The sequence below is a fragment of the Chitinimonas arctica genome (assembly GCF_007431345.1).
GTDB lineage: Bacteria > Pseudomonadota > Gammaproteobacteria > Burkholderiales > Chitinimonadaceae > Chitinimonas > Chitinimonas arctica.
Window position 1 is genome coordinate 2,857,869 of record NZ_CP041730.1, and the last position, 115,343, is coordinate 2,973,211.

Annotated in this window: 92 protein-coding genes, 1 tRNA gene and 1 pseudogene (1 of these 94 only partly in view); 38 read left to right on the top strand and 56 right to left on the bottom strand. The window is 62.4% G+C overall.

The features are described 5' to 3' along the window. Positions 1–715, bottom strand: the 5' end (the start) of a protein-coding gene (locus tag FNU76_RS12905) for a DUF4178 domain-containing protein (protein WP_223879007.1). It extends 1,115 nt beyond the left edge of the window; 715 of the gene's 1,830 nt are visible here — the first part of the coding sequence; it begins with the start codon at positions 713–715; its stop codon lies beyond the left edge, outside the window. Between the two features lie 297 nt (positions 716–1,012). Here FNU76_RS12905 and FNU76_RS12910 point away from each other — a divergent pair, with 297 nt between their 5' ends. Next, entirely contained in the window at positions 1,013–1,525 is a 513-nt protein-coding gene (locus tag FNU76_RS12910; protein ID WP_144278582.1) for a hypothetical protein, read from the top strand. A 37-nt stretch (positions 1,526–1,562) separates the two neighbouring features. Here FNU76_RS12910 and FNU76_RS12915 read toward each other — a convergent pair whose 3' ends face one another. The 9 genes from FNU76_RS12915 to FNU76_RS12950 form a co-directional block, all read right to left on the bottom strand. Beyond that, entirely contained in the window at positions 1,563–3,053 is a 1,491-nt protein-coding gene (locus tag FNU76_RS12915) for a Fic family protein (RefSeq protein ID WP_144278583.1), read from the bottom strand. Between the two features lie 128 nt (positions 3,054–3,181). Next, a complete protein-coding gene (locus FNU76_RS12920) occupies positions 3,182–6,277 on the bottom strand; it encodes an error-prone DNA polymerase (protein ID WP_144278584.1) in 3,096 nt (1,031 codons plus the stop codon). Between the two features lie 8 nt (positions 6,278–6,285). Beyond that, positions 6,286–7,722, bottom strand: coding sequence for a Y-family DNA polymerase (locus tag FNU76_RS12925; protein WP_144278585.1), 1,437 nt, complete (start codon positions 7,720–7,722; stop codon positions 6,286–6,288). Then, positions 7,646–8,248 carry a translesion DNA synthesis-associated protein ImuA gene (gene imuA, locus FNU76_RS12930; RefSeq protein ID WP_263405621.1) on the bottom strand — a complete coding sequence of 201 codons (603 nt, stop codon included), beginning with the start codon at positions 8,246–8,248 and terminating at the stop codon, positions 7,646–7,648. The genes FNU76_RS12925 and imuA overlap by 77 nt, the downstream gene beginning before the upstream one ends. 219 nt (positions 8,249–8,467) lie before the next feature. Next, positions 8,468–9,775: a PQQ-dependent sugar dehydrogenase gene (locus FNU76_RS12935; protein ID WP_223879009.1), complete on the bottom strand. Its 1,308-nt coding sequence runs from the start codon at positions 9,773–9,775 to the stop codon at positions 8,468–8,470. Beyond that, the gene (locus tag FNU76_RS24895) at positions 9,772–9,894 is read right to left on the bottom strand and encodes a hypothetical protein (protein WP_263405622.1); all 123 of its coding nucleotides are present in this window, start codon (positions 9,892–9,894) and stop codon (positions 9,772–9,774) included. The genes FNU76_RS12935 and FNU76_RS24895 overlap by 4 nt, the downstream gene beginning before the upstream one ends. Before the next feature lie 556 nt (positions 9,895–10,450). Further along, on the bottom strand, positions 10,451–11,899 hold the full coding sequence (locus FNU76_RS12940) for an aminotransferase-like domain-containing protein (RefSeq protein WP_144278586.1): 1,449 nt from the start codon (positions 11,897–11,899) through the stop codon (positions 10,451–10,453). Between the two features lie 105 nt (positions 11,900–12,004). Further along, entirely contained in the window at positions 12,005–13,372 is a 1,368-nt protein-coding gene (locus FNU76_RS12945; protein WP_179958105.1) for a response regulator, read from the bottom strand. 147 nt (positions 13,373–13,519) lie between these two features. Continuing rightward, on the bottom strand, positions 13,520–14,359 hold the full coding sequence (locus FNU76_RS12950; protein WP_179958106.1) for a ChbG/HpnK family deacetylase: 840 nt from the start codon (positions 14,357–14,359) through the stop codon (positions 13,520–13,522). On the opposite strand from FNU76_RS12950, the gene FNU76_RS12955 reads away from it, so the two are divergent. Continuing rightward, positions 14,358–16,073, top strand: a complete 1,716-nt coding sequence (locus FNU76_RS12955; protein ID WP_179958107.1) for a phospholipid carrier-dependent glycosyltransferase — start codon at positions 14,358–14,360, stop codon at positions 16,071–16,073. The two genes, FNU76_RS12950 and FNU76_RS12955, sit on opposite strands and share 2 nt — an antisense overlap. Positions 16,074–16,098: 25 nt before the next feature. Here FNU76_RS12955 and FNU76_RS12960 read toward each other — a convergent pair whose 3' ends face one another. Beyond that, a complete protein-coding gene (locus tag FNU76_RS12960; protein ID WP_144278590.1) occupies positions 16,099–17,055 on the bottom strand; it encodes a glycosyltransferase family 2 protein in 957 nt (318 codons plus the stop codon). Positions 17,056–17,888: 833 nt separating this feature from the next. On the opposite strand from FNU76_RS12960, the gene FNU76_RS24595 reads away from it, so the two are divergent. Then, positions 17,889–18,029: a hypothetical protein gene (locus FNU76_RS24595; RefSeq protein ID WP_223879010.1), complete on the top strand. Its 141-nt coding sequence runs from the start codon at positions 17,889–17,891 to the stop codon at positions 18,027–18,029. Beyond that, on the top strand, positions 18,026–18,709 hold the full coding sequence (locus FNU76_RS12970) for a hypothetical protein (RefSeq protein WP_144278592.1): 684 nt from the start codon (positions 18,026–18,028) through the stop codon (positions 18,707–18,709). The genes FNU76_RS24595 and FNU76_RS12970 overlap by 4 nt, the downstream gene beginning before the upstream one ends. 183 nt (positions 18,710–18,892) lie before the next feature. On the opposite strand, the gene FNU76_RS12975 is transcribed toward FNU76_RS12970, so the two are convergent. Then, a complete protein-coding gene (locus FNU76_RS12975) occupies positions 18,893–21,166 on the bottom strand; it encodes a TonB-dependent receptor (RefSeq protein WP_144278593.1) in 2,274 nt (757 codons plus the stop codon). A gap of 178 nt (positions 21,167–21,344) precedes the next feature. Here FNU76_RS12975 and fes point away from each other — a divergent pair, with 178 nt between their 5' ends. The 3 genes and pseudogenes from fes to FNU76_RS12990 all read left to right on the top strand — a co-directional run bounded on the left by fes (position 21,345) and on the right by FNU76_RS12990 (position 31,613). Next, a complete protein-coding gene (gene fes, locus FNU76_RS12980) occupies positions 21,345–22,652 on the top strand; it encodes an enterochelin esterase (RefSeq protein ID WP_144278594.1) in 1,308 nt (435 codons plus the stop codon). Positions 22,653–22,717: 65 nt separating this feature from the next. Next, positions 22,718–22,929, top strand: a pseudogene (locus FNU76_RS25435) (MbtH family protein). Between the two features lie 83 nt (positions 22,930–23,012). Further along, positions 23,013–31,613, top strand: a complete 8,601-nt coding sequence (locus FNU76_RS12990) for a non-ribosomal peptide synthetase (RefSeq protein ID WP_144278595.1) — start codon at positions 23,013–23,015, stop codon at positions 31,611–31,613. A 58-nt stretch (positions 31,614–31,671) separates the two neighbouring features. Here the strand turns inward: FNU76_RS12990 and FNU76_RS12995 are convergent, their stop codons facing one another. From FNU76_RS12995 to fepD, 3 genes are read right to left on the bottom strand one after another with little or no spacing between them, the layout of a single operon-like run. Then, positions 31,672–32,469, bottom strand: a complete 798-nt coding sequence (locus tag FNU76_RS12995) for an ABC transporter ATP-binding protein (RefSeq protein WP_144278596.1) — start codon at positions 32,467–32,469, stop codon at positions 31,672–31,674. Continuing rightward, positions 32,466–33,512 carry an iron-enterobactin ABC transporter permease gene (fepG, locus tag FNU76_RS13000; protein ID WP_144278597.1) on the bottom strand — a complete coding sequence of 349 codons (1,047 nt, stop codon included), beginning with the start codon at positions 33,510–33,512 and terminating at the stop codon, positions 32,466–32,468. The genes FNU76_RS12995 and fepG overlap by 4 nt, the downstream gene beginning before the upstream one ends. After that, the gene (fepD, locus tag FNU76_RS13005; RefSeq protein ID WP_144278598.1) at positions 33,509–34,558 is read right to left on the bottom strand and encodes a Fe(3+)-siderophore ABC transporter permease; all 1,050 of its coding nucleotides are present in this window, start codon (positions 34,556–34,558) and stop codon (positions 33,509–33,511) included. The genes fepG and fepD overlap by 4 nt, the downstream gene beginning before the upstream one ends. Before the next feature lie 143 nt (positions 34,559–34,701). Between fepD and entS the strand changes: the two genes are divergently transcribed. Further along, a complete protein-coding gene (gene entS, locus FNU76_RS13010) occupies positions 34,702–35,973 on the top strand; it encodes an enterobactin transporter EntS (RefSeq protein ID WP_144278599.1) in 1,272 nt (423 codons plus the stop codon). 20 nt (positions 35,974–35,993) lie between these two features. On the opposite strand, the gene fepB is transcribed toward entS, so the two are convergent. Next, positions 35,994–37,049, bottom strand: a complete 1,056-nt coding sequence (fepB, locus tag FNU76_RS13015; protein WP_144278600.1) for a Fe2+-enterobactin ABC transporter substrate-binding protein — start codon at positions 37,047–37,049, stop codon at positions 35,994–35,996. A 196-nt stretch (positions 37,050–37,245) separates the two neighbouring features. Between fepB and FNU76_RS13020 the strand changes: the two genes are divergently transcribed. Further along, the gene (locus FNU76_RS13020) at positions 37,246–38,391 is read left to right on the top strand and encodes an efflux RND transporter periplasmic adaptor subunit (RefSeq protein ID WP_144278601.1); all 1,146 of its coding nucleotides are present in this window, start codon (positions 37,246–37,248) and stop codon (positions 38,389–38,391) included. Positions 38,392–38,393: 2 nt separating this feature from the next. Next, positions 38,394–41,516, top strand: coding sequence for an efflux RND transporter permease subunit (locus FNU76_RS13025; protein WP_144278602.1), 3,123 nt, complete (start codon positions 38,394–38,396; stop codon positions 41,514–41,516). Between the two features lie 71 nt (positions 41,517–41,587). On the opposite strand, the gene FNU76_RS13030 is transcribed toward FNU76_RS13025, so the two are convergent. Beyond that, on the bottom strand, positions 41,588–42,031 hold the full coding sequence (locus tag FNU76_RS13030) for a hypothetical protein (protein WP_144278603.1): 444 nt from the start codon (positions 42,029–42,031) through the stop codon (positions 41,588–41,590). A gap of 810 nt (positions 42,032–42,841) precedes the next feature. Next, entirely contained in the window at positions 42,842–44,395 is a 1,554-nt protein-coding gene (locus FNU76_RS13035; RefSeq protein WP_144278604.1) for an RNA/DNA-binding domain-containing protein, read from the bottom strand. A gap of 139 nt (positions 44,396–44,534) precedes the next feature. On the opposite strand from FNU76_RS13035, the gene FNU76_RS13040 reads away from it, so the two are divergent. The 5 genes from FNU76_RS13040 to FNU76_RS13065 all read left to right on the top strand — a co-directional run bounded on the left by FNU76_RS13040 (position 44,535) and on the right by FNU76_RS13065 (position 50,518). After that, positions 44,535–44,801, top strand: a complete 267-nt coding sequence (locus FNU76_RS13040) for a hypothetical protein (protein ID WP_144278605.1) — start codon at positions 44,535–44,537, stop codon at positions 44,799–44,801. Between the two features lie 783 nt (positions 44,802–45,584). Then, entirely contained in the window at positions 45,585–46,520 is a 936-nt protein-coding gene (locus FNU76_RS13045) for a toll/interleukin-1 receptor domain-containing protein (RefSeq protein ID WP_144278606.1), read from the top strand. Positions 46,521–46,949: 429 nt separating this feature from the next. Next, the gene (locus FNU76_RS13050; protein ID WP_144278607.1) at positions 46,950–47,369 is read left to right on the top strand and encodes a hypothetical protein; all 420 of its coding nucleotides are present in this window, start codon (positions 46,950–46,952) and stop codon (positions 47,367–47,369) included. Positions 47,370–47,388: 19 nt separating this feature from the next. Next, positions 47,389–47,886 (top strand): hypothetical protein, encoded by a 498-nt coding sequence (locus tag FNU76_RS13055; RefSeq protein ID WP_144278608.1) that lies wholly within the window; start codon positions 47,389–47,391, stop codon positions 47,884–47,886. Between the two features lie 181 nt (positions 47,887–48,067). Beyond that, positions 48,068–50,518, top strand: coding sequence for a S8 family serine peptidase (locus FNU76_RS13065; protein ID WP_144278610.1), 2,451 nt, complete (start codon positions 48,068–48,070; stop codon positions 50,516–50,518). 167 nt (positions 50,519–50,685) lie between these two features. Here FNU76_RS13065 and FNU76_RS13070 read toward each other — a convergent pair whose 3' ends face one another. The 3 genes from FNU76_RS13070 to FNU76_RS13080 form a co-directional block, all read right to left on the bottom strand. Then, positions 50,686–51,327: a hypothetical protein gene (locus tag FNU76_RS13070; protein WP_144278611.1), complete on the bottom strand. Its 642-nt coding sequence runs from the start codon at positions 51,325–51,327 to the stop codon at positions 50,686–50,688. A gap of 850 nt (positions 51,328–52,177) precedes the next feature. After that, positions 52,178–52,253 (bottom strand) — tRNA-Ala (locus FNU76_RS13075). A gap of 96 nt (positions 52,254–52,349) precedes the next feature. Beyond that, positions 52,350–53,510 carry an alpha-hydroxy acid oxidase gene (locus tag FNU76_RS13080; RefSeq protein WP_144278612.1) on the bottom strand — a complete coding sequence of 387 codons (1,161 nt, stop codon included), beginning with the start codon at positions 53,508–53,510 and terminating at the stop codon, positions 52,350–52,352. A 133-nt stretch (positions 53,511–53,643) separates the two neighbouring features. Between FNU76_RS13080 and FNU76_RS13085 the strand changes: the two genes are divergently transcribed. The 7 genes from FNU76_RS13085 to FNU76_RS13115 all read left to right on the top strand — a co-directional run bounded on the left by FNU76_RS13085 (position 53,644) and on the right by FNU76_RS13115 (position 59,407). Continuing rightward, positions 53,644–54,900 carry a glutamate-5-semialdehyde dehydrogenase gene (locus FNU76_RS13085; RefSeq protein WP_144278613.1) on the top strand — a complete coding sequence of 419 codons (1,257 nt, stop codon included), beginning with the start codon at positions 53,644–53,646 and terminating at the stop codon, positions 54,898–54,900. Further along, positions 54,881–55,897: a DUF2804 domain-containing protein gene (locus FNU76_RS13090; protein ID WP_144278614.1), complete on the top strand. Its 1,017-nt coding sequence runs from the start codon at positions 54,881–54,883 to the stop codon at positions 55,895–55,897. Before FNU76_RS13085 ends, FNU76_RS13090 begins: the two co-directional genes overlap by 20 nt. Before the next feature lie 127 nt (positions 55,898–56,024). Beyond that, complete coding sequence (locus FNU76_RS24120; protein WP_179958109.1) at positions 56,025–57,191, top strand: methyl-accepting chemotaxis protein; 1,167 nt, start codon at positions 56,025–56,027, stop codon at positions 57,189–57,191. A gap of 16 nt (positions 57,192–57,207) precedes the next feature. Beyond that, on the top strand, positions 57,208–57,858 hold the full coding sequence (nadD, locus tag FNU76_RS13100; protein WP_144278615.1) for a nicotinate-nucleotide adenylyltransferase: 651 nt from the start codon (positions 57,208–57,210) through the stop codon (positions 57,856–57,858). 23 nt (positions 57,859–57,881) lie between these two features. Next, on the top strand, positions 57,882–58,253 hold the full coding sequence (rsfS, locus tag FNU76_RS13105; protein WP_223879011.1) for a ribosome silencing factor: 372 nt from the start codon (positions 57,882–57,884) through the stop codon (positions 58,251–58,253). A gap of 8 nt (positions 58,254–58,261) precedes the next feature. Continuing rightward, entirely contained in the window at positions 58,262–58,729 is a 468-nt protein-coding gene (rlmH, locus tag FNU76_RS13110) for a 23S rRNA (pseudouridine(1915)-N(3))-methyltransferase RlmH (protein WP_144278617.1), read from the top strand. Between the two features lie 87 nt (positions 58,730–58,816). Beyond that, on the top strand, positions 58,817–59,407 hold the full coding sequence (locus tag FNU76_RS13115; RefSeq protein WP_144278618.1) for a Maf family protein: 591 nt from the start codon (positions 58,817–58,819) through the stop codon (positions 59,405–59,407). 84 nt (positions 59,408–59,491) lie between these two features. Here the strand turns inward: FNU76_RS13115 and FNU76_RS13120 are convergent, their stop codons facing one another. Together FNU76_RS13120 and pyrE are read right to left on the bottom strand one after the other, a co-directional pair. Then, on the bottom strand, positions 59,492–60,115 hold the full coding sequence (locus tag FNU76_RS13120; protein ID WP_144278619.1) for a DUF4124 domain-containing protein: 624 nt from the start codon (positions 60,113–60,115) through the stop codon (positions 59,492–59,494). Positions 60,116–60,126: 11 nt separating this feature from the next. Further along, the gene (gene pyrE, locus FNU76_RS13125) at positions 60,127–60,768 is read right to left on the bottom strand and encodes an orotate phosphoribosyltransferase (protein WP_144278620.1); all 642 of its coding nucleotides are present in this window, start codon (positions 60,766–60,768) and stop codon (positions 60,127–60,129) included. Positions 60,769–60,851: 83 nt separating this feature from the next. Here pyrE and FNU76_RS13130 point away from each other — a divergent pair, with 83 nt between their 5' ends. After that, complete coding sequence (locus FNU76_RS13130) at positions 60,852–61,622, top strand: exodeoxyribonuclease III (protein WP_144278621.1); 771 nt, start codon at positions 60,852–60,854, stop codon at positions 61,620–61,622. Here FNU76_RS13130 and FNU76_RS13135 read toward each other — a convergent pair. Then, positions 61,604–62,872, bottom strand: a complete 1,269-nt coding sequence (locus tag FNU76_RS13135; protein WP_144280673.1) for an AmpG family muropeptide MFS transporter — start codon at positions 62,870–62,872, stop codon at positions 61,604–61,606. The two genes, FNU76_RS13130 and FNU76_RS13135, sit on opposite strands and share 19 nt — an antisense overlap. 257 nt (positions 62,873–63,129) lie before the next feature. On the opposite strand from FNU76_RS13135, the gene FNU76_RS13140 reads away from it, so the two are divergent. Both FNU76_RS13140 and FNU76_RS13145 read left to right on the top strand, forming a co-directional pair. Next, positions 63,130–63,429: an STAS domain-containing protein gene (locus tag FNU76_RS13140; protein WP_144278622.1), complete on the top strand. Its 300-nt coding sequence runs from the start codon at positions 63,130–63,132 to the stop codon at positions 63,427–63,429. Between the two features lie 26 nt (positions 63,430–63,455). Beyond that, entirely contained in the window at positions 63,456–64,037 is a 582-nt protein-coding gene (locus FNU76_RS13145; protein ID WP_144278623.1) for a YqiA/YcfP family alpha/beta fold hydrolase, read from the top strand. 13 nt (positions 64,038–64,050) lie between these two features. On the opposite strand, the gene FNU76_RS13150 is transcribed toward FNU76_RS13145, so the two are convergent. Together FNU76_RS13150 and FNU76_RS13155 are read right to left on the bottom strand one after the other, a co-directional pair. Next, entirely contained in the window at positions 64,051–66,828 is a 2,778-nt protein-coding gene (locus FNU76_RS13150; protein ID WP_144278624.1) for a M16 family metallopeptidase, read from the bottom strand. A gap of 100 nt (positions 66,829–66,928) precedes the next feature. Beyond that, on the bottom strand, positions 66,929–67,429 hold the full coding sequence (locus FNU76_RS13155; protein WP_144278625.1) for a GNAT family N-acetyltransferase: 501 nt from the start codon (positions 67,427–67,429) through the stop codon (positions 66,929–66,931). A 262-nt stretch (positions 67,430–67,691) separates the two neighbouring features. Here FNU76_RS13155 and FNU76_RS13160 point away from each other — a divergent pair, with 262 nt between their 5' ends. Together FNU76_RS13160 and FNU76_RS13165 are read left to right on the top strand one after the other, a co-directional pair. Further along, positions 67,692–68,618, top strand: coding sequence for a Dyp-type peroxidase (locus tag FNU76_RS13160; protein ID WP_144278626.1), 927 nt, complete (start codon positions 67,692–67,694; stop codon positions 68,616–68,618). Between the two features lie 110 nt (positions 68,619–68,728). Further along, positions 68,729–69,670: a carbohydrate kinase family protein gene (locus FNU76_RS13165; protein ID WP_144278627.1), complete on the top strand. Its 942-nt coding sequence runs from the start codon at positions 68,729–68,731 to the stop codon at positions 69,668–69,670. 284 nt (positions 69,671–69,954) lie between these two features. On the opposite strand, the gene aroE is transcribed toward FNU76_RS13165, so the two are convergent. Genes aroE through FNU76_RS13180 form a run of 3 tightly spaced genes read right to left on the bottom strand, consistent with a single transcriptional unit; the run spans position 69,955 to position 71,668 of the window. After that, positions 69,955–70,773 carry a shikimate dehydrogenase gene (gene aroE, locus FNU76_RS13170; protein ID WP_144278628.1) on the bottom strand — a complete coding sequence of 273 codons (819 nt, stop codon included), beginning with the start codon at positions 70,771–70,773 and terminating at the stop codon, positions 69,955–69,957. A 45-nt stretch (positions 70,774–70,818) separates the two neighbouring features. Further along, on the bottom strand, positions 70,819–71,214 hold the full coding sequence (locus FNU76_RS13175; protein ID WP_179958110.1) for a DUF4124 domain-containing protein: 396 nt from the start codon (positions 71,212–71,214) through the stop codon (positions 70,819–70,821). Between the two features lies 1 nt (position 71,215). Continuing rightward, positions 71,216–71,668, bottom strand: coding sequence for a rhodanese-like domain-containing protein (locus FNU76_RS13180; protein ID WP_144278630.1), 453 nt, complete (start codon positions 71,666–71,668; stop codon positions 71,216–71,218). Between the two features lie 315 nt (positions 71,669–71,983). Between FNU76_RS13180 and glnA the strand changes: the two genes are divergently transcribed. The 3 genes from glnA (at position 71,984) to FNU76_RS13195 (ending at position 75,189) form a co-directional block, all read left to right on the top strand. After that, entirely contained in the window at positions 71,984–73,393 is a 1,410-nt protein-coding gene (gene glnA / locus FNU76_RS13185; RefSeq protein ID WP_144278631.1) for a type I glutamate--ammonia ligase, read from the top strand. 178 nt (positions 73,394–73,571) lie between these two features. Next, the gene (locus FNU76_RS13190; protein ID WP_144278632.1) at positions 73,572–74,723 is read left to right on the top strand and encodes a helix-turn-helix domain-containing protein; all 1,152 of its coding nucleotides are present in this window, start codon (positions 73,572–73,574) and stop codon (positions 74,721–74,723) included. Then, positions 74,710–75,189 carry a DUF4411 family protein gene (locus tag FNU76_RS13195; protein WP_144278633.1) on the top strand — a complete coding sequence of 160 codons (480 nt, stop codon included), beginning with the start codon at positions 74,710–74,712 and terminating at the stop codon, positions 75,187–75,189. The genes FNU76_RS13190 and FNU76_RS13195 overlap by 14 nt, the downstream gene beginning before the upstream one ends. Positions 75,190–75,258: 69 nt before the next feature. Here FNU76_RS13195 and FNU76_RS13200 read toward each other — a convergent pair whose 3' ends face one another. Both FNU76_RS13200 and FNU76_RS13205 read right to left on the bottom strand, forming a co-directional pair. Continuing rightward, positions 75,259–75,756 carry a GNAT family N-acetyltransferase gene (locus tag FNU76_RS13200; protein WP_144278634.1) on the bottom strand — a complete coding sequence of 166 codons (498 nt, stop codon included), beginning with the start codon at positions 75,754–75,756 and terminating at the stop codon, positions 75,259–75,261. 497 nt (positions 75,757–76,253) lie between these two features. Further along, a complete protein-coding gene (locus FNU76_RS13205) occupies positions 76,254–76,640 on the bottom strand; it encodes a DUF6463 family protein (RefSeq protein WP_144278635.1) in 387 nt (128 codons plus the stop codon). A 292-nt stretch (positions 76,641–76,932) separates the two neighbouring features. Between FNU76_RS13205 and FNU76_RS13210 the strand changes: the two genes are divergently transcribed. Beyond that, positions 76,933–77,460: a TIGR00645 family protein gene (locus FNU76_RS13210; RefSeq protein WP_144278636.1), complete on the top strand. Its 528-nt coding sequence runs from the start codon at positions 76,933–76,935 to the stop codon at positions 77,458–77,460. A 16-nt stretch (positions 77,461–77,476) separates the two neighbouring features. On the opposite strand, the gene FNU76_RS13215 is transcribed toward FNU76_RS13210, so the two are convergent. The 12 genes from FNU76_RS13215 to FNU76_RS13270 form a co-directional block, all read right to left on the bottom strand. Further along, a complete protein-coding gene (locus tag FNU76_RS13215; protein WP_144278637.1) occupies positions 77,477–78,553 on the bottom strand; it encodes a type II secretion system protein GspK in 1,077 nt (358 codons plus the stop codon). Then, entirely contained in the window at positions 78,553–79,188 is a 636-nt protein-coding gene (locus FNU76_RS13220) for a PulJ/GspJ family protein (RefSeq protein WP_144278638.1), read from the bottom strand. The genes FNU76_RS13215 and FNU76_RS13220 overlap by 1 nt, the downstream gene beginning before the upstream one ends. Continuing rightward, complete coding sequence (locus tag FNU76_RS13225; RefSeq protein WP_144278639.1) at positions 79,185–79,625, bottom strand: type IV pilus modification PilV family protein; 441 nt, start codon at positions 79,623–79,625, stop codon at positions 79,185–79,187. The genes FNU76_RS13220 and FNU76_RS13225 overlap by 4 nt, the downstream gene beginning before the upstream one ends. Then, a complete protein-coding gene (locus tag FNU76_RS13230; RefSeq protein WP_144278640.1) occupies positions 79,622–80,029 on the bottom strand; it encodes a type II secretion system protein in 408 nt (135 codons plus the stop codon). Before FNU76_RS13230 ends, FNU76_RS13225 begins: the two co-directional genes overlap by 4 nt. 43 nt (positions 80,030–80,072) lie before the next feature. Further along, positions 80,073–80,549, bottom strand: coding sequence for a type II secretion system major pseudopilin GspG (gene gspG, locus FNU76_RS13235; RefSeq protein WP_223879012.1), 477 nt, complete (start codon positions 80,547–80,549; stop codon positions 80,073–80,075). Next, entirely contained in the window at positions 80,546–81,748 is a 1,203-nt protein-coding gene (locus tag FNU76_RS13240) for a type II secretion system F family protein (protein ID WP_144278641.1), read from the bottom strand. The genes gspG and FNU76_RS13240 overlap by 4 nt, the downstream gene beginning before the upstream one ends. Before the next feature lie 91 nt (positions 81,749–81,839). After that, positions 81,840–83,546 carry a GspE/PulE family protein gene (locus FNU76_RS13245; RefSeq protein ID WP_144278642.1) on the bottom strand — a complete coding sequence of 569 codons (1,707 nt, stop codon included), beginning with the start codon at positions 83,544–83,546 and terminating at the stop codon, positions 81,840–81,842. Between the two features lie 155 nt (positions 83,547–83,701). Then, entirely contained in the window at positions 83,702–85,486 is a 1,785-nt protein-coding gene (locus tag FNU76_RS13250) for a hypothetical protein (RefSeq protein WP_144278643.1), read from the bottom strand. 551 nt (positions 85,487–86,037) lie between these two features. Then, positions 86,038–88,452: a secretin GspD/PilQ domain-containing protein gene (locus FNU76_RS13255; RefSeq protein ID WP_144278644.1), complete on the bottom strand. Its 2,415-nt coding sequence runs from the start codon at positions 88,450–88,452 to the stop codon at positions 86,038–86,040. 74 nt (positions 88,453–88,526) lie between these two features. Further along, positions 88,527–88,967 (bottom strand): hypothetical protein, encoded by a 441-nt coding sequence (locus FNU76_RS13260; protein WP_144278645.1) that lies wholly within the window; start codon positions 88,965–88,967, stop codon positions 88,527–88,529. Beyond that, a complete protein-coding gene (locus tag FNU76_RS13265) occupies positions 88,961–89,755 on the bottom strand; it encodes a hypothetical protein (RefSeq protein ID WP_144278646.1) in 795 nt (264 codons plus the stop codon). Before FNU76_RS13265 ends, FNU76_RS13260 begins: the two co-directional genes overlap by 7 nt. 62 nt (positions 89,756–89,817) lie before the next feature. Next, positions 89,818–90,876, bottom strand: a complete 1,059-nt coding sequence (locus FNU76_RS13270; RefSeq protein WP_144278647.1) for a PilN family protein — start codon at positions 90,874–90,876, stop codon at positions 89,818–89,820. 321 nt (positions 90,877–91,197) lie between these two features. Between FNU76_RS13270 and FNU76_RS13275 the strand changes: the two genes are divergently transcribed. Further along, complete coding sequence (locus FNU76_RS13275; RefSeq protein ID WP_223879013.1) at positions 91,198–92,001, top strand: ABC transporter permease; 804 nt, start codon at positions 91,198–91,200, stop codon at positions 91,999–92,001. A gap of 22 nt (positions 92,002–92,023) precedes the next feature. Continuing rightward, the gene (locus FNU76_RS13280) at positions 92,024–93,307 is read left to right on the top strand and encodes an ABC transporter ATP-binding protein (RefSeq protein ID WP_308418549.1); all 1,284 of its coding nucleotides are present in this window, start codon (positions 92,024–92,026) and stop codon (positions 93,305–93,307) included. 30 nt (positions 93,308–93,337) lie between these two features. On the opposite strand, the gene FNU76_RS13285 is transcribed toward FNU76_RS13280, so the two are convergent. After that, positions 93,338–93,958, bottom strand: a complete 621-nt coding sequence (locus FNU76_RS13285) for a methyltransferase domain-containing protein (protein WP_144278650.1) — start codon at positions 93,956–93,958, stop codon at positions 93,338–93,340. 496 nt (positions 93,959–94,454) lie between these two features. On the opposite strand from FNU76_RS13285, the gene FNU76_RS13290 reads away from it, so the two are divergent. From FNU76_RS13290 to FNU76_RS13310, 5 genes are all read left to right on the top strand, one after another. Beyond that, positions 94,455–95,918: a class I SAM-dependent methyltransferase gene (locus tag FNU76_RS13290; RefSeq protein ID WP_144278651.1), complete on the top strand. Its 1,464-nt coding sequence runs from the start codon at positions 94,455–94,457 to the stop codon at positions 95,916–95,918. A 38-nt stretch (positions 95,919–95,956) separates the two neighbouring features. Beyond that, positions 95,957–97,135 carry a glycosyltransferase family protein gene (locus FNU76_RS13295; protein WP_144278652.1) on the top strand — a complete coding sequence of 393 codons (1,179 nt, stop codon included), beginning with the start codon at positions 95,957–95,959 and terminating at the stop codon, positions 97,133–97,135. Between the two features lies 1 nt (position 97,136). Next, positions 97,137–99,308 carry a glycosyltransferase gene (locus FNU76_RS13300; protein WP_144278653.1) on the top strand — a complete coding sequence of 724 codons (2,172 nt, stop codon included), beginning with the start codon at positions 97,137–97,139 and terminating at the stop codon, positions 99,306–99,308. Continuing rightward, positions 99,305–100,216 carry a glycosyltransferase family 2 protein gene (locus FNU76_RS13305; RefSeq protein WP_144278654.1) on the top strand — a complete coding sequence of 304 codons (912 nt, stop codon included), beginning with the start codon at positions 99,305–99,307 and terminating at the stop codon, positions 100,214–100,216. The genes FNU76_RS13300 and FNU76_RS13305 overlap by 4 nt, the downstream gene beginning before the upstream one ends. 423 nt (positions 100,217–100,639) lie before the next feature. Continuing rightward, complete coding sequence (locus tag FNU76_RS13310; protein ID WP_144278655.1) at positions 100,640–101,428, top strand: hypothetical protein; 789 nt, start codon at positions 100,640–100,642, stop codon at positions 101,426–101,428. A 115-nt stretch (positions 101,429–101,543) separates the two neighbouring features. On the opposite strand, the gene FNU76_RS13315 is transcribed toward FNU76_RS13310, so the two are convergent. From FNU76_RS13315 to FNU76_RS13370, 12 genes are all read right to left on the bottom strand, one after another. Next, positions 101,544–102,602, bottom strand: coding sequence for an acyltransferase family protein (locus FNU76_RS13315; protein ID WP_144278656.1), 1,059 nt, complete (start codon positions 102,600–102,602; stop codon positions 101,544–101,546). Between the two features lie 19 nt (positions 102,603–102,621). Beyond that, positions 102,622–103,248 carry a 2OG-Fe(II) oxygenase gene (locus FNU76_RS13320; RefSeq protein ID WP_144278657.1) on the bottom strand — a complete coding sequence of 209 codons (627 nt, stop codon included), beginning with the start codon at positions 103,246–103,248 and terminating at the stop codon, positions 102,622–102,624. Then, positions 103,245–103,862, bottom strand: coding sequence for a methionine biosynthesis protein MetW (metW, locus tag FNU76_RS13325; RefSeq protein WP_144278658.1), 618 nt, complete (start codon positions 103,860–103,862; stop codon positions 103,245–103,247). The genes FNU76_RS13320 and metW overlap by 4 nt, the downstream gene beginning before the upstream one ends. Further along, complete coding sequence (gene metX, locus FNU76_RS13330; RefSeq protein WP_144278659.1) at positions 103,859–105,001, bottom strand: homoserine O-succinyltransferase MetX; 1,143 nt, start codon at positions 104,999–105,001, stop codon at positions 103,859–103,861. The genes metW and metX overlap by 4 nt, the downstream gene beginning before the upstream one ends. A gap of 96 nt (positions 105,002–105,097) precedes the next feature. After that, the gene (locus tag FNU76_RS13335; RefSeq protein ID WP_144278660.1) at positions 105,098–106,180 is read right to left on the bottom strand and encodes a glycosyltransferase family 4 protein; all 1,083 of its coding nucleotides are present in this window, start codon (positions 106,178–106,180) and stop codon (positions 105,098–105,100) included. After that, on the bottom strand, positions 106,177–107,406 hold the full coding sequence (locus FNU76_RS13340; RefSeq protein ID WP_144278661.1) for an O-antigen ligase family protein: 1,230 nt from the start codon (positions 107,404–107,406) through the stop codon (positions 106,177–106,179). Before FNU76_RS13340 ends, FNU76_RS13335 begins: the two co-directional genes overlap by 4 nt. 16 nt (positions 107,407–107,422) lie before the next feature. Further along, a complete protein-coding gene (locus FNU76_RS13345; RefSeq protein WP_144278662.1) occupies positions 107,423–108,391 on the bottom strand; it encodes a glycosyltransferase in 969 nt (322 codons plus the stop codon). 2 nt (positions 108,392–108,393) lie between these two features. Next, the gene (locus FNU76_RS13350; RefSeq protein ID WP_144278663.1) at positions 108,394–109,359 is read right to left on the bottom strand and encodes a glycosyltransferase; all 966 of its coding nucleotides are present in this window, start codon (positions 109,357–109,359) and stop codon (positions 108,394–108,396) included. Beyond that, positions 109,356–111,206: an asparagine synthase (glutamine-hydrolyzing) gene (asnB, locus tag FNU76_RS13355; RefSeq protein ID WP_144278664.1), complete on the bottom strand. Its 1,851-nt coding sequence runs from the start codon at positions 111,204–111,206 to the stop codon at positions 109,356–109,358. Before asnB ends, FNU76_RS13350 begins: the two co-directional genes overlap by 4 nt. Then, on the bottom strand, positions 111,207–112,310 hold the full coding sequence (gene rfaQ, locus FNU76_RS13360; RefSeq protein ID WP_144278665.1) for a putative lipopolysaccharide heptosyltransferase III: 1,104 nt from the start codon (positions 112,308–112,310) through the stop codon (positions 111,207–111,209). Continuing rightward, positions 112,307–114,124: a lipid A export permease/ATP-binding protein MsbA gene (gene msbA / locus FNU76_RS13365; RefSeq protein WP_144278666.1), complete on the bottom strand. Its 1,818-nt coding sequence runs from the start codon at positions 114,122–114,124 to the stop codon at positions 112,307–112,309. The genes rfaQ and msbA overlap by 4 nt, the downstream gene beginning before the upstream one ends. 128 nt (positions 114,125–114,252) lie before the next feature. Next, the gene (locus FNU76_RS13370) at positions 114,253–115,254 is read right to left on the bottom strand and encodes an Rpn family recombination-promoting nuclease/putative transposase (RefSeq protein ID WP_144278667.1); all 1,002 of its coding nucleotides are present in this window, start codon (positions 115,252–115,254) and stop codon (positions 114,253–114,255) included. Positions 115,255–115,343: the final 89 nt, after the last annotated feature.

The window sequence follows — 115,343 nt, forward strand, 5'->3', positions numbered from 1 at the left end:
CCTTGACGCGGCTGATGATGGCCAGGTTGGCGTCGTTCGGATCGATCACCGAGCCGCAGTGGCCGCAACCTACCGCCAGCGTTTCCGGACCTCGGGCCGACAAGGGCGCGCCGCAACTGGTGCATTTGAACGCGCGCGCCTGGGTTTTGCGCACCTGGACGGTGTCGGTCGGCGCGGCCGGATCGAGCACTTCGTCCAGCGTGGCGGCCGCGCCCAGATAAACGCGGGGCGGCGTTTCACTGTAGTCGAGGCTGGCGAAGCGGGTTTCGGAGCGCAGATCGACCGCTGGTGCTTCGTAGCCGGGCGTGGCCTTGAAAGGCAATTCGCCTTCGACCGCCACGGCGTGGGCATGCTCGATATTGCTGACCGTGAAACTCTCGCCGTCGAGCTTGGCTGTCATGCCAGGGGTAAAGGACGCCAAGGGCGGCAAGGCGGTCTTGAGGGTTTTTTCGAAGGTGACGTAACAAAGCCCGGACCCTTCCGACAGCCAGCCCAGGCGGCCGTCGTCGAAGCGGGCATACCACTCGTTCCAGAAGCCATCCTCGTAAGCCAGTTGCAGGCGGCCGATCAACTCGAAGCCGACCTTGCGATAGGCGCCGCGAAAACGCAGCTTGAACGGACTACGGTCTTCCGCCAGTTCCGCCATCTTGCCCAGGTTTTCCAGGTCGGCATCGTGCCGTACCAGGGTACTCCGGCAAAAGCCGCAGACAGCCATGATGGATGCGGCGGAGTGGAATTCGACTGGGGCGCCGCAAGAAGGGCAGGGGGCGGTACGCATGGACGAGGGTATCGGGTAGGTCGTCCGAGCCTAGCACAGCCTACCTAGGAAGCAAGCTCGGGCGCGGTGCGCGGGCGGATCGTGACATGGCGGAATGAATGCAATATGCTGGTCTGATAACGGGGTGAGAACGGCGGGGCCGGTGGATGCGGCGGTGCCGGAGCGGGTTATTCCCCCATTCTGGCTAGCGCCCAGCCGGGCGTACGGCGCTTACATCTTGTGCAGAGCCCCTCTATGTCTTCCGATGATTCTCTCCATAGCACCCTGCGTGTGCTGATGTCGCCCCCGCTGACCTTGCGTACCAATATCAGCGTGTTTCACGGTAGCCGGGTCAGCAACTTCGCGCTGGAATTGTCCCGCTCGCAGGATGGCGGGCTCTCGGTGGTGGAGTTGTGCCCTGACGGCGAATTGCTGGCCGGCCGCGTCGTTGCCGGCCCCGGCGAAGCCGCCGCCCTCGATGAGCAGGCCCTGACGCGGGCGATGCAGACCTTGTGGCGGGACGATACGACGCCCGATATGCCCGCTCAGGAAGTGCAATCGATACGGGTGACCAGCCTGTTGATGGCCAGTGAAGCAGCCCATCCCTTCAGGGTGGTGCAGTCCTGGTATTACCGGCTCAGGGGAAGCGAAGCCCTGTTGGACGTCTGGAGTGACGAACGCCCACCACGCACCCGCTCAATCCCGCCGCCGGCCAGCCCGTCGATACGGGCATTACTGGCGAACCTGCAGGCATTGGCTAGTGCTTAACGGCACATTCAAGCTGCATATACTTGTAGTGCGCTGATTACATCGAATCATCGCCCGACTTCCTTTGTGCCAACCAAGCCGTGCCCGCAGGTGTAAGTCGATATTTCTGCTGGCTGCTTTTGGGTTTGTCCGGGATGGTCATTTCAATGAATCCGCCTTCCAGTGCGGGACGCAGATAAGCCTCGCGGAAGTGGTCTTCGTGCCGTAGTCCTAGCGCGGCCTGTATGTCCACGCGTTTCATCTCTCCCTGCATTACGGATAGCAGTCCCTCAACTTCCCCGGTGACTTCCCCGGTGACTTCCCCGGTGTCCCAGGGGGTGGGCGTACGTACGGTATTTGCCGAGCCAATACTTGAGGGCACGATTACCTGAATATGCGGCTGCGGTCTACGTACAACAACCTTGAACTGGTTCGCATCCACCTCATCGATCAATTCGATGTCGGGCCAGCCCTGCAAGGCGCGGGGTATGCCCGTACCTAGCCCACGGTAAGGCAGAATATGCACGGCATGTTCGGTGAGTGTCGGGTTGCGGCGATTGGTGGCACCGTGGCGGATTGCCTCGGTGTTCAGGCTGTCGGGCAGGTGGCCGGGGCTGATTATCTCTACCCGGTCGGCAAACACCATCAGGCGGATCGAGGCACTGGTGAAGTAGTCTCGGTGGATCATTGCGTTGACCAGCAGCTCTTCCAGAACCAGCTCGGGAATTTCCAGCTGGCCCAGGGTATTGAATCCTCGCTGGCCCTGTACGTGGCGCAGGTTACGCCGGAAGAAGGCGAAGCTGCGCTGATATTGCTCCAACAATGTACCGTCGATGTCTTCGCTGTCCAGATAACGCGTGTCGTATAGGGCAGTGCCGGGGAAGGATACTGCCTTGACCTCGAAGGCTGGTCGGTAGCGTTGCGGCTGTTGGCCAAATAGCAGCAACCCTGCCAAGTTCAGCTCGCGTCCGTCGCCCAAACCCAGGTTCTGTAGCATTTGTGCCTGGTCTTGGCCGGCAAATTTCGGGTGTTGGTTATAGCGACGGCTGAAATAGGCCCGGAAGGTCTCGTCGTCGATGTCGGCAACCGAAGTGCCGGCCACAGGGACCACATCCGCATAGACCAATCCTGCACGCTGGAACATGCGCTGCATCTCTTCACGTGCCGTGACATGCCGCTTGTCCGCGCCCTGCTTCACCCAAATGCGGCCCCGGTGGTCCACATAGGGCTTGGAGAGGCCGTCGGGCACGGTTACCACGATGACCATCTCCTGTGCCGTCTGTACATTTTCCGTTTGCGGATGCACGGGCGGGCGCACATGCTGGCTGGCGGCGTTGCCGATAAGCTGATTTAGCCGCCGAACTGCTGCGGCGTCGAGGCCGGTGACGGAACAGTCATCCGCCACGCCAAGGAACAATTTGCCCCCGCCACTGTTGGAGAATGCGGCCAGCTCCGCGGCCACGCTGTCGGCGTTGGTTTCGTCACGCTTGAACTGATGGCGGCTGTCTTCGCCACGCGCCAGCACTTGCAGCAGCTCGGCCTCGGTCATGTGCGGGATGCTCCCATACCAATCGCGTGCCCGGTGCCGGGCTGATTCAATGCACCTTGCCAACGGCTGAACCGGCCAGCTATTGCGATTCCGGGCAAGCTGTGGGATTTCGGCCGCCTCCGCTTTCCTCAATGAAAATCCCGACTCTTCACCCCCAGCTCGCCCAGCCATTCGCTGCGGTCCACCAGCCGCTTGGCCAGCAGATGCACCACGTTCCCCTCGCGCTGGATCTGGCCGTAGACCAGTAGCAGCCTGGCGCCCAGCAGTTCCTTGCGCTGGTGCTCGGCCAGCTCGCGCCAGACGATCACGTTCACGTTGCCGGTTTCGTCCTCCAGGGTGACGAAGGTGACACCGGTGGCGGTATCCGGTCGTTGCCGGCCCACCACCAGGCCGGCGGCGCGGGCGGTGGCATTCGGGGGCTGCTGCAGGATTTCGGCGGCGCTGAGCAAGTGCTGGCTTGTTAGCCGGGCACGTAGCAGGCTGAGAGGGTGCGGTCCCAGCGTCAGTCCCATGCTGGCGTAGTCGGCGACGATGTCCTGGCCTACCGTGGGGGCGGGCAGGGTGACCGCCGCTTCCTCGCCGGGCAGCTCGGCCAGCAGCCCTTCCTGGACCTGCAAGCCGCTTACCTGCCAAAGCGCGCTGCGGCGGTGGCCGGCCAGGCTGCCCAGCGCCCCTGCCGCGGCGAGGGCGTTCAACTCGCGTTTGTCCAGCTGTGCCTGGCGTTGCAGATTGGCGAGGTCGCCGATGCCTGTCCCACGTAGCTGGGCGATCCGCTCGCCGGCGGCTTGCGATAGTCCCTTGATCAGTCTTAGCCCCAGCCGTACCGAGGGCTGGGGCCGATCCAGCGGGGAGGCGCCGGGGAGCGGCAGGTCTTCCAGGCTGCATTCCCAATCGCTGCATAGGATATCGACCGGTAATACCGTGACGCCGTGCCGCTGGGCATCCTGGACCAGCTGCGAGGGGGAATAGAAACCCATCGGCCAGGCATTGAGCAGGCTGCATAGAAAGGCGGCCGGTTCGTGGCGCTTGAGCCAGGCCGAGGCATAGACCAGCAGGGCGAAGCTGGCCGCGTGCGACTCGGGAAAGCCATATTCTGAAAAGCCCTGGATCTGGCTGAAGATGCGCTGGGCGAATTCCGCGCTGTAGCCGTTCTGCAGCATGCCGCTGGTGAGCTTGTCGCGGAAGGGCTCCAGCTTGCCGGTACGGCGCCAGGCCGCCATGGAGCGGCGCAACTGATCGGCTTCGCCGGCGGTGAAGCCGGCCGCCACCACCGCCAGCTGCATCACCTGTTCCTGGAAGATGGGGATGCCCAGGGTGCGGTCCAGCACCGCGGCGACTTCCTTGCTATGCACTTCCGGTATTTCCAGTCCCTGGCGCCGACGCAGATAGGGATGCACCATGCCGCCCTGGATGGGGCCGGGCCGGACGATGGCCACCTCGATCACCAGGTCGTAGAAATCGACCGGCTTGAGGCGGGGCAGCATGGACATCTGGGCTCGCGATTCCACCTGGAAGACGCCCACCGTATCGGCTTGGCCGAGCATGGCGTAGACGAGGGGGTCCTCGGCCGGGATGTCGCCCAGGCGGAAGGGCGCCTGCCGGATGGCGGATACCAGTGCCAGGCTGCGGCGGATGGCGCTGAGCATGCCCAATGCCAGCACATCGACCTTGAGCAGGCCGACCGAGTCCAGATCGTCCTTATCCCACTGGATCACGGTACGTTCCGGCATGGCGGCATTCTCGATGGGGACCAGCCGCGCCAGCGGTCCGCGCGAAAACACAAAACCACCCACATGCTGGGAAAGATGGCGGGGGAAGCGCAGCAATAGCATGACCAGCTTGAGGAGCAGTTGTACCTGCCGGCTGTCCGGGTCGAAGCCCGCTTCGGCCAGGCGCGCCGGCAGTTCGGTCCGTTTGTCCCACCAGGCGAGCGTCTTGGCCAGCCGGTCCAGTTGCTCCTCGGCGATCCCCAAGGCCCTGCCCACGTCGCGCATGGCGCTGCGCGGCCGATAGGTGATCACGGTGGCGGTCAGGGCGGCCCGTTCGCGGCCGTATTTGCGGTACAGGTACTGGATCACCTCCTCGCGCCGGTCATGTTCGAAATCCACGTCGATATCGGGCGGCTCGCTGCGTTCGCGCGATAGGAAGCGGCCGAACAGCATATTCATGCGGCTGGGATCGACCGCGGTAATGCCCAGGACGTAGCACACCGCCGAGTTGGCCGCCGAGCCGCGGCCCTGGCAGAGGATGTCGCGGCTGCGGGCAAAGCGGACGATATCGTCGACGGTCAAAAAATAGTGTTCGTAGCCCAGCTCGGCAATCAGGGCCAGTTCATCGGCCACCTGCTGCCGGACCCGGCTCGGCACCCCTTGCGGGTAGCGTTCGCGAAAGCCGGCCTCGGTCAGCTCGGCCAAGTACTGGCTGGCCGTGTAGCCGGCCGGTACCAGCTCATCCGGGTACTCGTAGCGCAGGCTGTCCAATGAAAAGTGACAGCGTTCGGCGATACGGACGGTTTCGGCCAGCATGGCGGCCGGGTAGAGCAGGGCCAGGGCAGGGCGGGCGCGCAGATGGCGTTCGCCGTTGGGAAACAAGGCCTGGCCGCATTGGGCGACCGGCCGTCCCAGCCGGATGGCCGTCAGCAGATCCTGCAGGACCCGGCGGGAACGGAGGTGCATATGGACATCGCCGCTGGCCACGCAGGGCAGCCGGCAGGCGGCGGCCAGCCGGGACAGCGCGGCCAGGCGGGCCTGGTCGGCGGGCCCTTGGAGCAATTCCACCGCCAGCCAGGCGCGGTCGGGGAAGCATGCGCGCAGCCAGTCGCCATCGCCGGCATGCGGTGCCGCCGGCGGTAGCCACAGTGCCAGCAAGCGTCCGCCCAGGCGGGCGACGTCGGCCCGATCCAGCCGGTAGCTGCCTTTGTCGGCTTGGCGCCGGCCCAGGCTGATCAGGCTGGAGAGATCGCCATAGGCTTCCCGGTCGGGCGCCAGCAACACCAGCCGCAAGCCGTCCACCAAAGTGAATTCACTCCCGACGATCAAGGCCAGGCCCGCCTCCTTGGCAGCGACATGGGCGCGCACGATGCCGGCCAGGGAGCACTCGTCGGTAATGGCGAGCGCGCGGTAGCCGAGCGCCTGGGCGCGCTCGACCAGCTCTTCGGCATGCGAGGCGCCGCGCTGGAAGCTGAAGTTGGATAGGCAGTGCAGTTCGGCGTAGTCGGGCAGCATGATGGGCTTCAGGCAAATTGGCCGTGCAGGAACCAGCGGCCTTCGCCGCGTAGCCGGTAGATCCAGTAGCGCTGGCCTGAAGGGTCTTCGGCCTGGTGGTAATCGCGCGCCAGGGTGTCGCCATCCCACCAGCCCGACTCGATCCGTTCGGCCCGGTCCAGCAGCCGCAGCGGCCCGCCATGCCAGGGCTGGCCGGCATGGCTGGTCAACGGCAGCGGCTCGGGCAGCAGCCAGGTCGGCCGTTCACCTTGCACCGGCGGCGGGGTGGGGCCGGCCCGGGTCCGGGCTTGCCACGCGTATTCGGGTCGATGGTCATCCACCGTCGCCAGGCCGCGCACGGCCGATTCGCCCAGGCGGGCCACCAGCCGGGCGTGCAGCAAGTCGAAATCGGCCGCCTGGCCGGCATCGCCGAACAGATCGAGCGGCGCACCGTCGAGACGGTGCAGCCTATCGGCCTGCAAGGTCACGCCCTCTACCGGGGCGGCCAGGCTCAGCCGCGCCAGTCGTTCGCGGCTGATGGCCAGCATGGCTTCGGCCGACCGGGTCGGCTTGCCCAGGCCGACATGGAATTCGCTGCTGTGCTTGTCTTCGTGCTGTAAGCGGAACAGCAACTGCTGCACGCCCAGGCCCCGGCCTTGCAGAAATCCGGCCAGTTCGGTCAATAGCCGCTTGGCGACAAAACCCAGCGCTTCGACCTGGTCGGTTGCCCAGTTCAGTTCGATCCGCCGGCTAAAACAATCGGCCGCGACAAAGTGTTTGCGTGGATCTGGCCGCAGGCCCAGGGCGCGATCCAGCTGTAATGACAAACCCGGGCCAAAGCGCTTGTCCAGGCTGTCGCGGGGGAGCGACAGCAATTCGCCGGCCTGGCGCAGGCCCAGGGCATGCAGGCCATGGCGGATTTCGGCGGACAAGGGCAGGCGGGCTAGCGGCAAGGCTTGCAGGACCGTGGGCGAAAGCTGGCCGGGGAGGATGGGCTCGGCCTGGCCGAGCTGGGCCAGCCAGCTGGCCAGCAAGGGGGTGGGGGCGATGCCCTGGCGCGCGCGCAAGCCTTGCTTGGCCAGCCGCTTGGCGATCAAACGGCGCAAGCGGGGCAGGCCCTTGAAGTAGGTCAGGCAGCCGCCGATCTCCAGCAGCAAGCCGGCCGGTGGATCGAGACAGACCGTGGGGGTGAACTGCAGGCTCCAGGCCGCCAGGTTGTCCAGCAGCGCTTGTTCCTGGGCGGGCTGACGCGGTGCCAGGCGCAGATTGGCCGCCAGTGCCTGCGCCGTGGCGCTGCGCTGGCCGGCTTTTATCCCCAGCGCGTCGGCCGCTTGATTGCAGACCACCACCCGCTCGATGCGTCCCGCCGCTTCCACCACCGCCCACGGTTCAGGCTGCGTGGGCGTAAGGTTGAGGGCGAGCGCGTCGAGCGGCAGGGAGGGGAAGTGCAGCGCTAGCCACAGCATGGACTTGGCCGGAAGAAAGTGAAGCGTGGGGCAGGAAAACCGGTCGCGCCGCAGGGGCGCCGCGGCGCTTGAGCACCTGCACGGCGACCCCGCCGGCCACCGATTCGATGCCCAGGCGCAGGCTGAAGGGCGAGGCGGTCTTGTCGGGCGGGCTCTGGCGCAGCACGAAGCCGCAGCCGGCGCCTTGTTCGGCGGCCAGTTGCATGCGCCGGCAGTTGCGATCGCCCAGGCTTTGTTCGAACCAGCCCAGTACCGCGCCGCAGGCGGGCTCGCGCAAGGCCTGTTCCATGGCCCACAAGGCATCATGTTCGCTGGCGGGGGCCAGCCAGGTAAGCTGGCGCAGGTCCACGCCGGCCGCTTGCCAGGCCGGGGCGTAGGGGATGTTCGGCGGGGCGACCAGCACTACCCGCTTGCCCGCCTGGGTCAGGCTGGCCAGGGCGGGCAGCAGCAGCTTGAGTTCACCGCAGCCACTGCGGCTGGTCAGCAACTCGGTGACGCTGGACTGTGGCCAGCCGCCGCCCGGCAATAGCGCCGCCAGGGGGCATGGCCGCAGTCGAGGGTGGCGGGCGCGGAAGGACGGAAACCATCCCCGCGCCAGACACCGGGGTGCTTGGGAACTTCGGCGAGCGCTGCTTGCATGACGAACTCCAGAGAACGAACGTTCACTTAGTATGGAGAACGTTCGTTCTCTAATCAAGTCCGTTCGTCCGGCGGCAAGCCAGCCGCGCTACCTGGGCGATGTCGGTTATCTACGCTCCAGGCGATAGACGCTACCGCCGTCCGAGGACAGCGCATACAGCTCCCGCTGGCCATCTTCTCCGAATGAGACGATAGGCCCCACCGCGTTGACCGGCCAATCGACCCGCTCGCCGACGGTAGTGCGATAGACCAGGCTCTTCAGCCAGCCACCGCAATAATCCGAGTAGAAATACCGGCCGCGCAGTTCGGGTATCGCCTGGCCACGGTAGACATAGCCCCCGGTGATCGAGCAGCCGTTGTCATGGTCGTACTCATGCACCGGCAAGGTGAGGTTGGACTTGTCGCAGGGGTCGCCACCGTAGCAAAGATTGCCCTCGGTACGATTCCAGCCGTAGTTGAGCCCGCCGGCATTGCTGTTTGCCACGTTCACCTCCTCGCGCCGCGCCTGGCCGACATCGGCGATATACAAGCGCTTGTCGTCGAAGGCATAGCGCCACGGATTGCGCAGGCCATGGGCCCAGATCTCGGCACGTCTGCCGGGCTGGTTGAGATAGGGATTGTCGCGCGGGATGGCATAGGGTGCGGCCACGCTGGCCGCGCCGACATCCAGGCGCAGCAGCTTGCCCAGCAGGCTATTCAGGTTTTGCGCCTGATTGTTCGGGTCGCCGGCGCCCCCGCCGTCACCGCTACCGATATACAGCATGCCATCCGGGCCGAAGGCCAGCAGCCCGCCATTGTGATTGGTATAAACCGGGTGGGGGATGGTCAGGATGGGCAGGTCGCTGGCGGGATTGGCCAGGTCCGGATTGCCGGCCGCCACGGTAAAGCGGTGAATGGCGATATCACCCTGCGGATCGGTGTAATAGACATAGAAATGACCATTGTTCGCATAGCGCGGATCAAAGGCCATGGACAGCAGGCCCCGCTCGCCCCCGCTGCTGATGCGGTTGCCCAGGTCGAGGAAGGGTGTGGCCAGCGGCGTGCCGTTCTTCAATATCAGAATCCGGCCCGTCTGTTCGACGACGAACAGGCGATCGTCGCCGGGCGGAGCGGTCAGGAACAGCGGTTTATCCAGCCCGGCGGCGATGCGCCGCCAGTTCAAGTTCAGGTTGGACTGCGCGGCATAGACGACGCTGGCGCTGGCGCCGGCCTGTTCGCTCACCACCACGGTCTGGATCGGCGTTTGTGCCGCATAGGGCGTACGGTCGCGCAATAGCGTGCTGGCCGTCACCGTATAGCTGCCGAGCGGCAAGGGGCCGAGCGTGCGGCTGGCCGTCAAGGCCTGGCTGTATGCACCTGGGCCGGTGACCAGCACCGCGCCCTCCGTATCGCCGGGCAGGCCGCTGATCGTCAAGGCCAGGCTGGCCCCGCCAGGCTGCGTGCCCCCTCGCTGCCGCCGCCGCTTCCGCCACAGGCGGTCAGCAAGGCCAGCGGCAGGGACAGGATCAACACTCGGATTGCTGCGATCACCATGGAAGTCTCCTCAAAAAAACGATTAGTTATCGTGGCCGATACAGATCTACCTCCGGCAGACCTGAACAGCAGCTGTCCTGACGCTCTGATGCGGTGAAAACGGTCGATATGTGTGTCTATTGGCAGGGCGGGCCGGCTTATATGCTGTGGTCTCACGCCCGGCCTTGCCTTGCCTGGCCGGGCCGGGCTGTTTCGACCGAGCAAGGCAACCGATAGGAAAGGCATAGCGCCACCATGAGACCGAATATAGCCGTCAATCAGCCAATTGCCCTTGGCGCCGGCCAGGTACAGCAATTTTGGTGCCGACGCGGTACCGTGCTGCATCTGGTGGCGGGGAGCATGGTTTTGCACGAACCGCCGGGCTGGCTGGCGGAGACCCCGGTCAGCCACGCGCACCGGCTGGCGCCAGGCCAGGTTCATCTGGTGGGCGAATCCGGCTGGGTATCCCTAAATGCACTGGCCGCTACGCGTTTCTTCCATATCGAGCCGGCATCGCCATCCAGGTACGAGCGGCTTCGCGCCTTATGCCGGCAAGCCCTCGCATATTTCCGCCGGCCTAATCGGTGTGCGGCAGCGCTTCGACCAGGCCGGCCAGCTTGCGAATGCCCTGCTCCAGTTCGCGCGAGTAGAGCGAGCCGCAGCTGATGCGCAGGTAGTGATCGAAACGCTTGGAGTTGGAAAACATCAGGCCGGGCGCGATGCGAATGCCCGCTTGCAGCGCGGCATGGAACAAGGATTCGGATGAACGCTTGCCCGGCATTTCCACCCACAATGCCAGCCCGCCAGGGGGTTGGCTCAGGCGGGTGCCGGCAGGGAAATAGCTGGCAATGGCGGCCGAGACCTGCTCGCGTTGCCGGCGCAGGGAGGTGCGGAGCCGACGCAAATGGCGTTCGTAGGCACCGGAAGCCATGAACTCGGCCACGGCGATTTGCGGCAGGGATTCATTGGAGCGCGATTGCGCATACTTGAGCATCTCCACCCGCGCATGCCACTTGCCGGCGCTGATCCACCCCAGCCGCATGCCGGGCGCCAAGGTCTTGTGCAGCGAAGCGCAATGGATAACGTTGCCGGTACGATCCCAGGCCTTGAGGGCGGACAAGGGGGTATCGGCATCGCCCAGGGCGGAATAGGTGTCGTCCTCGATCAAGGGGATGCGTTGCGCTTCGCACCAATGGACCAGGTCCTCCTTATGGCGATCGGGCATGACGCTGCCCAGCGGGTTTTGCAGATTGGGGACCACCACCACCGCCTTAATGTCGTTATAGCTCTGGGCGGCTAGTTCCAGTGCCTCCAGGGAAATGCCGGTTTGCGGGCTGCTGGGGATTTCCAGCGCGCGCAGGCCCAGGCTCTCCAGGATCTGCAGCAGTCCGAAAAAGGTCGGCGACTCGACCGCCACCACATCGCCGGGCTGGGTCACCGCCCGTAGCGCCAGATTCAACGCTTCGATACAGCCATGGGTCACGATGATCTCATCCGCGCTCAGCGTGACGCGCGCCCACAAGGCGTTCTTGGCAATGGCGGCACGAAAGCCGGGGTCGCCATTCGGGGTGGGCGGCCCTGGCCGGCCCAATAGGCCGGGGTTGCCGCGCAAGGCCCTGATCATCGCCGTCTGCAAGGCCTCGGTCGGATAAAGCTCGGGCGCGCCGCAAGCGCCTGCCAGATTGATGGCAACCGGCGATTGCTGGCTCTTGGCGATGATGGCCGAAACGCGTTGGTGGATGCCGACATACTGGGCCGGATCGGGCAGGGCGGCACCGGGCTCCTTCATCGGCGCCAGCGCGGCCTGCTGGCGCGGGCGCACGAAATAGCCGGAACGAGGCCGGGCTTCCAGCACGCCACGGCTTTCCAGATGGCGGCATGCCTGCAGGGCGGTCGAGAGGCTGACCGTATGGCGCTCCATCAGTGTCCTGACCGAGGGCATGCGGTCGCCGCAGCGCAGCGTACCGGCTTCGATGGCATGGAGATAATGATTGGCGAGCTGGCTATAAAGAGTGGGCGCGGGCATGGCTTGATTATTCGATGCCGTGGCGGACCGGAACAGGTACAGTTTTTATCTCGCTGTTACGCAACAGCTTGTGAAAAGCCTGCCTTGCTACGAGCGGCACCCGGTTCACGTCGGCGCGTCGACATCCGAGTCCAAGGTGGCGGCGGTGCCATGCATGACCGCCGTCAACTGCTCGCATCCCGCTACCCGTGGCAGCATCATGCTCAGGCGGGCCTGGCTGGTGAGATAGCGCTGGATCAAGGGACGCACCCATTCGGTCAGCATCTGCGCCAAATCGTTGGAATAGAGCCGGGCGATGATGGTCAGGTAGTCCTGCGCCAGGGTGAAGTCGAATGTCTCGGCGACCGCTTGGCCGGTGATGGAACGCATCAGGTCGATGGCCGCGACCGGCTCGCGCGAGGCGATCGCCTGTGCGGCCATGGCCAGATTGCAGTACCAGGTGGCGCGCTGTGCTTCCACCGGTGCGGTCAGCTGTTTCAGCCGTGTCTGCATCTGTTTGACCAGGCTGACGCCACTGCCGGTTTCCCCTTCGTCGAACTTGAGTATCACCAGGTGCAGCAGCGTGCGGAAATCCAGCTCGATGGTCGAACCGCGCAGGGCGATGGCTCGATTCAGATAAGTGTCCGCCTGCACCGCCAAGCCCAGTTCGAAAGCCAACTGGCCGGCCAGTTGCAAGCGTCTATTGCTGCGGGGGCTGATCACGATCGAGCGTTCGAGGATGCCCAGGGCATCGGCCTGGCGACCTTCCTCCAGGTAGAAGTCGATCAGCTGGTCGTAGACCGGCAAATAGCGCAAATGCTGGTTGATCACATCCAGCAGCATGGTTTCGGCGACCTCTTTATCGCCGGTTTTCAGGCTCATCCGGGCCAGCCCGAATTTTGCCCAGGCGGCATGCTTGCGCTCGACGATGCGCCGGTAGAAGACCGTGGCATCCTCATAGCGCTCCAGCCGGCAAAGGGTCTGCACCGCCAGCTTGGCCACCTCGTTGAAATAGCGCGTCTTGCCGGACAGCATCTGCTGGGCGACATTCAGGGCGCGGCCATATTCCTTGGCATAGAGGGCGTCGTAGATATCCATCAGCGCTTCGCGGCGCGTAAACGCCCGTTCTATCCGGTCTTCCAGCTGGCCGGTCTGCACCGGTTTGAGCAGATAGTCGTCCGGCGTCACTTCGGCCACGCTGGCCACGCGTGAGTATTTCGCTTCGCCGGTGACCATGATGAAGATGGTGGGTGGGGGCAATTGATGGCGTTCCGATAGCTGCTCCAGCAGGTCCTGCCCGGTCTCGTCGCCGTCGAAATGGTATTCGCACAGGATGATGTCGTATTTGCCGTCCAGTACCTTACGGCGCGCGTCGGCGACGGTGCTGCAATTTTCGATCTTGCTGATGCCGAAACCCTGCAATATCGTGGAAATCGACAGTCTTGCCGGCGACGAACCATCCACGATCAGTGCGTTGAGGGGGCTTTTTGACATGGGAATGCCCACTTGGGGGAGGCGGAGTTGGCACCCTGCCAGCATAGACCAGCGACATGGCAAGGGCACGATGCTCTTGGGGGGATGGCAAGCACCATTCCCACCCACGGAACTTGCCCGCAATGGCTCCTTCCAAGCCCGCCGCCGCTAGTTCAGCGGGGCGGCGACCAGAACCCGGCCGTGTTCGGTCAGCATGGCCGGCCAGGCTGCACTGGCAAGACACGCGAATTCAACCCGCCGGGCCTGGCCAATGGCGTCATCCGTTTCCGCTTGCTTGGCCGGATGGCACATCAACAGGCCGTCGTCCGGCAGGCTGCTCAGCCAGTGGGGCAGGCGCTCGGCAAAGCCATCCTGGGGGCGCAAGGCATAGAGGCCGGCGAATCCGCGATTGCCGGACCAGCCCAGCGCGGCCGCCTGGCGGCCGTGCCCGGTCGCGCCCATCATGGAGAGGGCGAGGCGTTTAGCCAGCGGCGCGGGGGTATGGATCTCGGCCAAATTTCTCAGCCAGGGACGCTGTGTGTAGCGCCGTGCCAGGACATCGAACAATTGCTCGCGAATGACCGGAAACAGATGGATATGCTGATGGCCGTCCACAAAGGCAGGCGCTGCCGCCATGACCCGCTCGTAGCGGTCCAGCTGCCGCTCCAGCGCGGTACGGACCAGGCTTGCAGCCAAAGCACCGCAGCGTGCCGCCAACATCAAGCGGCCCAGCGGCATGCCGGCCCGGCCGGGAAAATCGGCGGTCAGGTCGAAATGCAGGCCGGCGTGCTTTTGCCAGCCTCGCTCGCGCAGCGCCGCGCCATCGACCGGCCAGCGCGGCGAGTCGCTCATGCAGGAGGTAGCACTGATACGCTGCAGGGCCAGCAGTTCGAGGATGGCGGTCGAGACGGCCGCGTTCGTAGCAAAATCGTCGGCACAGACGATCAAGCGCCGGGCCGCCGCCGTTGCGCCCCTTCGGTCGGTTTGTTTCACTGCGGGATCCGTCATGCCTGATTTTCGTAAACGTTTGCCGCGCGACATTTGCCTGTTGCTCTTGCTCTTATTGCCCTATTTCCTGGCCCTGCTCGCTGCACGGCCCTTGAATGTGCCGGACGAAGGCCGCTACCCCGAAGTGGCGCGGGCGATGCTGCTCAGCGGCGACTTTATTACTCCGAAAGTCAACGGCGCGGTGTTCCTCGACAAGCCGGCGCTGTACTACTGGCTGCAAGCGCTCAGCTACCAGGTACTGGGTGTGGGCACGGCTTCCACGCGCGTCATGCCGGCGCTGTTCGGCGTGGCGGGTTGCCTGCTGGTCTTCCTCGTCGGCCGGCGCCTGTTCAGCCGCCGTGCCGGCTGGCTGGCGGCCGGCATCCTGGCCAGCTCGCCGCTTTATTACATCGCCAGCCAGTATGCCAACCTGGACCTGGAGGTGGCGATCTGGATCAGCGCCGCGCTGTTCGCCGTGCTGCTGGGACGCCAGGCGCCGCCAGCCAAGCGCCGCCGCTACTTTATCGCGGCTTATCTGGCCGGCGGTTGCGGGGTACTGACCAAGGGCCTGATCGGCGTGGTCCTGCCCGGGTTGGTACTGGCAGGCTGGCTGCTATGGCGTCGGCGCTGGCGCGAGCTGCCGTCCTGGCACCTGGGCTGGTCCTTGCCGCTGGTGCTGCTGGTCTGCTTGCCCTGGTATGCGGCGGTGCAGGCGGCCAACCCCCAGTTCCTGCATTACTTCTTCGTCTTCCAGCAGTTCGAGCGTTATACCGCCGGTGGGTTCAATAATGCCTTCCCGTGGTACTTCTACTTGCTGGTGCTGGGCCTGTTCGTGCTGCCGTGGTCGCTCTGGTTGCCGGCGGCGCTACGGCGAGCCTGGCAGCGGCGTACGGAGGCGGACGAAACACGCCCGTTTCTATTGGTTTGGCCTGCCCTGATCCTGCTGTTCTTCTCGCTACCCGCATCCAAGATCGTCAGCTATATCCTGCCGGTGCTGCCGCCGCTGGCCTTGCTGTTGGCGGCTTATTTCGACGAGCAACTGAACACGGCCGGTGTCCCGAAGCGCTTGGCCATGCTGGCGACCGTGGTCCTGGCCGGGGCCGGCGGACTGCTGCTGTATGCCATCCCTTCCCTGCAGGCACGCTATCCGGCCGCACCCCAGTTGGCGCCGTGGCTGGCCTTGCTGGCCGGCGTGCTGTTGGCCGGTGCGTTGCTGCTGGCCTGGGGAACCGTGCGCAAGCGGCTGGACCTGGTTTTGTCAGGACTCCTGCTCGCAGCGGCCGGAACGGGCTGGTGCGTGAATATCATCGTCGGACGGGTGGATGACCAGACCAGCTGGCCGGTGGCGCAGGCGCTGAAACCCCACCTGAGCGAGCAGGCCTTGCTGATCAGTTATCACGACTACTACCAGGACCTGCCCATCTATCTCAATCGGCGCGAACCCATCCATGTGGTGGACAACTGGCGCGACCCGACACTGGCCGGCAAGGATAACTGGCGCCGTGAATTCCATTACGCCTTGGGATGGCAGCCGGAAGCCGCCGCATGGCTGGTGGGCGAGGAAGGATTCGCCAGCCTGCTGCGGCAACAGCGGCCGATTTTCGTGGTGCTGGCGGAGCCGCTGGCCGATGAGGTGGCGCGCCGGCATGGCTTGCGCGTACTGTGGCGCGGCTCGGGACGGGCCATCCTGACTCGTTCGACGGCGGGGCCGGTACACCCGGTGGCGATGCAATAGAAAGCTACCGGCCGCCGTGCGGCGATCATGTCTCGTCGGTTTCTTCAAAACCTATTCGTTCCGATACCAGGTAGATGGGCCGCCGCTTGACCTCATGGAACACGCCGGCCAGATATTCGCCCAGCACACCGATGGAAATCAGCTGTACGCCGCCCAGGAACATCAAGGCAGCCGCCAGTGTCGCCCAGCCCGGAATCTCCACCCCGAAACGCAGGGTGTCGATGATGATCCAGGCGGCGTAGGCCAGTGAAAGCGCCGAAATAAAGAAGCCCACCACGCTCCAGACGCGCAGGGGAATATCGGAAAAGGACAGAATGCCGGTCTGCGCCAGTTGCAGCAGTGCGCGGATATTGAAAGCGCTCTGGCCGCTATTGCGCGTCTGCACGTCGAACGGCACGGCAATCGAGCGATAGCCCACCCAGGCATACATGCCCTTCATAAAGCGGGCCCGCTCCGGCATCGACTGCAGGCTGTCGATCACCTTGCGGTCCAGCAAGCGGAAATCGCCGGCATCGGCCGGGATATTCACGCTGGAGAGCCAATTCATCAGGCCATAGAAAGCGAAGGCGCCGGTCCGCTTGAGACGCGATTCATCGGCACGCGACTGGCGCACGCCGTAGACCATGTCGTAGCCCTCGCGCCAGCGCGCCAGAAAGGCGGGAATCAGGGCCAAGGGATGCTGGAAGTCGGCATCGATCAGGATGACCAGGTCGCCCGACACATGGTCCAGCCCGGCGGTCAGCGCCGCCTCCTTGCCGAAATTGCGCGACAGGTTGATCAAGCGCAAGGGCATGCCGGATTGGCAAAGGTCGGCGACCACGCTGGCGGTGTTATCGCGGCTGCCGTCGTTGACCACGATGATTTCGCACCGGGACGCCAGCGGTTGCAGCGTGGCCCAAAGCGCCAGCAGGAAGTCGCGAATCCCTTCGCCTTCGTTATATGCCGGTACGACGCAGGAAATGTGAGGGTTGGCGGAATGCAAGGTACACCTGTGGAAATAATGATTGCCGACAGCTGAATTATTTATAGACGGCTATCGGTTTCGATATTGGGCGTATGCGTTATCCGGCATGCGGCGTGCAAATCGCTTTATTACCGATCGGTTACATTGCGCGCGGACGGGCGATGGAATGGCCGATACCCGGCCACCGGCTCGGTATGGGCGGGACGGACCTTGCCCGCGGCTGCCTATGCGCTTTCCGCGGCGGTCGGAACTTGCCTTGTCACTGTCTAAGCCAGGATTCGGCTTATGCGTCCTGGGTATCCAGACCGGATCGTGCCGGCAAGGTTCCCGTTGCGGGCCGACATATCGCAATGTACAGACCTGCAACGATAGGACTTGCCGAAGCGAAGCGGGGTGAAGTGTGGGGCTGGAGGGGGCGGCCGTGCTGGCATTCGGCTTTTCCGTGAACGACAATTCCCGGTATTTTGCGAAAGAAAATTGAGTTGGAATTTGGGAATATAAATTCTCGGAAAATATACTAAGTGGAATTGATTATGCTGGCTGAAATTTCGAAAATATTCTTTCCACGAACAAATCCGAGTGCCGCTTCAAGGAGTGGGAAATTACACGAATCTACACCTTCGGTCGAGATTGAGAATCGGGGGAGTTTTCCGGATGGTTCTCGCAACCTATTCCGACCCCCTTCCGTGACAGTGGCGGATAAAGGCTGCGATAAGGTGGGGATGGGGGGGAGCCCATCGAGAAAATCCGCATCCAGACACATATCTGCCCCCGAATCTACGGCAGTACCGTATGGCTCGGGAAAGTCAATTGCGGGCATTCAATCGGGGAGAGCTGTCCCTGGCGCTCATGTGAGCAAGGGGCAGAAGGCGCTGGAAATCGATGTGGAGGCTGGCAATTCTGAAGGCAATGAACTGCTTCATGAGTATTTTAGTGAATTGCAAAATAATGGTGTAAAAAAATCAGCATCGAAGGAGTGGATTTTCAGGTGAAGTACATAAATGACGGCAAAGATAAATGGTTGGTCCGCGTGGGCGACCTTAAAAGGGAGTTGCACAAAAAACACGCGGAGGCAGACTCGTGGACGACGCTCAGCGCCAAAGTTGCCCGAGAGCAAGAAATATTGAGCAACTGGAAACCGGGCCGAGAAATATCCCCAAAGGATGTTAATCTCGTCGATGCGATGCGGGCGGGATTACAATTGGCAATGATGGATTTCGAAAAAAATGAGTTGCTGAAGAATCGGAGAGAAAGTATCCATATTAAGCTGGGTGAATTGCGAGATGCGCTGAAAGGTGCCTTGCCAAAGCAACAGCCATATGCTTCGCCTGTTAAAAGGGTGTTTGTACGGATTTGGGGATGGCTGATGTCGCCATTCAGGCCTGCCCTCATAACGTTTAAACATGAAAGGGATGAAATTTGCAAGATCGCTTCGGATATTATCGCTTCGAATATTGCACAGGAAATTAGTTTGGCAAAAGCAGCGATTGATAGTGGCAACAAGAAATGGATTGCGGAAAAATCGGCACATCATGATCGGCAGGTATGGCCATTATCGAAGGAAGATAGATTTATTTGTACTGCGAATGCCTCCGACGAAAAGTCGATTAAAAAAGCGAAAGCGCTTGAAGGTGAGCTGAATCAAGCGTGGAAGGCAATGTTCCCGAGCTAGCCTAAAAGGATTTGGTGGTTGCGATACTGCGCTGAATAATTTAAATGGCATTCGTTCTGGGTATATAAAAGAAAGCAGTTGAATTGCTTCCAATTGCTGCGCTATTGAAAGTGTGACTGCAAGCTGAAAACCTAACCGCGCTCACCGGCAATCACCGCCCGATGAGCGCAGTCCGGTCATCGATCAGAACAGATAATCGACCGTCACGCCCATCGTCCTGGGCTGTCCTACCTGGGCCAGGGTCGCGGTCTTCAGGAACATCACATTCCGGTTGGTCGCGTTCTTGACGTAGGCACGCACATTCCAGGCGGCACGCTGGTAGCCTGCATTGGCATCGACCAAGGTGTAACCGCCGGCCTTGAACTGCTCGTTATTGTCGATCTCCGAGTAGTACTTGCCGGTATGGGTCAGGTCGCCGCCGAAGTACCAGCCGCCGTCCAGGCGTTGCTTGAAGCCCAGATTGGCGGTGAACCTGGGTGCATAGTTGAAGTGATTGCCGGCGATAGCGGGATTGGCGGCCGGCGCGGTGTTCACCTTGGTATGCAGCCAGCCCAGCGAGCCATGCAATTCCAGCTGGCGGGTCACCATGCCGTTGGCGCTGACTTCCAGGCCATGGCTGCTGCCCTTGGGGATATTGACGAAGCGGCGGTTCAACAAGGCCTGGTAATCGTCGTAGCGATTGATGAACAGATTGGCGTTCAGGTTCAGGCGCTTGTCCAGCAACTGCGAGCGGGTGCTGAATTCATAGGTGCTGACCTCTTCCTTGCCGTACTGGTAAAACTCGCTGGTGATCCAGTCCACGCTGCCGCCGCCGGCGTTATAACCCTTGCGGGCGGTGAAGCCCACGGTGGTTTCGGGCGTGGCTTTGTAGCTGATGCCGAACTTGGGCAGGAACAGGGTTTCGGCGATATCGGTCTTGACGTAGCCGGTCCAGGGCTTGCCGGGCCAGGCGGTGACATCGCGGTTCTGCTTCTCGCGCTCCACGCGGCCGCCCAGGATCAGGTCGAGGCCGTTGGCTATAGTCAGGGTGGATTCGCCGAACAGGGCCAGGGTCTTGACCTTGTCGTCGCCGACGAAGCCGTCCGGTGCTGCATTCAGGTCTTGCTTGCGATCGTAATAGTACAAGCCGACCACGCCGCTGAATGCGCCGCCGTTCGGGTCATAGACCAGGCGCGATTCCAGCGTATTGCTCTTCTCATCCATCTTCAGCGAAAAACGATCGGCGCCGGTTTCCTTGAACTTGGCGTCGTAGTCGCCGCGACTGTACTGCAGGTGGCCGGTGAGCGCATCCGAGAAGCGGTAGCGTACATCGGTGCTGACCGTGGTGTTGCTGGAATCCTGATAGCGGGTATTGGAGGCCAAGCCGCGGAATTGATAAGCGGTGAAATCACCGTCCACGGTGTTGAGGTATTCGCCCTTCTGGTCGCGGCGCGACAGGGTGAGCTTGGCCGACAGACCTGGTGCGGCCTTCGGTTGCCAGAGCAGTTTGGCACGCACGCTGCTGCGGCGGATTTCGGACGGGTCCCACGGCCATTCGCCCGGGTAATTGATAAAGCCCTTACCGCGCAAGCCTTCTGCGGTGATACGGAAAGCCAGTTCGTCTTCCACTAGCGGGCCGGACACCATGCCCGCCAGGAGCGCCTTGCCGCCCTTGTTTTCGTAACCGGCCCGTACCGCGCCTTCGCGATGGAAGGTCGGATCATTGGTATTGACGACGATGGCGCCGCCTATGGTATTGCGGCCTTGGGTGGTGGATTGCGGGCCGCTCATCACTTCCATCTGGGCAACATCCCACAGGCCGGAATCGACATAGCGCTGGCCGGACCAGCTTTCCGATACGCCATCCACCGACGTGCTGACCCGGGGGCGGGCGCCGGAGATAAACGAGAACACGCCCGTCGAAGGGCCGGTGCCCGCTACGCCACGGATATTGGGGATGCCGGCGCCATTGGCGGTAACGTTAGGCGCGCGACTGACTACTTCATAGACCGAGCGCGATCCGCCCACATCCACGTCGCGGCCGCGCAGCACGGTCACGGCGGTGGTGGTTTCCTGCATGGAGCGGTCGATCTTTTCGCCGGTGACGGTGACGGCCGCCAGGGCGCCTTCCGCTGCGCCGACCTTGAAGCTGCCGTCCTTGTTGGCGGTGGCATGCATGCCGGCATCCGCCAGCAGCAAAGCCAACGCGCCCTGCGGACTATGGCTGCCCTGGACGGCCGGACCATTCAGGTTCTTCACCAAGGCTTCGTCCACCAGCAGGGCCTTGCCCGATTGCTGGCTGAAAAGTTTGAGCTGGTCAGCCAGTCGGCCGGCTGGAATCCGATAGTTCTGTGCTGCCGAAGTGGTGGTTTCTGCCGCATGGCTGGCGGGGACCAGCGCCATGGCGCTCAGACAGGCCAGGCTCAGTTTGCTGGCCAGCAGAAGGGCGTTGCGCTTGCGCGTACTGCGAATGTCCATCTGTTTCTATCCCTGTGATTTGGCACGTTGGCGGGCAACGTATTTTCAATGTTGAATACAAATGATAATATTTCTCATTATTGTGCGCAATGTGATCCGCATATTTCCTATGCGTCACGCATGAAGTGATGCGTTTTTGTGCAAGGCGCTGCATGCCTTTCCAAGGGATAGAGGGGGAGTGATTTTGAACTCAGCGGCATCCGAAACGGCAGCCTGGCTGCAAGCGCTGGAAGTGGGCAGCGAGCGATGGTGGCAAGCCGTCGCCGATCGCGGCGCACCTTTTTGCGAACAGATTACCGAGGATACGGTCTGCGCCACCTTCCTTTGGCGCGATCCACAGGGCGGACCCAAGCAGTCGAGCACCCTGCGGGTGTTTATCGACGTGAACTCGGTCACCAATCACCACAGCCTTGAACCGGCCTCGCTGACCCGCATCGGCGAGACCGATGTCTGGTACTGGCAAGCCGTCCTGCCAGCCGACTGGCGTGGCAGCTACCTGTTCATTCCGGTCGGCGAAGCGAACCTGCCGCCGTCTCCGGTGGGCGAGCTGGATGTGCAGCGCAATCGTCATCGGCAATGGTGGCGGGCCGTACTCGACCACGCTCAGCCCGATGCACTCAACCCGCGCCGCCCCCATGCCAGTGCCTGGGGTGGCGCCTTATCGGCGCTGCACCTGCCGCAGGCGCCGGACCAATCGGCATGGCAGCAGGTGGACAGCGGTCAATATGCCCAGCCAGCCACGCTGCGGACGCTCGACTGGCACAGCGAGCTGCTCGGCAATCGGCGTCGGATCTGGATCCATGCCACCGGAGCGGGCCTGGACGAGGCGCAGCGCCGGCAGCGGCCGCTGGTTCTCTTGCTGGATGGCCAGCATTGGGCCATGAGCATGCCCATCTACTCGGCGCTGGACAGCGAAACCGCCGCCGGCCGGCTGCCTCCCGCCGTCTATGTATTGATCGATGTGATCGATGGCGCGCGCAGGCAGGAGGAATTGTCCTGCGAGCCCTTGTTCTGGCAGGCGGTACAGGCGGAATTGCTACCGAAGGCGGCCGCCATTGAACCGTTCAGCGACGAAGCCGGCCACACGGTGGTGGCCGGACAAAGCCTGGGCGGCTTGTCCGCCGCCTATGCCGGCTTGCACTGGCCGGAACGCTTTGGCCGCGTGCTGAGCCAATCGGGCTCATTCTGGTGGCCCCACGTCAATTTGCTCGATGCCCCGCCCGGTCAGCCCTGTCCACGCAAACCCGGCAGCCGGGGCCGGCTGGCCGAGCATCTGGCGGCCGGCAAGCTGGCACAAGGTGGACTGCGCGTGTTCATGGAAGTCGGCAGCCGCGAGGACGTCATGATCGATGTGAACGACAGCCTGCACGAAGGCCTGCGCCAGGCCGGCCACGAAGTCCATTACCGCCGTTTCGAAGGCGGGCACGACTGGTTGTGCTGGCGCGGCGGCCTGCTGGATGGCCTGTCCTGCCTGCTGGCCCCGTAGATCTGCCCGAATACATTGCAAAGCCACCCCTGGCGGGTAGGCAATCCATATTAAGGAGAGAAACCATGAGTACCGAAGCGCAAAACCCGTTCGATGACGAAAGCCTGAGTTTCCTGGTGTTGGTGAACGAGCAGGAGCAGTACAGCCTCTGGCCCACCGTGGCCGCCGCACCGGCCGGTTGGCGCACCGTTCTGGGCCGGATAGCCGCGCCGCCTGCATGGACTACCTGGACCGCAATTGGACCGATATCCGGCCAGGTCAGCTGCGCAGCGCGTAAAGCGCCCTACGCAGCGATCAAAGTTCATTTACTTCTTTGCCGGCCCAGCGGGGCCAGGTATCAGCGGTCAAGGGAAATACATTGTGTTAAGTACTGCCAAGTTGCACACGCCATCCGCCACCGAGTTGGCGCTTCCACTGCTCGGTTCCCAGTTGGGTATCTGGCTGGCGGACCAGATCGGTGCGCCGGGGAATGCCTATACCGTGGCGCACTATATCGAGCTGGCCGGTCCCATGGATATTCCCTTGCTGTGCCAGGCGATTCGCCAGGGCCTGGCCGAGGCCGATACCCCCTTGGCCCGCTTCGCCGATACCCCGGCGGGGCCGCTGCAGTTCCTGCCGCAGGGTATTCAGGCGGCGGACCTGCCCGAACCGGCTTGCCTGGACCTGCGCGGTGAGGCTGATCCGGGTTTGGCTGCCCAAGCCTTGATGCGAGCCGACCTGGACCGCCCCTTGGCCGCCGATGCCGAGGAGCCGCTTTATCGGCATATCCTGCTGCGTCTGGATGAACAGCGCTGGCTTTGGTACCAGCGCTATCACCATGTCTGCGTCGATGGCTATAGCTTTGCCGCGCTGAGCCGGCGCATGGCCGACATCTATACCGCGCTGCGGCAAGGCCGCCCCGCCGGCGATAGCCCCTTCGTCTCCTTTGCCCGCGTGGTTGCGGAACGGCAAACCTACCTGGCCTCGGATGCCTGTGCGCGCGACAAGGCCTTCTGGCAGGAATACGCGCACACGCTGGCCATGCCGGTCAGCTTGTCCAGCCGCGAGGCGCGCGCGGCGCAAAGCGTGGCCAACACCGAGGTATTGCGCCATAGCCTGCAATTGGATGCCGATCGCTTGAGCCGGGCAGCGACGGCGTTGCCGGGACCCGCGCTCAGCGCCGCCGAGATGGCGATGGCCGGCCTGTTCGCCTACCTGGCGCGCATGAGTGGTGAACGCCATATCGTGGCCGGCATTCCGTTTATGCAGCGTATGGGTTCGGTGGCGATACGGGCGCTGGGCCCGGTGGTCAATGTGCTGCCGCTGCAATTGGAAGTGGATACGGCACTGAGCCTGGCCGAGCTGGCGCAGCGCCTGGCCGCCGAGTTCAAGCGGATCCGGCGGCACGAACGCTATAGCGCCGAGCAAATGCAGCGCGATATGGGCCTGATCGGCTCCGGCCGCGCGCTCTATGGTCCCACCATCAATCTGAAGATCTACGAACAGGGCCTGGACCTGGCCGGGACGCCGGGCAATACCCGCCTGTTGGCGGCCGGCCCGGTGGAAGACCTGGAATTCGGCCTGTGGCAGGTCGATGGCGTGCTGACGGTCGAATTGGCGGCCAATCCGGCCCGTTACAGCGAAGCGGAACTGCAACTGCATTGCCTGCGCCTGGAAGGACTTTTCCAGGCCCTCCTGGCGGACGGGCAGCGCGCCATCGCGGCACCCGAGCTGTTGGGCACGCTGGAACGCGGCCAACTGGCCGCGTGGTCGCAAGGCACAAACCTGGCTGCGCCAGCTGCTGTACGCACGGTGCTGGATATCTTCGCGCAGCGCGCCGAAGGCGTGGGACAACGCGCCTTGGTTTGCGATGGGGCGGAACTGGATTTTGCCGCGCTGACCACGCGCGTCGCGCAATTGGGTCGGGAATTGCTGGCCCAGGGCGTCTCGGTCGGCAGCGTGGTGGCCATCGCGGTACCCCGCGGCATCGATAGCGTGGTCAGCCTGCTGGCAGTGCTGTCGGCTGGGGCCGCCTATCTGCCCCTGGACCTGGATTATCCGGCCGAGCGCCTGGCGCTGATGCTGGCCGATGCCAAGCCGGCCCTGTTGCTGACCACGGTTGCCACGCAGGCCCGCCTGCCGCTTGGCGTACCACGGCTATGCCTCGATGAGGCGGCCGTATGCAGCCGCCTGGGCGCCCATGCCGGCACGACGATCAGCGATGCCGAGCGCAGCGAACCGCTACAGGCCGCGCACCTGGCCTATCTGATCTACACCTCCGGTTCCACCGGCACGCCCAAGGGCGTGATGGTGACCCATGGCGGTTTGCTCAATCTGCTGCTTTCGCACCAGGCCGGCATTTATGGCGACACGTTGGCACGCCTGGACGGCCGGCGTCTAAGGGCGGTGCACAGCACTTCCTTCTCCTTCGATGCCTCCTGGGAACAACTGATCTGGCTGTTGCTGGGCCAGGAACTCCATCTGTGCGACGAAGAACTGCGCCGCGATGCCCAGGCCCTGGTGGCGCTGGTGCGGGCGCAGCGCATCGACGCGGTCGATGTGCCACCCTCCATGCTGCAGCAATTATTGGCCTGTGGCCTGATGGCGGCCGGACAGCATCACCCCGTGCTGGTCATGACCGGTAGCGAGGCGGTGTCGCCGGCCCTGTGGCGCGAGCTGCGCCAGTATCCGGATCTGCAGGTACATAACTTCTACGGCCCCACCGAATACACGGTCGATACCTTGAGCGCGGCCGTCGCCGTGGCGACCGAGCCGGTGATTGGCCGGCCGCTCGCCAATACCCGTATCCATGTACTCGACAAATCGCTGCGGCCGGTGCCGGTCGGCGTGGTGGGCGAACTCTATATCGCCGGCCCCGGCCTGGCGCGCGGCTACCTGGACCGCCCGGCCATGACGGCAAGCCGATTCGTGGCCGATCCCTTTGCCGACGGCGAGCGGATGTACCGCAGCGGCGACCTGGTGCGTTGGCGTACGGACGGCCAGCTGGAATTCATCGGCCGTGACGATCAGCAGATCAAGGTACGGGGCTTCCGTATCGAGCTGGGCGAGATCGAACATGCCCTGGCCACCTTGGATGGCGTAAGCGACGCGGTGGTCCTGCCCGAGGCGGTGGGCGGCAATACCCGCTTGAACGGCTATTGCACCCTGGCTGGAGTAGCGTCGGACGAGTGGGATGCCGAAGCGGCGGGCGCTGCCTTGTTGGCCCAACTGGCGGAAGTGCTGCCCGACTATATGGTGCCGGCCAGCCTGCGCGTGCTGCCGGCCTGGCCCATGACGGTCAACGGCAAGATCGACAAGCGTGCCCTGGCCGCCATGGCGCCGGCGCCCGTCCGGCGCGGCCGGGCCGCCGAGGGCGAGGCGGAGCGCCTGGTCTGTGCCGGTGTCGCCAGCGTATTGGGCTTGGCCGAGGTCGGCGCCGACGACGATTTCTTCAACCTGGGCGGCGACAGTATTTCCGCCATGAGCCTGGGAACCGAATTGCGTCGCGCCGGCTTTCTGCTGCGGCCGCGCGATATCTTCGCGCAGCGCTCGCCCGCCCGCATGGCAACGGTATTGCAAGCCCTGGCGACCAAGCAGGACGACCATGCCGCCCTGGACAAGGGCGGTGAAATCGGGCGTTTGCCCATCATCAGCTGGTTCGCCCAGCACCATGGCCTGGAGCGTCGTTTCGCCCAGGCCGTGCTGTTGTCCATCCCCACCGAGGTCGAGGCGCGCCATCTGGCGCTAGCCCTGCTGGCCTTGCAGCGCGCGCATCCGGTCTTGCGGGCGCGGGTGGCAGGCGGGCAACTGGTGGTGGCAGCCATGCCGGCCGAGTTGGATGCGCGCATCCTGCACGAAGCACCAGGCCAGCCGGCCGATCCGGATGCGCTGTTCCAGGCGGCCGCCAAGCGCCTGGATCCCGCCAGCGGCTTGATGATGCAAGTGGTGCGTTTCCAGGCCGACGGGCGCACCCGGCTGCTGCTGGCCATGCACCACCTGGTGGTGGACGGCGTGTCCTGGCGTATCCTGCTGCCGGAACTGGAAGCCGCCTGCCTGGCCGCGGTAGCCGGCGCGACGCCCATGCTGGCGCGGGAAGACCTATCGCTGCGGGATTGGGCACAGCTGCTGGCCGAGGAAGTGCCGGCCCGCCGCGGCGAACTGGCGCTTTGGCGTGGCATCCTGGCCGAGCCGCAGGCGCCGCTGGCAAAGGGCGCGCTGGACGCGCAGCGTGACAATTACGGGTCGGCCGGACAAGCGCGCACCTTGCTTGACCAGGCCTTGACCGAGGCGATGTTGCTGACGTTGCCGCAGGCCTATCGCGCCAACGTCGAAGAAATCGTGCTGGCCGCCGTTGCCATGGCTTGCGGTGAAGTCTTCCAGGCGCCCGGCCTGCGCTTCTCGATGGAGTCGCATGGCCGTCAAGCCATTACCGAACAGGTGGACCTGGGCCGCACGGTCGGTTGGCTGACCGCCGAGTACCCGGTCGCCTTCGACCTGCATACCGCCCTGGCCAATCCGGATAGCGGTGCCGAAGCGATACGCGCCATCAAGCGCGCAATGCGCTGCATTCCCGATCGCGGCCTGGGCTACGGCGTATTGCGCTATCTCGACGATGAGCATGGTCCGGCCCTGGCCGCGCTGGAGGCGCTCAACCGTCCGCCCGTACTATTCAATTATCTCGGCCGTTTCAATGGCGGTAGCGGCGACTGGATGCCGCAACGGGCAGGCGGCTGTTTCGCCGACAGCTTCGCCGTGGACGTGGACCCGGCCATGCCCTTGCTGCACGGCATGGAAATCAATGTCTTCGTCGAGGAAACCCGGCAGGGACCTGCCCTGGCCATCAACTGGACCTGGGCGCAAAGCTTGTTCGATGCCGATATCGTCGACACGCTGCATCAACGTATCGCCCACCATGCCGCCTCGCTGCTGCGCTTCGCCACGGCCAACCCAGCGGCGGCGGCCGACACCCTGGTGGCGGCGGAAACGCAACTGGGCGGTGGCCAGACGCTGGACGATGCCGCGCTGGGCCAGCTGTGCCATCGCTATGGACCGCTAGCCGCGGTACTGCCGGTATTGCCTTTGCAGGAAGGGCTGCTATTCCATGCCCAACTGGGCGAGTCGGCCAGCAAGTACAACTCCATTACCCGTCTGGATTTCACCGGGCCGGTGGTGGAAGAAGGCCTGCGCGACGCGCTGGAAGCCGTTTTGGCCCGCCATCCGCAGTTGGGCGCCTTGTTCGACAGCGAACTGCGGCGCGAGCCGCTGCAATTGCTGCCGCTGGCCACGCGGGCCGAGCGCCGCTGGCCCTGGTCCCGTTGCAGCCTGGCCGGCGTGCCGGAAGCGGAATGGGCTGAGCGCCTGCATGCCCTGGAGCGCGCCGAGCTGGATCGCGATTTCGCCATCGGCGCCGCTGATGCCGGACCGCTCTTGCACGCCCTCCTGGTCGAGCTGGACGGCGACCGGCACGCCCTGTTCCTGACCGCCCATCACCTGGTGGTGGACGGCTGGTCCACGCCCATCCTGTTGCGCGACTTCCTCAAAGCCTATGGCGACGGACCGCAGAGCCTGCGCCCGACCCGCGTGGACTATCCCACCGTGGTGCGCGCCCTGGCAGGCCGCGACCTGGCCGCCGCGCGGCAGGTCTGGCGCGAGGTCCTGGCGGATGTCAAGCCCACCCTGCTGTTCGAAGGCGCCACGGCGGCGCCGGCTGTGCATGAGTTTGAATTGGTGGTGCCGAAGGACTTGGAACAAGCCCTGGCGGCTTGCTACCGGCAATATGGCTTGACCCTCAATACGGTCATGCAGGGAGCCTGGGGGGCCTTGCTGTCCATTCTTACCGGCCGTGACGACGTGGTATTCGGTTCGCCGGTATCCGGCCGTTTCAGCCCGGTGGACGGTATCGACGAACATATCGGCTTGTTCAGCAATACCATTCCGGTGCGGGTGCGCCTGCAAGCTGACTTGTCCTTGTGGGCACAATTCGCCGCCGTCCAGGCGCAGCAGATCCAGTTGCTGGAAAACGATGGCCTGGGACTGGGCGAGATCCAGCGGCTGGCCGGTGCGCCGACGCTGTTCGATACCCTGTTGGTGGTCGAGAACTACCCCGACCAGGACGACCTGCATGCCCGCGAATACCAGGGGGCCCGTTTGGGTGCGCTGCGCAACCGCGGCCATACCCACTATCCGCTGACCATCCTGGTGCTGCCGGGCGAGCGCTTACGCCTGTTGATCGAGTACCGCGACCTGGTCCGCGAACCGGCGCAATTGGCCGAACGCCTGCTGATGCTGCTGGAACATCTGGCCTATCGTCCCGAGCAGCCGTGGTCGGATTTCGTGGGGCAGACCCAGGCCGAACAGGCGCTGATCGTCGCGACCAATGCCACCGGCCGTGAGCTGGCCCCGCTGACCCTGCGCGATATGCTGGTGACACAGGCACAGCGCACCCCGTCGGCGCCGGCCCTGCTGGATGTGGCGCATAGCCTGAGCTATCGCGAAACCCGCGCACAGGTGGCTGATCTGGCGGCACGCATGCGGGCTGACGGCGTCGGCTTGGGCGATATCGTCGCGGTAGCCCTGCCGCGTTCGGTTCAACTGAGCCTGGCATTGATGGCGACGCTGGAGCTGGGGGCGGCCTATCTGCCGCTGGATACCGGCTATCCCGACGAGCGCCTGGCCTATATGGTGGGCGATGCCAAACCGCGCCTGATCGTCACGACCTCGGCGCTGGCCGAGCGCTTCGGCCCCCTGGGACGCTTGCTGCTCCTGGATGAACTGCCGGTCCTGGCCGACGGCGCGGCGACCGGCGACGGTCCGGCCGTTGCGGGCCTGACGCCCGATCACGCCGCCTATCTGCTCTACACCTCGGGTTCCACCGGCCGCCCCAAGGGCGTGTTGGTGTCCCACCGCGCCATCGTCAATCGCTTGGCCTGGATGCAGCATGAATACGGACTGGACGGTAGCGACGTGGTGCTGCAAAAGACCCCGTGCAGCTTCGATGTATCGGTGTGGGAGTTCTTCTGGCCCTTGATGTACGGTGCCCGTCTATTTATGGCGCCACCGGAATCGCACCGCGATCCGGAGGCGCTCCTGGGCTTGATCGAGGCGCATGGCATCACCATCGCCCACTTCGTCCCCTCCATGCTGGCGGCCTTTGTCGGTTTCCTGCGCGCCGACCCGCAACAGCGTGACGCCGCCTGCGCCAGCTTGCGCCATGTGTTCTGCAGTGGCGAAGCACTGTCGCGCGAATTGGCGGAACTGTACGGCCGGCATATCGCCGCGCCGCTGCATAATCTGTATGGCCCGACCGAAGCGGCCGTCGATGTCAGCTACAAGCCGGCGGCGGAACACGACGCCGGCACGCGCCTGGCCGCCAGCGTGCCGATCGGGCGACCGGTCTGGAACACGCAATTGCGCATCCTCGACAACTATCTGCGGCCGGTGCCGGTGGGCGTGGCTGGCGAGCTGTACCTGGCCGGCGTGCAATTGGCCCATGGCTACCTGGGCCGCCCCGATCTGACGGCCAGCCGTTTTGTCGCGGACCCCTGGGGCGACGGCGAGCGCATGTACCGGACCGGCGACGTGGTGCGCTGGCTGCCGACCGGCGATGTCGAATACCTGGGGCGCAGCGACGACCAATTGAAGATACGCGGCCAGCGTATCGAGCTGGGCGAGATCGAAACCGCCTTGTTGGCGCAAGCCGAGGTGCAGGCCGCCGTCGTGGTTGCCCGTACCCTGGGTGCCCGGCCGGATGACATGGCCGGTGCCGATGCGCGCCAACTGGTGGCTTACGTGGTGGCGGCCGATCCTACGGCGGAGCTGGATACCGCCGCGCTGCGGCAGGCCCTGGCGGCCGGCTTGCCCGCCCATATGGTGCCGGTGGCCATCGTCTGCCTGGCCGCCTTCCCGCTCAGCGCCAACGGCAAGCTGGACCGCAAGGCCCTGCCGGAGCCGATGGCGGTGAGCGGCGCCAGCGGACGTCCGCCTCGGCCCGGCATGGAAAGCCAGATCGCTGGGGTCTTCGCCCGCACCCTGGATCTGCCGCAAGTGCAGGCCGAGGACGACTTCTTTGCCCTGGGCGGCCATTCCTTGCTGGCCATGCGGCTGGCGGCGGAGTTGCGGCGCGAGTTGGGCCAGCCGGTATCGGTGGGGCAGATCATGGTTTCGCCCACGGTCGCCAAGCTGGCGGCGGTGTTGTCCGACGCCGGCATGGCGGCGGATCCGGCCAATGCCGGATTCGGCGAGGTACTGCACCTGCGCGCCGGCGCCGGCAAACCGCTGTTCTGCATCCACCCCGCCTCCGGTTTTGCCTGGCAATACAGCGGTTTTTCCCGCTACCTGCCGGCACACCTGCCCTTGGTGGGATTGCAGTCGCCCCGTCCACACGGCGCCATCGCAGCCAGTGCCGACATGGTCGCCGTGTGCGAACAGCACCTGGCGACACTGCGCACCATCCAGCCGCATGGACCGTATCACCTGGTCGGCTACTCCCTGGGCGGTACGGTGGCGCAAGCCTTGGCGGCGCGGCTGCAGGCGCTGGGCGAGGAAGTGGCCTTCCTGGGCTTGTTCGATACCTATCCGCCGGAAGGACAGGATTGGAGCGGGCCGACCGAAGAGGAAGCCCGCGCCGAAGTGGCGCGCGAGCAGGAGCAGTTCATGACGGCAACCGAGGCCGCCGCCGATGCGTTCATGTTGCGCGAGAAGACCGAGATGTTCGGCCACATTGTCGCCAACTACCAGGACGCGGTGCGGCTGCTGTCGCAAGCCGGCACGCCCCGCTTTGCCGGCGAAGCGGTACTGTTCGTGGCCAAGCGCACCCTGCCGGCCGGCATGGATGTACAGCAGACCTGGGCGCCCTTTGTCGATCGCCTGGTGACGCACGAACTCGATTGCGCCCATGAGGACATCGTGTCGCCCGAGTCGCTTGAAGTGCTGGGACCGTTGCTGCGGAAGGTGTTGGAGGAAGTGCCGACGCTGGGTAGCTGATTGCTTGGTTCGCGGTAACCCTGCACGGGGTTGCCGCGAATCGGCAGTCAGGTAGGGTTTATTTCGGAATCACCAGCGGGGTATGGCTGACCGGATCGTCGATGATCAAGCACGGCAATCCAAACACCTCTTCCACCAAGGCCGCCGTGATCACCTCACGGGGAGCGCCCTGCGCCACGATCCGGCCTTCGCGCATGGCGACCAGGTGGGTGGCGTAGCGGCAGGCGTGATTCAGATCGTGCAGCACGGCGATCAGGGTCCGGCCGGCCGTTTCGCGCAGCTGCCGGAACAGGTCCAGGAGCTCGATCTGGTGGGCGATGTCGAGGTAGGTGGTCGGTTCGTCCAGCAGCAGCAACGGCGTTTGCTGGGCGAGCGCCATGGCGACGAAAACCCGTTGGCGTTGCCCGCCGGACAACTCGCCGACACTGCGTTCGGCCAGCGCAGCCACGCCGGTGGCGGCCATGGCCTGGGTCACCGCCTCTTCGTCGGCGCGGCTCCACTGCTTGAACAGGCTCTGGTGCGGGTAACGGCCGCGCGAGACCAGGTCGAGCACGCTGATGCCATCCGGCGCCACCGCGCTCTGCGGCAACAGTCCCAGCTCCCTGGCTATCTGCTTGGCCGGATAGCGGTGGATATCCTTGCCGTCCAGGCAGATCTGGCCCGCCTTTGGCGGCAGCAAGCGGCACAGGCTGCGCAGCAGGGTGGATTTGCCGCAGCCGTTGGGGCCGACGATCACGGTGAACGAGCCGTCGGGAATGCTGAGATCCAGCCCATCGCAGATCGTTTGCTGGCCATAAGCCAGCCGCAGCTTGCTGGCCGTCAGGCGGGCCGGCGGGGTGTCGTGTAGGAGCGTCATGTCGATTCGGGCCGTGATTGGCGCAGCAGCAGCCACACCAGGTAGATACCGCCAATGCTCACCGTGACGACGCCGACCGGCAGCTGGTGCGGCGGGAACAGATGTTGGGCGGCATAGTCGGCCGACAGCAGCAGCAATGCGCCGGTCCAGGCAGCGCCCAGCAGGGAGGTGCTATGGCTGCGGCTCAGGCGTTGGGCGATCTGCGGCGCGGCCAGCGCGATAAAGGAGATAGGGCCGGCGGCGGCGGTCGCGGCCGCCGTCAGGACAACGCCCAGGCCCATCATGGCCAGGCGGGTACGTTCGGCGGGAATCCCCAGCGCGCTGGCGCTGTCGTCACCCATCTCCAGCAAGTGCATGCGGCGACCCAAGGCCAGGACGGCAAGCACCGCCAGCAGGCAGAACAGCGCCGGGGCGGCGCCCTTGTCCCAGGTGATGCCATTCAGCGTGCCGGCGCCCCAGAGCGCGGCGCTCATGGCCGATTCCAGGCTGGCGCTGATGGTCAGCCAGGTGTTGAAGGCCGCCAGCATGGCGCTGACGGCAATGCCGACGATGATCAGCCGGAAGTTATCCACACCCTGTCGGTAAGCCAGCAGGTAGACCAGCAAGGCCGAGGCCAGGCCACCCAGCAAGGCGCCGCCGGCAATCTGGAAATAACTGCCTTGCAGCAGCACGATGGTGACCAGGGCGCCGGTGTGGGCGCCGGTGTTGAAACCGATCACGTCCGGGCTGCCCAGGGGGTTGCGTATCAGCGATTGGAAGATGGCGCCGCTCATGCCCAGCGCCCCCCCCACCACCAGTGCGAACACCACGCGCGGCAAGCGCCATTGCAGTACGACCGCCTGCAAGCGCGCCGGTCCCTCGCCCTGCAAGGCGAGGATGATCTGGTCCGTGCCCAGTGCCAGCGTGCCGGCTTGCAGCGCGCAGCAGGCCAGCAGCAGGCAGGCCAGGCATAGCAGGCTCCCGGTCAGCAGGCCGGCCGTATGCAGGCGCATATTCCAGCGGCCGTCCAGGCGGCCGATCAGCAGGGTGCGATGGCGGCTCATCGGCCGCCTCCCGCGAGGGTGCCGCGGCGCGCCAGCCAGATCAGGACCGGCGCGCCGATAAAGGCCGTGACGATGGAGACGCGCAGCTCGCCCGCCACCAGCAGGCGGCCGAGGATATCGGATGAAAGCAGCAGGATGGGTGCGAGCAGCAGGCTGAAGGGCAGTATCCAGCGCTGGTCGGTGCCCACCATCCAGCGGGCGATATGGGGAATCATCAAGCCGACGAAGCCGATCGGACCGGCGACCGCCGTACTGGCGCCGCATAGCAGGGTGATGGCCAATACCGCCACGACATGCACCCGGCGCGGCCGGCTGCCCAATGCGGCCGCCATCTCCTCGCCCATGCCCAGGATATTGAGCGGGCGCCCCAGCAGCACGGCCAGGATGCAGCCGACCACGATGGCGGGCGCCACCTGCAAGGCCAGGCCGAGGTCGCGTATGTCGAGCGAGCCGGCGCTCCAGAAACGGGCCTTGTCGAATACCCATGGATTGATCAAGGTCAGGCCGGACGACAGGCCCATCATGACCGCGCTGATGGCGACGCCGGCCAGCACGAAGCGCATGGGCTCCAGCCTGGCCGAGCCGTAGCTGCCAACCAGGTACACCAGGATGGTGGTCAGCAGGGCGCCGGTGAAGGCGAAGCCGAGGTAGCCGGCCGGCGAGCCGACGGCAAAGAAGGAGATGCCCACGATCACCGCGAAGCTGGCGCCGGCGTTGACGCCCAGGATGCCCGGATCGGCCAGCGGGTTACGGGTCAAGGCCTGTATCAGCGCGCCCGAAATGCCCAGTGCGGCGCCGGCCAGCAGCCCCAGCACGGTACGCGGTAAACGGCCTTGCCGGACGATGATGGCGTCGGGGTGGGCGCCGCTGCCGAACAGGCTGTCCAGTACCACCGTCAGTGCGATCGGCTTGGCGCCCAGCAGCAGGCTGGCCAGGACGATGGCCGCCAGCAGGACCAGGCACAGCAGTAGCCACGATAAGCGTTTGCGCAACAGGACCGATGAACTGCTAGGCGAGCCATATGACTGGGCCGAAGGGGAAGGCATGTGGGAGATCGATGGCAAATGAAAATCGTTATTATTTAGATTTCGGCGCTGTAATGTTACCATGCGACGCCTCCAGGTGGCACACGGGCAGGGTCCAGGACCTTGCCGGCGCGGTGCCGCCCCTCTCACCCGTTCGAGTCGCCATGCCCAAGCCTTCCTTACTGCTGGATTTCAGTCTGCTCAAGCAAAATCCCCATTTCCGTGCCGTTTTCGTGGCGCGGATGATGTCGGTTTTCGCACTGGGCATCATGTTGGTCGCCGTACCCGTGCAAATCCATGCCCTCACCGGCTCCTCCCTGCAGGTCGGTGCTGCCATGGCCCTGGACGGGGTCGGCATGTTTATCGGCTTGATGTGCGGCGGGGTCCTGGCGGACCGTTTCGACCGGCGCAAATTGATCCTGTTGGCCCGCGGCCTGTGCGGCGTGGGTTTCCTGGTGCTGGCGCTGAACAGCTTTGTCGCCGCGCCTTCGGTCGCCGCGCTTTACCTGGTTTCGCTGTGGGACGGCTTCTTTGGCGCCATGGGCATCACCGCCCTGATGGCGGCCACGCCGGGCCTGGTGGGCAGGGAGAACCTGCCCGCAGCCGGCGCGCTCAGCATGCTGACCGTGCGCTTCGGCGCCGTGTTGGCGCCGGCGGCCGGTGGCTTGATCATCGTCGGTGCGGGCGTCAGCTGGAATTACCTGCTGGCCGGCGTCGGTACCCTGGCCACGCTGATCCCGCTGACCCGCTTGCCCAGCCTCAAGCCCGAAGGGTATGAGCCGGAGCATCCGCTGCGGGCCCTGCAGGATGGCTTCCGCTTTCTGTGGCAGAACAAGGTGGTAGGTGCCGTGGTGATGGTCGGTACCTTGCAGGCGCTGCTGAGTGCCGTGCGTGTGCTGTTCCCCGCGCTGGCGGAGCAAGGCTATGACGGCGGTGCGGCGGAAGTGGGGCTGATGTATTCGGCCGTGCCGCTGGGCGCCATGGTAGGCGCCTTCACCAGCGGCTGGGTGGGAGGCTTGCGCCGGCCCGGCCTGGTGATGCTGGGCTGCGTACTGGCTTCGTCGCTCGGTGTGGTGGCGCTGGGCGCTATCCACTACCTGGCGGCCGGTCTGTTGCTGCTGGTCCTGCTGGGCTATCTCGGTTCGATCGCCTCGCTGTTGCAATTCACCCTGGTGCAGGACCATACCCCGGACCGTCTGCTGGGCCGGGTCAATAGCCTATGGAATGCCCAGGACGTGGTCGGCGATGCAGCCGGCGCGCTGGGCATGGGCGCGCTGGCCCGCTTCTTCGCCCCCTTGTTGGCGCTATGCCTGTTTGGCGGCGCCGCCACCGCGGTAGCCGTCATGATGTGCGGGGGGTTTGCCTCGCTGCGGCGCTTGAATGGCCGATCGGGCGGCGAAGACGGCCAGGCGGGCGAGCTGGCCGAGCAAGGTTGACGGGTAAATCCCGGCGGTTCCTATGCCGGGCCCGGGAATAGCTGCTGCAATCGCGTCAGCAGCTTGCTGGCGCTGTAGTAGTCGAGGCGGAAATTATCCCTTCCCATGGCGAAGACCTGCTTGCCGGTGACCGCCGGGTTGCGGGCGAGAAAGCGGTTGCGCTTGAGCTGCTCGGCAACGGCTTCGTTGGCGGCGAACAGCAGCAGGCTACGGCCTTGCAGGCCATCGGCGAATTTTTCGCCCGATAGCTGGATGATGTCGCGCCGCACCCCCATGCTGCGGTCGCCCTTGACGCTCTCGGGCACCTCGGCCAACTGGAAGCCCAGATCCTTCAGCAGCTTGCCTTGGGCCGATTCGGCGGTCCAGACATTGGCGCCCGAATCATCCTCGTAATACACCATGGCGGTGGTCGGCTGGGGCGGCAGGCGCAGCTTGGCGCGGGTCTGCTCCGCCTGTTGGGCGAAGCGTGCGATCGCCGCGGCGGCATCCGCCTCGTGGCCGGTCGCCTTGCCCAGGATCGTGGCCAGCTCCTGCCAGCTCTTGTCGTCGTAGTTGATGACCAGGGTCGGGGCGATCAGATTGAGCTGCTCATACAGCTTGAGCGCGGAATCGCCGCCGGTGCCGGCCATGATGATCAGATCGGGGTTGGCGGCAATGATGGCCTCGGCATTCGGCTCGCCCTGGTACAGCGGTTTCACGCCGCGTGCCGTGGCGACATCGGCCCACTGGCTGAAGTAGCCCTGCGCATCGGTGATCGGCGTACCGGCCTTGGTGGCGCCGCTGGCAACCAAGGGTGCATTGATGGTCAGCAGCGTGCCGGTCAGGGTGACGCTGGTGGAGACGATGCGCAGCGGCCTTTGCTCCAGCACGATATCGCCCCTGACGCTGGCGATGGTGCGCGGCCATTGGCCCGCTTGCGCCGACGCGGCTGTCTTGGGTGTGGCCGCCGCCGTGGCAGCCGGTGGCTTGGCGGTAGTCGGACCGGTGTCGCAGCCCGTCAGCAACGATAGCGACACAAGTAGGCACGCCAGGCCGGCCGGCAGGCGGCGGGGCGGGCCGGAGAGAGAGTGGGTCATGCTCGATGGTCCTTCGGGTGTTTGCGTACTTGATTAGTAATGATAAGTGTTATCATTAATATGATTATTATCATTTGTTCAATGGTAACCGACGCGGCCCGTCCGTGTCCGCTGCCATATGGACTGTTCATGGCTTTAACCCGGGAGTGACCTGCTTGCGGCTGCCTCAAGGCGGTCGCGGGCATGGTGTCGAAACATGCTGAAGAAAATTGCTTATCTGTGCTTGCCCATGGGCTTGCTGGGCTGTGGTGCGGCTGCCGAGGGTGAGCCCCCACCCATGCCGGCGCCCAAGGTGGGAACCGTGGTATTGGCAGAGCAGGATGCCGTGATACGCACTGAACTGGCAGGCCGCACCGCCGCTTACCGGGTCGCGGAAATCCGCCCGCAGGTCGCCGGCATCGTGCAACGCCGCCTGTTTACCGAAGGGGCGGAAGTCAAGGCCGGCCAGGTCCTGTACCAGATCGAAGCGGCCAGCTACCAGGCCGCGCGCGAGCAGGCCGAAGCCAGCTTGCACGACGCCAGTGCCAATCTGGATAGCCAGCAAGCCAAGCTGACCCGCCAGGACGAGCTGATCAAGCTGAAAGTCGTCAGCCAGCAGGCGCACGATGATGCCAAGGCGGCTTTCCGCCAGGCACAAGCCAACTACAAATCGCGCCAGGCCGCCCTGAAAGCCGCTTCCCTTGAACTGGAACGTACCCGCGTGGTGGCACCCATCAGTGGCCGTATCGGCCGCTCGACCGTCAGCGAAGGGGCGCTGGTGAGCCTGGGCCAGGTCCAGCCCATGGCGACCTTGCAGCAACTCGACCCCATCTATGTCGATATCGTCCAATCCAGCCAAGCCTTGCTGCAGCTCAAGCGGCAATTGGCCGGCGGCATGCAGTCCGGGCGTGCCCGGGTCGCCTTGAAGCTGGAAGACGGCAGCGCCTACGAACATCCCGGCGTACTGCAGTTCGCCGAGGTCAATGTCGACCCCGCCAGCGGCGCGGTCACCCTGCGGGCACAGTTCCCCAATCCGGATGGGCTGTTGCTGCCGGGCATGTTCGTGCGCGCCGAGGTGGAGCAGGGCGTGCGCCGCCGTGCCCTGCTGGTACCGCAGCAAGGCGTGACCCGCAACGAAAAGGGCCAGCCCACCGCACTGGTGGTCAACGCCCGTAATCAAGCCGAAGCCCGGCTATTGCAGGTCCAGGGCACCCAGGGCAAGCATTGGATCGTTACGGCCGGCTTGCAAGCCGGCGACCGGCTGATCGTGGACGGCCTGCAGCGCGCCGTGGTCGGCCAGCCGGTGGAGCCGGTCGCGCTGGCGCCCGCCACCGCATCCGTCGCCAGCAAGCAAGGCGGTTGATCATGCTGGCCCGCTTCTTTATCGAGCGTCCGGTGTTCGCCTGGGTGCTGGCGACCGTCATCATGCTGGCCGGCGGCCTGGCGATGGCGATCCTGCCGGTATCCAAATACCCCGATATCGCACCGCCCTCCGTGATGATCACCGCCAACTATCCCGGCGCGTCGGCCGAGGTGGTGGAAAACAGCGTGACCCAGGTGCTGGAGCAGGAGCTCAAGGGCCTGGACAACCTGATGTACTTCAACTCGACCAGTAGCGCCGCCGGCCGGGCCGAGATCATGCTGACCTTCAAGCAAGGCACCGATCCCGATGTGGCGCAGGTGCAGGTGCAGAACAAGGCCAGCCAGGCCAGCAGCCGCCTGCCGCGCCAGGTGCAGCAGAACGGCCTGGTCGTGACCAAGCAGCAAGGCAGCTTTCTGATGATCGCCGCCTTCTACGACAAGACCGACCGGCGCAGCGATACCGATATCTCCGATTGGCTGTCCAGTACCCTGCAGGACCCGCTCAGCCGCGTCGAGGGGGTGGGCATGGTGCAGAATTTCGGTTCGCCCTATGCCATGCGCGTCTGGCTGGACCCGCACAAGCTCAACGGTTACGGCTTGATGCCCACCGATGTCACCAAGGCCATCGCCGAGCAGAATACCGAGGTATCGGTGGGCGAGCTGGGCGCGCGGCCGTCTTCGGATGAGCAGCAGCTCAACGCCACGGTAACGGCCTTGTCGCGCTTGCAGTCGGTTGAACAGTTCCGCCAGCTGGTGTTGAAGACGCGCTCGGACGGTGCGGTGGTGCGCCTTGCCGATGTCGCACGGGTCGAACTGGGTAGCGAGGATTACAGCAGCACCTCGCGCCTGAATGGCCATCCGGCCTCCGGCCTGGCCTTTATGCTGGCGCCCGGCGCCAACGCCCTGGACACCGCCGAAGCAATCAAGGCCAAGGTAGCGCAATTGGCGGGCGCGTTCCCGGCCGGCATCGAGGTGGCCTATCCGGAAGACACCACCCGCAGCGTCAAGCTATCCCTCCGCGAAGTGCTCAAGACCCTGGTCGAAGCGGTGGTGCTGGTGGTGCTGGTGATGTACCTGTTCCTGCAGAACTGGCGCGCAACCTTGATTCCCGCCATCACCGTACCGGTGGTGCTGCTGGGCACCCTGGCGGTGCTGGCACTGGCCGGCTATTCCATCAATACGCTGACCTTGTTCGCCATGGTGCTGGCCATTGGCCTGCTGGTGGACGATGCCATCGTGGTGGTGGAAAACGTCGAGCGCATCATGCGCGAGCAAGGCCTGGACGCCAGGTCGGCCACCCTGGCATCGATGCGGGAGATCACCGGCGCCCTGGTCGGCATCGCCATCGTGCTGGGCGCGGTCTTTCTGCCCATGGCCTTCTTCAGCGGTTCGGTGGGGGTGATCTACCGTCAATTCTCCGTCACCATCGTGGCAGCCATGGCCTTGTCGGTGGTGGTGGCCGTCTGTCTTACCCCGGTGCTGTGCGCCACCTTCCTCAAGCCGGAACATGGACAGCCACGCGGCCTGTTCGGCTGGTTCAACCGGCGGTTCGAGCAAGCGCAAACGGGATACGGCAAGCAACTGCGCAGCCTGCTGACGCGGCCGGTGCGCTTCAGCCTGGTCTACCTGGCCATCGTGGGCTTGATGGTCTTCCTGCATCACCGCCTGCCTACAGCCTTTGTCCCGGATGAGGACCAGGGCACCGTGATGGTGCAATTCAATCTGCCCAGCGGCGCGACCTATCCGCGTACCGCCAAGATCGTGCAGGCGGTCGAACGCCACTTCCTGGAAGGGGAGAAGGCCGATATCGATGCCATCTATACCTTGTCCGGTTTCAGCTTCGGCGGTTCCGGCCAGAATGCCGGCATGGCATTTATATCGCTGAAGGACTGGTCGGAGCGGCAGGGCGCCGAGCACAGCGCCGCGGCGATCGCCGAGCGGGCCAATGGCGCGCTGAGCGAATTGCGCGATGCCGACGTATTCAGCATGGTATTGCCGCCCATCGATGGGCTGGGACAAACCAATGGTTTCGAATTCTGGCTGCAGGACATCAGCGGCCAGGGACAAGCCAAGCTGGTGGAAGCGCGCGAGCAGTTGGTAAATCTGGCCCAGCAGGACAAGCGGCTGATGGCGGTACGAGCCAACGGTAGCGACAACACGCCGCAATTGCGGGTGGATATCGACCAGGCCAAGGCCTCCGTATTGGGTTTGGACCTGACCGATGTGAACGGTACCCTGGCCACGGCTTGGGGTGGCGCCTACGTCAACGATTTTGTCCACCACGGCCGGGTCAAGAAAGTCTTCGTCCAGGCCGATGCGCCCTATCGTTCGCGTCCCGAGGATATCTCGCTATGGGCCGTGCGCAGCGGCAATGGCGCCATGGCGCCGTTCTCCGCCTTTGCCGACACCCGCTGGGACAACGGCCCCGCGCAGCTGCGCCGCTACAACGGCCTGCCGGCCATGCAGGTGTTCGGCTCGGCGGCCGGCGGGGTCAGCTCGGGCGAAGCCATGGAAGCGATCGAGAAGATGGCTGCCCGGCTACCGGGCACCAACTACGAATGGAGCGGACTGTCCTACCAGGACAAGCTGTCCAGCGGCCAGGCGCCACTGCTGTATGCCGCTTCCATCCTGTTTGTCTTTCTCTGCCTGGCGGCCTTGTATGAAAGCTGGACGGTGCCGTGCGCGGTACTGCTGGTATTCCCCTTGGGCGTGGTCGGCGCCATGCTGGCCGTGACCGTGCGGGGGATGCCCAGCGATATCTACTTCCAGGTCGGTTTGCTCACGACGATCGGCCTATCGGCCAAGAACGCCATCCTGATCATCGAGTTCGCCGAAGCCGCCGTAAAACAGGGCGCGACCGCGTTGGAAGGCGTGATCGAAGGCGCCCGCCTGCGGCTACGCCCCATCGTCATGACCTCGCTGGCCTTCGGCGCCGGCGTCATCCCCCTGGTCATCGCCGATGGTCCGGGCTCGGCCAGCCAGAACGCCATCGGTACCGGCGTACTGGGCGGCGTGCTCTCCGCTACCGTACTGGCGATCTTCTTCGTACCACTGTTCTATGTACTGGTGCGGGCCTTGCCGCTACGTCGAGGCAAGGAAGCGGCTCGGCGCTTGGCCATGGAATAGGATCTCGACATGCGTTGATACACCAAGGGGACGGGATGACCGTCCCCTTGGTGCTTTTGACGGCACACGATCTACTTGCGCGTTCCTGACTTGAGTGCAGGCGGACCGAATAATTTGACGACCGCGGTGTACTCCGACGGATTGACTTGGCCGGCTTGGCGCGGCCGGGGCTCGAGCGAGGATAGATAGACGCGATACTTGCCGACGACCTTGGCGTGGCGGTCAAGCTGCTCGGAACCCCCATCCCAGGGGAGGGCGATCACCTGCGGCTTGATATGCGGCCCATACACCCAGAAGAGCGCAACGGCTTCCCCCGCGACCGCGCAGTTCACGTCGGAGGGACAGCGGGTGTCGTGGTAGCCGGCGAAATGCAATTGGATATCGCCGGGAGCAGGAGGCGCCGCCTGTTGGAAGCGCATGGTCAGCTGCAATGGTTCCTGCGGACTGGGCGCTGCTTGCGCCAAGGCGGAAGCGGCGAGCAGCGAGGCAGCGAGTAGGTAGCGTAGCTTGGTCATTGTATTTTCCATGAGGCCGGCTTTCATTGGTTAAGACGTCATGAGCGGGACAAGGATATAGCATAGGCGGCGCGTGGAAATACGCCGTGGGCGTGTTGGAGGGGTTGGGGCTTGAAGAAGTTGCAGGGGTGTGGAGAACTTCCCTGGGGCCAGCAGTCTCCATTCCAATGGAGGAAGTCAGTAGTGGTCGCCCTTGGGTATGAGAAACAGTTGGAGAACCGCCAATACTCAGGGCGCCATATGAAGCGATCGACAAGAGTATTGAAATGACACGAAAAAGCTCGGCACATGAGGTGGCCATGGAGCGCGTCAAGCGGGTCATCCATACACGCAATGCCTCAGGGCTCTCAGCTAAGGCTCAAGAGCTTGAACAGCGGTTGATCCCCGAAAGAGTGATAGTTTATGTAGCGTCTGGTTCAACCGGCAAAGGACGGGCCACAGCAGGACAAAGCCCATTAGAGAGCAAGCTGGGCAACTCGCTTCCCGTCATGATGCGAAGGGCAACATACAACGCTTAGTCACTAAAGCTGCTAAGGCCTGCCGAGAGGTGACTCCGCAATTGGCGCTTGGCTCTTACGCTCATGGCGCTCACGAGATACCTCGATCACACGGGTTTGGAAACAGCGGTTTTCGGGCTCCTGCTCTTTGAAGAATTTCCTTGCTTGGCGAAGCGCATCTTCTCGATCTAAGTGGGTCTTCATCGAACTCCCTTTGCTTTTATTTTTTTGTGGTGGTGGGGGCTAGCGGACGACTTGCAATTGAGGCCAATGAGCACTAGTGCGGGTGACTGCAGACTTTGGGGGGTAGATTTCAACCCAGTCTGTCACCAGGATGCATCTCCAGCCAACGTTGTCCGAGAACAGTCAAGCGGTAGCGCTGGCTACGGCTGTTGGGCTTTTCGGGCAAGGTCATTTCAATCAGGCCCATCTCCAGCGCAGGCAGCAGATAGGCCTGGCGGAAATGCGGCGTGTGCTTCAAGCCCAAGGTTTCTTGCAGTGCACTGCGAGTGTGCTCGCCCCGTGCTGCCGCTGCCAGCAACCGCATTACTTCCCCGGTGACTTGGTCGGTGACTTGGTCGGTGACTTGGTCGGTGGGCGAAACACTCCCCCTTGCCAGGGGATGACTGGGCAAGCTAATTGCAAACGAGAGTCGATCCTCATCCGTTTCGAAAAGCGGCGCGGGCGAGCCGTTGGCGGACATCACCTTGAGTATTTTCGGGATACCCGTCGCGCGGCCTTCGGTCAGGTCAAGCTCTTTCAGAAATTCGCCGATCCGCCGATTGCGGTAGCGACGGCTGACTGCCCGCCCTGCTTGAAGGTCCTCCAGCCGTATGGATCGATCCGGGCCGGGGAAGCTGACGACGACCAACTCGTCGTGGCTGATGCGCACTTCGATGGGTTCGCGCTCCTCATAGGAACGGTGATATACCGCGTTGACCAAGGCTTCCTCAATGGCAGCGTAGGGAAAGTTCCAAACCCGCGTGGCCTCGGCGCGGTCCGGGTGCTTGAGCACGGTTTCGATCAAAAAGTTGCGCTGAATGTAACTCAGGGCCTCACGCGTCATGCGCGCCAGCGGCCCCTTGAAAATCTTTTCTTCAAAGCGATCACCGCCCGCGCCTTCGGGAAACCAAACCACATCAATTTGCACGCCCGGGAAGAATCGCTCAGGCGTCTCATTGAAAAACAGTAGGCCCACGTTCTTTGGCCATGGTGATTCGGTGGGGCCACCCGCCACGTTCATTTGCCGCGCCAACGCCTCGACCGACGGCCTCGGCGCATCTGCCGCCAGCGCACTGCCCACTTCCTGCAAAAAGGCCTGCATCAGCGGTTTGGACAAATCATCGATCCGTGCAGACTGGTTGTAGCGGTCGTCAAACGGCACCTTGGCCGCCAGGCTCAGCAACTCCTGCTCGGTCTCGCCCTTGGCCTCCACCGTGCTGCTATAGCGCCGGATGTAGTAGCGCCACATCTTCTTGTTGGCGGTGACGGCTTCCGGTGCCTTGTAGGGCCGATTCTGGCCGCCCGGTGCCCACAGCACGATCAGTTTACGCCCCTCAACTTCCTCAATGCTCAACACAGGGAAGTACGGCGGCTGGATCAACTGGCAGGTAGCCAGCAAGTCCTGCTGAATCTTGTCGAGCTGGTTGTCGGCCAGCCCCACGGGTGGGAACACAGGTTGGCCGTTGGCATCGCAATCCTGTCCGATCACCACATAACCGCCGCCGAGGTTCTCGAAGTCGTTGGCAAAGGCGCACACTGTGCGGATGATTGCGTCCGGATTCCATCCAGACTTGTACTCGATGCGCTCGCCTTCGACCGTGCGCTGGCGCAGCAGGTCGGTGAGGTTGATGGGGAGTTTGCTCATATTTACTCCTCACCCGCCAGTCTGGCTACCGACCAGAAGTGGTCGAAGTCGGCCAATTTGGTTTTGACTTCGCTCCAACCGGGGGTGTTCTTTTTAGAAGTCATCTCAGGTGTTTCCTGTGGCGATCAGGATTTCTTCTATGTCAGCGGTTATCCGAAATTCCCGGGTAACTGAATATTTATCTGTGCCGCTGTCGGTACTAATTGGTGCGACGATTGGGAATGAACATGGCATCCATTCCGCAGACCTGCCCACCCACACCTTTGAACTTCGCAACACAAGCAGCGATTTTCTGGAACACGCTTTGTTTTTTGGTCAGGAATTGCGGATTAAGCGCATCGGATTTACACACAAGTTCTCAAAATTGGATTGGCGAAAAAAAACCCCCCAATTATGCCCCGGATGAGCCCGGCTTCTAGTGGATGGAGTCGGACGGCTGTGCACGTAAAAAACGGCTGATGCCCTTGTATTTGCTGGGCTTACAGGCCTCTTTAGAACTGCCTGGATATGTGCTATGTGCCGAAGGGCTATCGAACTGTTGCTATAACGCTACGATTCTTAAGGGGTTTTGTTGTGTGGTTGATTGATGTTGCCCCCAAAGTTGCCCCCATCTATCGTCGGGTGCCTCTTGTCGTCTGTGCTTTCTTTCGCTGCGTATAGACATGAGCATAGCACGAGCTTTTGCCGTACTTCATACCAGCCTAGGTATCGCTGACGAGGGGCAGGCGTTGGGTCGGTTATATTTCTGAGACGTGGCCGGCGAAATGCCCCGCGTGGAAATTTCGTTTCAAGCCTTCTAAACGTGCTGGCCGGTGAGGTGCAGTGCTGTTTGTAGAGAGCCGGCGCATTACGTCGGGGTGGCCCCAAACGAAACCGCTTGAAAATTCTGTGACTAGCGGCACCGCGCGGGTACGCCGACCCGCAGGCGCCGGAGATCGGCAGGGACCCCGGCCTTTCTAGCGTTGCATCGCTTGCTTGAGCGTTTGAGACAAGCGAGTGAGCAGGTGCTAAACAAAAAAACACTGCCAAGTTGCCTGTACATGCCACCTTCATCTATACAGCCTTGATACCGTGGCGAATTCAGCGACAAAAGCCTTCAGCGACTGGCTCCACGTAAGTGCGCTCTTGGAGTAGCCTTCGCTCGCAGAGCCTGTCAAGCGTTGTTAGAAGTAGCCGACCAGGAGGGAGTATGGAAGGTATTTCATTTGTACGAGAATCGCATTTAGTGATCGCAGAAGGTTGTTATCTCCCACGAGCCGATTTGTTGGGACATATTGACCATTTCCTTCACCATATCGTATTCATTCATCCAGAACTCAAGCAATACATCCCTAAATTGTTGGAAGTAGACGTGTTCGTTTCTTGGGATGAAGATAAATTTCTGCTGTTCATTTCATCAGATAAACGCGCGCATCTCCCAGCTCGTGGAATGGAAACCACGAATCCTATACTACGAGAACCGAACTGTGAGTTTTTCCGAAACCACAACGCTCCGCTTGACATTAGTGAGCGAGATATGGTCAAGCAGAGTTTTTTACAGATGCAATTTACAGCAGGATTCGCAGCTGCTGGAATCTTCCCGGCGGGAGCTTATACGGAAGAAGCAACGGCCACAAAGCAGATAGTTGGTGAAAAAATCGCGGAGCTAATTAAAAATTGGGCGCAGGCAAGGAGACAGGCCGTGGAAAACTCCAGCATTTTTTTAAGCCATAAAGGCATTAACAAACCGCTGATCGAAAAGGTTGATCGGACATTGCGACTCCTGAGCCTGAAAACATGGTTTGATCGTGATGACCTTGTGGCGGGAGATACCCTGGTTAGAGGTGTTGATAATGCATTCGCAAGTTGTGCAGCAGCAGTATTTTTTATTTCAAGCGAATTCGTAGATGCAGGTGTCATTCGCAAAGAAATTGACCGTGCTCAGCATGAAGCCGCCATGCGTAGTGATGGATTTCGTATCATCATGCTGGTGTTAAGCCAACACGGCGGCAGCGATGAGAAGGTACCAGCATCGCTCAAAACGCTTGTCTGGAAGACAGTAGATGATATTGAGATCGTACCCCACATCCTTAGGGCACTTCCCCCTCATATGCAAGGACTAATCCGATATAACCCTGCTGCGTAGCAAGTGGGCTTGTCCACCGCGAATCCCACATACCGCCCGTAGTTGTAACCCGAAGGATCGACAATCAGCGTGCGGCGGCCTGGTGCGTTGACTGCCATCACCTTGCGTCGCTGGCCGACGTTTAGGCAAGTGCGACCGGGTAGCCAGTCGCGGTCCGCCAAGAGGTAATTGGCGAAGTCGTCGTACTCAGCTTCGGTGAGTTCGCGGGTCCCGACGACAACGGCTAGTTCCCCGATCCGCATGCGCTCGAATCTTCCAGGGTCCCCCGCCCACTTGAGGCTCCTTACGACTTTATCCAGCTGAAAACCCCACTTGCGTAGGCCATTTGACCTGCTATGCAAGGATCGAAATTCTCACTATTATGTGCGACTAAAATACCTTTCTTCTCAAGGGAAGATCATAACAACGCATCATCAGGAGGTTGAAAGGATGTTGCAAAATAAGAATTGGTTTGCCAGTTTTCTGGCTATAGCCTTGAGTACGTTTACTACACAGGCTTGTGCGGCCGTCCAACCAAGCAATGCGGAATCGCAAAACAGAGAGGCATCGGACCCCGGAACGGATGAAATAATGATCCGCTTCAAAGAGCCATTCCCGTCTCAAAGCCCAGCCATAACAAAAGGTCCCATGTTGCAAGCAATAGCTGCACGCTACCGGCTGATTATAACTTTTTGCGAAACCCGTAATAATGATGTGCAAATGTGGCAGCTAAACAAGAAAATCTCCCACGCTGATGCAGAGCGCTTCTCTAAAGAAATACAGGCGAGTAGTTTGCTGGTTGACTACGCATCGCCTAACTATCGACTGCTCAAAATCGATCGCATAAAAACCATATCCGCGCCAAACTAGTGAGTTCGCATTAGTATGCGTGGCCAAAGCACCTTCCTTTGCGAAGGAAATCAACATAAATGCATATCAGGAGGCTGGAAATATGTTTAAACATAGCAACGGGCTTGCCATCATCTTGGCGTTCATCCTAAGCGCGTGTGCAGCACAGGCGCTTGAAACCGTCCCACCGAATAGTGCGTCGCCGCAACGCAAGGAGAAAATAGATTTTGGGACGGATGAAATACTTGTCCGCTTCAATGATTCACGCAAATCGAAAGACCAAGATCCAAATTTAGTTAAACGACCCATTCTGCAAGCCGTAGCGGCACGTCGAGGACTAAAAATTACATTCTCCCACGTCAATACCTATGGGCAATACATGTGGAAGCTAGACAAAACAATCCCCCACTCCGACGCTGAAATCCTCGCCAAAGAAATCAAAGCAAGCAATGTACTTGTAAAATCAGCCGAGCCGAATTATCACTCATTTAGTATTGACACTCCTCTTTTGGTGACGCCGGTAATTACGCCTAACTAACGCAGGAACGATTTCTGTCTCGCATTCCGCGTTGAAGATGCGAATCACAAAATTATAATAGCTAGCCAATAGCCAATAGCCAATAGCCAATAGCCAATAGCCAATAGCCAATAGCCAATAGCCAATAGCTAATAGCCAATAGCTAATAGCTAATTGCCACACAACACTCCCTGGAGCAGGAATGAATCGCCGCACTAAACGCATTTCGCTTTATAAAAAATACAGCATAATTTTATCGTTAGCCCTCGCCATGCAAGCTGCAACTGGAGATCCTTCCACTCCGGCTGATTCAAACTATCTAGGCACGACAAATGAAATAGTTATTTGGTACAAGAACGCCAACAGCTTGGATGCCTTGACTGAAACCACGAGCAAGACGAATACGAGCAAAATTCACGCTGCGGCAATTCGACACGGCCGGAAAATGGAGCTATTGAACGCAAACGAATTTGGCCGGACCATCTGGAAGCTCGATCGCTATATTTTCAATGCTGATGCAGAAATTCTTGCTGCTGAAATAAAGAAAAGCGACAGCCGAATATCGTCTGCGCAACCAAACTACCGAATGCTTGCACCACAGAGCATGACTCCCAACGATCCGAATTGGTCTGCTCAATGGAATATGCAAAATTCGCTTGTTGGAATTAACGCGCCTGCCGCCTGGGATTTATCGACGGGCGCAGGAGTTATTGTCGGCGTATCGGATACTGGCTACCGCCCGCATCCGGATTTCAATTCCAATCTTATACAAGGTATGGATTTCATAATGGCTGAGGTCATCGGCCGAGATGGCCAGGTTGGTTGGCCGGATGTAAAAGCTAGCCGTACGCATTATCCTGTTTTCGGGGATCGTGACCGTGACGCGACAGACATGGGAGACTATCACCTATCATGGCCCCGTGATTCTTCTTGGCACGGCACCTGTCTGATAGGCATTATTGCTTCAAAAACAAATAATGGAACCGGCAATGCCGGAATAGCATATGACGCGAAAATATTACCTTTGCGCGTAGCTGGGTGGCAAGGGGCTTCAGATACGGATTTGGCCGATTCAATTTATTGGGCAGTTGGTGGCGGAGTAAAAGGCCGGCAATACCATATGGGCCAGCCAGTTGATTTCACTCTAGAGAAAAATCGCACCTTAGCAAGAGTTATCAATGTTTCTATGCGCCGATCCGGAGCCTGCGCAGAAAATGTACAATGGGCGATCAACGAAGCCAGAAAAGCTGGGGCAGTAGTAATCGCCGCAGCGGGGAATGACAACCAAGATGTTAGCGGTAATACCCCAGCAAATTGCGACGGCGTCATAACAGTTGCAGCACTTGAACCATCTGGCGCACGTGCTTCCTACTCCAATTTCGGTTCGAAAGTGGATATTGCGGCACCGGGCGGCGCTTTTATAAACAATAGTGTTCGTGACGCTATCGTTACACCATCTAATGATGGAAAGACAACACCCGGAAAAGACAACTATAGTTATGAGGTGGGTACGTCTTTAGCCGCGCCGCACGTGAGTGGCGTCGTGGCACTTATGCTATTAGCCAATCCAAACTTAAGCCCCGATCAAGTTGAAACGATACTAAAGGCGACTTCACATCGTTTCGTGGGAAGTTGCGCGGGTTGCGGCGCCGGTATGCTGGATGCGTATTCTGCTGTTCTGGCCGCAAAGGGTATGTTCATTCGGCCTTTTACTGCCAACGCTACGGGAACCAATCTCGATACGTCCCGTCCCTCACTTAACGTCACTCTAAACGTTGAGCAAAGCGACATAGGCAAAACCGGAAATATCTACATACAAGCAGTAACAAAAAACGGCAGTAGCTACTTTTTGTTGCCCACTGGGTGGGTTTCAAGCGAGATCAGTGCTCCTTTACCCTATCGTATTACAACATTGGGCACCCACGAAATTCCCGTATTAACTGGAAGCCAGCTACCATTCCAAGTTGCCGACCTAAAAATCTATGCGGGCTACGGATTAAACGAATATGATTTCGTGACGAATAGAAGACATGGTCTCTTATATGCCTTTGCAGATACTCAACCGACAACTTGCAGCCTAACTGTCGCGCCATCCGTTATTGCAAAAGGTGCGGAATTCAGTTACACGGTCGGCGGTGCTAACTTGCCTAATAATGCACAAGTATTTTGGTACGGCACAAAGGATGGTGTCGCAGATGCAAACGGCGATTTGCAAGGGAATATATCGGTTTTCCCGACGGCTTATAGGTTTGTCAGTCAAGCAGGCCAAAAAGGGAAGTACGTTCGCTATCTGCAAATTCGTAATTCAATTGGCGAGACTGTTTGCACCACAAATGCCGTCTCAACAGAAATGCTGGCTGCTCCTACTTGCACGTTGAGTTCCTCTCCGGCAGTTGTGCCAGCAGGCAAGCCATATTCCTATGCAATTAATGGCGCGAACCTACCGCCAAATTCCGAAGCGTATGTGTTTGGCACAAAGAACGGTATACCCGACGTTTCGGGTGCATTTTTTTCTACCTTGGTGGCACTGCCAGCTGACTACGCTTATACCAATCAACAAGGCTGGGCTGGCACCTACCATCGATATATGGAAATTCGGCAAGGTGGGGTAACAATCTGCAAGACTAATACTGTCAGTAATACATTGCAGTAAATTCGCAGTGGAGTGGCGTGCGGGCACGCAAACTCGATACTACATCAAGCCAAACAAAATGTCCCCGCTTAGGCGGGGATAATTGCTTGTAAAACTGGCACATCCGTCGCCGCGAAGGCATTCCCACAGGCAAATGGTAATTGCAGCTCGCTTATTGGCGGACTGCCTTATTTCACCGGTACAAATGCGCGAAAATTCTTTTCGCGCAGGGCTTCCACAATCTTGTCCGTGTACTGCATAAGCTTCTCTTGGCCGCCCACGATGTTGTTTTCAGCAATCATGGCCTTCCACAATCCTTCGCGAGTCTCCGCGCAGATGCCACCGAATGCGCAATTCTGGAGTAGCGTCGGGTCGTCTGCGGCGGTACAGGCCAGGCCCATGCGACAGGCGGCCAGTGTCGTCGCCATTTCCAGTATTTCGCGGTCGGCTTTGGTCAACCAGGCCCCATCGAAATACCGGCTGGGCTCGCCATTCTTGTCATTGCCCAGCGGCGCGGCAGATAGCAACAGCGATTCGATCAAATATGGATCATTCGCCGATTCCAGCAACTTAATCGCGGCGGCGGCATCGGTCCTTGCGGAAAAATAAGGGTCGGCGCTGGTCTTTTTGATATTGGAATAGAAGTCGGCTAGCAAAGGGTCCTTGTTGATATCCGCCATGAATCCATCACAGCGCTGATGGATTTTGCCTTCGGCGGCGTGCCGTTTGGCGCGGGTCGTCGGGTCGTCCTGGCTTTCCGCTGGGGGTCGGTTTGCCAAGGAACCGAGGTTATTACTACAAGTCCGCGCCAGACTGTAGGCATAGAGCAAGCCGCCTTGTTCCGGGAATAGTTTGGCTTGGTTGGCGAAGGCATAAAGGTTCTTGGCATTCGCATACGCGCTCGCCAAGGACTGCCGAGGCGGCGGCTCGGCCGCTTGCGCCGGGGTCTGAGCCAGGGCCGCGCTATACACGATTTGCGGCTCGGTATCCGAGTGGCGGGCAGCCGCATGGCTGGCGGGCACGCTGTCTACTTTCTCGGGCGTTGCTTGCCCATACCCTTGCGTAAAGGCAAAGGCCGCCACCATGATGGCGCCGACGCCTGCTGCGTAATAGTAAACGGTGGGTTTCTTTAACATCGCGTCATCACTTTTAAATTCATTAAAACGTTAGATTTGCCCCGCGTGTTGCCCAGGAAAGCCGAACGTCCATACCGGCTAGCTTACCCTCTGTTGCAGTTCGCGGCTTCTGCTACGCCCGAGCCTCTGACCAAGCTGCCGAGCAGGGCGGCCAGCGCGATAGAACCCATGATATTCACCACGTTAAACGTTTCGCTGCCGAGAATTTAGCTATTTGTCGGGAGGTACAAACGCCAAGATGGAAGCCGAATGGGCCAAGCTTTGAATACGCGAGATACGCGAATCAATAGGGAAATCTAATGGAACCGATGGCGACGCCATGCGGTGGTGACGGGACGTAAAAGTGCCCATGAAAATCATTTCCTACTCCCAAAACCCCCGCGCCTTTTCGGCCACGTTTTGAATATTTGTTGCCCCCAATATTGCCCCCTCTTGCCCTGGGATTGCAACGGACTTGCTTGGATGATTGCGGACGAAGGAAAGGCGTTAAACCTTGTATCTGATTGGCTTTTAGGACCTTTTTGGAATTTCTTGGAAGGGTATTTGGTGGACCGAAGGAGGATCGAACTCCCGACCTCTGCATTGCGAACGCAGCGCTCTCCCAGCTGAGCTATCGGCCCGATGTGAAACGAAGCAAAAAAATAATAGCCGCTGCATAGCATGCCGACAAGCGCGCCGGCGGGCTGATGCAGCGAGGGGTCTGGCGCTGCGCCGGCCTAGCAAGGCTGGGTCGGATAGGTCCCCGGCACCAGGATGTCGCGCGTGACTTTGCGGATATCGACATGCCCGCAAAAGGCCATGCTGAGGTCCAGTTCGCGGGCGATGACTTCCAGGCAACGCGTCACGCCGGCTTCTCCCTGCGCGCCCAGGCCATACAGGAAGGCGCGGCCGATCAGGGTGCCCTTGGCGCCCAGGGCGATGGCTTTCAGCACATCCTGGCCGGAGCGGATGCCGCCGTCGAGCCAGACCTCCATATCGCGGCCCACCGCCTCGGCGATGGCCGGCAGGGCCGAGATGCTGGAGGGGGCGCCGTCCAGCTGGCGGCCGCCGTGGTTGGAGACGATCAGCGCATCGGCGCCGCTGTCGCGGGCCAGGCGGGCGTCTTCCGCGTCCATGATGCCTTTCAGTATCAATTTTCCGCCCCAGCGGCGCTTGATCCACTCCACGTCGGCCCAGTTCAAGGCGGGGTCGAACTGGGCAGCCGTCCAGGCGCTGAGCGAGGAGAGGTCCGCCACGCCTTGCACATGGCCGACGATATTGCCGAAGCTGCGGCGGCGCGTGTGCAACATATCCCAACACCAGGGCAGCTTGCCGGCCAGGTTGATCAGGTTGGCCAAGGTGGGTTTGGGCGGCACGGATAGGCCGTTGCGCAGATCCTTGTGCCGCTGGCCGAGGATCTGCAAGTCCAGGGTCAGGACCAGGGCGCTACAACGCGCGGCGCGGGCGCGCTCGATCAGGCTTTCGATAAAGGCACGGTCCTTCATGACATAGAGCTGGAACCAGAACGGCGCCTGGGTATGGGCCGCGACGTCCTCGATGGAGCAGATGCTCATGGTCGAGAGGGTGAAGGGCACGCCGAAGCGTTCGGCCGCACGAGCCGCCAGGATCTCGCCGTCCGCGTGCTGCATGCCGGTCAATCCGGTCGGCGCCAAAGCCACCGGCATGGCGACGCTGGTGCCGGCCATATCGCTACGCAAGCTGCGCTGCGCGATATTTACCGCCACCCGCTGGCGAAACTTGATTGCCTGGAAAGCCTGCTCGTTCGAACGATAGCTGCCCTCGGTCCAGGAGCCGGAGTCTGCATAGTCGTAAAACATGCGCGGTACCCTTCGCTTGGCCTGTAAGCGGAGATCTTCGACACAGGTGATCAATGGCATGACTTTTCTCGTCTAAATGGTCTTTGGGCAACAGCGAATCCAGAAAATCCTTGTCCCGCCGGTCTGTGGCCGGCAGGCAGGAGGTGATTCTGGCAGAATCGATGCCAGCCATGTTTCGACGGAGCAAGCCGCAATGGATGTGCAGACTTATATGACCGAGCTGGGCCGTGCCGCGCGCGCGGCCTCGCGCCAGATCGCCCGGACGGATACCAATGCCAAGAACGCCGCCTTGCATGCGATGGCCGCCGCCATCGAGCGCGATGCCGAGCAATTATTGGCGGCCAATGCCGCCGATATGGCGGCCGCGCGTGCCGCCGGCCTGGACGAGGCGCTGTTGGACCGCCTGGCGTTGACGCCCAAGGGCGTCGCGGCCATGGCCGAAGGCCTGCGCCAGATCGCCGCGCTGCCCGATCCGGTGGGGGAGATGGGCGATTTCGCCTACCGTCCGTCCGGTATCCAGGTGGGCAAGATGCGGGTGCCCCTGGGCGTGATCGGCATCATCTACGAGGCGCGCCCCAATGTGACGGCCGACGCCGCCGGCCTGTGCCTGAAGTCGGGCAATGCCGCCATCCTGCGCGGCGGTTCGGAGGCGCTGCGCTGCAACCAGGCGATTGCCGCGCTGGTACGCGAAGGCCTGCGTAGCGCGGGCCTGCCGGAAACCGTGGTGCAGGTGGTGGAGACGACCGACCGCGCCGCGGTGGGGGCCTTGATCACCATGAGCGACTATGTCGATGTAATCGTGCCGCGCGGCGGCAAGGGCTTGATCGAGCGCATCACGCGCGAGGCACGTGTACCGGTCATCAAGCACCTGGACGGGATCTGCCACGTCTATATCGATGACGAGGCCGACCCGGACAAGGCGCTGCGTATTGCCGACAACGCCAAGACCCATCGCTACGGCACCTGCAACACCATGGAAACGTTGCTGGTGAACGAAACCGTGGCCGAGCTGATCCTGCCGCCGCTGGGCGAAATCTATCGCGCCAAGGGTGTCGCCCTGCGCGCCTGCCCCCGCACCCGCGAATGGCTGCCCGACGCCGAGGCCGCTACCGAGGCGGACTGGCGGACCGAATACCTGGCGCCCATCCTTGCCATCCGCGTCGTGGCCGATCTGGACGAGGCGATCAGCCATATCAATGAATACGGCAGCCACCATACCGATGCCATCGTGACCGAAAACTATGGCAAGGCGCGGCGCTTTCTGCGCGAAGTCGATTCGGCCAGCGTGATGGTGAATGCCTCGACCCGCTTCGCCGATGGTTTTGAATATGGCTTGGGTGCGGAAATCGGTATTTCCACCGACAAGATCCACGCGCGCGGCCCGGTGGGGCTACATGGCCTGACTAGCCAGAAATGGGTGGTGCTCGGTGATGGACAGATTCGCGTCTGATCTGCCGGCTGCGCCGGCGTCGCTCTACGATGCGGCGGGCCAGCCGCTGCAAGGTCGCTTTGCCGGCCGCTGCGACCGGCTCGACTGGCGCGGTCTGCCCGCGGCCTTGCAGCGTCCCGGCTGGTGGCGGCTACTGCATCACAAGCGTTGGCAATATATCGGTATCGCCTGCGGCGACTGCTTTATTGGCTGCGCCATTGTCGATGTCGGTTGGACCAATACCGCTTTTGCCTACCTGTTCGACCGGGCCAGCGGCAAGGTGATCGGCTCGCTGTCGCGCGATGGCCTGCCGGGACTGACGGCGAAGGTGGCCGATGTGCCCGCCACGGGCGAGGCCAGCCGCTTTGCCTGGCTGGGGGCGCGGATAAGCTTTATCGAGCAGGAGGCGAACCTGTTCAGCCTGGCGGTCAGCGGGCCTGGCGGTTTTCGGGTGACGGCCGAGCTGGATGGCCGCAACACGGCGCCCTGGCTGTTTGCCTGCGGGCCGGTGGAGGGAGGCGTTTGGCATGCTACCCACAAATCGCCGGCGCTGGCGGTACGAGGCGAGGCGCATGCGGCAGGCAAGGTTTTCCCGCTGGATGGCGCCCATGCCAGCCTGGATCATTCCAATGGGCTATTGCCGCGCGATACCCGCTGGCTATGGGCCTCCGCCCATGCCGCCGAAGTCGGCTTCAATCTACAGGCGGGCTATTTCGGTAATCACGAAAATGTCCTGTGGCTCGATGGCAAGCTGATCGCCCTGGGGGCCGCCCGCTTCGAGTTCGATCCGGCCGATACGCAGGCGGTGTGGCGTGTCAGTACGGATGACGGCCTATTGGACTTGCGTTTCCAGCCGGAAGGCGAGCGGCGCGAGGATCGCAATCTATTGATCGCCGCCAGCCACTATGTCCAGCCGGTCGGTGTTTACTCAGGCTGGGTAAGGGCTACGATGGATGAGGCGCCCAGGCTGATCGAAGGCTTGCTGGGCGTGGCGGAGCAGCATCACTCCCGCTGGTAGGGCGATGGAGGGGCGGCAATATAAAGTTGCCCTTGCCTGCATCCGGCCGTGGCGAGCGGCTGTGCGCCGCCTATTATGAAGTTCAGCGGCAGGCACAACTGCTTCGCCCAACCGCCCCGGAGCCCATATGCAAACACTGACTTTCACCCAACGCGCCTGGTTGGCGTTCGTACTGCTTGCCCTGCTGAATCTTGCCACCGCCTTGGCCGCCAGCCTGGGTTGGGGTAGCGGAGCGGTCTGGGGAATGGCCGGCGTGGCGGCAGTGGCGGCACTGGTCGGTGGCGGCTGGTGGGTCAACGCCACCAACCAGAGTGTCGGCAAGGTCGAGACGGCGCTCAAGCATATCGAACAAGGCAATTTCCAGTTCCGGCTGGAGACGGAGTCGGGTGATGAGTTCGCCAGCACGATTGCCGCGGTGAAGTCGCTATCCGGGCGCTTGCATACCTTGATGGAAGCGGTGACGTCCTCGTCCAGCAAGATGGCGGCCGAATCGGCGCATCTGGACCAGGCGGCGGAATCGCTGGCCAATCAAACCGGCCAGCAGAGCAAGCAGGCGATGCAGGTCAGCGCGGCGACCGAGCAGATGAGCATGTCGGTCACCGATATCAGCCGGGCGACGCAGGAGACGGCCGAGAGTGCCATGCAGGCCAAAGTAGTGGTCCGCGAGGGCGAAGCCAATATGCAGGCCAGCCTGGCTTCCACCAGCCGTATCGTGGAAGTGGTGGGCGAGGCCCGTTCCACCCTGGATGACCTGAACCAGGCCGTGGCCCGGATCGGCAGCATGACGGGCACCATCAAGGAAATCGCCGACCAGACCAATCTGTTGGCCCTTAATGCGGCCATCGAGGCTGCCCGCGCGGGCGAGTCGGGACGCGGCTTCGCCGTGGTGGCCGACGAAGTGCGCAAGCTGGCTGAACGCACGACCCAGTCCACCCAGGACATCAGCAATAATGTGACCAATATCCAGATGGTGACCCAGGCGACGCTGATGACCATGGACGATGCGGTGGCGGAAGTCGCCAACGGTACCGCTTCGATCGAGGCCAGCAGCCGCAATCTGGAGGCGGTGGCGATGGCGGCCGAACGTACGGTGGAGATGACCGGGCAGATTTCGACGACCTTGCGTCAGCAATCCTCGGCAGCCGACGCGGTGGCGAGTACCATAGGGCGGATGACGGATACCATCGACGCGAGTAATCGCGAGGCGCAGGATGTGGCCGTATCGGCCGACCGTCTGGCACAAACCGCCAAGGCCTTGCAGGACCTGGTGGCTCAATTTGAACGATCGCGGTAGGCACGGAGGCGTTTGAGTGGCAGGAACAGGACTGTTTGGCGGTACTTTCGATCCCATCCATTATGGTCATCTTCGTATCGCCGAGGAGTTCGCCGACGCGCTTGCGCTGGACCAGGTGCGGCTGATGCCCACCGCCAATCCGCCGCATCGCAGCGGCGCACTGGCCAGCAATGCGCAGCGGCTGGAGATGGTGCGGCTGGCCATCGCCGACAACCCCCGCCTGGCGGCCGATGACCGGGAACTGCGCCGCGACGGCACCTGCTACACGATTGATACCTTGAGCGAAATGCGCGCAGCACTGGGTCCGTCCGCACCGCTGGCCTGGCTGATCGGGGCCGACAGTTTTCTGAGCCTGGATCGCTGGCATCGCTGGCGCGAATTGTTCGATTTGGGCTGCCTGGCGGTCGCTTGCCGGCCCGGCTTTGAGCTGGCGCACTGGAAAGAAGTCGCCGCGCCGGCCCTGGTGAAGGAAGTCCTGCCGAGAATTCAAACACTTAGTGTGACCGGCCAGGTGGAATTGGGTACAATCCGCCTTTTACCAACTACGCCGCTCGCCATTTCCAGCACCGCAATCCGTGCGCAACTGGCTAACGGGCACTCCGCCCGCTACCTGGTGCCCGATGCCGTGCTCGACTACGCCGGGCGGCATTTGTTTTACAGAATATGACACAACACCTCTCTATCGATCAGATGCGTGATATCGCGGTCGCCGCCCTGGAAGACGTCAAGGGCGAAGACATCCTGGTGCTGGACACCACCAAACTGACCTCCATGTTCGAATGCATGATCGTGGCGACCGGTAATTCCAATCGCCAAGCCAAGGCCTTGGCCAATAACGTACGTGAAAAGCTCAAGGAAGCCGGTGCCGAGATTCTGGGCATGGAAGGCGACGTGAGTGGCGAGTGGGTACTGTTGGACGTTGGCGCGCTGATCGTGCACGTCATGCTGCCGGCGGTACGCGATTACTACAATATCGAACAGCTGTGGGGCGGCCAGAAGCCGACCTTCAATCCGACCCGTCCGTGGGAAGCGGCTATCCAGTCGCACGACGATCCCGTCTGAGCGGTGCCGTGAAGCTGTATATCGTTGCGGTCGGCCACAAGATGCCCGACTGGGTCGAGCAGGGCTTCAAGGAATATGTGAAGCGGATGCCGCGCGAGGCCACCATCGAGTTGGTCGAGCTGAAGCCAGGCCAGCGTTCAGGCTCCAGCGTCGAAAAGGCCATGGAAACCGAGCGCGACCGTATCTTGGCGGCCCTGCCGCAGGGATGCCGCAAGATCATCCTGGATGAACGCGGGGCGGCCTGGAGCAGTGTCAGGCTGGCCGACAAGCTGAAGGGCTGGCAGCGCGAGGGCGGTGATGTGGCCTTTGTCATCGGTGGTGCGGATGGATTGCATGCCGAGGTCAAGAACCAGGCCGACGATCTGATCCAGCTCTCCGCCTTGACCCTGCCGCACGGCATGGTGCGGGTCATGCTCGCCGAGCAGCTCTACCGTGCCGTGGCGATCAATCAAGGGCATCCCTATCACCGGGAATAGAAGGCATTCTTGAGGGGATGCCTTTTGTACGTAAAGACCCGGCGTTTGCGCGAATACAAGCCGCGCTTTCCATACCGTTGAAAAACCATGACCAAACCCGCTATCTACCTGGCTTCGGCCAGTCCGCGCCGCCGCGAACTATTGACCCAGATCGGCGTACCCTTCGAATTGCTACGCTGCGAGATCGATGAAACGCCTTTGGCCGGCGAGTTGCCCCACCCCTATGTGGCACGCTTGGCCAGAGCCAAGGCCGAGGCGGGCGTGGCGGCCTATCGCGCGGCCGGCCTGCCGCCGCGCCTGCTGCTGGCGGCCGACACCACGGTCGCCTTGGGGGAAGCCATTCTGGGCAAGCCGGTGGATGTGGCCGATGCGGAGGCGATGCTGGCCAGCTTGTCCGGCAAGTCTCACCAGGTCATGACCGGGGTGGCGGTGACGGATGGGGAGCGGGTGGAAGTCGTGGTATCGGTCAGCCAGGTACGCTTCCGTATCCTGAGCGCGGCCGAGATCCGCAGCTATGTCGCTACCGGCGAGCCCATGGACAAGGCCGGCAGCTACGGCGCGCAAGGCAAGGGCGCGCTACTGATAGCAGCCATGGAGGGTAGCTTCAGCGGTGTGATCGGCCTGCCCTTGGCCGAAACCGGCGCGCTGCTGCAGGGTTTCGATTACCCGATCTGGTAAAGCACCGGTCATCCCGCCCCACTCCTTGCGGGTGCTTGCAGCGGGATGACGGTTTTTACCTAAGGTGGCGATGGCCGCGTAGTGCTAACGCTGTACGCTGTCGCCACGCAATTCGATCAGCCGCTTCTTGTCCGCTTCGGCGCGCGCGCGGACCTGCTCGATGTTTTGCTGTTGCTGCTGCATATGCTCATTGATCTTGGCGAGTTCGCCGGTACGTTCGGCGATGTTCGCCTTCAGGTCGTCCGAAATCGGCCGCTTCGCCAGGGTCAGCTTATCGACCTGGCGCTGATAGACGGCCAGGCGCTTGTTGATGGCTTCGATCCGCTGCTGGTCGGACTGGATGCCGGCGGCCAGTTGTTCGATATTGCGGTCGCGGATTGCGTCGATTTCACTGGTCTTGGTGAAGCTGTTGATCAGCGCCTTGTCGCGCCGGCGCGCGTCCAGCGCGGTCTTGGCTTCCTCGCGTTGCTTGGCCAGCTCGGCTTCGCGGGCAATGCGCTGTTCCGGCGTCAGCAGACCTTCCGTCTGGCGGATGGTCAGGCCCTGCTTGTTCAGTTCCGACACGCCCTTTTGCGTTTGCTGCATGGGCGGCTTGTCGCTGTACTGGAGCTTGCCGTTTTCATCCACCCATTTATAAAGCCGTTCCCCCGCTTGGGCGGCAAGGGGGGTGGTGAGCAGCAGGACGATCAGGGACAGCGGGCGGAACATTGCAAAACTCCTCAGGCCACGCCGTATTCGGCGCGATAACGCTCGACCGCTTGCAAGTTGCGTTCCAGCTCTGCCTTGCCATGCAGAAAAGCGATCAGATCGGTCAATTTGGCAATGGGTATGACCGGTATGCCGTATTGCTTTTCCACCTCCTGTACCGCCGACATCGTACCCTGGCCGCGCTCTTGTCTATCCAGCGCTATCAATACGCCGGCGGGCTCTGCACCCTGGGCGCGGATCAGTTCCACCGACTCGCGCACCGAGGTGCCGGCGGAGATCACGTCGTCGATGATCATCACCTTGCCCCGTAAGGGGGCTCCGATCAGACTGCCGCCCTCGCCATGGGCCTTGGCTTCCTTGCGATTGAAGCAGAACGGCACATTGCGACCATTTTCGGCAAGTGCGACGGCGGTGGTGGCCGCCAAGGAGATTCCTTTGTAGGCCGGACCGAACAACATGTCGAACGTCACGCCCGAGGCGATCACGGCTTCAGCATAGAACTTAGCCAGGGCGCCGATAGACCGGCCGTCATGAAAAAGGCCGGCATTGAAGAAATAAGGCGACAGACGGCCGGCCTTGGTCTGGAATTCGCCGAAACGCAGTACGTCCTGTTGGACGGCGAAGGCAATAAAGTCGGTGCGCGATGAGCTCATAAAAGCGGCTGAAAATACGAATGAGGAAGATTTGTAGCATATCATTCCGCTACCTTTTTCGCCCGGCCCCAGGCCTTTCAACCATGCGTATCATTTCCGCCAATCTCAATGGCATCCGTTCCGCCGCCAACAAAGGCTTTTTCGACTGGCTGGCGACGACCGATGCCGATGTCGTCTGTGTCCAGGAATTAAAGGCCCAGCTACCCGATATGAGCGAGACCATGCTGGCACCGCCCGGTTACCATGGTTTTTTCCACCCGGCCGAAAAAAAGGGCTATAGCGGGGTGGGTATCTACTGCCGGCGCCAGCCGGACCGGGTGATCACCGGGTTGGGCATTGCCGATATCGATATGGAGGGCCGTTATCTGCGGGCCGACTTCGGCATGCTGACGGTGATCTCGCTCTATCTGCCGTCGGGTTCCAGCAGCGAAGAGCGGCAACAGGTCAAGTTTGCCTTTTTGGAGCGTTTCATGCCCCATATGGCGACGCTGTTGGCGGAAGGGCGCGAGATCGTGGTGTGTGGCGATTGGAATATTGCCCATCAGCCCCTCGATCTGAAGAACTGGAAGGGCAATCTGAAGAATTCCGGCTTTCTGCCGGAGGAGCGCGCCTGGCTGACCGCGCTGCTGGGGATAGGCTGGGTCGATGTCTGGCGCAGCTTCCATCCCGAAGCGCCCGGATATACCTGGTGGAGCAATCGTGGCCAGGCCTATGCCAAGGATGTGGGCTGGCGTATCGACTACCAGATCGCCACGTCCGGCATCGCCGCCACCGCCCAGGCCGCCGCCATCTACAAGGACGTGAAGTTTTCCGACCACGCGCCCTTGACGGTCGATTACGCCTTTACCGCCTGATGTGCCGGCGCGTTCCAGGGCGCGACCCGCATCAGCAGTAGCATGCCGGGCAGCCCCATCAGGAAGCACAGGCCGAAAAAGGAAGTCCAGCCCATTTGTTCCACCAGCCAGCCGGTACTGGCGCTTACCAGGGTGCGCGGTACCGCCGCCAGGCTGGTGAACAGGGCGAATTGGGTGGCGGTGAAGCGCGGGTCGGTGCTGCGGGCGATAAAGGCCACAAAGGCGGCGGTACCGAGGCCGACCCCGGCGTATTCCAGGCCGATCACCGCGGCCAGCACCCAAAGATCGTGGCCAACCTGGGCCAGGACGGCAAAGCCCAGGATCGCCACCAACTGCACCAGGCCGAATAGCCAAAGCGCGCGGTTGATGCCCAGCTTGATCATCCAGATCCCTCCCAGGATGCCGCCTATCACGGCCGGCCAGAGGCCAGCGTGCTTGGCGACCAGGCCGATTTCGCTCTTGGTGAAGCCCAGGTCCAGATAGAACGGCGTCGATAGCGCCGTTGCCATGCTGTCGCCCAGCTTGTAGAGAAAGATAAACGCCAGGATTTCAAACGCGGCCCAGCCGCCATGCCGGCCGATGAATTCCCGAAACGGCGCCAGTACCGCTTCTTCCAGATTCTTCGGGGCGGCGACCAGGATGGCGGGGTTGGGCGCCAGCAGCAGCGTGGCGACCGCGCCCGGCAACATAAACAGGGCGGTGATGGTGAAAACACTGCTCCAGGCCATATGGTCGGCCAGGATCAGGGCCAGGGAGCCGGGCACCAGGCCGGCGATGCGATAGGCATTCACATGGATGGCATTGCCCAAGCCCAGCTCGGCTTCGGGCAGCAGCTCGCGACGGTAGGCATCCAGCACGATGTCCTGGGTGGCGGAAAACAGCGCGATCACCACGGCCAGCACCGCAATGGCGGCAAGATCGACACTGGGGTTATATAGGCCGAATAGCGGTATCGTTGCCGCCAGGGCCAGTTGGCTGAGTGCCATCCAGCCGCGCCTTCGCCCCAGCAGGCGGGTCGCCGGCGCATAGCGGTCGATCAGGGGCGACCAGAGGAATTTCCAGGTGTAGGGGAACTGGATCAGCACGAACAGGCCGATGTCCTTCAGCTCGACATTGACCGACCGGAGCCAGGCGGGTACCAGGTTGATCAAGAGGTAGAGCGGAAGCCCCGAGCTGAACCCGGTGAAAACGCAAACCAGCATGCGGCGGTTGAACAGGGCGGTGTGCCAGGCGGTCTTATCGGGTGTCATCGCGCTTTGAAGGCTTTGCAAAGGGATACTCCAGTTGCGCTGGTGCGGATGGAGAGGGTGGAGGAAATCGGCGTCCGGCCCATGCGCCCGGTCGCCCCAAAAGCGTAACCATAACGGAAGCGGCGCCTACGTAGCTATGGGAACCGTTGACGATGGGCCGCGAAGCGCTCGGCGGCGATACCTTCGGCAGGTAAAAGCGGACAAGCCTGCTAGACTCGAAACAGCCCATTCAACCATTCTCACTAGGGATTTCAACCATGGAAGCCATCGTCAACTTTGACGGCAGCCACGCTTCGATCAAGCTGGTTGGCGACTTTACCTTCGAGTCGCACCGGCCCTTCAAGGAAGCGAACCAGAATGTCATGTCGCGGCCGGAGGTGGAATCCCTGCTCATCGACTTCGACGGTGTAGAGTATATGGACAGTGCCGCGCTGGGCATGCTGTTGCTCTTGCGCGAACGTTTCGGTGAACGTGCCATCAAGCTGACCAATACCCGCGGCACGGTCCGGGCGGTATTGGATGTGGCCAACTTCGGCAGGTTGTTCGAGCTGGATTGACCGCGCCGTCAACGTTAAAGTGGGCCATGCGCCAAATCCTGTATCTCCACGGTTTCAATAGCAGCCCCCTGTCCTTGAAATCCCGCCAGACACAGGCCTGGCTGGAAGCACGGGGCCTGGCCGAGCATTTTCATTGTCCGGCCTTACCCTTTTCGCCTGCCGCCGCAGCGGCCATGATCGAAGACCACTTCACCCGGATCGATCCGCTGCAAACCACCTGTATCGGTAGTTCGCTGGGGGGCTTTTACGCCACCTGGGCGGCCGAGCGCTTTGCCTGCCGGGCGGTATTGATCAATCCGGCGGTGCGGCCCTACCGCTTGCTCGATGGCTTGCTGGGACCGCAACGCAATCTGTATAGCGGCGAGGAATACATTCTGGCAGCGCATCACATGGCCGAGCTGGCCGCCCTGGAGCCTGCCCGGCTCAGCCAGGCGCGCTACTGGCTGCTGGCGGAGGAGGGCGACGAGACCCTCGATTACCGCGATGCCGTGGCGTACTACGCCGGCTGCCGGCAAACGGTGCACGAGGGAGGCGACCATGGCTTCCAGCGCTGGCAGGGCATGCTGCCGGAAGTCATGGCCTGGGCAGGTTTAACCGCCGGATCGTAGCGGCTAAACCGAGCTATTTCGCCGCGATCGGCTTGGATTTGGCGAAATCGCCGGCATACACCTGGATCAAGCGGCTGGGCTCGATGTATTTCCTGATGGCCGCATTCACCTCGTCCAGGCTGGTAGCCTGGATACGCGCTTCCTGATCCGCCACGAAGCGCATATCGCGTTTCAGGAACAGCTGGCCCACCAGGAGATTGGCCAGGTTGCCGTCCTTGGTGCGATTGATGGCGGCGCCTTGCAGCAAGCCGCTCTTGGCCTCGCTCAGTTCGGTTTCGGTGATGCCGTCCTTGGCCAGCCTGGCGACTTCTTCCTGCACGCCGTTCTTGAGCTTGGCGAGGTTTTCCGGGGCGTAGATGGCGTACATGCCCAGCGAGGCATTGTCATCCGGACTGCTGACCTCCAGCCAGCTGCCGGCACCATAGCTGATGCCTTCCTGCTGCCGCAACCTGTCCATCAGGCGGTTCTTCAGCGCACCGCCGCCCAGCACGCGGCTGGCCAAGGCCAGGGCGGGATAGTCGGGCGCAGTGTCGCGCATGGCGAAAGGCAGCGCGGCGAAATACGCCGCATTGGCCTTGTCCGGGGTTTCCAGGACGATGGCTGCGGGCTTGGCCGCATAGTGCGACTCCAGCACATAGGTGAACGGCACCTTGGCTTTCCAGTCGCCGAACAATTGCTTGGCCTGTGCCGTCACAGCGGCTTTGTCGAAGTCTCCCACCAGTGCCAGCTCGCCATGGCCGGCGCCGTAGAAGCGCTGGTGGAAGGCCTTCAGGTCGGCCAGCTTGACTGCCTTGATATCGGTGATCATTTCCTCGTAGGTGGGAACGTAGCGCGGATCCCCCTTGCCGTAGGGGCTATCGTGCCGGCTCAGCGCCTGCTGGGCCAGGGCATCGGGCTGGCGCATCTGATTTTCGATACCGGTGATGTTTTCGGTCTTGAGGCTATCCAATTCGGCTGCGGGCAGGCTAGGCGCGCGCAGCAGATCGTGCAGGAGCACCAGCAGTTCGGGCAGTTGCTCGCGGCGGGATTCGAAATGCACCTGCAAATGGTCGGCCGTGGCATTGATGGAGACCTGTGCCTTCAGCGCTTCCAGCCGGTCGGCGATCTCCTGGCGGTTCAGCTTGGCGGTGCCGCGCAGCAGCATGTCGCCCAGCAAGGCTGCATTGGCGGACTGCTTGAACAGGCTCTTTTCGTCGCCCATCCACAGGCTTAGCACGCCGTTCACGGTGCCGCCCCGGGTCTGCTTGGGCAGTAAGGCCAGTTGCATGCCATTGGGCAGGGCCAATCGCGTGGTGCGGGAATCGATATTGGCCGGGCTGGGGTCGAATGTCTCGCCGGCTGCCAGGGCGGCTTTGCCCTGGTAGTTGGCCACCATCTGGCCGATGTCGGGATCGGCCGGCATGGCGACGCGCGGCGGCTTGTCCGTGGGGATGAATTGTCCCAGGGTACGGTTGGATTCCTTCAGGTAGTTTTCGGCCACGCGCTGGACATCGGCCAAGCTGGCGGCTTCGATCCGGTCCCGCCCGAGGAAGAACAGGCGCCAATCGCCCGCGGCAATGGCTTCGGACAATTCCACGCCGAATTGGACCGGGTCGCTGAGGGTCTTGTCGTAGCGGTTCAGCAAGGCGGTCCTGGCCCGCTTCAGTTCCGCTTCCGTTATCGGCTGCCGTTTAATCTCTTCTATCACGGCCAGCAAGCCTTGACGGGCATCCGCGCGCGATTGTGTCTTGTTCAGCTCGGTGAAGAACAGGACATAGCCGGGTTCGCGCAATTCGAATTGGTAGGCCCAGGCATTGGCGGCTTTTTTCTTCTCCACCAAGGCTTTATGCAGGCGCCCGGTGGGGGTGTCGCCGAGGATCTGCACCAGCAGCGCCATGGCGGACGAGTCCGGGTGGGCGGCCGGCGCGGTGTGGTAGAGCACGCCGACCTGCTGGGTGTCGCCGACCCGGGTCAGCGAGACCTCGCGGGCGCCATCCTGGACCGGATCGCGGGTATAGGTCGGTGTCAGGACCCGTGCCGGCTTGGGGATGGCGGCGAAATGCGCCACGATGCGCTGCAGGACCTGGGCTTCATCGAACTTGCCGGTGACGGTCAGCACCGCATTGTCCGGCTGGTAATGGCGCTGGTAAAAGGCCTGCAGGTTTTCGATCTTGACGTTCTCCACATCCGCCCGCGCGCCGATGGTGTCCTTGCCGTAGTTGTGCCAGTCAAAGGCGGTGGCCGTCATCTTTTGCATCAGGATGCGGGCCGGATCGTTCTCGCCCATTTCCATTTCGTTGCGGACCACGGTCATTTCCGAGTCCAGCGCGGTCTTGGCGATAAAGGAATTGACCATGCGGTCGGCTTCCATCCTGAGCGCCCAATCCAGGTTCTCGTCGCTGGCGGCGAAAGTCTCGTGGTAGTTGGTGCGGTCATACCAGGTGGTGCCATTGAAACGCATGCCGCGTTTGGCGAGTTCCTGCACGATGGTCTTGTCCGGCATGGACGGCGTGCCCTTGAACACCAGGTGTTCCAGCAGGTGGGCCATGCCGGTTTCGCCGTAGCTCTCGTGCCGGCTACCGACCAGGTAGGTGATATTGACCGTGGTGGTGGACTTGGACGCATCGGGCGCCAGCAGCACGCGCAAGCCGTTGGCCAGGCGGTATTCGCTGATCCCCTCCACGCTGGTGTATTTGACCGCTTGCGCGTTGGGCGCGGCGGCAGGCGAGGCGGGCGCGCCTTCCGCGGCCACGCCGGGCAGGGTAAAGCCCAACGACAGGGCAAGTGCGATGCTCAAGGGGGTGAAACGCATGTTCTCTCCATGACGGGCCTTGGGCCCATTTTTTGGGTACAGATTAGCGGCTAGCGCGCATACATCGGTGCTTGGCGGAAACGGATGGGACTTCGCCGGCTTATTCGAGTTCGGCCATATTACGCAAGGTTTGCCCGGTTGCCCGGCAGTTGCGCCATTCCGGCAACACGGTCGCACCCAGGGCCCGGTAGAAGTCCAGCGCCGGCGTATTCCAGTCCAGCACGGCCCATTCGAAGCGGCCGCATTCGCGCGCGACCGCGCGCTTGGCGACTTCGCGGAACATGGCCTCGCCTATGCCGTTGCGCCGGTATTCGGGTAGCACGAACAGGTCTTCGAGATACAGGCCGGGTTTGGCGAGAAAACTGGAGTAATTGTGGTAATACAGGGCGAAGCCGACCGCATGCGCGTGGCCGCCCCGGTCCACTTCGGCCAGCAGCGCTTCGATATAGGGGCGGGGACCCCACAAGTGTTCATGCAACTGGTCCGCCGAGCCGACGCATTGGTGGCTGAGTTTTTCGTAGGCGGCCAACTCGCGTACCAGCTCGTACAGTGCCGGCGCATCGCCGGGCTGGGCGTCGCGTACCGTGAATGCCTGCCTCATGGCGCCAGGCCTCCCGATTGTTCGCGCCAGGCGGCGGGCAGCGGCTTGGTGGCCCCCATATCGCCCCAGCGCATGGGATACACGTCAAGAGCAAGCGTCGGCAGGGTAGTCATGGCGGCCTGTGAAAATTCGATGAGCCGCTAGAGTAGCTCGACCAGCATTTTTATTAAACCATGGCGGACTCGACTGTCTGACTCAGCTTTGCCGCCCACATCGTTGTCCAGGCCCTAAAATGTCCTGATCGCGTCCCAAGGTCTTATCCATGTCGCTTGCCTCCCTTGCCCAAACCGCCATTTGCGCGGTCAGCCATGCCCACGGGCTCTTTCTCGGTTTCGACCTGCTGGACCACGCCGAAGCGGCGGCCGCCCGGTGCGCCATCGGCGAGCTGGCCGCACGGCTGGACGATTGGGTCCTCAGCGTACCGGCCGCGCGTAATTGTTGGGCCATCGCAGTGGGCAGCGAGGCCTGGTTGGAACTGGTAGGCACCGACGCGCCGCGTGAGCTGCAGCCTTTTCCCCATTTCGAGGATGCGCGCTATCCGATGCCGGTGACGCCACATGCCCTGTTTATCCATCTGCGCAGCGAGCGGCATGATCTCTGCCACCAGGCCGGGCAACTGGCCCAAAGCATATTGGCGCGGCAGTTTGTCCTGGCGGATTGCACGGCCGGATTCCGCTACCTGGACAGCCGCGATCTGACCGGTTTCGTGGACGGTACCGAAAACCCGCCGCCGGAGGAGCGCCCCGAGGTGGCCCTGGTCGATGACGACGGCGCGTTCAATGGCGGCAGCTATCTGCATGTGCAGCGCTATGTGCATGACCTGCGCAATTGGGAACGGTTGCCGGTGGCGGAGCAGGAGGGGATGGTGGGCCGCAGCAAGGCTGACGATATCGAGATGGACGATGCGGTCAAACCGGCCGGCGCCCATATCGCCCGGGTGGTGATCGAGGAGGATGGCGAGGAGTTGGAGATCGTCCGCCAGTCATTGCCCTATGGGCAGCCCGGGGCCGAGCAAGGGCTGTTTTTCGTCAGCTACTGCAAGACGCCGCGCCACTTCAATTTGATGCTGGCACGCATGAATGCCCGGAGCGAAGGAGAAGGCGACCATCTGTTGCGTTTTAGCCGTGCGGTAAGCAGCGCTGCCTATTTCGCGCCGCCGATGGCCTTGCTGCGGGCCTGGGCGGGCTGATCCGACCCCGCGCCAGGAAGTAGGCAAATCCGGACAATGCGCTATTGGGGTATCTGCCTAGGGTGTCGGCCGGATACAATGCGGGTTTGCCTTTTCAACTTGGACAGCACATGCCCACCCTGATTTGCGGCTCGGTCGCTTACGACACCATCATGGTCTTTCCGGACCGCTTCAAGCATCACATCCTGCCGGACAAGGTCCATATGCTCTCGGTGTCTTTCCTGGTGCCCGAGATGCGTCGCGAGTTTGGCGGTTGCGCCGGCAATATCGGCTACAACCTGCAGTTGCTGGGCGGCGAGCCGGTCATCATGGCGACCGTGGGGCAGGACTTCACCCCCTATGCCGCCCGGCTGAGCGCGCTTGGCGTGCGCCAGGACTGCATCCGCATGGTACCGGAACTCTTTACGCCGCAGTGCTTCATTACTACCGATCTGGACGACAACCAGATCACCGCTTTCCATCCCGGCGCCATGAGCGAATCGCACGACAATCGCTTCGATCATATCAGCGGCTTGAAGCTGGCCCTGGTCGGTCCGGACGGCCGTGAAGGCATGCTGGCGCGTTGCCGCGAGCTGCAGGAAGCGGATATTCCCTTTGTGTTCGATCCGGGCCAGGCCATGCCGCTGTTTACCGGCGAGGAATTGCGGGGCGCCGTGGCTGCCGCGGCCTATGTCACGCTGAACGACTACGAAGCAGCGCTGATGGAAGAAAAGACCGGCAAGTCGATCACCGACCTGGCCGCCATGGTACGCGCGCTGATCGTGACGCGCGGCAGTGAGGGGTCGACCATCTATGTGGGCGGTCGCGAGATCGTGATTCCGGCGGCGCAAGCCAAGGATGTGCTGGATCCGACCGGTTGCGGCGATGCTTATCGCGCCGGCCTGTTGTTCGGTATCGAGAAAGGCTGGGATTGGGAAACCACCGGCCGCCTGGCCTCGCTGCTGGGCGCCATCAAGATCGCCGCGCGCGGTGGCCAGAACCACCACTTCGATCGCGACAGCCTGAGGGCCGATTACCGCGAAGCCTTTGGCCACGAGTTGCCGGCCTGGTAAGTCCGACAAGGCACGACGGTGCGCCGTCGTGCCGCTGCCCATTACGCTAGGACGCGCTGATTCCATGCATTGACGAGCGTCAGCGAGGCTCCCTCGCGGCGGGTGCGTGGTTGTAGGCGCCGAAGGCACCGTACAACCACGGCCCACTCCTTGCGGGTGCGAGGGCGGGGCCGCCCGGGTGAGGGGGAGTGTGATAAATCAGCGAAGGGATCGTTGATTTATCACAGCCCGTGAACGCCCGGCTCTGCCGGGCGGTGAGCCGCAGTTTGAGAAGGCGCAATATTTCAGTGTGTCCCTAAGGCGGCGCGCAGCTCGGTCAGTACCGGCTGGGTCTCGGGCCGCACCCCGCGCCACAGGTAGAACGCTTCCGCCGCCTGTTCCACCAGCATCCCCAGGCCATCCAGCCGCATGGCCACGCCGCCTGCGGCCGCTTGCGCCAGGAATGGCGTTTCTTCCTTGCCGTACATCATGTCGTAAGCCACCGTTTCCAGCCGCCATAAACTGGGCGGCAAGGGCAGCTGCTGGCCGGCCAGGCTGGCGGACGTGGCATTGATCACCAGGTCGAAAGCCTGTCCGGCCAAGGCATCCAGGCCGGTGGCTTGCAAGTTGGCCGCGGAGAATCGCTCGGCCAGCTGGGTCGCCTTGTCGGCGGAACGATTGGCCAGTAGCAAGCGCGCCGGCTTTTCCGCCAGCAGGGGCGCGATCACGCCGCGCGCCGCGCCGCCTGCACCCAGCAGCAGGATACGTTTACCGCGCAGTTCGGTATGGCGCAGCAGGTCACGGCACAGTCCGGCGCCATCGGTGTTGTCGCCGACCAGGCCGTCGTCGTCCAGCCAAAGCGTATTCACCGCGCCGGCCAGTTCGGCACGCGCGCTCAACCGGTTGGCGAAGCGGTAGGCTTCTTCCTTGAACGGGACGGTGACATTGCAGCCCTTGCCGCCCATGGCCAGGAATTCGGCGGCGCAGTCGCTAAAACCATCCAGCGGCGCTTCCAGTCGCGTGTAGTTCAGTTTCTGGCCGGTCTGGAGCGCGAAAGCGGCATGGATGGCGGGTGATTTGCTGTGGGCAATCGGGTTGCCGATGACGGCATAACGGTCGGTCATGTAGGGGGCGCATCAAGGTGAAGAGTTAAGAGCGGTGCCGCCCGCCTATTTGCCGAGCTGGTCGCCGAGTTGCCTGACCCGTTCCAGCGCCAGGTTGCGCGGCGCCGTCTGCGCCTGGATGCAGCGGGCTTGTGCCGCCACATCGTCCATCTCGCAGCTGGCCGGTGGCGCGGCCGGCGTCGCGGCGCTGGCCGGCGGCTGGCTTGCCTTGGCCAACTCTGCCTTGCTGGCGCCCTTGACGATGTTCAAGGGCTTGAGCTGGACTTGTACCGCGTTGGCCGCGCCCGGGTGATCGCCATATTGGACCTTGCCGCCGGCATCGGTCCAGCGATAGACCGGCTTGCTTTCCTGGGCCGGCTGCAGGGTGGCCATCAGGCTGTCGCGCTGCCACCAGGCGGCGGCCAACAGTCCGGCAACGATCAGCACCAGCGGGAGGCGCATGCTAGGCCTGGTTCCACGGCAAGCCGCGGGCCTTCCAGCCATTGAGCCGGCCGCGCTGGCCCGCGTCGTCGCGATCGCCCTCGAAGCCTTCCAGCACGTTGTAGCACTCCGAGTAGCCGTTGGCGGCCGCCAGGGCAGCGGCTTCGTGCGAGCGGCCGCCGGTGCGGCAAAGGAAGAACAGCACCTCTTCCGCATCCAGCTGATGTTTGAGCTGTTCCAGGAAATTCGGGTTGGGATGCATGCCCGGCCAGGTCTTCCATTCGATCTTGACGGCGTTGGCCGGCGTGCCGACGAACTGCCATTCCGCATGGCTGCGCACATCCACCAGCTTGCTATTGGGCAAGTTGGCCAGCAGGGTATGTGCTTCGTCAGGGGTGAGGGCACCGGAATAGGCAAGGCCCTGTTGTTCGGCACGTACCCGAGCGCGTTGCAGGATATCGTTGGTCTGGCTCATGATGGGTTCTCCACTGGCTGCCTGTCGGCTTGTAATGGATTATGGCAAAGATAGGCCGCGCTGAGTTGGCGAGGAATGGCCCGCACCAAAACAGGGCGTCATTTTATTTGCGCCGCACCAATGCAGGGCGCGCCACGGGGGTAAAATGCCCCCGCATGGTGAACGGGCCAGTCCGGCCGGCCGTGGCATGCTTCCTGCTAAATGGCTGGCCTGATCTCATCGGGCACGAGCAGGACGCGTGGCCAGGCTTTACAATCCAATATCCAGCCGGCCCGGCAACGCGCCGGCGTCCCACTACCCTCAGGAGTTATGCAAATGGCGGTCGCCGACGTACTCAAGCAAATCCAGGACAACGACATCCGTTTCGTCGATCTGCGCTTTACCGATACCAAGGGCAAGGAACAGCACGTGTCCGTGCCGGCTCACGTGGTGGATGAAGAGTGGTTCGAAAACGGCCACGCCTTTGACGGCTCCTCGATCGCCGGCTGGAAGGGCATCCAGGCATCCGACATGCTGTTGATCCCGGATCCGGCCAGTGCCGCGATCGATCCCTTCTACGACGAACCGACCATTTTCATCACCTGCGACGTGATCGACCCGACCGATGGCAAGGGCTACGACCGCGATCCGCGTTCCATCGCCAAGCGAGGCGAGGCCTACCTGAAGGCATCCGGACTGGGCGACACCGCCTTCTTCGGTCCGGAACCAGAATTCTTTATCTTCGACAGCGTGACCTGGGGTACGGATATGTCCGGCACCCACGTCAAGATCAAGTCGGAAGAAGCCGCCTGGTCGTCCAGCGAGAACTACGAGTCCGGCAACAGCGGCCATCGTCCCGGCGTGAAGGGCGGCTATTTCCCGGTTGCCCCGGTGGACAGCCTGCACGACATCCGTTCGGCCATGTGCCTGGCACTGGAAGAACTGGGCATCCCGGTTGAAGTGCACCACCACGAAGTGGCCACCGCCGGCCAGTGCGAAATCGGTACCAAGTTCAGCACCCTGGTACAGCGTGCCGACTGGACCCAGCGCCTGAAGTACATCGTCCACAACGTGGCGCACCAGTACGGCAAGACCGCTACCTTCATGCCCAAGCCCATCGTCGGCGACAACGGCAGCGGCATGCATGTGCACCAGTCCATCTGGAAGGATGGCAAGAACCTGTTCGCGGGCAACGGCTATGCCGGCCTGTCCGAGTTCGCGCTGTACTACATCGGCGGCATCATCAAGCACGCCAAGGCGCTCAATGCCATCACCAATCCCGGCACCAACTCGTACAAGCGCCTGGTACCGCACTACGAAGCACCGGTGATGCTGGCCTACTCGGCCAAGAACCGTTCCGCCTCGATCCGTATCCCTTACGTCGCCAGCGACAAGGGCCGCCGTATCGAAGCCCGCTTCCCCGATCCTTTGGCCAACCCGTACCTGGCCTTCACCGCGCTGATGATGGCGGGCCTGGATGGCGTGCAGAACAAGATCCACCCGGGCGATCCGGCCGACAAGAACCTGTACGACCTGCCGCCGGAAGAAGACAAGCTGATCCCCAAGGTCTGCACCAGCCTGGAACAAGCCCTGGAAGCCCTGGACCAGGACCGCGAGTTCCTGACCCGCGGCGGCGTGTTCTCCAACGACTGGATCGATTCCTATATCGCCCTGAAGATGGAAGACGTGACCAAGTTCCGCATGACCACCCATCCGGTCGAGTTCGAGATGTATTACTCGTTGTAATGCGACGGCCTGCTTAGGCAGGTCCGCAGCAGGACAAAACCCCGCACGACCCTATCGGGTCGAGCGGGGTTTTGCTTTGTGGGAGCATCAACCAAGCGGAAATACGGAAGACACAACACGGATAACACGTTACATATCCTGAAGCTACTTGGAAATCCAATCGATATAATGAGCTCATATGGAACGGATTCAGTCGATCAATATTGCACGTATAGCCTGGTGCTGTACCGATCGTGGTATCACACCGGAAGACCTCGCGCGCGAGGTCGGGATTTCCCCTGCGAGCGTTGAAAAAATCATGTCGGGTGACCTTGGCCTGACCTTCAATCAACTGAAACAGATTGCCGAGTTCTGCGGTCGGGGCGTGTTGTTCTTCTTGGAAGCCGGTCCGGTGAACGAGGAGCAAGTACACACGCCACAGTTTCGAACCTTGGCGAACCAAAAGCCTGAACTGTCCGCAAAGGTAAAGGCGCTCATCGAGCGGGTGGAGCGGCAGCGTGCCGTATTCTTGAATCTGCGCGACGAGCTGGACAATGGGGAACTAGCTCGCTTCGACCCCCCTGTACTTGGCGGGTTTACGCTGAATGAAGCCGCCGAAGTGGTTCGGCGCTGGTTGGGTTTGCCTGACCGGAATGACTTTGACAATTATCGCCGTGCATTAGAGGCGCGGGGCTTGTTGGTTTTTCGCAGCAATGGCTACCAGGGGCCGTGGCAGATTGCCAAGGAAAGCCCCATCCTCGGTTTTTCGCTTTATGACGCGCAGTGCCCGGTGATCGTGATCAAGAAACAGGCTGCCGAGACGCAGCAGAGCTTTACCTTGATGCATGAGCTGGGACACCTCCTATTGCATAAGACCAGCTCCATCGACGACGACAACGATCTCCATTCGCATGATGGGTACGAACAAGACGCAAATAAGTTTGCAGGGTACTTGCTGGTCCCGGACAGCTTTTTGCTTAGCATCCGTGACGAGGGGCGTCCGAACGAGGTGACCGAACTCGATGATTGGATGGCGCCACAGCGCAAGGCTTGGGGAGTCAGCGGCGAGGTGATATTGCGCCGACTGATGGACGCGGGTCGTTTAAATCGAGCCGTTTACGCCGCGTACCGTGCGTGGCGGCAGCAACTACCAACCCTTAACGCGGACGACGGTGGTAGCCGAGCGTTCCGCAACCGAGAGCCCAAGCACATTTTCGGCGAAGTCTATGTCAAGACTGTCTTGGATGCATTGAGCATGCGTCACATTACTCTGGCAAAGGCCAGTAGTTACCTGGACAACCTGACAATCAAGGATCTGCATAAGCTAGAGCAATACTATGCAGTCGTTTGATGCCTCATCGATGATTTATGCGTGGGACAACTACCCGGTGAGCCAGTTTCCTGGCCTATGGACTTGGTTGGCGGACCGAATCAACGCGAGGTTGGTTCGAATGTCCGCAATTGCGTTCGATGAGGTGGAGCATAAAGTTCCCGAGTGTTCTGCCTGGCTACGGGACGTCAATTTGGACAGGCTCCCGGTAAGCGAAGTAATACTGCATGAAGCATTACGAATCAAAGGTTTGCTCGGAGTTGTCGAAGACAAGTTTGGTGGCGGCGTGGGCGAGAATGACCTGCTGATTATTGCAACTTCCAAGATCCACGGGCTTGAGTTGGTCACCGACGAAAAATTTCAAGCGGCATTGCCCAAGCTGATGCCCAACTACAAGATCCCGGCTGTCTGTGGGCTAGCAACCGTCGATGTGCGTTGGATCAATTTCATTGGCTATCTGAAGCGCTCCGAGGCTGTATTTGGATAGTGACCTGAGGGCGGCTCAGGTGAACAAAGGTTGCCCCCATTTTAATAGTCCATACCTGTAGTAGCCGCTCTAGGCGGCCATATTCGGCTCCAGCACGAATACCGTCGTATCGCGGCCATCGGGGTCGGCCAGCTGTTGGTCTACCGACAGGGCAGGGTGCGAAAACATCTTTGTCCAGAAGCTTCGCGCATCTCGCCATTCGTTGAATACGGTGATTGCCCAGGTCTCCGTTCGCCTGGCTAGAAATTGCTTGGCGACGTGCTCCGCAATACCTTGGCGGCGCCAGCGCTTAAGGATGAACAGATCGCCAATCTCCTGGGCGTGTGGCAGCACGTCCGAAGGCTCTATCAGGACGAAGCCTGCGATGGCGCCGTTTGCACGAACGAGATGGGCACTCCAGCGTGGTTTGTCCCAGTACTGGGCGAAATAGTCCGCACTGAGAGAAAAGAAGCCGTCCGCTTCGACGTCATAGCCGTCCTCGATGGAGGTGTCGTAGCAATAGAATTGGAACAGGTTCCAGATGGTGCGTTTGTCGGCAAGGGACGTCGGGCAGATTTCGATTTGCATGGCGGTGATTGCGGTGGAATGTAGGCCGTGGGGGTTAAAAAGCCCGCATGGCTTGGTCAGCCATACGGGGCTTTGTTAATCCCCTCCCGCTTATTCAGCGGTGAAGAGGGTGAATATCTATCTGGAAAAGAATTGCATTATTTGCGGGTATGAAGCCGCCGCCAGGAGGAGCGCCATCATGCAAGCGAACAGGCGGCCCATCCGCTTTTGGCCCTTCATGCAACGCTCGCAAACGACGATTGGCATGGGCTCCTGTTTCGCACCTGACTCGACGGGAGCGGGAGAGGAGCTCAAGGGCCTGCCGCATCCGCTGCACAGGCCGGCGGCTTGCCACTTTGTGCTTTTGTGGATCTTCAGTAGGCTCATGCCTACTAAAAGCACCACGAACACAGCGATAGAGAGGAGAAAAACGACCATTTTTTCGGAATGCATAGGATATATATTAGGCGCGAAACGAATTGAGTGCAGGGAAATGGGCAGCCCCCGCGCAATCAGGGTTACGCGCTTCCGCCCACCGCCGCGCTCAACTTTGCTTCCGATCGCCGTGCCAATATCGCAATGACCGGCGGGAAGACCAGCCAGAAACCCGATGCCGGCATCAGGACCACCCCGAGGATAGCGAGGGCCAGCAAGCTCCAGCCCAGCGACTTCGGTAGCGGGCCGGACGACGACTTTTCCAGTGCGGATACGGCGAGGCCGCAGATAAAGAGTGCCAGACCAAACAGGACGAACCACACCACCGCGCCGATCATCGGGTCGGTGCCAACGGTGTCGAACAGACCGCGTTGAAGCACCCCCATCAGGACTTCATGGAACACGACAACGGCGAACACGGTATGGATGAACGATACGCCAACCAACCAACGGCCTTTCCAATGCTTCATCTTTGTTCTCCTGAGGTGATTCCAGCTATATGGGGAGTATGGCTTGGGGCGGGTTCGGTGGAACAAGGCATGGTCTGGTCCCGTACATCCCTGGCCGCCGCCCGGCGATTCTACGCTCGGCGCGGCGTCCGCCGCATTTGGCTTGGGGTTTTTCTCCCCGGCAGGGACATAAGGCGACGACCGTTGCGTATTCGTCCTCGTTCTACCGCCATTTCCTTGCCGCCGGGCTTGCACTCGCCGCCGGCATATGGATACTGGCGCGTTCTTTCCGTTGATTTATCGAGGTAGCCCCATGAAACCTTTTGTCTCCAGTATGGAGTCGGCCATCTTCGCCAGCCGCTGGCTACAGGCGCCGCTCTATCTTGGCTTGATCGTGGCCCAAGGCGTTTACGTCTACCATTTCCTGCATGAGCTGGTCCATCTGGTCAGCATCGCCACGACGGTGACCGAAGCACAGATCATGCTGATCGTGCTGGGCCTGATCGATGTGGTGATGATCGCCAATCTGCTGATCATGGTGGTGATAGGCGGCTACGAGACCTTTGTTTCCAAGATCGACGCCCTGGAGAAACACCAGGATCGGCCGGAATGGCTATCGCACGTCAACGCCGGGGTACTCAAGACCAAGTTGTCCCTGGCGTTGATCAGCATCTCGTCCATCCATCTGCTGAAGACCTTTATCGAGCTCAGCAATCCCACGCTCGCTTCCTCGACCGGTTTGATGCAGGGCGTATTGTGGCAGGTGGTGATCCATTGCACGTTCCTGCTATCGGCCGTGGTGATGGCGTATACCGACAAGCTTATGCAACAAACCCACTAGACCGCTGACAAGCAGCTCAGAACGGCAGCTCCACGATGTGTTCCTGTTCGATATTCACGGTGTAAGGGCTGACATCCGGCAGTTTGGGCAACTTGCCCGGCAGCGGTTTGGCCAGCGATATCTCGTGCACATCATTCAGGGTCCAGGGGCTGCCCTGCTGGTCCGGGGTGATGGTCAGGGTGGCGCGCAGGGCGCGGCGGCTACCGATGGGGGCCACCGTGATGACGGTGGTGGCGGAGGGGAACAGGCTGGTTGTATGCAGCTTGAAGATATCGAGGCCGCCGCTGGGCGTGGTAAAGGGGGCCGCCAGCTGGGTCAGGGTGGGGAGGTCGGCATCCTGGCGCCGCACGACGAAATCCTTGGCGGCGCTTTCGCTCAGGCCCAGGCTGGCCGCCAGCACACGCCAACTGGCGGTGGCGGGGTTTACTCCGGTACCTTCCGCCAGGACCAGATGGTCCAGCAGCGGGTCGTCGCCCCATAGCTTTGTTTCCGTCCTCCAGCCGTAGACCCGCAGCAGCTCGCTGGTGTTGAGCAGCAGATGGTTGCGCGGCGGCAATTCCTTGCCTTGGTAATCGGCGGCTTCCGCGCCTTGCAGGCGTCGTAGCGAGTCGGTATCGATATAATCGTCCAGGGCGTCAAGCAGATAGCCTATGCGCTCGGTGGGCACCCCATAGCCCGCCAGCATCTGCTGTTTCCAGCCCAGCGGCGCGGTTTTGATATTCAATAGGCCGAAGGCATCCTGTAGCGAGATGGCCATGCCCTTGCCGTTGTCGTACCAGCGGCCGTCCAGCCGGATGGCAACGGTGTCGCCGCCGAGGCCGAAGCGGCTGCGTTTGACGGTGGCCAACAGGTAGACCGCATTGTCCATCCCGTCGCGCAATAGCTTGTCCTGCTTGGCGAACTCCTGCTCCGCCGCGGCTAGCCGCAGCGCGCTGGAAACACGCTCGCCGATATAGGCGCCGGCCAGGCCCAATAGGGCCAGCGCGGCAATGGTCATGACCAGCACATAGCCCGATTGCCGGCTTCGGCTGCCGCGCCGGCCGCTGCCGCGCCGGCCGGTTTGAAGCTTGCGGGTAAGGAATGGCTTACGCATCAGCTGCCTCCTGCGCCGGGTAGCAGGAAGGGCGGCAGGGTCTTCTTATAGCGCCATGGGTCGGCGTCGATCCGGGCGAACCAGTAGTCGAGCGGGCGCCCACCATCCTTGCTGGTGATTTCGATCTGGATCGCCCTCGGTATGCGCTCGGTGGGCTGAAGCAGGGTATTCCAGCTGGTCTCGATCTTGCCGGCCCGATTCAGGTATGCGAAGCGCGCGGCTGCGCGCGGCCAGTTGGCGAGCACCGTTTCGACCTTGTCTACCTTGTAGACCAGGGTCGCGCCCTGGTCGTCGGCGACGATCCGCAGTTCGATCTGTTCCGGCGCGACCAGCGCTTGGGCGCGCAAAGGACGGCTGACCAGGGCGCGAAAACCGCTGGCGTCGGCCTCGAATGGGTCGGGTGCTTCGTCTTCCAGCGGTTGGATGCTGCCGATGATCTGCCTGAACCAGGCTTCCCGGCGCGCCACCTGTTCGCCCTGCTGGACTTCCTCGCCCAGCTTGGAGCGGATCTGCAGCATATAGAAGGTGGCGCTCATCAGCAGGGTCATGACCAGGGCGGTAATCGCCAAGGCGACCATCACCTCGATCAAGGTAAAACCCTGCACGATGCGCCGGGATGGCAACGGCTGCATCATTGGAATGGTGCCTTGTAGGTGCGGGCCTGGCGCGACAGCAACACGACGGCGTCGTCGCTGAACCAGGGGCGGCGCTCGTCGGCCTGAAAGACCTGGTATTGGTACTGGTAAAGCAAGGCGTCATGGATGCCCAGGCCGCGCGGATAGCCATTCTGCGCCGATTGCGAGATCAGCTTGCGTTCCCAGCTGATTTTCCAGCTACCGAGCTTGGCCTCGCCCTTGAGCTGCTTGCTGTCTTCCGGCAGCGCGCGTATCCAGTCCTGTGCCATGCGCACGGCGCGCATGCGTTCGTATTCGAGCCGCAGGCGGCCGATCGAATGCAGGCCGCTTTCGGCCCACATCACGATGGCCACGCCGACCGAGGTAACCAGGACCAGGGCGACCAGCACTTCTATCATGGCGAAGCCGCCGCCGGTTCGCTTGCCGCTGCGCCTCATTCGGCCTGGTCCTTAGGTTCGCAGGCCGGTCCGCTCAAGGTATAGTCGGCAATGGCCTGGCCCTTTTCGTCCTGTAAGCGGACGCGGCTGCTGGAACAGATCTGCGTGGACGATATCAGCAAGGGCGGCTCGAATTGGGCTCGCCAACCAGCGGGGAGGCTGAGGATTTCTTCATTGTTCAGCAGGAGTGGCGCGTCCAGCTTTTCCAGCGTGAAGGACTGGCCGGATAGACGGGCCCAGCGCGGCAACTGCGTCAGTTGGGCGCGGAACTGCTCCAGCGCGAAACGCTGGCGCGAGCGATCGAGTTGGCCGACGAAGTTCGGACCAACCAGGCCCATCAGCATAGCGATCAGGGCCATCACCACCAGCAATTCCAGCAGCGAAAATCCGGCCGTACCACGCATGGCTAGACCGGATACCTACGCGCGCGCGCCGCGATTGGATTGGTCACGGCGTAGCCTGCTTCGGCACCATGCCGACGTCGGCGTCATTGCCTTCGCCGCCGGGCTTGCCGTCCGCGCCCAGCGAATAGATGCCGAAAGGCCGGCCTTCAGGCCCCGGCACCACGTACTCGTAGGCATTGTTCCATGGGTCGTTGGGTAGTGCGTCTTCCAGGTAGGGGCCGCGCCAGCGTTTGGCCAGCTTTTCGTCGCCGGGGGGCGTGATCAGAAGGGAGAGGCCTTGTTCCTTGGTCGGATAGCTACCCAGGTCGAGCCGCATGGTTTCGATGGCGCCGCGCAGCAACTTGACCTGGGTCTGGGCGGTCTGCACCTTGGACGAATCGACCTGGGCGAACAGCCGAGGACCGACCAGGCTGACCAGCATGCCGATGATCACCAGGACCACCAGCATCTCCAGCAGGGTAAAGCCCAGTTGGGCGGGGCGCAGCGTCTGCGCGATTCGACGACTCTGTTTCCGTATCACAATTTCACCTCAGTCAAACTGGCCATGGCCATGACCACGCCTACCATCACAAAGCCGATTACCAGACCCAGCAGCAAGATGCTGGCCGGTTCGATCAGCGAAACCACGCGGCGTTGCAATGACTGGTTCTTATCGCCCCAGTACTGCGCAACGTGTTGCAACATGCTTGCCAGCTCGCCGGACTGCTCGCCCACCTTTACCATGGAGAGCGAGATCGGTTCCAGCAAGCGTTGGTGTTCGATCGCCTGCGACAGGCGCCGGCCCCGGTTTACCTCGTTACGCACGCTTTCCAGCCTGGCGGCTGTTTCCGCCAGCCGGACCGAACCTCCCGCCAGTTCCAGGGCGGCCAGGATGGCCACGCGGCTATGCAGGAGCATGGCCAGGGCGGTGGTCCAGCGGGCGGTTTCGCCGCTACGTATCCACTCGCCCAGAATGGGCGCGCGGGCGGTAAGTTCCAGCATGCGTACCCGGATGCGCGGATTGCGCGCGGCCATGACGCCGGCGAACACCGCCGCGGCCAAGGTGACCAAGGTTGCAATGAAATGCGCATTGAAAAACAGGCCGGTGCGCAGCACGACTTCGGATATCCACGGCAGGCTGTCGATTCTACCTTTGAGCATGCCGGCGAAGCGGGGCACCACAAAGGAAAAGATAAACAGTACGGCGATGGTGCCGGTGCTGACCAGGATCATCGGATAGACCATGGCCTCGCGGGTTTGCGAACGCATCTTGGCATCGAAATCCATCTGTTCGGCCGCGCGGCCGAGGGCCAGTCCCAGATTGCTGGTCGCCTCGCCCGCCCGCACCATGGCAAAGACGTAGGCTGGCAGGGCCAGTTCGGCCTTTTGCAGCGCGACCGAGAAGCCGTCGCCGGCATGGATGGCGGTCAGCATGCGCTCCAGCGGCGCGCTCAGCGGGGTGTCGCGGCTGGCATCCTTCAAGGTCGTCAACGCATCGGCCAGGCTGATGCCGGAGTTGGCCAGGGTGGCCAGCTCGCGAACCAGGATCACCAGGTCGGCATGCCCCACCTTGCCTCGGCGCTGGCTGCCGGCGCCGGCTGTGGTGAGCGGCTGCAGTTCGAATACCACCAGCAGCCGCTCTTCCAGCAGGCGCATGGCATCCGCGCTGGATTGCGCCTGGATGCTGCCGGTTTCCTGACGGCCGTCGGCGCTTGCCGCCTTGAAAGTAAATTCCGCCATGCTGTCTAACGCTTCCTTTGGTCGGGCTGGCCTGGGCCTATAGGGATGGCTTTACAGACACTGGGGCGGTAAGGGAGTTTCGGCGCTGTCATCAGGCCGACCGGTGGGAAACCGTGGAGCCGGCGACGGCGAATACTTCTTCCAGGCTGGTCAGGCCGCGTACCGCCTTGAGCAGGCCATCTTCATGCAGGGCGCGGAATTTGTCGTCCAAGGACCGCAACAGGTCGAAATGCGAGGGCGAGGGTTGGCTGAGTACCGCGCGGACGCGATCAGTAGCGGGTAATAACTCATAAATTGCGGTACGTCCTCGATAGCCGCTACCCCCACAGCTGGGGCATCCTACAGGCCTACGGAAGCACCATTGGGCTGGGAGGGTGCCTAGCTTGGCGAGTGTGGCCTTGGCGTGTTCGGATAGGAGCGCGCTGGGATCGTAGGGTTCGCTGCAACTGGTGCATAGCCGCCGTACCAGGCGTTGGGCGATCACACCGCGGACGGTGGCGCCGACCAGGAACTGTTCAACACCCAGATCGACCAGCCGCAGGAATGCGGTTGCGCTGTCGTTGGTATGCAGGGTGGACAGGACGCGGTGGCCGGTCAGCGAGGCCTGCACGGCGATACGGGCGGTATCGACGTCGCGGATTTCGCCGATCATGATGGTATCGGGGTCGTGGCGCAAGATGGAGCGCAAGGCCGCGGTAAAGGTAAAGCCGATTTCGGCATTGACCTGGAACTGGGTGACGCCCTCGATCTTGTACTCGACCGGGTCCTCGACGGTGAGGATGCGCTCGCGCTCGCGGTCACAGGCCGACAGGGCGGCATAGAGTGTGGTGCTCTTGCCGGAGCCGGTCGGGCCGGTGACCAGGATGATGCCGTCAGGCAGCGACATCCAGTCCTGGAACATCCGTAGATGGTCCGGTTCGAAGCCGAGCCCGTCCAGCGAGAAACGCTTGTTGTGCGAGACCGGCAGCAGCCGCATGACCAGCGATTCGCCGAACACCGAGGGGATGACCGAAACGCGGATATCGGTTTCCACACCGGCGGCGCGGTTGGAAAAGCGTCCATCCTGGGTCAGGCGGCGTTCGGAGATGTCCAGGCCGGACACCAGCTTGATGCGGCTGACCACGGCGTCGAAGCGCTCGCGCGGATAGTGCTCGGTGCCTTGCAGGTGTCCATCGACGCGGTAACGGACGGTAAAGCCATATTCGAGCGGCTCGATATGGACATCCGAAGCGGCCTTGTCGTTGGCGCGTGCCAGCATGGCATTGACCAGCTCGACCACGGGCGCGTCCTCGGCCATGCGGCGCAGGTCCTGGTCGCCTTGCTGGACATCGGCGGCAATGCGGTAGACCTCGGATAGCAGGCGCTCGAAATCGCGCTGTGCGATCAGCGCCCAGCCGTAGTGCTGACCCGCCAGGGCGTGCCCGTCCAGGTACTCCAGCAGGCCGGAGTCGAGCGGGTCGCGGCAGACGACCAGCGGGAGGGCGTCCGTACGCGGCAGTATCAGGAAGGAGAAGCGTTGTGCCAGGGCACGGTTGATACCTTGCGCATTGTGGAAGGTGCGCATACCGCTGACCGCGTCAGGGTGCTGCAGTACATCGAAGATGGGGTACCCCAGCTGGCTGCTCAGCGCCTCCAGCAGGGTGAATTCGGAGATCAGGCCCAGCCTGATCAGGATGGCGCCCAAACGGTCGCCGCCGCTATCGCGCTGCAGGGCTACCGCCCGCTGGACCGCATTGGCATCGAGCGCGCCGCGCGCTATCAGTATCTCGCCAAGGCGTAGGGTGGGTAGCTCGGACAAGGTTGGCTTCCTAGGAAAACGAGCCGCGATTTTAGCATTGACCGGCGTAAGCGCCGAGCAGATCGCGGACGTAAAAAAACCGGGGAGCGAACTCCCCGGTTTTACAGCTTGAATCTTGCCTTGCGGCGAAGACTCGACGCTAAAGTACCTGTGGCTTAGTTGCCGCCGTTCAGGCCCTTCTGTGCGTCTTGCTCTTGGTACTGACCTTCGTTTGCCGGAGCGCGGTCGGTCGAACCGGTGAAGTCAACGCCTTGGCTGCTCGAAGCTTCGATGAAGTTCTTCGAATCCGGGTTGTACAGGTAGTTTTGTACGCGCAGGGTATCGCCGTCTTCCGTGGTCAGACGCAGACGCGGAGCGGAACCAGCGGTACCGACAGCGGTGGTTGCGTTCAGAGCAGCGGTAGCGTGGGCAGGTGCGTTGGTCAGCAGCGTGTCCACTTCAGCCGGGGTCATGTTCAGCACGGCGCGAGGAGCCAGAGTGGCAACCTTGCCCCACTTGCCGTACATGCCGTCAGCGTGGATGTACTGGCCGAATACGGTGGCAGTACGGGTTTCGCTGGTGTTGATCAGACGAACAATGCTCATCCAGCCATCGGTACGGGTGCTGTTTGCGTAGTTACGGACATCGATCTTGATCGAGCCGGACAGAGCGTACAACGGACCCTTACAGAAGTTGTTCTGTTCGTTCAGATCGGTACCTGCAGCGGCCTTGACAACGGTAGCTGCATCAACAGCGAAGTTGCTGCCTGGGATCAGAGCGGTGCCGGACACGCCGTAGCAAACGTGGACTGGGCCAGCGCCGGTGACGCCGAATGCAGCGTTCACGCCAGCGGTAGGAACGGTCAGGGTGATCGGACCAGCTGCGTTGCCTGCAGTGATGGCCACGGCCGAACCAGCAACCGGAGCGGCACACAGAGCATCGGTAGCCAGGAACAGCGAACCACCAACCGACAGACCTTGCGAAGCGGAAACCTTGACGGTCACGCGCTCAACTTCCACATCACCGGCAACGGTCACAGCGGAGCCCGTACCGTGGATAGCGGTAGCGATACCCTTCAGACCGGCAGGAGCGGAGGCGTCGGCCAGGATGTACGGATCCAACAGGTTGGAGTCGTAACCACTGGCGTTTTGTACCAGCGAAACGTTACCCAGGTTAGCCAGGGTGGTGCTGATGAACGAAGTACCAGTGGTGCCGGCGAACAGGGTGTTGCCGCTGGCAACGTTCAGCTTGGCGTTACCGGACGACTTGGTCACCTTGACCAGGATGTTGGTCGGGAAGGTGATCAGGGTCGTGGCGTTGGTCGAGCCGGAACGGTTGTGTTCGTCAGGCGTAGCGGTCGTGTCGCTGGCCAGCGAGGCTGGAGCGGACAGGGCCACATAGTGCTTGAACGAGATCGGCAGGGTCTTCACCTGCACGTCACACTCTTCGATAGCCTTAACGACGGTGAACAGACCCTTGATGGTCGGGTTGTTAGCCGGAACGGTGGAGCTCGAGATCGAGATGATCGGTTGCTTGATCAGGCCAGCAGCCAGACCGGAACCATCGCTGTGCACGGTGATGGTTGCGTACAGCACATTCGGGCTGCCAGCGTCGATAGCCAGGGTATCTACAGTGTAGAGACCGTGAGTAAGGCCTTGAGCAACGGAAGTACCGGTTTGGCCGTCAGCAACGACGATGCTGGCTGCAACACCGGCGGTGTTCCAGGTAGCGCCTGCAGGCAGGGCGAACTGGATCTGGAACGTTTGGTTTTGCAGGCGTGCATCGACGTCGCCCGAGAAACGGTAGGCTACGGTAGGCGAGGTCACGGCTTGTGTATCGGTCGTGATAACTTCACGAGCGATCGACACGGACGACGACTGGATTTGGCCGGCGTAGCTACCCGTGGCGGCGAGGCCTACCAGGGCGCCCATGACGAGGCGGGAGATCAGCTTTTGGTTCATGTTTGGATAGTCCTCAAACGTAAGATAGCTTTGGAATGCATGCCAACCCGAGTAATCATGTTGCGCATGTCGCCTAAATTTTTCGGCGGTGCAATCATAACTGTCCGTGTTTGCGCATGCAACTTGTTTGCCGGGCGATGCCGCACAAGGTAGGGCTTGTAAAGCTTAGCACGCCGTCAGCCAAAATGCGGCGGCACACATTGCGTGAGTACGATTGCTTGTTCGCAACTGAAACCGCCGCAAGGCTTGACCCTGTGCCCGACTATGACAGAGCCGCTGTTCGCGAGCTTAAACCATTCATTCAATCCGTGCCAACCCGGGGAAATGCGCAGTGCCAGTATTGGCGCGGCCTGGCAATGCACGGGATGGCCTTTCGCGAGTAAATGGTTTATGCCGGTTTATACCAACCCCGGCTGCCCTACCTTCTGATAAAACAACGGTTTATGTAAAAAATCCCCGGGATTACCGATGCGGGGGGTAATTATTATTGTGAAGAATCGCTATTGCCGGCGGCCGGTTAATTGTTGTGGTGAAGCAACGCCGGCCATCGCTCAGGGTTTACGGCTTCTTTGCAATGCTTCGAACAATTCCTTGTTTAAGGCTTCATCGCTTACTACCCGGCCTTTTGGATTTTTGTCAGCGGCCGCGGGTGCGGTTTTGGCTGGCGGCGAAACAAGGGGCTTTTCCCCTTTGTAGGGGTTTTCCGACGGCTTGGCAGTTTCGCCTGGCGATGCGGAAATAGGCTCCGATTTCGCTTCCGCCGCCACCTGGGCCTCGCTTTTCGGCTGGTAAGGACGTGATTGGTAGCCGCGCACTGCGTTTGGCGGTGGGGTGTCGGCCGGTAATAATGCCTGGCCGGTCGCTTTTTCGTTTCCAGCCTTCGGCGGCATCGCGACGGCGTCGTTCAGCAGCGGCTTGGTCCAGGGGAAGTTCTTGCGGAAGGCGTCGCTCACGGCCTGGACGTCGAAGTCGTCTTCGATGGCATAGGCGGTGATCAGGATAACCAGCTCGGTACGATCATTATTAATATTAGTGGAGCCGAACAGCAGCGGTCCGACGACGGGGATGTCCTTGACGTAGGGGAGTCCGGCGTTGTTGTCGCTGCGGTCGTCGCGCATCAGGCCGCCCAGCACGATGGTATTGCCGTCGGTGACGGTCAGCTTGGTGGTGAGCTTGCGGCTGCTGATCACCGGGTTCTTGTTGGTGCCGGTGTTGTTGGATGCGGCCGAGCTGACCTCCTGGTCGATATCCAGATCGATGCGCCCACCGGCATGCACCACCGGGCGCACCTTCAGGATCACGCCCACGCTGCGGTACTGGACGGTTTCCAGCAAGCCGCCAGTGGTATTGGTGCTCTGCTGGCTGGTGGTGACGGGCACCTCCTGGCCGACATTGATGGTGGCGTCTTCGCCGCTGCGGGTCAGCAAGGAAGGGTTGGCCAGCACGCGGGTCTTGTTGGTGGAGGCCAGGGCATTCAGCAGCACACGCGGCGTGAGGCCCGAGCTGAGCTTGAGCACCGTGGTCGCGCCTTCCTTCAAGGTGCCGGCGAGGATATTGGTCTTGCCGAGGGTGCCGGTCAGGCCGCCGATCTTCAGGTTTTGCAGCAGCCACTCGAAGCCGAAGTCCTCTTTCTCGGTCAGCCGCACTTCCGCTACCGACACCGATACCAGGGCATTCTTGGCAGGCCGGTCCAGCTCTTTCAGCAGGCTGATCCACTGCTGGTATTCGGCCGACGAGGCTTGCACGATGATGCTGTTGGTGGCCTTGTCCACCACGACCCGCGAAGGGCCGCGACCGGTCGCATTGCCGGTGGCGCCGGCGGCCGCCGGCGCGGCTTGCACGCTACCGCCGCCCAGCACCTGGGACAGGGTCGCGGCGATATCGGTCGCATCGGCATTGCGCACCGGATAGATAAAGTAGTTGCTGTTGCGCGCCTGGGTGGGCTGGTCCAGTTCCTCGGCCCATTTCATGGTGTGGTCGAGCAGGGCCTGGTTGTTGGCGAAGACAATGATGGAATTGATCGGCCCGACCGGGATCATGACCAAGGGCGCCGGCGAGGTAGGCTGCGTGCCGTTGAAGTAGCCTTCCGTGGTCAGGATGTCCGACAGCCGCTTGGACAATTCTTCGGCCGACCAGTAGGTCGGCACGATGCGGGCGCCCAGCCGGCCGCGCATCAGGGGCTGGTCCAGCACGGACAATGCCTGCAGGGCGGCGCTGACATTCTGTGGCGCGCCGCTCAGCATGATGGCGTTGCGGGCGTTGTCTTCCTGGGCGGTGATCTTGCTGCCGAAGGCGGTGCGTAGCCAGTTGACCGCGCCGACCGTATTGGTGTGCTCCAGCTCCACCAGGTAGAACAGCGGGCGCAGGCTTTCCGGTACTTCCGGCAGGGCGCGGCCGCGGCGGATTTCCGGCAGGGAGCCGGAATCGTTGTTTTCCGGTACGAAGCGGGTCAGGCCCGGCAGTTCCTGTACGGTAATGCCATAGGAGCGCAGCACGGTCTTGGCCGCTTCGTAGAGCTGGCTGGGGGTCTGCGACTTGCCGGTACGCATGCTGACCAGGTCCTGGCGCGTCTGTACCTGCGGGTCGATGGCGATGGTTTTTTTCAGGATGACGCCGAACACCGAATCGATGAACTGTGGCAGGGCGATATTATTGAATACGACCGAGGCTTCCTTGCCCGGCTCGTCAACGATCTTGGCCGGCGCAGGCGTGGCTGCTTGAGCGCCGGTCTTGAACGGCGGAATGGCGGGCGTCTCGAAGAAGCGATTGGCGGGCGCATCCGCGGCCTTGGTTTGTTCGATCTCGTTGACGGAGCGGTCCTGCGTGGCCGGCTTGGGGGAGGCGCCCGACAGCCAGGGTTGGCTGGCGCAGCCGGCCAGCAGGCTGGCCGTCAGTAGCAGGGGCAGCGGCTTGAGTGCAGCGAGGGTGGGAGCGGAAGAGCGGGGGCGGATGGGCTTGGCGGACATAGGTATGACAGTTCTCAAGTGGGTGCGGGCAGCGGGCGAGGTCCGCAAGGACTTGCGGCTAGGGCGTCGCGTGCCTATTCCAGCGCATGGGTAGTGCTGGATTTTTCGCCGGCGCGGCGCACAACGATCTCAGCACTGCTGATTTTGAGTAGCTGACTGCCGTCCGGCAGGGCATCCCCGACATGAAACGATTTGATCTCGCCGCGGGGCGAGGCCAGTACCACGAAATTGCCTTTGCGCTCCTTGACGATGGCGATACGGGACCAGACTTCCGCCTGGGACTTGGCGCCGCCGGCAACCGGCTCGACGCGCTTGCTGCCCCAGATATCGCTCTTGGCCAAAGTGTTCAGCGCCGGTTTGGTATCGAGGCTGTCAGGCAGATCCAGTTCGGCCATGCGCCTGGCGGGCGCAACGATAGTGCTGCGGTCGGGCGGGCTATAGTTGAACCAAGTCAATAAGCCCGTGCTTAACCAGGCCAGCGCGGCCAGTAGGCCGATTCTGAAAAATCCTACCATTTCACTTCCACCACTTTTTTCGGCGCTTCGGGGTTGGCTTCGCTTGCGACGGGGGCTGCCGTCTCGATCTTGGCTGCAGCCGGCGTATCCGTGGCGGACGTCGTTGCGGCGCCGGATAGCTTGGCCAGCGTCAAGACGGAAAGTTCAACGCGGCGGTCGGCCGCATTGACCGTGAGTTGTTCGATCAGGGTCTGCTTGTCGGCGCCTTCCAGCGCGGCCAGCGCCTTGCCCAGGGTGGCCGGGTCGAACGGGAAGCGGATGGCCGTGCGCAGTTCGATCAGGTCGCAGCGGTCGCCGCGGCACGATTGACTGGCGGACGTGTCGCCCCCGCCGGCTTGTTCGCCGCCCTGGTCCAGGAAGCGGAATACCGGCTGCGAGACGGTCGCGCCGCTTACGCCGGCTTCGCGCAGGCTGCTGTTCAGCCACTCGCCCAGTTCCGCCTGGGCAATCACCGGGGTGGACGAGTGCCAGAAGGCTTTGTCGATATGCTCGCGGACGGCGTTGAGACGGCCTTGCCGCGCCGACTGCTGCATGGGGCTACCCAATTGCTTGCGCATGCCGGACGTTTCGGCCAGCAGCGTTTCCAGCTTGCGCACCGCGGCGGTCTTGCGGTCGGCAAGATTGAGCAATCCCATGACGATGGCGACCAGGGCGATGGCGGCCAGGCCGGCTTGCAGGCGGGGATTGGCCTGGACTTCCTGGCGCAGCTGCTGGAGGGCGGCAGCCAGGCGAGAGGGTGGCGGGCTGTGAGGGGGCGAAGCCGGCTTCTCACTGGTTGCGGAGATCAAAGTCCTGTTTCCTTACGATATGCCATGACACGATTGACGATGCGCGGGCCGGGCGGGCGTGGCTAAGGTTGCTCGCGCGGGGCGGCCGCCGGAGTGGTGGCCTCCTCGGGCAGGCGCAGTTGCACGCGCAGCGCGCCGGCGGGTGGATCGGGCAGCAAGGCGACGTCGGCGAATAGTGCGCTTTGCTCCAGCGAGGCCAGCACATCGGCGCCCTTGGCCTTGGCGCCCAGTCGCAGGGTGGCGGTGACGCTGTCGCCGCGATAAATCCATTCCGATAGATAGACATCGGCACGGGCGCCGACGATATCGCGGCGGGCCAGCTCGGCCAGCCAATGGATCTGGCGGGGCGCCTTGCTGTATTCATGCATGGCTTCGGTGATGGGCTGCAGCTGGCTGATGGCGGCGTCCAATGCCTTGGCCGAGGCGGTCAGCTTGCGTAAAGCGCGCGCCTCTTGTTCGGTGGCCTGGATATTGCTCTCCAGCTTGGCCAGTTGGGTGAATTGCAGGGTCGCGATACAGCCCACGATCAATACAAATGCGCCCGCGCCCCATGCCCAGGCGGGGATGGGCTGGGCCAGCCGGCTGTGTATGCGCCAGCCCGCTTCCGGCGAGTTGCCGCGCGCCACGGTGACGGGGTTTTCCAGGGCCGGGTTGGGTTCCATGCCCAGGTCGCGGCAGAAGGCCAGCCGTTCCGTGGCATCGGGGCGATGGGCAAACCAGCGCGAGCGGTAGCCGCCCAGCTCGTTCACGCCTTCCAGCTCGTAGCCTTCGGTGCAGCTGAGCAGCCGGATGCCGCTGTTCAGCGGTTTGCGCCAGAGCGGTTCGGGCCAGGCTTGTACCCGGCCGGTGGGAAACAGCTGGCGCGCTTCCTGGTCATTCCAATACCAAACCTGCGCTTGTTCACCGCTGACGCGGTAAGCGAAGCCGATTTCGTCGAACAGGCCGAATTGCTGCAGGCGCAGCAGGATGGCCGATTCGAAATGTTTGCGGGGTACGCCGCGCAGGGGCACGACGGCAAGATGGCAGCGGCGGCGCGGCATGATCTGTTCGGCCGCGGCCAGGCCGAGTAGCCGGGCGAGGCCTTTGCCACTGGTGCTTATCATGTCCGCAATGGCGGTCATGAACGCGGGAAGTCCGGTTCTATCCACTTTCAAATTCAGCCCATTCAATTTGATTGCCGCGTGGCGAAAGGCCGTCTTTGCGAGGGGCCGCGCGGTTCACGGACGTGGGAGTGCAGCCATCCGTCACGTCAAACATGGCATAATACACTAGGCTGTGGCTGTCTAGCCTCTCGGGCCGGATTTGCACCTGGCCGTCCCGAAGTAGCGTCGTGGCCGAGTGCCCGCTGTGCCTTGTTTGCCGGCGATATCGCTACTTCAAAAAGAATTTATCCTGGTCTGCGCACTCTCGCCGCGGCTCCCCCCGTTCTAATGACCCTCCGCATGCGCCCATCCTCCTCCTTTCTGCAAACGTCTCGTCAGTACGCCGCCCTGGTCGGGCAACTTACCGTCCGTGAAGTGCTTGGCCGCTATCGCGGTTCGGTGCTGGGGCTGGCCTGGTCGGTGGTCACGCCGCTGCTGATGCTGACGGTCTATACCTTCGTATTCAGCGTGGTGTTCCAGGCACGCTGGAGCGGCGCACCGAACAATCACTTCCAGTTCGCCTTGATGGCCTTTTCGGGTATGGCGGTGTTCATGCTGTTCTCCGAGGTGATGGCGCGAGCGCCCATGCTGTTGGTGCAAAACGCCAATTACGTCAAGAAAGTGGTGTTTCCGCTGGAAGTCTTGCCGCTGGTCTCCATCGGCGTGGCGGTTTTCCATGCGTTGATCGGTTTCCTGGTATTGACGCTGTTTGTCGCCGTCACTCAGGGATTAGCCGTTACCGCACTGGCCTTGCCGCTGGTCTTGCTGCCGCTGCTGCTGTTATTGCTGGGCCTGGCCTGGATGCTGGCGGCCTTGGGGGTCTATCTGCGCGACATCGGCCAAGCCATCGGCCTGCTGGTGACCGTGCTGCAATTCCTTTCCCCGGTCTTCTATCCCGCCTCCGCGGTGCCGGACGCATTTCGCGCGGTCATGGTGTGGAGTCCGCTCACCATGCCCATCGAGATGATCCGCCGCATCCTGCTGGACGGGCTGTGGCCCGATTGGTTGGCGCTGGGAGGCTATTTCGCAGTGTCCGCCTTGGTCGCGGTGCTGGGTTTCTGTTTGTTCGCGCGCCTGCGCAAGGGGTTTGCCGATGTGCTCTGACGCTGTGATTTCGGTTGAGGGCGTGTCCAAGCACTACCCGGTATACGATCGGCCCCATCATCGTTTGCTGGAAGTGCTGAGCGGCGGGCGCCTGCGTTATGGCCGTGAATTCGCTGCCTTGGAAGGGGTGAGCTTTTCGGTGGCGGCGGGAGAGACGGTCGGCATTATCGGCCGCAATGGCTCGGGCAAGTCCACTTTGTTGCAGATGGTCTGCGGTACCCTGTCGCCCACCTCCGGCAGCATACGGATCAAGGGTAGCGTGGCCGCCCTGCTGGAATTGGGGGCGGGTTTCAACCCCGAATTCAGCGGCATGGAGAATATCCGCCTCAATGCCGCCATTCTCGGGCTCAGCCAGGCCCAGGTGAATGAGCGGCTGGACCGCATACTGGCTTTTGCCGATATCGGCGATTTCGTCCATCAGCCGGTCAAGACCTATTCCAGCGGGATGTTCGTGCGGCTGGCCTTCGCCGTGGTCGCCCATGTCGATGCCGATGTGCTGGTGATCGACGAGGCCCTGTCCGTCGGCGATGCCTTCTTTACCCAGAAATGCATGCGTTTTCTGCGCGGCTTCCGCGATCAGGGCGGCACCTTGCTGTTCGTCAGTCACGATAGTGGGGCGGTGGTCGGTCTGTGCGATCGGGCTATTTGGCTGGACAAGGGCCGATTGCGCGCGGAGGGTAGCGCCAAGGCGGTGACCGAGCAATATCTGCACAGCAAATACGCCGGCGAGGACGACGCGGTCGGTGCCATGCCGGCGGCGGTGAGTGCGGATGAGCCGGTTGCCGCCGAGGAAGCGGCGCTGGTGGTTGGCGGCGGAGCGCTGGCCATTCCCGACGAGGGGGCAGGGCAGGCGTTTGGCGCAGGTGGCGCCACTTTGACCCGGGTGACCCTGCAAGACGAAGGCGGCCGCCCTATTCTGGTGACGGAAGGTGGCGAGCGAGCCGTGTTGCGTATCGAGGCGCGCTTGGGCGAGGCGCTGGAACAGCCCATCTTTGGTTTTTACGTCAAGGATCGCCTGGGGCAGGTGGTGTTTGGCGAAAATACCGCCGGTCATCCGGACCAGATTGTCCGCACCGGTATGCCGGGCGAGACGCTGGCGACCGAATTCCGCTTCCGCATGCCCCATCTGCAGGCAGGGGATTACGTGATTACCGCTGCGGTTGGCGAAGGTGACCAGGACGCGCATCGCATCCATCACTGGATACATGACGCCCTGGCCTTCCGCTCGCAGAGCGTGGTGCTGCATGGTCTGTTGGCACTGCCCACGGCTGTGCGCATGTGTCGAGTGGAGCCGGTCGACGCTTGATGCGGGGCGTGCCGGCTCTTTTCGGGTGCCTTAGCCAGCCACGGTGCTGCCCAGCAACATGGCCCTGTGTTGCAGGCGCTGCTTGAAATAGCGCTTGAAACTACGCCAAGGCGACAGGCGCGGCTTGCGGCAGATCAGGACCGTATCGTGCCATTCGTCGCTGGAGTCGGCCGGATCGCCGCTGCCTTGCCATTGCGTGCTTGCTTGCAGGATTTCCATCTGCACAAAACGCGCCATTGCCGCCGCGCCGTCCCTATAGAAGCGCCAGCAGTCGACTGGGTAGCGATGTTCCGGTCCGCTGGACGGTACGACGATGCAGGCCATGCCATCCGGCTTCAGGACGCGCGACATTTCAAGCAGGGTGACCCAAAAGTATTCGACGTGCTCCAGCACTTGCCCGGAGATAAACACATCGATGGAGCCGTTTTCGATTTCCCGCCAGTTGTAGGGCTGCTGCAGAATCAGGTCGACATTGGGGCCGGCTTGCAGGTCGGCGCCAATATATTCCCATTGGGGGTCATTGAAGATGGGCTTATAACAGGCGCCGATCTCGGTGCTGCCGAGGTCGAGTATGCGTAGCTTTTTACCTTCGTATGCTTTGAGATAAGTATCTCGGAATACCTGCATTTTCTGCAGTGAGCTGATATGCATTGAATAAACCTTCTGGATCAAAGAGCAATTGCCGGCATTATAACGGCCCGGCGCTGGCGGCTGGCGATGAGTTCGGAGATTCTTGCGGTGCCCGATGTGAATAAGACCTTGCTAATCTTAAGATTTATATTTTGCTGCGTGCAAGGCCGCTCCCGGTGCCGGGTGAACGGTATTTGATCGGCAGGGTATATGCGGGTTTAAATCCATTTTGCCGGCGGGTGAATTGTATCGCGGCTGCGGTACCGCCGCATAGTCGGGGCGAGGTGTTACAATCATGCCCGCTTGCATGGCCAAGGGCTTGGTGAATAAGGATTTTTTCAATTTTCGACGGCTTGCCGGGAATGTTTTTCCGCCCATCCCGGTCCCTGGGGTGTTGAAACCGTTCTCCGATGGACGGTCGGACGCTTGGTCCGGGAATTGAGTTTCGATCGAGTTCCCGGTCAAGCCGAGCTGGAAACTTGTTTTGTTGGAGAACCGATCCGGTTGAGGGGGGGCTTTGAATAAACATATATACCATCGCGAAATCGACCAGCAAGCCGGCGATTCGCTTGCCCATATCGCCGGACTTATCCAGCACGCCGGCGATGTACTGGACGTAGGTACCGGCAGCGGCGCATTGGGCCGCTACCTGGCCGGCCTGGAGGGTTACCGCGTAGACGGCATCACCTATAACCCGGCCGAGGCCGAGTTGGCCGCACCGCACTATCGGCAGCTGCATGTATTGAACCTGGAGCAGGCAAACAGCCTGGACGTGCTGGGCGAGCGCCGCTACCGCTATATCGTATGCGCCGATGTGCTCGAGCACCTGGCCGGTCCGGCGCCGGTCCTGGCGCGCCTGGCAGCCTTCCTGGCCGACGATGGCGAGTTGATCATCTCGGTTCCCAATATCGCCTATATCGGGGTGGTGGCGGAGTTGCTGGCGGGCGAATTCCGCTATCGCGACGAAGGGCTGCTCGACCATACCCATCTGCATTTCTTTACCCGTCGTTCGCTGGCCGAAATGCTACGGGGCGCCGATCTGGGCGTGCGTGCCTGGCGTTCGGTATCGCGGCCGCTGCCCGCTTCCGAGTTCGCGGCACGGCGGCTGGACCACCTGCCTGACAGCATGCAGCGGTTTCTCAGCGGCAGGGAAGATAGCCATACCTATCAGTTCGTCCTGTTGGCTGGGCGCGGCATTGAACAGGCCGACGCGGAGGAAAACCCGCCACTGTTCGATACCCCGCACTTCAGCGCCCAGGTATTCTGGGCGGAGCAAGGCGGCGCCGGCTTTGCCGAGTCGCAAAGCGCACTCGCATACGGCTTGCTGGGTCAGGAACGGCAAGTGCTGCGCTTCTCCATCCCCGCCATGGCGGCCCCCTTGGCGTCGCTGCGTATCGATCCGGCCGAGCGGCCCGGGTTTGTCCGCCTGTTCGAAATCCGCCTGGTCGATGCAGCGGAGCAGGTTCGCTGGCGATGGCACCCCGCCCAGCATGATTTCAGCACCGCACACGGCTTGGTGGCCTGCCCCGCCGCCTGGAATAATCCCGAGCGGCAGCTGGCGCTGCTGAATGACGATCCGAATTTCGTCATCAAGCTGGACGAGCCCCTCCCGGCCCAGCAGGGGCTGACGCTGGAACTGGAATTGGGTTGGCCCTATCTGCCGGAAGCCGCGGTGCTGGGGCAGCAAATGGGCGCCATGCAGGAGCAAGCGCATATCGAACGCGAGCGCTTACTGGCGGTACAGCGGCAGCAGTGCTCGGAGCTGGCGGCGAGCCAGCATCGGCTGGGGGACCTGCAAGCGCAGCTAAGCGCGCATATCGAGCAAATCGCGCAATTGGCACAACAGAATGGGACGCTGCGCATCGAGCTGGCCCACGCGCAGGATGCCTTGGCACATGCACGCGGCATGCTGGCGGCGGTGCGCGGAAGTAAATTGTGGCGGCTTGGCCGCCGGCTGCGTTTGACCCGGATTTCGCTGTAATCCGGTCTGCATACTGAATACATCTCTGGAATATCAAAATGGTCGTTTTCTTTACCAGCATCACCACCAACTATCTTCCCAAGGCGCGCGTACTGGCCGAGTCCGTCAAGCGGCACCATCCCGACGGGCATTTCATGCTGCTGCTGTCCGATGCCTTGCCGGACTGGCTCGACCTGGAGAACGAACCGTTCGACAGCGTCGTGACGGCCGACCAGCTGGGCATTCCCGACTTCCCCCGCTGGGCCTATATGCACTCGGTGGTGGAGCTTTGCACCGCCGTGAAAGGTCCGGCCTTCCGCTGGCTGCTGAATGAGCGCGGCGCCGAGAAAGCGTTCTACCTGGATCCGGATATGGCGGTGTTTTCGCCGCTGACTCCCTTGATCGATCGCCTGGATCAATCCAGCGTGCTGCTCACGCCCCATCAGCTCGAGCCGGAAACCACGCCGGATGCCGTGCTGGACAATGAGATCTGCAGCCTCAAGCATGGTGTGTTCAATCTGGGCTTTCTGGGCCTTCGCAATAGCGAAGGCGGCCGCAAGTTCGCCGACTGGTGGGCCAAACGCCTGCTGGATCATTGTTACGACGATATTCCCGGCGGGCTGTTCACCGACCAGCGCTGGGTCGATCTGGCGCCCTGCTTCTTCGACGACCTCGAGATCGTCCGCGATCCGGAATACAACGTCGCCACCTGGAACCTGACCCATCGCCACGTCGAAGGCAGTCTGGCCGGCGGCATTACCGTCAATGGCCGTCCTTTGCGGCTCTATCATTTCTCCGGTTTCGACAGCGGCGCCCAGGAGCAGATGCTGAACAAGTACGGTCGCGGTAATACCACGCTGTGGGAAATGCGCGACTGGTATATCGCCGAATGCGAAAAGCATGGCCAGGAGGCGCTAGGCCGCCTGCCCGCGATCTATGGCGTCTACGACAACGGCGAGAAGGTCAGTCAGCACCAGCGCCTGCTGTATCGGAGCCGTACCGACCTGATGGCGGCTTTCCCGAATCCTTATGTCACCGATGTCCCCAAGCACAGTTATCTGCATTGGTACCGTACCGAGTTCGCCGCCAACCAGGCCGACGGCATCCAGGAGCCGGCCGAGCTGCTGCGCTACGAATTGCAGCAGCATCGCAATTCGCTGGAACGCATCCACCGTTCGCGTGCTTGGCGGCTTTCACAGAAGATAGCCTCACTGGCCCGGCTTCTGCGCTTGGCCTGATATGCCGACGCTACATCTTATCGCCACACGCTCCAGCGAGGAGCTGGCGGTGGTAACGCTGCAGGATCTATGGACGAACAGTCGGGCTTCCCTGGCCGTGACTGTCCACGCCCGGCCCGAGACTTGCGCGCGATTGCGCGTACGTTGGCCGGAAAACGACAGGCTGAGCTACCAGGCCTGGGATGCCGCCTTGCCGCTTGCCGCATTGCTGGCCGGCGAGGGCGGACAGCTCTGGCTGGCCGCGGGTGTCCGGCTACCGCTCGCTTGGGATGCACGGTTATTGGCCATGGCCGCCGCTACGCCAGGATACGGCGCGGTATCGGTACTTTGCCCTGCGTTTACCGAACATTACCCGGCCAAGCTGACAAGCGAGGATATGGACGATTGGCAGGGCCTGGATAGGCGCGTGCTGGATGGCGGCATGGGACACGTGCTTGCGACGCTCCATGTTTCGCCCGTATGCGCCTTGTTGCAGACGGCGGTACCCGCCGGCGTGCAATCGGACGATCTTGATTTCGGCGACCCGGCGCAACGGTCGGTGTTCGGCGTGCGTTTGCTGGATGCCGGCGTGGCGCTTGGCGTAGCCGACAGCGTGCTGGTGCATTGGTCCGGCCCGGCCCTGCCGCTCCCCGCCCTGCCCGAGCGCTTGAAGGGGCTTGGCGCGGCGCATGCGCACGCCAACCCACTCAGCTGGCGTCAATTCAGGGCCGAGCCCTTCCCCGGCTATCTGCTGGATGGCAGGCCGGTACAGCTGCATATCATGCATAGCTGGGGTGGCGGGCTGGAGCGATGGGTCAAGGATTACTGCGAAGCAGACAGCGGCCGTATCAACCTGGTGTTGAAGTCGGTGGGCAATATCGGCCTGTACGGACAGCGGCTGGCGCTATACCTCGATATCGACGATGCCCAGCCGGTCCGGGTGTGGGATTTCGCGGTCGCGATACGCGGTACGGCGGTCAGCCATCCCGATTATCGGCGCGCGCTGCGGGAGATCGTCGAGGTCTTCATGGTCGATGCGGTGTTGGTTTCGTCCCTGATCGGCCACTCGCTCGATGTATTCGATACCGGCTTGCCCACTACGCATATCTGGCACGAGTACTACCCATTTTGCCCGGCCCTCTACATTTACTTCGACGGTATCTGCCGAAGTTGCGATAGCAGCCGCTTGCGCGCGTGTGCCGCCACCAATCCCGCCAGCCGATTGTTCGCCAATGTGTCGGACAGCGAATTGCTCAATGTGCGCAGTGCTTATGTGCAGACGGTACGCCGGCAAGGTACTTGCCTGGTTGCGCCTTCCGCCTCGGTGATTCGTCATTTCGGCGAGCTGGCGCCGGCGCTGCTGCAAGGTGATCCCGTGGTGATCGCGCATGGCACCGATTGGCCCGAAGCGGCACGGGTGCCGGCGCCACTGGCGAGTGCCAGGCCGCGTGTCGTGGTACTGGGGGTATTGATCGGGCATAAGGGTGCGGATTTGTTCGATGCCTTGCTGCCGAAGCTGTTGAAGGTAGCCGACGTCGTCCTGCTCGGCTGTGGCGAGAGTGGCGAGCGCTATATGCGCGTAGCCGGCGTTCGGGTGATATCACGCTATGAGCGCCACGCATTGCCGGACCTGCTGGTCGAGTTGGCACCCAGCGCCGGCCTGCTGCTGAGTGTGTGGCCGGAAACCTTCAGCTATACCCTGTCCGAATTATTGTGCGCGGGCATTCCCCCCATCGCGCCGGCCCATGGCAGCTTTCTCGATCGGATCAAGGACGGTGAGAACGGCTTTCTCTGCGAACCCAGCGTGGCGGCGTTCGAACAGCGCCTGGCCGAGCTACTGACCGAGCGGACCGCGCTGGAGCGGGTACGCGTGAATCTTCAGACCTTCCGGCATCGCTCGCGCGCCGAGATGGTGGCCGACTACCACGCCTTGCTGCCGGTGCAGGCCATGGGCTCGGGATTTTCCCCCAGGCCGCGTGGCGGCGAGCCGGAAGTGGTGGCGCGGAGATATTTTCCCGGCGGCGCTCCCCTGCCGCTACGGGAAGCACTGGAGATCGCGCATGGCTACTTGCGCAGCAAGATCGCCCATAGCGCCCGCTTGCGCCTCTGGCAGCGCCGTTTGGTCAATGGCGGGCTGGAGATCGTGATGCGCGTGCTCTATCGCATCTGGCGCTTGGCGGCGCATCGACGATGAAGCGCATGGACTGCAGGGTACTTGGCGTGTTGGTGACCTATCAGCCCGATCTGGCCCAATTGGAAAAGCTGGTGCATGCCATCGCGCCCCAGCTGGACCGGCTGCTGATCGTCGACAATGGCAGCAAGGATGTCCATGACCAGCTGGAAGCGCTGTGCGCCGCCTCCCCAAGACCGACGACGCTGCTGCGCAATGCGGGCAACCTGGGCTTGGCGGCGGCGCAAAACCAGGGAATCCGCCAGGGTGTGGCAGGGCAGGCCTCGCATATTCTGCTGCTTGATCAGGATAGCCTGCCGGCAGCGGATATGGTGGCGCAGCTATTGCTCGTGGAGCGGCAAATCACGCAACAAGGGTTGCCGGTCGGCGCGCTGGGACCTTTGTGCGTAGATCGCAAGACCGGCGAGGCTATCCCCTTCCTGCGCTTTGGGTGGCTAGGCATCAAACGCTTCGGCCGTTCGCCGGATGCGCGGCAATGGATGCAGGCCGATTTCGTGATCGCCTCGGGCTGCTTGATGCCGATCGAGGTTTTCGCCGCGGCCGGGGAGATAGACGAGGCCATGTTCATCGACCAGGTGGACGTCGAGTGGTGCTACCGTCTCAAGGCGGCGGGCTTGCCCGTTTACGGTGCCTTTGCCGCCCGCATGGAGCACTCGATCGGCGACCAGGCCATTTCCTTGTTCTGGGGCTTGCGCAAGCAGCTGGTGCACGGACCCACCCGGCTCTACTACATCACGCGCAACCGGATCTGGCTGTATTGGCGGCCCTATATTCCCATGACATGGAAGTGCCAGGACGCTTGGCGGATGGTGTGCAAGATGGCGCTTTTCAGCCTCTTTATCCCACCTCGCCGACAACATATGCATGCGTTCTGGAAGGCATGCCGGGACGGCTTGCGTCGGCCCTTATAAGGCCTGTCCACGGGCAGGATTGAAGCGCCAACAGCCAAGCCCGCCGCATGTTGGCGCTTCGGATTTGCGTTTCCCAGCGTTACGATCAAGGACTGGACAGGGGGGATGCCGGCCGCGAGGTTCAATCTCCCCGCTGTCTTTTGCCGGGTGCGATTCAGGCCTTTGCCTGATGGGTAGATGCGTTCGCTAAGCGTTTAATGGCTCGGACGCCTGTTTGGGCATAGTTCCGACGAGCGTGGAAATTCACATTGTCCTGACCAACGACAACCGCCCAGCCACCTTCCCACGCGATACCTATCTTGAGCGCCACGACTCCACCCACAGCACTGCCCAGGCAATTTTTTAGCGACCCCGATACGTCAGGCAATTTCTTGAAGGCGCGTTTTCCGCCTTCGCTGGCCCGCTTTCCGCGCTGGGCCTGATATGCCGACGATACATCTCATCGGCACACGCTCCGGCGGGGAGCAGGTGGCGGCCACGCTGCAAGATTTGATTCTGAACAGTCGCGCCTCCCTGCCCGTGGTCGTGCATGCCCGGACGGAGGTATGCGCAGGATTGAGCCAGGTTTGGCCAGCGAACGATAGGCTACTCTACCAAGCCTTTGATGCCGGTTTGCCGCTGGCCGCCTTGTTGGCCGGAGAGGGCAAGCAGGTCTGGCTGGCCGCCGGCACCCGCCTTCCGCTCGGCTGGGATGTCCGCTTGCTGGCTATGGCGGCCAAGACAGCCGGGTACGGCGTGGTTTCGGCCCTGTGTACCCGGCTTGCGGCGCACAAGCCGGCCCGCTTGAGCTATGCCGGTACCGCCGCCTGGCCTGAGCCGGATCGCCGCGTACCCGATGTCAGCCGCGGCGAAGTCGTTTCAACGCGCTTTATCTCGCCATATTGCTGCGTGGTGCAGGCCGCTGTGCAAGTGCCGGGCAATGATCTCGATTTCGGCGATGCCGCACAGCGGTTGATATACGGTGTGCGCTTGCTTGCGGCCGGCATCAGCCTTGGTTTGGCGGATGCGACGCTGGTGCATTGGGACGGCGAGAACGGCTTTCCATGCGAACCCGGCGTCGCGGCGTTCGAACAGCATCTGGCCGACTACCACGCCTTGCTACCGGTACAGTCCATGGACGCGGGACTTTCCCCCAGGCCGCGCCGGCTGCTTGGCGGCGCGCTGGAAACCATGGTGCGCGTAGTCCACCGCGTTTGGCGTTTGGGGGTGTAGCGCTTGTGAGCAGCTTGGCGAGTCAGAACTCGACGATTAGGCAGTAGCGGCCGAGTGGGGGTTGTAAGGCGCTAAAGCGCCAACAACCACGCACCCTTTCCAGGTTGGCGCTGCCCTAGCGTTTCACCGTATTCATCAGCGGCTTTTCAAAGTAGTGCCAAGAACAGGCCGCTGCCAGCAAGGTCAGGGCCAGCGTTACGATCAAGACCTGGGCGGGGGCGATGCCGGTAATCGAGGTGGCGAAGCCAATGGCGAACAAGTGCCATAGATAGATGCCATAGCTGATCTCCCCCAGGTAGTTGACTGGCTGCAGCCATTTGCCGCTGACCAGCTGCGGCAACTCGATCGCCGCGGCCAGCACGCAGACCAGGAAAACAGCGAGGCTGGTACGCCACAGCACGACCATATGCGGCGCGACCCAATAGTCTTGCGACCAGAGGTGCCCCATGCAGTAGTAACCCACGACGCAGGCGGCGGCTGCCCACAGGAGCCCCTGCCAAGGGTTGCGCGCGCGTTTTTCCAATACCCACTTGGCCAGGAAAATGCCCGCGCCAAACTCATCCAATGTGCCGGGTAGCTGGGTGACATGGGCGAACAAGGGGAAGACCTCGCCGTTGCCATACAGCACCAGCATGCAGGCGCGCCAGGCCCAGGCAATCAGGGTGCAATAGAGCCAGATGCGCCAGCCGGGCGTGCGGTCTATCCAGCGGATCAGCAGCGCCACGGCCAGGTAGAACTGCATTTCCAGTGCCAGGCTCCAGTTGGCGCCGTCGATCGAGCCGTGGGTGTCCGTCCAGAAGCTGTGGATAAAGGCCAGGTGGGTAAACAGGTGCCAGGCCCATATGCTGGCCGGCTGCTTGAAGAAGTCGGGCCAGGCCAGCACGATCCACAAAACCATGGTCAGCAGGTAGAGCGGCAGAATCCGGGTCAGGCGCCGGCGCCAATAGCTGCCGGCGAATTCGGTGGGTTGCTTGCGGTAGAGCAGCAAGGCGCTATACGCAATGACAAAGCCGCTGATGATAAAGAACAGGTCTACGCCGACCCAGCCGATGCGAAACGTCAGCAAGGGGCCTTCGATGGGAAAGGCCGTCCATTGGGTCTTTTCGATGACGTGATAGACGACGACCGCAAGGGCGGCGAACGCCCTCAGCAGATTGAGGTTGTCGAAGCGCATGATGTATTTCTATTTACTTTTAGGAGGATGAAGGAATGCCGCTCGATCGGCGTAGCCAACCGGTCAAGGACCAGCGCTCGCGCTGGGCAGGCAGCACTTCATGCCAGAAGCGGTCGGATAGGAACAAGACCAACCGGCCGCCGCGCGGGTCGATATCCAGGCTGTCGTTTTCGTCCAGCCACAGCCGCAGCTGTCCGCCATGGCTGGTTTGCCAATCGTCATTCAGGTAGCAGACCACCGAAATCACGCGCGCATCGTCGTCGCGAAAGCGATCGAGATGGCGTTTGTAGAAGGTAGCTACCGGGTAATGGGCGAAGTGGAATTCGCCGGACTGTATACCGAGAAATAGCGAACGGTTCAACTCGGCCTGCAGTGCTTCCATTCTTTGCCAGTAGCACTGGCTGGCGGCGCTGCGCTGGGCGGGGTCCAGCCAGCGGACATTGTCGCCCCGCACCGCCGTGCGCACGCTGCGCCCTTCGGCCCGGCCGACCCGGGCCTGGTGGAATTCCCCCGCCGCCTGGCGGCCTTGGCCTTCCGCCAACAGGGCGGCGACTTCCTGCTCGGTCAGGAAATCGTCCAGCACCACCCAGCCCTGTTCGGCCAGCGTGTCGATCGTGTGGGGCAGTTGCGCGGCGAAGTCGTTCATTCGGCGGCTGTCGGCGCGGTTTTGGCCAGGCTCTCAAAACGCACCAGGGCCAGGCTGCCCAGCAGGTTCGGCAGGAAGGTGATGCGGCGGCCCTTGTGCATCACGATCTGACTATTGATACGCGCACCGTGGCGGGTCAGCAGCTCATCGAAGTCGTTCAAGGTGCAGAGATGGATATTCGGTGTGTTGTACCACTGGTAGGGAATGGTCTCGGAGACGGGCATGCCGCCCTTGAGCAACTGCCAGCGATTTTCCCAGTAGCCGAAATTGGGGAAGGTGACGATGCCGGTTCGACCTACCCGCAGCATTTCATCGATGATGGCTTCCACGTTTTTCATCGATTGGATGGTCAGCGACAGGACCACGTAGTCGAAACTGCCGGCCTCGAAACCGGCCAGCCCCGACTCCAGGTCGCGCTGGATCACGTTGACACCGCGCGAGACGCAGCCGATCACGCCGGCCATGTCGATCTCCACGCCATAACCGCTGACCTGCTTGGTCTCGCGCAGATGGGCCAGCAGTTCGCCGTCGGCGCAGCCAAGGTCGAGCACGCGGCTGCCCGCGGCGATCCAGCCCGCGATGCGGGCAAGGTCGGGACGCAAGGGGGCGGTCATGCGCCCACCTCGTCGGCCACGCGCCGGAGATAGGCATCCATCAGCTGCATATAGGAAGGGTCGGTCATCAGGAAGGCATCGTGGCCATGCACCGATTCGATCTCGGCATAGCTGACCGATTTTTTGGCATCGAGCAGGGCCTGTACGGTTTCCTTGGAACGCTCCGGCGAAAAACGCCAGTCGGTGGTAAAGGCGACCACCAGGAACTTGGCGGCGGTGGCGGCCAGTGCCGCCGGCAGGCTGCCGCCGAAATGGCGGGCCGGATCGAAGTAATCGAGCGCTTTGGTCATCAGCAGATAGGTATTGGCATCGAACACATCGGCAAAGCGATCGCCCTGGTAGCGTAGGTAGCTTTCTATCTCGAACTCGCTGCCGTAGCCGAATTGATAGCCATCCGATTTGAGCTGGCGACCGAATTTACCGCCCAGGCCCTCGTCGGACAGATAAGTGATATGCCCCAGCATCCGCGCCAGCTTCAAGCCGCGCTTGGGTGCGACGCCATGCTGGTAGTAATCGCCGCCGTGGAAGTCCGGGTCGGCCAGGATGGCGGTGCGGGCAACATCATTGAAAGCGATATTCTGGGCGGTCAACTTGGGCGCCGAGGCAATGGTCAGGCAGTGCCTTACCCGCTGCGGGAAGGTCACCGTCCAGCGTAGCGCTTGCATGCCGCCCAGGCTGCCGCCTATCACCGCTGCCCATTTCTCTATCCCCAGCCTGTCGGCAAGGCAGGCTTGCGCATGCACCCAGTCATTGACCACCACCACCGGAAAAGCGGCGCCCCACGGTTTGCCGGTGGCGGGGTTGAGGCTCATCGGCCCGGTCGAGCCATGGCAGCCGCCCAGGTTATTGATCCCCACCACGAAGAAGCGACTGGTGTCGATGGGCTTGCCCGGTCCGATCATGGTGTCCCACCAGCCCGGATACTTGTCGTCGGCATGGTGGCGGCCGGCCACATGGTGATTGCCGGACAGGGCGTGGCAGATCAGCACGGCATTGGAACGGTCAGCGTTCAATGTACCGTAGGTCTCGTACATCAACCGATAGGAGGGGAGCGACGCGCCGCTTTGCAAGGGCAGGGGTTCGTCGAACTCGGCGCACTGCGGGCTGACAATTCCGACGGAATGCGGATCGTGGTTCATGCTATCTGGGCGTCGAGGTAGGGCCGGTGAGTTTAACGTGAAAGGCCGAGCGCCAATATAGAACCGTTGGCGATTAACCGCGCTGGTCGCAATGCTTCAGGCCAGTGCAATCTGCGCCATCAAGGCTTCGATATGCGCACTGGCGGAATAATGTTCCTCGACAAACCGGCGGCCCCGGGCGGCATAGGCCTTGCCGCGAGCCGGGTCAGCCAGGGCGTCGGCCAGGCCGTCGCGCCAGGCATCCACCTCGCCGGCGGCAATCAGCCAGCCGGTTTCGTTCGCCGTCACCGTTTCCGGTAGACCTCCGGTATTCGAGACCGCGACCGGTACTCCCAGCGCCAAGGCCTCCAGCTGGGACAGCCCCAGCGGTTCTTCCAGGGAGGGCATGATCACCAGGTCGGCGCGCGCCAGGAGCGGATAGACCGGCACCAACAGCCCGGCGAAATGGACATGGCCGTCCAGGCCCAGGGCCGCCACCTGTTCGCGCAAGACGCGTTCCTCCGGACCGGCGCCGGCCAGGACCAGCTTCAGGCGCGGATATTGGCGGCAGAGCGCCGGCAGTGCAGCCAGGACGACGCGGTGTCCTTTCTCGGGGCGCAGCATGGCGGCCTGGACGATGACCGGCCCGGCGTCGGCCAGTACTTCGGCCAGTTCGGATGGCAAGGCCTGCTCCGCTTGCCGGTGGATGGCGGCCAGGTCAAGCAGGGGGCGCAGCACCGCTACACGCTCGGGTCGGATAGCGGGGTTGGCGAGAATACGCGTGCGAAGGTATTCGCTCGGCACCAGGGTGCGGTCAACCAGGCGGTTGTAGCTGATCGCCTTGGGCAGGCCGGGCTGGTAGGTGCGGGCCCGGATCAGGCGCGGCCGCCTGGATGCCAGGCGCGCCGCCATGGCCAGGTTATTGGCGTCATGGCCGCTGTGGCACAGGGCGATATCGATGGCGTGGCGGTGCATCAGGCTGCGTAGCGCCGCGATGCTGGGGAAGTGCAGGCTATTGCGGAAGCCCACTGCCTGCCAGGGCAAGCGATTCCGCTCGGCTTCGGCGGCGATGCGGCTACTGGCCTTGCAAGCTAGCAAAACGCGATGGCCTGCCTGGGTCAAGGCCTGCATCTGCAGCAGGATCTGGAGTTCCTGGCCGCCCAGGTTGGGGGAGCTCTCGCAAAACAGGAAATTACTCATTGGCTGGGAGACCGCCGGGAAAGTGGAAGGGATGCGCCGAGGCGTGGACCGCTGGCGGCCCAGAATGCCGCCAATAAAAACGGCAGCAATCTGGCGATCGGTTGTTGCAGCAGCATGGCTTCGCTCAGGCCGCAGATCGCCAGGGCGGCCAGCAGGGTCAGCGCCAGGCTGGCGTGCGGAAGATGCCGGCGCCGCCAGAAGTACCAGGCAGGGAGGGCAAAGAACAGCAGTAGGGCGGCCAGGCCGATCACGCCGCCGGTAGCAAGCACATGCAATGCATCGTTATGGGCATGGGTCAGTTCGGCGGCAAAGCTCGGTAGCCGACCGGCCTGGGCTTCGGCCAGTACGCGCGGATGAAAGCCGGCCGGACCATAACCGGTCAATGGCCGTTCCAGGGCCATCTGCCCGGCCAGGCGCCAGAGGGCGAACCGTCCCCCCAGCGAGGTAGCCAGGCTGCCTTCCCGATAGGCATTCAGATCGTCGATCACGCTGCTCAGCCTATTCATGCCCAGCAAGCCGACGGTCCCGACCAGCAAGGTAAAGACGAGCAATGCCTTGGCCCGTTCACGCCGGTTGGACTGCAAGCGCAGCAGCCAAAGCGGTCCGAGCAGCAGCAAGGCCAGCCAGCCCCCGCGCGAGCCGCTCAACTGGGAAGCCGCTACGCCGCCGCCCGCGCCCAGCCACGCCAACGCGCGCCAACCGGGCGCAAGCGCACCCAGTCGCCAGGCAAGCAGGGGTAGGCAACCGGCGATCAGCGCCATATTGCCGAAAATGATGGGATACCAGCGGCCTTCCGCCCGGTCCAGGCCGTCGGCGAATACTTGCCAGAAGGCCCAGGCGCCGGCCCCCACGGCTGCCAGGGCCAGTCCGCCCCATAGCCAGTTCGGATCGGGCCGCCGCCAGCGCAATAAGGCAAGCAGGGCCAAGGCCCACAGGCACTGTCTGGCGAAGCTGAGGCCGGTATCCGGCTCGCCCCGCAGTGCGGCCGACAGCAGTAGATAGGCGGCCCAACTCAATAGTCCCAGCGCCGGCAGTATGTCGTCGCGTTCAAACAATGTTCGGCGGGCGCGCCAATATAAGGGCACGGTCAACACGGTCAGGATGGTCAATAGGCGGATCGCCTGGGCCGAAAGCGTCGGCATGGCAATAAAGCTGGCGGTTGCCAAACCGGCCAGCATCCCGATCAGCGTGACCAGCCAGTGGGAGGGGAGGGTGGGTAAACGCATTTCGTCCGGCCGGCCCTCAGATCGGAAGCCAGCGGCGCAGCCAGGTTTGTACGATGCGGCGGCGCCAGGATGCGCGCCGGCCGGTTCGCCAGAACCAGCGCAGCAGGGCGCCGTCCACCAAGGTGCGCGCTGCTTGGCGCCGCGCCGCAGGGGGGAGTTCCTTGAGCAGGCCCAGGGCCTTGTTCAGTTCGACATGGGCCTGGCAAAGCAGCGACGGTGCGGCGGCGGCCTGGGCCGACTCGGCCATGTCCCGTAGCGCACGCACCGCCGCCAGGTGGCCGGCGATACGTTGCAGCCGCGCGCTTTCGGAGGGATTGCGCATGATGGAAAGCGGGTTCTGCCGATAGTGGTAGCTGGCGGCGGGGCAGTGCGCCACCCGTCTGGCCGCCAGCAGCAAGCGGTTTATCCACACCACATCTTCATGCACCATGCCGGGTGGGAAGGAGATCGCCAGCGGCGCGGCCCAGTCACGCCGCAACACCACCAGGAACACCGCGTAAACCCATTCGCGCTGCGCATGGCAGTGCGCCAGCCAGGCGGCGCCTTCCACCGCTTGAACGGGTTTAGGCAGTCCGACGATGGTCTCATCCAGATCGCCTATTTCACGATTGAACAGCTGGCCATTGCCGATGGCGATATCCAGCGACTGCGATTCGGCCAGGGATACCAGCAAGGCGTAATGTTGCGGGCCCGGCAAGTCGTCCGCATCGCAAAAGCCCAGATAGCGGCCCCGGGCCTGATCGACGCCGGAATTGCGCGCCGCCGAGACGCCCAGCGCGTGCTCGTGGCGCAGCAAGGTGACACGCGGGTCGTCGCGGGTGTGCGTTTGCAGCCAAGCGTAGCCATCGTCGCGCGAGCCATCATCGACGAAGATGAATTCGATATCGTCCAGTGTCTGCCTGCTTAGCGCCGCCCACAGCGCCGGCAGGAACGGGGCGGCCTGGTGGACAGGAATGACGACACTGAGGCATGGCGTACCGGACATGGCTAGCGTCCTGCCATCAGGCAGTTGATTTGTTCCTTCAGCAAGCGCCGCCAAAGCTTGAGTCCGCCATTGCGCCGGCGTAGCTGCTGCACAAAGCCGCCTTCCCGCAGCTGGGCGAAAGTAGCGCGGCGGAGGGGGCTGTCGGCCAACTGCTTAAGCGCGCCCAGGGCGGCGAGACCATTGCGGTCGGCGATGGCATTGAGCGCACTGCGCACGGGTGGGCTTTCAGGCTCGGCCAAGTGCCACAGGGTTTCGGCCACCCGGCGGAAGCCCTGGATACGCCATTGCACCCGTTGCGGCTCGATACTCCGGCTGGCCGAGCCGGGATTGCTGCGATAGCCGTACAAGGCCGCATCGAGAAAGGCGACGCGCCGGGCACGCAGCAGCAATTCGGCGGTCCAGATTTCGTCGTCCACCGCGCAACCCTCGGGCCAGCGCAGATCGTGCTCAAGTACCACCGACCGCCGCACCAGCGATACCGCGGCCGACGCAATCTGCTCGCCACCCTGGTGGCAAGCGACCAGCCAATCGCGGCCGGACAGGATGCCGGCCGGCTTCGGCCGCCGCAGCATGGTGCCAGTGTCGTCGCCCGGTTGGTCCTTGAAACAGGCCGCATTGCAATACGCCACGTCCAGCTGTCCCGCCTGGGCGAATGTCTGCAGCCGTTCATACATCTGCGGTGCGATCCAGTCGTCGGCATCGACAAAACCCAACCATTCGCCGCGGGCGGCGGCGATACCGGTATTCCGGGCGGCGGCGGCGCCGCAAACCTGGCGGTTGCTGAAGGCGCGGGCGCGCGGCTCGCCGGCGGCGAAGGCGGCGATCAAGGCCGCCGATTGGTCGGTGGAGCCATTGTCGACCAGCACGAATTCGATATCCGCCAGGCTCTGCTGTTGCAGTGCCTTGAACAGCAGCGGCAGGAACGGTGCCGCGTTGTAGACCGGGACGATCACGCTGACCTGGATCATGGCGTGGCCCGCAGGGTCGCCAGCTGGGCCAGGCTTTCGTCCAGTACCAGCAATTGCAGCAGTTGTTCGGCCAGGGCGCCGTCGCCCTGGCGATAGGCGTCGGCGAAAGCTTGTACCGGCGCTTCGGCCAGCAAGTGATCGGTCAAGGCGGCCAGGCGTTCGCCCAATCCGTCCAGCCTATCGGCCAGATCGTTCAAGGAGGCTTGCAGGGGCGGATTGAATCCACGCTTCTTGCGTTGGAACAGGGCCAGCGGTGCCAGCTGCGGCATGCTGGCCGCCAGCATGCGCTTGGCCGGCTGGCTGAAACGCTCCGCGTCGGGTACGCCCAGGAGTTTTTCCAGCCAGACGTGGTCCAGCAGGGGCGCGCGCAATTCGAGGCCATGCGCCATCGTGCAAAGATCGCCCTTGCGGAGGATGTACTCCGGCAGGGTATTGGCGAAATCGATGGCCAGCAGTTGCTGCAGGGGCCGGCTTTCGTCCGAGTCCGGTGCGCGCCACCAGACGTTTTGGCGAAGCGCTGCGCCACCGCACAGAAAACGACGCTGGGACGGGCCGAAACCGGAAAAGCGCAGGCTGTAGCTCTGCTGCCAATCCATGCCCAATTCGTCGGCTACCTTGGCCCAGCCCTTGCCTCGCAAGCTGCTGCCGCCTTGCAGCGGTAGGCGTAGCTTGCCGCGCCAGGCACTTTTCAGATGCTTGGGGTGGCGTTTGTAGCCGGCCAGCAGCTCATCGCCACCGTCTCCGCCCAGCACCACGGTGACGTGTCGGACCGTGGCTTGGGCCAGATACCAGGTGGGGAAGCTGGAGGGGTCGGCGAAAGGTTCGTCCAGGTCGGCCACGATGCGGGCGAATTGCTCGCCGATTCGGCTGGGGATGGCAAGCGGCTGGTTACGTAAGCCCAGGCAGGCGGCAATCTCGGCGGCATCGGCACTTTCGTCGAAGGGCGTGCCGGGAAAAGCGGCGGTAAACGTATTCAGTTCGCCATGGCCGCTGGCCGCCAGCAGGCTGGCCACGCAGCTGGAGTCGATGCCGCCGGATAGAAACACCCCCAGCGGCCGGTCGGCCACCGTGCGCAATTCAACCGCCTTGGCTAATTCGCCCAAGGCCTCCGCGGCCGTGCAGTCGCCTTGGGCGGCAGGCTGCCAGTAGCGATGCTTGCGCAGATCGTGATTGAGCAGGTCGATTTCCAGGTAGTGGCCGTTTTCCAAACGCTCGATGGCGCTGAATATCGTGCGCGGAGCGGGAATATAGCGATGGGCCAGATAGGCGTCGATGGCGGCCGGATCGAATCCGCGTGCGTCGGCGGGCAGCCATGGCAAGACGCTGCGGACGGTGGAACCAAAGGCCACCCCATCCGGCCGGCGGGCATAGACCAGCGGCTTTTCGCCCATCCGGTCGCGGACCAGGTAGAGCTTACCCAGGCGGCGGTCGAGGATGGCCAGTGCGAACATGCCGCGCAAGCGCGGCAACATCCCTTCCAGACCCCAGGCTTCATAGGCCCGCAGGATGAATTCCGTGTCGGAATGGGTGTGGAATACCGCGCCGCCGCGCTGGAGCACGGCTGCATCGTCCTGCCAGCCGTAGACTTCGCCGTTGTAGCAAAGCCAGATGTCGCCCCCTTCGCTGACCATGGGCTGGTCCGCCTGCGGCCTGGGGTCCATGATGGCAAGGCGGGCGTGCAGCAGCGCGCTGCAGGCGGCCTCGCCGGCATCGACCTCGCTGCCGTCGGCATGCCAGGCCCGCTCATGCTGGCTGTCCGGTCCACGCTGGCGCAGTGCGGCCAGCATGCTGGCGCGTGCTTGCGCTGAAATGGGACGCTTACCGATAAACCCCGCGATACCGCACATTCAACCATTCTCCGTAGCGCGTAACAGATCTTGCACTGCCGCCATGACCGTGTCGGCCGGCAGATTGGCCAGACATTCGCTATAGCCGGAATTGCCGCAGCCTTTCATGCCGCAGGGCAGGCAGGGCAGGGCGGCGCTGACAAGTCGATGGGGTACGCGCCACGGTCCCCACTCCACCGGGTTGGAAGGGCCGAATAGCGCCACGATGGGCGTATCCAGGGCGGCGGCCATATGCATGGGCACCGAGTCCACGCCGATCAGCATGCGCGCGTCGGCGATATAGGCGGCCAACTCGCGCAGGTTCAACTGGCCGACCCGGTTCAGGACCTGCTCGCGCCCTGCGCCCAGCTGGGCCAGGATCGTATCGGCCATTTCCCGCTCCGCCTGGTCCGGCGAGCCGGTCAGGACGATCTTATGACCGGCGGCCAGCAGGCGGCCGATCAAGTCGGCCATGCGTTCCGCCGGCCAGACCTTGTAGGCCCAGCGGGAACCCGGATGCAGCAGCAGATAGCCTTGCGGCGCCAGTCCCGCCGCCGCCAATTCCGCGCGGCAGCGATGGGTGGCGGCCTCGCCGGGAATCAGGCTGAGATGCTTGTCGGCTTCGTCGGGATAGAGCCCGATGACGCGCAAGGCATCCAGGTTCATTTCGACCGTGTGGCGACGGTTGCCCCACAAGGGCAGATAGAGATGGCTGAAGCTGCGTTTGAAGAAACCATGCCAGGGACCGTCCAGGCTGACCGACCAGCGGGGTTTCAAGGCCCGTACCAGCGTGGCGCCCCGGTTGTGCTCGGTCAGGTGCAGGACCAGATCGTAGCGGCGGGACCGCAGGGTGCGGAAAAGACTCAATTCATGCCGCAGCTTCGCCCAGGTGCCGCCCACCGCACGGGTCCGCTGGATGGTGTGCAGTTGGTCGAGGTAGGGGTTGTCGGCCAGCATGTCGCGCGTTTCGTGATAGATCAGCGCATCGATTTCGGCCCAGGGCAGCTGCCGCTTCAGGCTGGCCAGCACCGGCGTGGTCAGCAGCACGTCGCCATGGTGGCGCAGTTTGGTGACCAGCACGCGGCGAATGGCGGCCGGACGAATCTGGCTGGCTTCGACCTTCATGCCTCGTCCCTTTGTTGGCGATACAGCCGTGCATAGACCCCGTCGCGTGCCAACAATTCGGCATGGCTGCCGACTTCGGCAATGCGGCCGGCCTGCATGGCGACGATGCGATCGGCTTTCTCGATGGTGCTGAGCCGGTGAGCGATGACCAGGGTGGTGCGGTTTTGCATCAGCACATCCAGCGCGGCTTGTACCTTGCGCTCCGATTGATTGTCGAGGGCGCTGGTGGCTTCGTCCAGGATAAGGATGGGCGCATCCTTGTAGAGTGCCCGCGCGATGGCCAGCCGCTGGCGTTGCCCGCCCGATAGCCGGGTGCCGTTTTCGCCGATGCGGCTCTGGTACGCCTCCGGCAAATGCTCGATGAATTCATTGGCGTAGGCTGCCCGCGCCGCCGCGATCACCCGCGCCAGATCGGGTTGTGGATCGCCATAGGCGATATTGGCCGCCAAGGTATCGTTGAACAGCACCACGTCCTGGCTGACCAGGGCGATCTGGCGGCGCAGATCGGCCAGGCGATATTCGCGCAGGTCCACGCCGTCCAGCAGGATGCGCCCGCTACCCAGTTCATAAAAGCGTGGCAGCAGGGCCGCCAGCGTGGTCTTGCCGCTGCCGGAACTGCCGACCAGGGCAATCGTTTCGCCGGGCTCGATGTCGAGGCAGATATCATCCAGCGCCAGCTTTTCATCGCCGGGTTCCGCGGCATAGCGGAAGCCGACCGACTGCAGGCTGATACGGCCACTGGCACGGGCTAGCGTTTGGCTGCCTTCGTCCGTTTCCGCCGGCTGGTCTTGCAGGCCGAATACCGATTCGGCGGCGGCCAGGCCGCGCTGCAGTGGCTCGTTGAGCTTGGTCAGGTTCTTGATCGGACCTTGCATGGCGATCAGCGAACCCATAAAGGCCACGAAGGCGCCCGGCGACAGTGCGCCCACCTGGGCGCGCAGCAGCGCGAAATAGATGACCGCCGCCAGCGTCGCACCGATCAGCAGCATGATCAGGCCGGAATTGAGGGCCGAGGTGGCGGCTTGCTTCACCATCAGATGGCGCGTCAACTTGGTGACCCGGCGGAAACGCGCGGCCTCGTACCGTTGGCCGCCGAAGATCTTGACGACCCGCTGGCCGCCTATGCTTTCGTCCAGCACGCTGGTCAGCTCACCCATGGCCGCCTGCCCGCTCTGGCTTAGTTGGCGCAGGCGGCGGCCGGCGAAGGTGACGATCAGGCCGACCAGCGGCAGTAGTCCCAGGCAGAACAGCGCCAGCTGCCAATCGGTCGCGAACAAGGTGATCAGGTAGCCCACGGTCGCCACGCTATCGCGCACCATCACATTGAGCACGTTGAGGCCCGCCTGCGATACCTGGCTGGCATCGAAAGCCACCCGGGACAGGGTGGTGCCGGTCGAGTTGTGATCGAAATAGCGATTGGGCAGTTGCAGGATGCGGTCGAACAAGCGGTCGCGCAGGTCGGTCTGGACCCGGCTGTTCAGCCAGGCCGCACCATATTCGCCGCAGAAACTGGCCAGCATGCGGATCACCGCCAGGCCGAAGATGATGGCCGGGATCGCCCACAGGGCGGATTGTCCGGGCGTCAGCAGCGGCAGCGAACCGAGCAGGCCGCGCACCGAACCCAGCAGGCCTGCGCTGCCCTTATCGGCTGCGGCGTTCGTCCCCAGTGCATCGACGACGGTCTGCAGCTGCGCCACCAGCATCACATCGGTGCCGGCGGCGATGCCGATTGCCAGCATGGTAAAGACGGCCGCCCAGCCGTAAGGGCGGAACTGGCTCAGCAGGCGAAGATAGAGTTGGCGGCTGCTCGGCACGGCGCACACGCGAAATAAAGGAAGCCGGCATTGTAACCGGCTTCGCTAGGGCGGCGCTTGATGGAGCGCGAGGGGGAGGGCGCTTGAAGAAACCCCGGTATGTGCACGTTTTGAAGGTATTGCTTCGATCAAACCTGCACGAACACTTCATCGATGCTACGGGCCAACCAACATTGGTCACTCCAGCTTTCCAGTTGCTCGGATGTCGCGCCACTTAGCCGCTCCTCTACCCAATCCGGTAGTGGGTCGAATTTGTGCTTGAGTTGACGGCGCAGCATTTTGGCTTGGCCCTTTGCTTCGCCCTTTGCTTCGCCCTTTGCTTCGCCTCTTGCTTCGCCCTTTTTTACAAACTCCTCGGCCCAGAGGTCCATCTTGTTCGTCATCATCGCTTCAACTCCTTGCAAATCACTTATCTCGTCCAAATGAGCCGGCGGCCAGTCCAATTGCGGAAACTTGGAAGGTATCAATATTTTGGTGATCCAATCCTTCAAGGCCTGCCTCAGCCCTTCATGCTCCGGTGCCGCCAAATATCGCTTCAAGCTGCGTATTACCCTGCGCCCGACTGCCGGGTTGTCGGCATTTTCCAGTCGGAACATGTCCGCCACCACATTCTCCAAGCCATGCAAATCTTGCTCCTGAAAGGCACCCTGGTCCAATAGCATATAACGCATATGAGGCCGGAAATCAGGTAGCTTGCCGGGCCCGGCTTCGATCAGTTCGTCCAGTTCCAGCGGTGCACTCCATCGCGGCGCGCCGTTGTACATAACGATGGGCAGGATGGGCGGCAGCTTGCCGCTGGGCGTCAATGGCAGGCGCTTCGGATCCTTGCTCAGGTCCAGATACAACTGCAGCACATAGCTGGCCACCCTCAGCGCCATGGTGGGATCGATCCTGGATTGAAATTCCACCAGCAGGCAGATGTAGAGTTCCTGGTCGGCCAGCCGCACCTTCCATACCACATCGGTCATCTGCCGACGCCAGCGTTCGGTGACAAAGCTGCCGTTGATTTGCTCCAGAGTGGAGAAATCCAACTTTTCTTTCCATTCCTCGTCGATAAACTCGCGCAGCAGATCTTCTACCGCGCGCGGAATGGAGAACATGGATTTGTAGGCAGCGTCGTGATCGAACATCCCACGAGATTGCCTGGGACGCGCAACGCGTGAAATACGGTCTTTGCCTGAATCGATATACGACAAGGAGCAGTTTCAATACTGCTCCT

Coding starts and splice junctions, on each gene's coding strand:
- FNU76_RS13160 (WP_144278626.1), top strand. CDS start 67,692: ATGTCGCTTGCCTCCCTTGCCCAAACCGCCATTTGCGCGGTCAGCCAT.
- pyrE (WP_144278620.1), bottom strand. CDS start 60,768: ATGAGCTCATCGCGCACCGACTTTATTGCCTTCGCCGTCCAACAGGAC.
- FNU76_RS13270 (WP_144278647.1), bottom strand. CDS start 90,876: ATGACCGCCATTGCGGACATGATAAGCACCAGTGGCAAAGGCCTCGCC.
- FNU76_RS13045 (WP_144278606.1), top strand. CDS start 45,585: ATGGAAGGTATTTCATTTGTACGAGAATCGCATTTAGTGATCGCAGAA.
- FNU76_RS13190 (WP_144278632.1), top strand. CDS start 73,572: ATGGAACGGATTCAGTCGATCAATATTGCACGTATAGCCTGGTGCTGT.
- FNU76_RS13155 (WP_144278625.1), bottom strand. CDS start 67,429: ATGAGGCAGGCATTCACGGTACGCGACGCCCAGCCCGGCGATGCGCCG.
- FNU76_RS12910 (WP_144278582.1), top strand. CDS start 1,013: ATGTCTTCCGATGATTCTCTCCATAGCACCCTGCGTGTGCTGATGTCG.
- FNU76_RS13230 (WP_144278640.1), bottom strand. CDS start 80,029: ATGCGTGGTACGGCCGGATTTTCGCTGCTGGAATTGCTGGTGGTGATG.
- FNU76_RS13305 (WP_144278654.1), top strand. CDS start 99,305: ATGAAGCGCATGGACTGCAGGGTACTTGGCGTGTTGGTGACCTATCAG.
- FNU76_RS13020 (WP_144278601.1), top strand. CDS start 37,246: ATGCTGAAGAAAATTGCTTATCTGTGCTTGCCCATGGGCTTGCTGGGC.
- metX (WP_144278659.1), bottom strand. CDS start 105,001: ATGAACCACGATCCGCATTCCGTCGGAATTGTCAGCCCGCAGTGCGCC.
- FNU76_RS13215 (WP_144278637.1), bottom strand. CDS start 78,553: ATGCGTAAGCCATTCCTTACCCGCAAGCTTCAAACCGGCCGGCGCGGC.
- FNU76_RS13145 (WP_144278623.1), top strand. CDS start 63,456: ATGCGCCAAATCCTGTATCTCCACGGTTTCAATAGCAGCCCCCTGTCC.
- FNU76_RS13220 (WP_144278638.1), bottom strand. CDS start 79,188: ATGATGCAGCCGTTGCCATCCCGGCGCATCGTGCAGGGTTTTACCTTG.
- FNU76_RS13340 (WP_144278661.1), bottom strand. CDS start 107,406: ATGCGTTTACCCACCCTCCCCTCCCACTGGCTGGTCACGCTGATCGGG.
- fepB (WP_144278600.1), bottom strand. CDS start 37,049: ATGACCCACTCTCTCTCCGGCCCGCCCCGCCGCCTGCCGGCCGGCCTG.
- fepG (WP_144278597.1), bottom strand. CDS start 33,512: ATGAGCCGCCATCGCACCCTGCTGATCGGCCGCCTGGACGGCCGCTGG.
- FNU76_RS13040 (WP_144278605.1), top strand. CDS start 44,535: ATGTCAGCGGTTATCCGAAATTCCCGGGTAACTGAATATTTATCTGTG.
- fepD (WP_144278598.1), bottom strand. CDS start 34,558: ATGCCTTCCCCTTCGGCCCAGTCATATGGCTCGCCTAGCAGTTCATCG.
- FNU76_RS13115 (WP_144278618.1), top strand. CDS start 58,817: ATGACCAAACCCGCTATCTACCTGGCTTCGGCCAGTCCGCGCCGCCGC.
- FNU76_RS13200 (WP_144278634.1), bottom strand. CDS start 75,756: ATGCAAATCGAAATCTGCCCGACGTCCCTTGCCGACAAACGCACCATC.
- FNU76_RS13135 (WP_144280673.1), bottom strand. CDS start 62,872: ATGACACCCGATAAGACCGCCTGGCACACCGCCCTGTTCAACCGCCGC.
- FNU76_RS13300 (WP_144278653.1), top strand. CDS start 97,137: ATGCCGACGCTACATCTTATCGCCACACGCTCCAGCGAGGAGCTGGCG.
- glnA (WP_144278631.1), top strand. CDS start 71,984: ATGGCGGTCGCCGACGTACTCAAGCAAATCCAGGACAACGACATCCGT.
- FNU76_RS13120 (WP_144278619.1), bottom strand. CDS start 60,115: ATGTTCCGCCCGCTGTCCCTGATCGTCCTGCTGCTCACCACCCCCCTT.
- FNU76_RS12975 (WP_144278593.1), bottom strand. CDS start 21,166: ATGGACATTCGCAGTACGCGCAAGCGCAACGCCCTTCTGCTGGCCAGC.
- FNU76_RS13140 (WP_144278622.1), top strand. CDS start 63,130: ATGGAAGCCATCGTCAACTTTGACGGCAGCCACGCTTCGATCAAGCTG.
- FNU76_RS13295 (WP_144278652.1), top strand. CDS start 95,957: ATGGTCGTTTTCTTTACCAGCATCACCACCAACTATCTTCCCAAGGCG.
- rsfS (WP_223879011.1), top strand. CDS start 57,882: ATGCGTGATATCGCGGTCGCCGCCCTGGAAGACGTCAAGGGCGAAGAC.
- FNU76_RS13225 (WP_144278639.1), bottom strand. CDS start 79,625: ATGAGGCGCAGCGGCAAGCGAACCGGCGGCGGCTTCGCCATGATAGAA.
- FNU76_RS13335 (WP_144278660.1), bottom strand. CDS start 106,180: ATGAGTAATTTCCTGTTTTGCGAGAGCTCCCCCAACCTGGGCGGCCAG.
- FNU76_RS13085 (WP_144278613.1), top strand. CDS start 53,644: ATGGATGTGCAGACTTATATGACCGAGCTGGGCCGTGCCGCGCGCGCG.
- FNU76_RS13345 (WP_144278662.1), bottom strand. CDS start 108,391: ATGTCCGGTACGCCATGCCTCAGTGTCGTCATTCCTGTCCACCAGGCC.
- FNU76_RS12950 (WP_179958106.1), bottom strand. CDS start 14,359: ATGACGGATCCCGCAGTGAAACAAACCGACCGAAGGGGCGCAACGGCG.
- FNU76_RS13065 (WP_144278610.1), top strand. CDS start 48,068: ATGAATCGCCGCACTAAACGCATTTCGCTTTATAAAAAATACAGCATA.
- rfaQ (WP_144278665.1), bottom strand. CDS start 112,310: ATGAAGGTCGAAGCCAGCCAGATTCGTCCGGCCGCCATTCGCCGCGTG.
- asnB (WP_144278664.1), bottom strand. CDS start 111,206: ATGTGCGGTATCGCGGGGTTTATCGGTAAGCGTCCCATTTCAGCGCAA.
- FNU76_RS13150 (WP_144278624.1), bottom strand. CDS start 66,828: ATGCGTTTCACCCCCTTGAGCATCGCACTTGCCCTGTCGTTGGGCTTT.
- FNU76_RS13275 (WP_223879013.1), top strand. CDS start 91,198: ATGCGCCCATCCTCCTCCTTTCTGCAAACGTCTCGTCAGTACGCCGCC.
- FNU76_RS13260 (WP_144278645.1), bottom strand. CDS start 88,967: ATGGTAGGATTTTTCAGAATCGGCCTACTGGCCGCGCTGGCCTGGTTA.
- FNU76_RS12920 (WP_144278584.1), bottom strand. CDS start 6,277: ATGCTGCCCGACTACGCCGAACTGCACTGCCTATCCAACTTCAGCTTC.
- FNU76_RS13090 (WP_144278614.1), top strand. CDS start 54,881: ATGGACAGATTCGCGTCTGATCTGCCGGCTGCGCCGGCGTCGCTCTAC.
- FNU76_RS13025 (WP_144278602.1), top strand. CDS start 38,394: ATGCTGGCCCGCTTCTTTATCGAGCGTCCGGTGTTCGCCTGGGTGCTG.
- entS (WP_144278599.1), top strand. CDS start 34,702: ATGCCCAAGCCTTCCTTACTGCTGGATTTCAGTCTGCTCAAGCAAAAT.
- FNU76_RS24120 (WP_179958109.1), top strand. CDS start 56,025: ATGCAAACACTGACTTTCACCCAACGCGCCTGGTTGGCGTTCGTACTG.
- aroE (WP_144278628.1), bottom strand. CDS start 70,773: ATGACCGACCGTTATGCCGTCATCGGCAACCCGATTGCCCACAGCAAA.
- FNU76_RS13175 (WP_179958110.1), bottom strand. CDS start 71,214: ATGCGCCTCCCGCTGGTGCTGATCGTTGCCGGACTGTTGGCCGCCGCC.
- FNU76_RS13050 (WP_144278607.1), top strand. CDS start 46,950: ATGTTGCAAAATAAGAATTGGTTTGCCAGTTTTCTGGCTATAGCCTTG.
- FNU76_RS12995 (WP_144278596.1), bottom strand. CDS start 32,469: ATGACGCTCCTACACGACACCCCGCCGGCCCGCCTGACGGCCAGCAAG.
- FNU76_RS13240 (WP_144278641.1), bottom strand. CDS start 81,748: ATGGCGGAATTTACTTTCAAGGCGGCAAGCGCCGACGGCCGTCAGGAA.
- FNU76_RS13205 (WP_144278635.1), bottom strand. CDS start 76,640: ATGAAGCATTGGAAAGGCCGTTGGTTGGTTGGCGTATCGTTCATCCAT.
- FNU76_RS24895 (WP_263405622.1), bottom strand. CDS start 9,894: ATGGTGATCGCAGCAATCCGAGTGTTGATCCTGTCCCTGCCGCTGGCC.
- FNU76_RS13180 (WP_144278630.1), bottom strand. CDS start 71,668: ATGAGCCAGACCAACGATATCCTGCAACGCGCTCGGGTACGTGCCGAA.
- FNU76_RS12940 (WP_144278586.1), bottom strand. CDS start 11,899: ATGCCCGCGCCCACTCTTTATAGCCAGCTCGCCAATCATTATCTCCAT.
- FNU76_RS13255 (WP_144278644.1), bottom strand. CDS start 88,452: ATGTCCGCCAAGCCCATCCGCCCCCGCTCTTCCGCTCCCACCCTCGCT.
- FNU76_RS13310 (WP_144278655.1), top strand. CDS start 100,640: ATGCCGACGATACATCTCATCGGCACACGCTCCGGCGGGGAGCAGGTG.
- FNU76_RS12915 (WP_144278583.1), bottom strand. CDS start 3,053: ATGACCGAGGCCGAGCTGCTGCAAGTGCTGGCGCGTGGCGAAGACAGC.
- FNU76_RS13195 (WP_144278633.1), top strand. CDS start 74,710: ATGCAGTCGTTTGATGCCTCATCGATGATTTATGCGTGGGACAACTAC.
- metW (WP_144278658.1), bottom strand. CDS start 103,862: ATGACCGCCCCCTTGCGTCCCGACCTTGCCCGCATCGCGGGCTGGATC.
- FNU76_RS13320 (WP_144278657.1), bottom strand. CDS start 103,248: ATGAACGACTTCGCCGCGCAACTGCCCCACACGATCGACACGCTGGCC.
- FNU76_RS13130 (WP_144278621.1), top strand. CDS start 60,852: ATGCGTATCATTTCCGCCAATCTCAATGGCATCCGTTCCGCCGCCAAC.
- FNU76_RS13250 (WP_144278643.1), bottom strand. CDS start 85,486: ATGAACCAAAAGCTGATCTCCCGCCTCGTCATGGGCGCCCTGGTAGGC.
- FNU76_RS13165 (WP_144278627.1), top strand. CDS start 68,729: ATGCCCACCCTGATTTGCGGCTCGGTCGCTTACGACACCATCATGGTC.
- FNU76_RS13210 (WP_144278636.1), top strand. CDS start 76,933: ATGAAACCTTTTGTCTCCAGTATGGAGTCGGCCATCTTCGCCAGCCGC.
- FNU76_RS13080 (WP_144278612.1), bottom strand. CDS start 53,510: ATGCCATTGATCACCTGTGTCGAAGATCTCCGCTTACAGGCCAAGCGA.
- FNU76_RS13370 (WP_144278667.1), bottom strand. CDS start 115,254: ATGTTCGATCACGACGCTGCCTACAAATCCATGTTCTCCATTCCGCGC.
- FNU76_RS13315 (WP_144278656.1), bottom strand. CDS start 102,602: ATGCGCTTCGACAACCTCAATCTGCTGAGGGCGTTCGCCGCCCTTGCG.
- FNU76_RS12945 (WP_179958105.1), bottom strand. CDS start 13,372: ATGTCAAAAAGCCCCCTCAACGCACTGATCGTGGATGGTTCGTCGCCG.
- FNU76_RS12955 (WP_179958107.1), top strand. CDS start 14,358: ATGCCTGATTTTCGTAAACGTTTGCCGCGCGACATTTGCCTGTTGCTC.
- FNU76_RS13035 (WP_144278604.1), bottom strand. CDS start 44,395: ATGAGCAAACTCCCCATCAACCTCACCGACCTGCTGCGCCAGCGCACG.
- FNU76_RS13285 (WP_144278650.1), bottom strand. CDS start 93,958: ATGCATATCAGCTCACTGCAGAAAATGCAGGTATTCCGAGATACTTAT.
- FNU76_RS12925 (WP_144278585.1), bottom strand. CDS start 7,722: ATGCTGTGGCTAGCGCTGCACTTCCCCTCCCTGCCGCTCGACGCGCTC.
- FNU76_RS13350 (WP_144278663.1), bottom strand. CDS start 109,359: ATGATCCAGGTCAGCGTGATCGTCCCGGTCTACAACGCGGCACCGTTC.
- FNU76_RS13030 (WP_144278603.1), bottom strand. CDS start 42,031: ATGACCAAGCTACGCTACCTACTCGCTGCCTCGCTGCTCGCCGCTTCC.